Raw genomic sequence first — 106,880 nt, 5'->3', positions numbered from 1 at the left:
GGCCCCCCTCCCCCGCGCCCACTCCCACGCCCACACCGACCCCCACGCCCACTCCCACGCCCACACCGACTCCCACACCGACTCCCACGCCCACCCCGCCTCGCACCCCCACCCCCACTCCCACCCCGCCCGCGCCGGAGGTGCGGCGGGTGGAGATGCTGCGGGCCGGCGTCAACGCGCGCGGTGCGGCCGTGGCCTCGATCGCGGTGGACACCGGTGATCCCCGGCAGGTGCGCCTCCGTGTGGTCTTCCGGGTGGGCCAGGCGGCACAGCAGGTGACCGTGCCGCTGTCCGGAGAGACGAGCTACACGCGGACGGTCAGGTTCACCTTCCCCAGGGTGCCCTGCGGGTCGACCTGGAGCGTGACGGCGACGAGCGCCCCGCCGGGCGGCGCCGCCCGCGCGAGCGGCAGAACCGCCCCGTGCCCCGAGCCGACGCCCGGTCCGACACGGACCCCCATGCCGACGCAGACCCCCCGCCCGACGCAGACCCCCAGCCCGACGGCCACGGAGGAGGAGCCCGGACCGGGCCGGGAGCCGGAGGAGCCGTCGGAGACCGTCGAGCCGCCCCCCGGGACGCCCCGGACGGACCGGCCCGCCCCTCCTGCGGACTCCGCTCCGGGAGAGAACCCCGATCCGTCCACGGAGGACGCCGAGGGGCCGGCCTCATCGGACGATCACTGATCATTCCGACGGCATTAGACCGTTTAGCGATTGATGAGCAGAAATTGATGATCTATCGCTAAGCTACGGTCCGTCTGTTATGGGTGGGGGCCCAGACATCTGAGGAGACCGTTATGTACGGCATGCCATCAGCCTGGCGAGTCCCCGGTTATACCGAGATTCGCGAGTTGGGTGCGGGCGCCGCCGGGCGCGTGGTGATGGCACGGCATGACGCCGATGACATCCTGGTAGCGATCAAATACCTGTCCGACGAGCTCAGGAGCGACGTCGGGTTCGTGGCGCGGTTCCGGCACGAGGCACGGGTGCTCAACACCCTGGACAGCCCTCATGCCGTCCGGCTGTACGACTACGTCGAGACCGGCGAGGGCGCGGCCATCGTCATGGAGCTGGTGGACGGCGTCGCCCTGCGCGCGATCCTCCGCTCGGAGGGACCGACCGGCCCCGAGGCCGCGCTGCTCGTGCTCAAGGGCGCCCTGCTCGGGCTGGCGACCGCGCACACGGCGGGCATCGTGCACCGCGACTTCAAGCCAGAGAACGTGATGGTCGAGGCCGACGGCACGAGCAGGCTCGTCGACTTCGGCATCGCGGTCCGCTCCGGCGACGGGGACACCCCCGCGGGCACGCCGCCCTACATGGCCCCCGAGCAGTGGACCGGCTCCCCGGCGGGGCCGTCCACCGACGTCTACGCCGCCACCATCGTGTTCTTCGAGTGCCTGACGGGCACCCGGCCCTTCCGCGCGACGAACATCGCCGCGCTGGCCAGACAGCACCAGGCCATGCCCCCGCCCGTCGAGGAGGTGCCGGCGGCGCTGCAGGGGCTGGTCGAGCGGGGCATGGCCAAGCATCCGGCGGACCGGCCGCCGACCGCCACCGCCTTCCTCACCGAGCTGGAGGCGGTCGCCGCCGACGCCTACGGGCCCGACTGGCAGGAGCGCGGCCGCCGCCGCCTGGCCGGCCTCATCGGGATCATGGCCTCGCTGCTCCCCCTGGAGATGCAGAAGCCCGAGACCAGCACCTCCCTGGCCGAGACGGAGATCGGCGGGCGCGCCGCCAGGTCCACGATCAGCAAAACGTCCCTGCTGGGCAAGACGGGCGTCAAGGTCCTGATCGGCATCGGGTGCATCGCGGTGATCAGCGGCGTGAGCGCGGTGCTGGTCAACTCCGGCGACAGCACCCCGATCCGGGCGGGCTCGGTCACCACGCAGACCCCGACGGCCTCCTCGGAGCCGGTGGAGTCGGTCATCCCGGCCGAAGAGACCGACGAGCCCACCGGGGAACCGTCGCAGGAGCCGTCGGCGGAGCCCACCGCCACGCCGACGCAGACCACGAGCCCCAGCGCCGGGCCGCCGACGGCCGCGCCCACCCGGCAGCCGACCGCGACGCCCAAGCCGTCGCCGTCGCCGTCGCGGACCAGGAAGCCGACGAGGAAGCCGACCACGTCGTCCTCGCCGACTCCCTCGGCCGAGGAGAGCTCCACTCTCGACGGCGCGAACGATCCTCCGTCGAAGAGCCCGTCGCCGAAGCCGACCCCCACCCAGACGACCGCACCCACCCAGACGACGCGGCCCAGCCAGACGCCCAAGCCCAGCCAGACGACCACGGCCTCCCCCTCCGACACGCCGACCACCACCACCGAACCGACGCCGACGAGGAGCGGCGGCGAGCAGACCCCCACCGATGGGGGGTCGCCGAGCCTGACCTCCTCGCCCGCGCCGCCGATCGAGACGGTTCCCTCGGCGCTCCTCGCCTTCGGGCTGGTGACGAGTGGCGCGGTCCCGTTCACACTCGCGGTGAAGCGCGAAATGACAGGACGGCACCGGAGGCGGCGGTAGATGGCGACACGGGAACCATCGTGAACACCGACCGGGGAGGTCTGGCCGGATTCCGGCTGACCCACCGGACCTGGACCGACGAGCTGGGAACCTGGTCGTCGGCGGTCGCCGCCGACGGCCGGCCCGCGGGCGCGCTCAGCTTCGACCCACGGCTGATCGGCGATCCCGCGACACGTGAACGCCTGGTCGGGGCCGTGGTCGCCGACCGGAGGCTGACCCAGGCCGGTGTGACCGGGCTGGTCCCGATCGCCGACCTGATCGCGGCGCAGGGCGAGGTCTGGCTGCTCACCGCGGAGCCGGTCAACCCGACCGTGGCCGACCTGCTGTCCGAGACGCCCGGCGTTCCCCGGCCCGACGCGGGCAGCGCGGCCGGCGTCCTGGTGGAGATCGCGCAGACGCTGCTGGCGGTGCACGCCGCCGGGCTCGCCCACGGGGCCCTGCACCCCGGCACCGTGGTGATCGCCGCGGACGGTTCCGCGCGGCTCGCCGAGCGCGGGCTGGCCGACGCGATACACGGCCGTCCCCCCGCCCCGGAACGTGATGTCGCGGCCTGGTCCTCGCTCGCCAGAGGCCTGGCCGCGAGCTGGGCCGCGTCCTCGCCGGGGGCGGCCGGGCTGTTCGAACGGGCGGCGGCGACCGCCTCCACGCACGGACTCGCCCCGGCCCGCGACGCCCTGCTCGCCGGGCGCGACCTGCTGCCGCCGGGGTTCGACACCCGGGACAGGCTGCTGGAGACCCTGCACCTGTGGACGGCACACGACGCGCGGACCCGGGGCGGACGGCCGGCACCGGCACCGGCGTTGCCCGCTCCGGACGAGGGCGACATCGTCACGCTGCTGCACGTGCCGAGGAGCGGCGAGAGCCGTACCGAGGACGTGGTGATGCGGTTCGGTCCCGGCGTGCCCGTGGAGACCACCGCCGCCCAGCTCTGGCGGGCCGGCCGGGACCAGCAGCAGACCGAGCCCCCCTCCGACAGGCTCCGGGTGCTGGGCGCCCCGGCCAGGCGGCGCCGTCGCCGTACGGCCGTCTCCTCGGTGATCCTCGCGCTGATGGTCGTGGCCGCCCTGGTGGCCTGGCTGCTCCGCTCCTCGGCGGTCCCGCTGGCGGTGACGGAGCTGGACGTGGTCGCGCCGAAGAAGACACAGGGGTGCGGCGCGACCGTCAAGATCAAAGGTCTGCTCACCACCAACGGCTCGGCCGGAGAGATCCGCTACCAGTGGAAGCGGAGCGACCGGAAGGAGACGATCGAGCAGACCGACACCGTGGCGTCCGGGAAGACCTCGCACGAGGTGATCCTCCAGTGGTCGGTCAAGGGGGAGGGGAGCTTCAAGGGAACGGCGACTCTCCGGCTGCTCTCTCCCCTGCCTGAGGGCAGGAAGCTCCAGGACAAGGCGTCTTTTAACTTTAAATGTTGATAAGCGACCATCAAGGTCCACAATGCACGGCAAACCGGTTCTTACTACTCTGGCGGCCATGACCACGCAGACCCCCTCCGGCTGGTATCCCGATCCCTACGGTTCACCACAGTTGCGATGGTGGGACGGCAACCAGTGGACCGACGCCACCCATCCGGCGGACGCCCTCGCCGGACAGGCCACGCACCAGACGCCGCATACCGGGCCGTCACCCCAGCAGGCCGGGCCGCCGCCCGGGGGGACGGGCCCGTGGAACCAGCCGGCGGGGCCGCCGTCCGGGGCCACGGGGCCGTGGAACCAGCCCACCGCCCCGCCCCAGGGGCCGGGGACACCGCAGGGGGAGCAGCCGCAGTGGGGTTCCGCTCCCCCGCACGGGACCACGATGCAGCTGCCCGTGGGCGGGTACGGCCTCCCGGCCGGGGCGCCCCCGCGCCGGAGCAGCCCCTGGCCGTGGATCCTGGGCGGCGGCGGAGTGGTGATCGCGATCATCGGGATCGTGGTCGCCGCCATGTTCCTGTTCGATCCCAGGGGCCGGCTGGTCGCCGGCGACCCCACCCCCGCCCCGGAGGCGACCACGCAGGAACCGACCTTCCAGCCCACGCCCGATCCGTCGGCTTCGCCGTCCCCCGAGCGGTCGGACGGCGCCGCCCCGCTGCCGCAGCCGGAGGGCGGCCGTCTCAAGGACCCCGTGACCGGCCTGTCCTACGAGTTCCCGGGGGCCCCGTGGAGGGTGCCCGAGAGCATCGGCGGCGGCCCGCTCGAGTTCCTGTGGACCAGCGCGGCCCTGGCGGTCTCCCAGGAGAACTACGACGGTCAGGGCGGCAACTGGAGCGGCAACATCTTCGTCGGCGAGCTTCCCGACAAGTTCGGCTACGACGGGGTCCCGAGCATGCGGGCGACCGCCGCGACGCTGCTGCACGCGACCGAGCAGAACTTCTACAGCCCCACCCACGGGCGGAAGATCGTGCAGGACAAGGCCATCAAGGTGGACGGCAAGGACGCGTGGCTGCTCATGTTCGACCTGGACTTCACCAAGGAGTCCACGGCCAACGGCTGGAAATGGAAGAAGGAACGGGGCGCCTTCGTGATCGTGGACCGGGGAACGGGCGCGCGTCCGGGGCTGGTGTACGTGTCCGTGCCCGACAACTTGGACGTCTCGGTGGTCGGCCGGGTGCTCGACTCGCTCAAGCTCTCCTGAAGGGAGTACTACCCTGAAGGCTATGAGTGACCTGCTGGTCTGGATCGACTGTGAGATGACCGGGCTCGACCTCGGCCGGGACGCGCTTGTCGAGGTGGCCTGCGTGGTCACCGACGGTGAGCTGAACCAGCTTGACGAGGGTGTGGACGTGGTCATCAAGCCTCCGCCCGAGGCACTGGAGCAGATGTCGGAGGTGGTCCGGGAGATGCACACCGCCTCCGGCCTGCTGGAGGTGCTGGGCGGCGGTGTCACGCTGGCCGAGGCCGAGGCCCTGGTGCTCGAATACATCAAGAGCCACATCCCGGAGCCGAAGAAGGCTCCGCTGTGCGGCAACTCCATCTCCACCGACCGCTCGTTCATCGCGCGTGACATGCCGGCCGTGGACACGTTCCTGCACTACCGCATGATCGACGTGTCCTCGGTGAAGGAGCTCGCCCGCCGGTGGTACCCACGGGTCTACTTCGCCTCGCCCGAGAAACAGGGCGGTCATCGGGCTCTGGCCGACATCACCGAGAGCATCCGTGAGCTGCGTTACTACCGCGCGGCGGTCTTCGTGGCCCAGCCGGGCCCGGATTCCGCCACCGCCCGCAAGCTGGCCGAGGGCGTCTCCACCCGCGCCACCTGATCCGCCGGAAACCTGGTGCGAAACGACTCCCAGAAACCGCTACACTTTTCATGTGCTGCTGCGGCGGACATGGTGGGCGTAGCTCAGTTGGCAGAGCGCTAGGTTGTGGTCCTAGATGCCGGGGGTTCAAGTCCCCTCGCTCACCCCAGAAGAACGGCCGGTCCTACGGGACCGGCCGTTCTGTTTTTCCTCACTTTCGACTTACCCACCAAAAATGGATATTGCGGGTTATGCTCGCTGCTATCGCTACGCCGTAAGACCGGGGGTTTCGGCGACCTGACCGTGTTGCTGCCGCGGAGGCCGTATGAGAGTCGACGATGCCCCGTTCGACGCACAGCCCAGAGTCGAGACGGGCCTGAGCAGGCGCGAGACCGAGGTCATGGAGCTGATCGCCACGGGTCGCTCCAACGGGCAGATAGCCCAGCACCTTTTTCTCAGCGAGAAGACCGTGAAGAACCACGTGAACCGGATCTACGCCAAGCTCGGCGTGGACTCACGGGTGACCGCGATCGGACTCTGGCTGGAACGGGCCACCCGTGAGGATCCTCCGCGCCGGTGAGGCGGAGAAGACGCCTCTAGGCCGACAGCCGCAGGTCCCGGGAGACCGCCAGCGCCCGCCCTATGGCGGCCGCGCCCTCCTCCAGTTCCTCCGGGGTGACCGACAGGGCCGGGCGGAGCCGTACCGACCGCTCTCCGCAGGGCAGGACGAGCACGCCCTCGTCGCGCCTGAGCCGGGACACCACACCGTCGCGCTCGGCCGGATCCGGTAGGTCGAAGGCGCACATGAGGCCGCGGCCCCGGACGTTCTCCACCACTTCCGGGAACTGGGCCTGGATCTTCAGCAGCATGGTCAGGAGTCCGTGGCCGAGCTCCCCGGCGCGCGGGATCAGGCCGTCGCGTTCCACGATCTCCAGCATCCGGCGGGAGCGGACCATGTCGACCAGGCCGCCGCCCCAGGTGGAGTTGATCCGGCCGCTGACCTGGAAGACGTTGTCCGGCACCAGGTCGACCCTGCGGCCCGCCATGACCCCGCCGACCTGGACCTTCTTGGCGAAGGCCACCAGGTCGGGACGGAGGCCGAGCTGCTGGTGCGCCCAGGGGGTGCCCGTGATCCCGGCGCCGGTCTGCACTTCGTCCATGACGAGCAGCGCGTCGTGCTCGTGACAGAGCTCCTGCATGGCCCGCAGGAACTCGGCCCGCATGTGATTGTCGCCGCCCTCGCCCTGGATGGGCTCGGCGATGAAACAGGCGATGTCGTGCGGGTGGCGCTCGAAGGCCGCCCGCGCCTGGGCCAGTGCCCGTTCCTCGGCCGCCTCGACGTCGCCGAGATGGATGGCGGGCACCTCGATCCGGGGCCAGCCGAACGTCGGGAAGCGGTCGGTCTTGACCGGGTCGGTGTTGGTCAACGAGAGGGTGTAGCCGCTGCGGCCGTGGAAGGCGCGGGTGAGGTGGAGCACTTTGGTGCCGAGCTCCGGAGAACGGCCGTTGATCTCATTGTGTCGGCTCTTCCAGTCGAAGGCGCACTTCAGGGCGTTCTCGACGGCGAGCGCGCCGCCCTCCACGAAGAACAGGTGCGGCAGTTCGGGGTCGCCGAGGACCCGGTTGAACGTCTCGATGAAGTCGGCGAGGTGGCTGGTGTAGAGGTCGGAGTTGGCCGGCTTGTTCGCGGCGATCCGGCCGAGCAGGGCGAGGAACTCCGGGTCGTCGTCGAACGGGTTCACACCGAGTGGCGCCGAGGCGAAGAAGGTGTAGAAGTCCAGGTAGCTCCGGCCGGTGCGGGCGTCGACGAGCCGGGAGCCCCGGCTCCGTTCGAGGTCCAGCTCCAGCCGGTAGCCGTCGACGAGCAGATGACGAGCGAGACGGCCGTGCACGTCCATGTCCCCTCCACAGTGAGTCGGACAGATGATTCCCCGTCAACGAGGCATCCATATGGAGACATTACGTATGCAGACCGATTTTTGTGAAGATTCTCCGGTGATTATGTGATGCTTCCCAACGGTCGCGTGACGGGTCCGCGCCGGTCACGCGACGCGCGGACCGGTCTCCGGACCCGGCCGGTGGGCGCCGAGCGCCTTGACCTTGAAGGCCAGCCCTATCAGCGCGATGCCGTACACGATGGCCATGGTGCCGATGAGCCAGATGACGGCCAGCGCCCCCGAGCCGGGCCAGACGAACAGCAGGATGCCGAACAGCACCGACAGCGCCCCGCTGACGATGAACATCCACTCCCCCTCCATGGCCTTGCGCAGCCGGATCGCCGCCACGATCTCGACGATGCCGGTGACGACGGCCCAGCCCGCGATGAGGAACAGCAGGGCGAGCGCGGTTATGCTCGGCCAGACGAAGGCCACGATTCCGGCCAGGATGCTAAGAATGCCGTAGAGGATCATCCACAGCCGGGAGCCCCCGCGTCCCGAGCTGAACAGCGCGAACACCCCGTTGACGACGGCATAGGCGCCGAAGACGATGACCAGCGCGTAGATCGTTATCCCCGGCCAGACGATCGCCAGCAGGCCGAACAGGATCGCGCACAACCCACGGATCAGATACACCCACCAGGTCCGAGACAGCTCTTCCATGTGCCCTCCTCGTGTGATCGATTCCTTTCCAGAAGATCGCCAACACGAGACCACAAATCGGTCAAATCAGGGCTATCGTGCGTTCAGGCCACACAATCGCCAGGAGGAGTGCCCGTGTCCCTTCGCGAATCCGCCGCCGACATGCGGGACGAGCTGACCCGTCTCCGCCACGCCCTGCACCGGCAGCCCGAGCTCGGCCTCGACCTGCCACGGACCCAGGAGAAGGTGCTGGCGGCGCTGGCGGGCCTCCCCCTGGAGATACGGCTCGGCGAACGGCTGAGCTCGGTCACGGCCGTGCTGAGAGGCGCCCGGCCGGGCCCGACCGTACTGCTCCGCGGCGACATGGACGCCCTGCCGGTCTCCGAGCACAGCGGCGCGGAGGTCACCTCGCAGGTGGAGGGCCGGATGCACGCGTGCGGCCACGACCTGCACACCACCATGCTGACCGGGGCCGCGCACCTGCTGGCGGCCCGGCGGGACCAGCTCGCCGGGAACGTGATCTTCATGTTCCAGCCGGGCGAGGAGGGGCAGGGCGGCGCGAAGATCATGATCGACGAGGGGGTGCTGGACGCGGCGGGCGAGCGCCCGGTCGCGGCCTACGCCCTGCACGTGATCAGCGCGGTGCTCCCCCGGGGAGTGTTCATCACCAAGGGCGGCCCGATGATGGCCGCCGCCGACAAGCTCGTCGTGACCGTGCGGGGCGCCGGCGGCCACGGCTCGGCGCCGCACCGGGCCAAGGACCCGATCCCCGTCGCGTGCGAGATGGTCACCGCGCTGCAGACCATGGTGACGCGGGGGTTCGACGTGTTCGACCCGGTGGTCGTCACCGTCGGCAGCTTCCACGCCGGCACCGTCGACAACGTGATCCCGGAGGAGGCCCGGTTCGAGGCGACGATCCGGTCGTTCTCCAAGCCCTCCCACAGGCGGATCCAGGAGCGGGCGGTGACGCTGGTCAAGGGCATCGCGGCCGCCTACGGGCTGGACGTGCGGGCCGACTACCAGGTCAACTACCCGGTGACGGTCAACAACGGCGCCGAGGCCGAGTTCGTCGGCGCGACCGTCCGCGAGGTGTACGGCGAGCAGCGGTTCATCGAGGCCCCCCAGCCGTTCACCGGCTCGGAGGACTTCTCGTTCGTCGCCGACCAGGTGCCGTCGGCGTTCGTGGCGCTCGGCGCGTGCCCGCCGGACGCCGATCCGGGCAAGGCCGCCTACAACCACGCCCCCGGGGCCCGGTTCGACGACGCCGTGCTACCCGACGGCGCCGCGCTCTACGCGGAGCTGGCGGTGCGCCGTCTCGGCCTCACCCCCAGCCCCGCCCCGAACTGACCCGTCTCGGCCTCGCCCCGAGGCTCACCCCGAACCGACCCGGCTCGGCCCCGCCCGAGGCTCGCCCCGAACCGCCCCCGGCCCGGGGGCACTCAGCCCGCCGGGGCGATCCGGATGGCCACGGTGCCCTCCCTGCCCCGGCGGAGCCTGCTGCCGAGCATGAGTGCCCTGGCGGTCAGGCCGTACTTCTTCACGATCAGGCGGCGGACCCGCTCGGTCTCCCCGGCGGACAGCTCCCGCGCGCGGCCCTCGACCTGCTCGCCGCGCGTGTTCCCCCGCATGTCACAGGCCGCCACGACGACGCCGGGGTTGCCGCGGATCCGCTTCACCTTGCCCGAGGCCGCCTGGGTCCAGACCACCAGGGCGTCCCCGTCGGCCGCCGCCCACACCGGCGTCGGGACCGCCGTCCCGTTCTTCCTGAACGTCGTCAGGCAGACGTACTGCTCGGCGCTCAGATCCTCGATCGTCGTCATGCCCGGCACATTACGCCGCCGCGTAGACCACCAGCGACACCGCTACGTACTGGACCAGGTAGGCGGCGACGGTGAAGGCGTGGAAGACCTCGTGGAAGCCGAACCAGCGGGGCGAGGGGTCGGGGCGGCGCAGGCCGTAGACGACTCCGCCCGCCGTGTAGAGCAGCCCGCCCACGAAGACCAGGGCCACCGCGATCGCTCCCGCGCCCTCCAGCAACTGGGGCAGCACGAAGACGGCCGTCCAGCCGAGGGCGATGTAGAGAGCGGTGGACAGCCAGCGGGGGGCGCCGGTCCACAGCACCCGGAACAGCACCCCGGCGACCGCGCCGGCCCAGATCACGCCGAGCACCACCGCCCTGGCGGGCCCGTCCAGGGCGAGCATCGCGAACGGCGTGTAGGTCCCGGCGATGATCAGGTAGATGTTGGCGTGGTCGAGACGGCGCAGCACCTCCCCCAGGCGCGGCGAGAGCGTGCCCCGATGGTAGGTCGCCGAGATGCCGAAGAGGAGGCCGGAGGTGATCGCGTAGATCGCGGCGGCGAGCCGCGCCTGCAGCGTGGGCCCCAGGGCCACCAGGACGAATCCGGCGATGAGCGCGACGGGCAGGATGCCGGCGTGCAGCCATCCCCGGAGTCGGGGCTTGATCGACTCCGGAAGCGTGAACCTCTCGGCAGCGGACGTGGTCATGAACCTACGCTACCGTAACTTACGACAGCGTAGGTTGTGATCTGCCCTACAGACCCGGCCGGTCCACCTCGGCCGGGAGACGCCTTCGACAGGGCGGCGTGTCGCAGGCCCGGGGCCGCCTTCGACAGGGCCGGGTGTCCGCCGCAGGCCCGAGGACACCTTCAGACCGGGCGATCCGCCGCCGGCCGGGGAGGTCTTCAGAGCGCCCGCAGGAAGCGCGACGCGATGGGCACCGCCGCCTTGGCGCCGCTCCCGCCGTTCTTCACCAGGACGGCGAAGGCGACCTTGCCGTGATACCCGATGAACCACGCGTGCTCCCGCCCCCCGCCCGCTTCGGCGGTCCCCGTCTTGCCCGCCGTACCGGGGGGAAAGCCGGCGGACGAGGCGGTGCCGGTCGTCACGACCGCCCGCATCATCGCGCGCAGGCCCGTGACGACGTCCGGCGGCAGGGCGGTCCCCCGCCCGACCTTCCCCCGCCGTCCCGTCATGACCGGCTGGCGCCAGGAACCGTCCTGCACGGCGGCGGCGACCAGGGCCATGCAGAGCGGGCTGGCCACCACCGAGTTCTGGCCGATGGCGTCGGAGCCCAGCTCGTCGGCGCTCCCGTGGGGCTTCACCGTGCCGCAGACCCCCGGGCCCTCGATGTCCTTGTTGAACCCGAACAGTTCGGCGGCGTCCACCAGGCCGCCGGCCGACAGCAGCCGGACCGACTGCTCGGCGAAGGTCGTGTTGCAGGAGACCGCGAAGGCGCCGGTCAGCGTGGTGGTCCCGGGGGCGGCGTGTCCCCCGGCGTTGACGAACGGACGGCCGTTCGGAGGCGTGTAGGCCGCGGGGCAGGACACCCGCGAGTCCGGGGTCAGGCCCCGGGAGAGCAGGGCGGCGGCGGTGACCACCTTGAACGTCGAGCCCGGCGGGTAGAGGCCGCGGATGGCGCCCTGCCCGCCCAGCTCCCCGCCCAGCCGGTCGGCGAGCGCGAGCACCTCGCCGGTGTCGGCCTTGATCGCGACGATCGCCGCGGGGCTGTCCATACCGTCCAGCGCGCGGGCCGCCGCGGCCTGGACCGGCCGGGAGAAGGTGGTGCGGATCCTCCTGGCGGACGGCGGCGCGAACGCCACCAGCTCCCGGGCCGTCCCGTCCGTCCGGACCGCCTCCAGAGCGTAGCCGCTGCCGTCCCCCTCCAGATCGGCACCGAGCATGCCGAGGTAGCTCTCGGCCCCGCTGTCGCGCGGGAACCGCGTGCCGGAGCGGGTCACCAGCTCGACGGCGGGCCCCGGGACCTCCTTCAGCCGGATCCGCCCGCCGTCCTTCAGCGCCGGATGGAGCGTCTCCGGCGTCCAGAGCACCTTCCAGCGCCCGTCCCGCCGGACCAGCCGCAGCGTCGACGCGAACGGCCACGCCCCGAGGTCCCTGATCCCCCTGACCCCCTGGAACGGCAGCTCGGCCACCTGTCCCCCGTGCCGCCTCAGCGTGCCCGGGATGAGATCCAGCGACTCGATGTCCAGGTCGCGGGAGAAGGCGAGATGCCGCTCGGCGAAGTCGGCGGGCGTGTCGGCGACCAGGCGGCTCATCGCGCCGATGTCGCTGCCCTCCCAGGCCGCCAGGTAGGCCGTCGCCGTCTCCTCGGGGCCGGCCACCGGCCGGCTCTCCGCCCCCGTGGGACGCACCAGCACGTAGAGCCCGGCGCCGATGACGGCGAGAACGACGATGATGAGTGTGAGGACCGCTCGACTGCGCATACGGTTTCTCCCAAGGGTATTCCCCGGGTTGTATATCAGAGGAAAGAGGATCAAAGGTGATGGTCAGGCGGGAACCGAGGGGGCCGATGCCGGGCCGTTATCCGGTGACCTTCGGCGAGGTCGAGCTCCTCGGGGATCTGGACCGTCCCTCCGGCTGGGTGATCTCCAAGGACGGCGTGCCCCAGTCCTATGTGGACCTGGAGGATCCGACCTATCTCGACTTCGAATACGTCCGGCTGATGGCCGCTGTGATCGACCTGCTCGACGAGGGCCCCCTGGACACCGTGCACGTGGGGGGCTGCGCCTGCACCCTCCCCCGCTACGTGGCGGCGACCCGCCCGGGGTCGCGGCAGATCGTCGCCGAGCCGGACGGGGGCCTCGTCCAGCTCGTCAGGGACCAGCTCAACCTGAAGTCGGTGCCCCGCCTCAAGGTGAAGGTCCTCGACGGCCGTACGGCGACCGCCGGGCTCCAGGACGTCTCGGCCGACCTGATCGTGCTGGACGCCTTCAGCGGTGCCACGATGCCGCTCGACCTGGCCACCTCCGAGTACATGGGCGACGTCGCCCGCGTCCTGCGCCCGGCCGGGACCCTGTTGATCAACATCGCCGACGGCAAGGGCCTGGCCTTCGTCCGCCGGGTGCTCGCCACCGTCGGCGGCACCTTCCCCCACATGGCGCTGCTCGCCGACCCCGGCGTCATGCGGGGCCGCCGCTTCGGCAACCTCATCGTCGCCGCCTCCCGCGCCGGGCTGCCCCTCACCGGCCTGACCCGGCGGGCCGCCGGCGGCATCACTCAGGCCCGGTGCGTGTACGGCGAGGACCTGACCAAGTTCGTCGCCGGAGCTCCGCCGCTCAACGACGGCGACGCCGTCGTCGTCCCTGTCCCCCCGCCGGGGGTCTTCGGCTGAACGGAGGCCCACCGGGGGCTCCGGCCGAACGGAGGCCCACCGGAGGTTTTCGGCTGAGCGGAGGCGGGCGGCTCTTCCTGCCACCGGGCGGCCCCGTCGGTATATTCTTGGTATTTCCTACTTACAATAAATGATATTTCCGGCACGCCGGGTACCGCCGACGTGCCGTGTCCATGGTTCACAGCACGGGAGTGCACATGTCCGAGGCTCCGTCCTATGGTCCCCCAGACGCGTCCGGGGGAAGATCCGCCGCACGGCAGGGACCACCCACCGAACTGGCGATGTCCCCGGACGACCTGAAGTCGTCCATCGCGAAGGCGTTCCACATCGAGAGCGGCGACCTCACCGGCGCGCTCATCAAGGAGGTGAACGAACTGATCGCGGTGGGTGACTTCTGGGGCGGCGACGAGGCGGGCATGAAGTTCTACAGCGGCGACGCCGAAGTGCCCGGCTACGCGGCGACGGCCGAGGCGGTCATGACCGAGTCGAGCGCCATCTCGTTCTTCTACACCGGCGTCGCGACCCGCCTTCACGACATGGGGAGAAACGTGGAGGCTGCCGACTGGGCCAGTATCGCCGAGATGCCCAGGATCCTCCGATGAGGCTCAACCGCTCGGCGCTGTTCCCGCTGGGGGCGGCGGGCATGATGGGGATCGTCCTCAACGACATCTACCGGCGGTGGCCGGAGGGCGATCCGGACGGGGCACGCCGGGCCGCCGCCGTCTGGCGGTCGATCGGCGCGCTGGTGGCGACATCCCAGGGAGACATGGAACGGCAGGCCACACGCGTGTGGCGGAACAACCCCAGCGAGGGCAGCGACGCGTTCCGCGCCTTCTGGGCGGGCGGCCTGTTCAGTTCCCTGCCTTCCGGCACCCAGGGGCCGACGGCCCGTTTCTCCTTCCCCGACTACGCCGAGGCGGTCACCGCCCACTGCGAGCGCACCGCCGAGGCGTGCGAGGAGTACGCCGAGGCGGTGGAGGCCACCCAGCACGCGCTCAAAGTCCTCGCGGCGACCGAGGTCGCGCAGCTGTTGTTCGCCGGAGCCTGGCCGCTGGTGGGCGGCCCCGGCTCCGCCGCCATCAAATGGGCGGCGGACAAACTGCGCAGGCAATATCAGGTCGAGTACCTGATGATGCTCTTCCAGAGATACGTCGCGGAGATCGTGCGGAAGAAGATGGCGCAGTACGCCGCCGGAAGCGCCTTCTTCGCCCTCGGCGACACCACCCTGTCGATCGGCGCCAAGGCGGCGTTCGGCGACGGCCCCGGATCGTTCGAGGACAACGCCACGATGACCATGAAGGACTTCGCCGCCTGCCTGGTCTTCTTCGGCGTCTGGGACCTCACCAGGGTCGGCCCTCTGGGGAAGGTGCTCGACAACGACGCGGGCAACTTCGCCTCCTTCTACATCGGTTCCAACTCCTACACCGTGGCGTCCAACGCGATGAACGGAGAGAGCGGAAAGGACCTGCTGCCCACGTTGAAACAGGTTCTGGTCAAGGCCATGGTCGGCACGATGCAGGGAGCCAAGACCCCGGAGTGAGCCGCACCGGGCGGGGGAACGGGCGGCTCCGGGGCCGTGGCGCTCACCGTGTCACGGCCCCGACCCCTGCGGAATAGTTGAACAATCAACTGAGTTAGTACCAGCGAATCCCGCAGGAAGGAGTCCGAAATGCCCGCCGTGACCGTAGAGAACCCGTTGACCCTGCCCCGCCTGCCCCAGCCTCTCGGCGCGGTGCGCGAGCGCGAGGTGCTGGCCGTGACGACCGCGCCCAGCGGATTCGAGGGCGAGGGCTTCCCCGTGCGGAAGGCCCTGGCGACGATCAAGCCCCAGTATCTCGACCCGTTCATCATGATGGATCAGATGGGCGAGGTGGACTACGCTCCGGGCGAGCCGAAGGGGACCCCCTGGCACCCGCACCGGGGCTTCGAGACCGTCACCTACATGATCGACGGCGTGATGGACCACGCCGACTCCCACGGCGGCGGCGGCACGATCTCCGACGGCGACACGCAGTGGATGACCGCCGGCGGAGGAATCCTGCACAAGGAGGCTCCCCCGGAGTGGCTGGTCCAGAAGGGCGGCCTGTTCCACGGCATCCAGCTCTGGGTCAACCTGCCGGGCAGCCAGAAGATGGTCGCGCCCAACTACCAGGACATCGGCAGGTCCAACGTCGTCCTGCTCAGCAGCCACGACGGCGGAGCGCTGGTCCGCCTGATCGCGGGTGAGGTCGCCGGGTTCACCGGCCCCGGCAGCACGAGGACCCCGATCACCCTGCTGCACGCCTCCCTCAGCCCCGGCTCCCGCCTCACGCTGCCCTGGCGCAAGGACTTCAACGCGCTCGCCTACGTCCTCTCCGGGCGGGGCGGCGCCGGCGCCGACAGGCAGCCGATCGAGTCGGGCCAGCTCGCGGTCTTCGACGGCTTCGGCCCCCTCCCCGGCCTCGGCACCGAGGGGGAGGGCCTCACCCTCTGGGCGTCCGGGAGCCAGGAGAGCCGCAGCCCCAACCTGGAGGTCATCGTGCTGGGCGGCCGCCCGATCGGCGAGCCGGTCGCGCACTACGGCCCGTTCGTGATGAACACCCAGGAGGAGCTCGCCAAGGCGTTCGAGGACTACCAGGCCGGCCGCCTCGGCACCATCCCGGCCGAGCACGCCTGACCTGAGGCCGGATCGAGGAGGAGGCGCGAGCGCGGATCACAGGAGGCCGTGATACAGCCTCAGCGCGTCATCCAGTGCGTCCAGCTCGTCGTCCTCCAGGATTCCGACCCACTGCGTGAGCTTGGCGATGTCCACCGCCAGCATCTGCTCAAGCAGGATCCGGCATTTGCGGCCGTCGATCTCCACCTCGGGGCGGGTCAAGCTCGCCCGGGCGGAGGTCGACGTGGGCGCCACCGTCACAACCGATCCGATGAAGCTCGTGGCGGTCACCACGACGGCGTATCTCCGCCCCTGCTGCGTGTGGTCCGGGGAGCGGGCGGGGAGAGTCACGTGGAAGACGGACCCCTTACGAAGCAAGGTAGCGGGCCCACTCCCTGATCCGCTCGGCCTCTTCCCGCTCGGCCGGATCGCTGGCGATCTCGGCCGACTCCTTCCGCATCCGCTCCTGCATGGTGGTGAACCACGCGAGGTGGATGGCCTTGCGAACGACCTCCGAGATCGATTCGCCCATCTCCTCGGCGACCTGCTCAAGCTCTTTGCGCGTCTTCTCGTCGAGACGCACCGTCACCGTCGTCATGCCGTCAATGTAACACGAACTGTCTTACACAGCCGAGCACGCCTGACCTGCTGCCAGATCGAGGAAGAGCGCGGACGACCAGCCGAAGCCGCTGGTCGCGCGGGCCGCGCGGGCGCCGGTGAGCGGGTTCCAGTATTCGTACAGGCCGCCACCGGCGTTCACCATGTCCAGGGTCCGCCGGGTCAGCTCCTCGGCCACCTCGGCGTAGCCGGAACGGTGCAGGCCCTCGATCAGCAGGTAGTTGACGTTGAGCCAGACCGGGCCGCGCCACATGGCGTCGGGGTCGAAGTCCGGGTCGTCGAAGGCGACCGTGGGCACCGGCCGCTCGCCCCAGAAGGACGGGGAGAGCAGGTCGGCCACCAGGCGCCCGGCGATCTCCCGGGGGAGGCGTCCGGTGAGCAGCGGCAGCAGCTCCAGCGGGGTCCGGGTCGCCACCTCGGTCACGGCGCCGGCCGTACCCGCCGGGGCCGAGGGGCCGGGTGCGGACGTGGTCAGGGTGACGAACCGCCTGCCGTTCCAGCGCCTGGTCACCAGCAGATCGACGTGCTCGGCCGCCCGCTTCCGCCAGGCCGCCGCCTCCTCGGTACGGCCCAGCGCCTCGGCGATGTCGCCCAGCCGGTCGGCCTGCAGGGCCAGGTAGGAGTTGAGGTCCGGGGGCTCGGCGCGAGGGCCGTGGTCCCAGATCGGGCTGTCGTCCAGGCCGGACGAGTACGGGTGGAGATACTCGGCGAGCCCGTCCCCGTCCGGGTCGGAGACGGTCAGCCACCACTCGTGCGAGCGGGTGATCGGCCCGTAGACCTCCGCGAGGAACCCCAGGTCCGGGGCGACCTCATGGATCTTCCAGACGGCCCATGCGGTGAGCGGTGGCTTGGTCACCGGGACGACGCCGCCGATCGGCCCGTCCTCCGGGGAAGCGGCCCCCCGCTCCGTCCCGCCGGCCTGACCGACGTGCTGGGCCAGGCGGGCGTGGTCGGAGCGGGGCAGGTCGGTGGTCTCGGCGAGCACGCCCAGGTCGTGGACCACGTCGGGGATGAGGCCGTCGGGGCGCTGGTGGTCCAGGAGGATGCGGATCTGGTCGCGGGCGAGTTCGGGGTCGGCATGGCGCAGGCCGACGGCGTGGAAGTACGCGTCCCAGTTCCAGATGCCGACATATCCGAACTTGGAGGGGACGACGCCCTCCCGGCCGCCCGCGAACGCGATGGGCAGCAGGTTCACCCCCAGCGTCCACCATGCCTGCTCGGCCCGCTCCCGCAGCCCCTCCGGCACGGCCGGCATCCGCCCGGCCCACTCCTGACGGCGCCGCGCGGCCGCCTCCAGCAGCGCCGCGCCGTCGTACGGGCGCGCCTGCCCCACCAGCACGAGGGTCCCGTCGACGTCTCCGGCGCCGCCATCCCAGACCGCCCGCGCCGCCGAGCCGGTCAGCACCAGCGTCCCGGCGTCGGCGAAGACCAGGTCCACGCCCCCCTCGAAGGAGATCCGGTCGGGGCGCGCATGCCGTACGGGCAGCTCGGCGTCGCCGCGGAACAGCCGCAGGCCGGTCAGGACGGTCGTCTCCGACAGCCGGGTCTCGTACTCGGCGCGGGCGATCCAGAGCGAGCCGTCCTCGGCGGCCATCACCAGCAGCCGGGACCCCCGCTCGGTGAAGGGTCTCTCACGAAGGTCGAGCATCGTCAGCGTCCTCCCAGGCCGGACATGGCCATGCTGTTGAGAATGCGCCGCTGGCCGATCAGGAAAGCGATCATCATCGGGATGACCGAGATGGCCGAGGCGGCGAGGGTGAGGCCGTAGTCGGTGGCGCCGCGCTGATCGGCGAACTGGCTGACCAGCAGCGGCACGGTGGCCAGCTCCGGCGAGTTCAGGAAGATCAGCGGGAAGAAGAAGCTGTTCCAGCTCGCCAGGAAGACGATGATGCCCAGCGCGCCCAGGCCGGGCCTGACGTTGGGCAGCACGACCCGCCAGAAGATCGTCCAGCGGTTGGCGCCGTCGAGGCGGGCCGCCTCCTCCAGCTCGATCGGGACCGCCCGGATGAACTGGCGCAGCAGGAAGACCGCGAAGGGGTTGACGAACCCGGGCACGATCAGCGCCAGGTGGGAGTCGATCCACCCTAGCTCCGCCAGCATCAGGTAGAGCGGCACGACGGTCACCTGCTGCGGCACCATCTGGGTCGCCAGGAACAGGCCGAACAGCAGGCCCGAGCCGCGGAAGCGGATCCTGGCGAAGGCGTAGGCGGCCATGGCGGAGGTGCTCAGGGTGAGGAGCACGTTGAGCACCGCGATGTAGAAGCTGTTCCAGTAGGCCTGGGCGAAGGGCAGCGCGCCGAACGCGTCGGGGTAGTTCTGCGCCCGCCAGGGGTTGGGCAGCCAGTCCAGCGGCGCGTTGAGCATCTGGTGCGCGCCCTTGAACGACGTCAGCAGCATCCAGGCGAACGGGAACAGCATCGCCAGTCCGCCGGCGATGAGCGCGACGTGCAGGGCGATCTTGCCCAGCCGGCGGGAGACGGGGACGCCGGAAGGTCCGGGGATCACAGCCATCGACGCCTCCCCTTAGGAGTCGTAGTGGACGAAGCGCTTCTGCACTCCGAACTGGACGAGGGTGACGAGCAGGGTCAGCACGAGCAGGATCAGCGCGGCGGCGCTGCTCATGCCGAACTCGAAGTTCTGGAAGCCCAGGTCGTAGATCTGGTAGACGATCGTGCGGGCGCCGTCGTTGTGGTCGGGGTTGACCAGCACGTAGATCTGGTCGAACGCCTGGAAGGAGCTGATCACCGCGACCACGGTGGAGAAGAAGACCGTCGGGGAGATCATGGGCAGCGTCACCGAGCGGAAGACGCGGATCGGGCCCGCGCCGTCGATGCGGGCGGCCTCCATCAGCGCGGGTGGGATGGTCTGCAGCCCGGCCAGGAAGATCACGACGTTGAGGCCGAGCGAGGACCAGATGGTCACGACCGCGATGGACACGATGACCCAGCCCGGGTCCTCCAGCCAGTTGGGCAGCGCGATCCCGAACCAGTCGTAGACGGTCCTGTTGAGGACGCCGTAGTCGCCGCTGGCCAGGATGATCTGCCACATCACGGCCACCGCCACCGAACTGGTGACCACCGGCAGGAAGTAGACGACCCGGTAGAAGGTCTTGCCCTTGACCTGGTTCAGCGCGAGGGCGATGAGCAGTGCGAGCGCCAGGCCGACCGGGACCGTCAGGAACGCGAGCTTGACGGTGTTCCAGACGGCCGTGCCGAAGTCGGGGTCGGAGAGCTGGGCGGCGAAGTTGTCGAAGCCCGCCCAGGACTTCTCGCCGAGCCCGTCCCACTTCATGAACGCGAGCACGACCGCGAACCCGAGCGGGAAGACCAGGAACGCCAGCAGGCCGATGACCTGCGGAGCGAGGAACAGTGCGGCCCACCAGCCGTCCCGGTGCCGCACGCGCGTCGCCGCGCGTGCGGGCCGGGCCTTCGCGGCGGGGCGCGCCGGGGTGACGACGCCCACCGCCGCTATCCGATCTTGCCGTCGACGATGGCCTGGAGCTCGGTCATGCCCTGCTCGAAGGCGACCTTGCCGGTCCAGACCTTCAGCAGGTGGTCGTTGATCTCCTTGGTGAGACCGGGCACGGCCACCTCCTCCGGGTAGTTGGCGAAGCCGGTGTCACGGACGTCCAGGAGCGTCTGGGCGTGCGCCGGGTAGTTGCCCTCCAGCACGATCTGCTCGGCGCCCTTGACCGACGGGACCGCGCCGCCGCCCTTGAGGCGTAGGAGCTGGCCCTCCTTGCTGACGAACTCGGTCAGGAAGGTGAAGGCCTCCTTGGCGTTCTTGGAGTCCTTGTTCAGCGCCAGGTAGGAGGCCGCGACCGCGCCGGGAATCGGCTGGCCGGTCTCCGACGGGAACGGCACGATGTCGTAGTTGGGCAGGTCGCCGCCCTTCTTGACCACGTCGATCATCCACCGGCCGCCGGCGAAGAAGCCCGCGGTGCCCTTGAGGAACTGGGTGTTGGCGCCGTTGCTGGCGGGCAGCACGTCGGCCGACAGGAAGGTCTTGTCGGCGTAGCCCTTGGCCAGGGTCTCCAGGGCCTTGCGCGACTTGGGGTCGGTGGTGGCGACGAACCTGCCGCCGTCCCAGACCTTGCCGCCGAAGCCGCCGATGACGCTGTAGGTCGAGCCGTACCAGTTCCAGAAGAGGGAGCCGGCCTTGCCCGCCGCCTTGAGCTTGGCGTTCATCTCCAGGTATTTGGCCATGGTCCACTTGCCGGCCGCGTTCAGCTCGGCCGGGTCCTCGGTGATCCCGGCCTCCTTGAGCGCCTTCTTGCCGTACCAGAGGACCTCGGGGTTGGTGTCGTTCGGGACGCCGTAGATCTGGCCGTCCTTCTTGGCCCCGCCGTAGATGCCCTCGGAGAAGTCCTCGGGCTTGCTCTTGCTGTCCGGGCCGGCGAGCTTGTCGTTGAGCGGGGAGAGCACCCCGGCGGCGACGAACTTGCCGACGTTGTCGTCGCCGACGAAGAAGACGTCGGGCGCGGTCTTGGAGGTGAGCTGGGTGAGGAGCTTGGGGTGGTAGTCCTCGTACTTGGGGACCGTCTCCATCTTCAGCACGACGTTCGGGTGGCGCTTCATGAAGTCGTCGTTGAAGCCCTTGTAGAGCGCGACGTCCTCGGCCGAGCCCCAGGTCGACCACCGGATGGTGACCTTTCCGCCGGCGGACGCGCCGCCGCCGGTCGTGCCGCCGCCGCTCCCGCTGCACGCGGCGGTGACGGTGGCGGTCAGGGCCAGGGCCGCTGCGGCCAGGGCCTTCTTGGAAATGGGGAAAGACACGGTGTGCCTCCTGGGGGGGTGGGATTTTCAGGGGGGTGGGTCAGGCGAGTCCGCCACCGTCGACGACCAGGGCCGCGCCGGTGACGTAGCTGGCGGCGTCGCTCGCCAGGAAGAGGACGGCCTGGGCGATCTCGTCGGGACTGCCCGCGCGGCCCATCGGGCGGTCGGCGGCGTCGGCGGCGAAGGCGGCCCAGTCCTCGGAGAGCTGGCGGGCCTCCTCGCGGAGCATGGGGGTGTCGGTGTCGCCCGGGTTGACCGAGTTGACGCGGATCCCGGCCTTGGCGTGGTCGATGGCCAGGGCGCGGGTCATGTTGACCACGGCGGCCTTGGACGCGCAGTAGGAGATGGCGTTGCCGCCGCCCTTGAGGCCCCAGCCGGAGCCGGTGTTCACGATCGAGCCGCCGTCCTTCATGGCGGGGATCGCGTGCTTGCACATGAGGAAGACCGAGCGGACGTTGACCGCCATGACCCGGTCCCACTCGTCGGCCGCGATGTCCAGGACGGTGGTCCGCCGGATGATCCCCGCGTTGTTGAACAGCACGTGCAGGCCGCCGAAGGTCTCCACGGCGGTCCGTACGGCCCGCTCGCAGTCGGCCTCGGAGGCCACGTCCGTCCTGACCGCCACGGCCCTGCCGCCCTCGGCCTCGATCTCGCCGACCACCTTCGCGGCGCCGGGGGCGTCGAGGTCGGCGACCACGACGGCCGCGCCCTGGCGGGCGAAGAGCAGCGCGGTGGCCCGGCCGATGCCGGACGCGCCGCCGGTGACGATGGCGACCTTGTCAGTCAGGGTGGTCATGCGGAGAACTCCTCGATCGCGGAACGGATCCGGTACATCGCACTCTCGCGATATCCGGTGATGACGGAGACGTGACCGCCGACGAGGGCGTCCGCCTGCGGGTCTCCGGTGTCGGCCAGCAGCGGCCGCCCGCCGAGGCCGGCCAGCTTCTGCTGGGTGGCCAGGACGACCAGCCCTCCGGAGGCCATGATCTTTTTCAGTACGGCCGGGCTGATCTGCTGGTTGCCCCGGCCGAGCACGAACCCCTGCCCGCCGATCACCGAGACGACGGCGTGGCTCTCGCGCCCGTCGACGAGATCGGCGAGCTGCCGCTCGGTGACGTCCGCGGCGACCAGCTCACCGTCCTGGACCACGTCCACGCCGAGCAGCGTGGTGGCCAGGCCGAGCCGCCGGCCGACGGCCATGGTGGTGGCGCCGGGGCCGAGGACGTAGCGGGCGCCGGGCCGCATCCGGGCCACGACCTCCCGTGCGATGCCCTCGGCCGATCCGGGGGCGGCGGAGGACGAGCCGACCTTGCGGCCCGACAGGCGCGTCCGGGCGGCGGGCACGCGCAGGGTGCCGTAGAGCCGGGGACCGACCCGGCCCCGCCGGTAGGCCTCCTCGTCGAGGTCCACCACCTCGGCCTCGGCCGTCTCCCCGCCGAACTCCGCGGCCGCCGCCCCCGCCGTGGCGGGGCTGAGCGCGAAGCACCCGGAGTAGACCTTCACCCCCGCCGGGACGCCGAGCACCGGGCAGGACGGCGAGCCGTCGAGCACGTCCCTGGCGGTGCCGTCTCCCCCGGCGAACAGCAGCAGGTCGACGTCCTTCATGGCCGCGACGGCCGCCGTCGTGTCCCGCGGGGACGACGGGTCGCCGGGCAGGAGCCGCAGGAGCTCCGGGTCGGCCCCGGCCGCCCGCGCGCTGTGCTCGCCCATCGGGCCGGCGAGGGTGCGGATCCTCGTGCCGGGACGCCGGGCCAGCAGGGTCCGCACGGCCTGCGCCGCCCGGTCCCCGGCCCGGAGGGAGGCCCCCCTGGCCAGGGCCTCCCGCTGGACGTCGGGGCCGTCGCTGCCCTTGAGACCGGCCGGTCCGCCGATGCCCGCGACCGGGTTGACGATCAGCCCGACCACGAGGTCCCCGCCGCCCGGGGGCACGGACGCCGCCGGAGGCGCCGGGGACGTGGCGGAGGCCGCCGGCGCCGCGGGGGGTCGGGGCGTGGCGGGGCGGGCCGGCCGGTCGACGGTCATGCGAGGTGCTTGCGGGTGTAGGCGCGCCAGCTGGGCGACCACTGCTTGGGGTCGTCCAGCGACGTCTGATCGATCTTGTGGACCGTCTGGTTGTAGGGGGCGCCCCTGACGTGCTCGGGATCGCGGCGGGCCTCGTCGGCGACGTGGGCGAGGATCGCGGCGTACTCGTCGAGGTCCTCCTGGGAGTAGGACTCGGTCGGCTCCAGGGTGAAGGGCTCGGGGACCAGATAGGGGTGGTGGCTGGTCCAGTAGTGCACGCCGAAGTCGGCGGCGCGGACGCCGATCTCCTCCGAGTGCACGCCCGTCTCCTCGAACAGTCCCTGCCAGGAGTAGCGGACCTGCTCCACGCGACCGCCGTCCCAGTGGGCCGAGGCTCCGGGGATCCGCAGGATCTTGTGCATCAGGTAGTTGTTGTTGAGCACCGCGGTCTCGGCGACCTCGCGCAGCCCCTCGGCGCCCAGCGCCATGACCCAGGCGTAGGCGCGGACCACGTTCGGGGTGACGCCGAGGAAGGGGCGCATCTTGCCGACGGACTGCGGGCGGCCGTTGTCGAGGCGGTAACCCGACCCGTCGAACTCCACGGTCGGGCCGGGCAGGAACGGCGCGAGCGCCTCGGAGACGCCACACGCCCCGGCCGCCGGGCCGCCGCACGCGTGCGGGGTGGAGAAGGTCTTGTGCAGGTTGAAGTGGCACAGGTCGAACCCGGCGTCGGCGGCGCGGGTGATGCCCAGCAGGCCGTTGGCGTTGGCCTGGTCGTAGCAGGCCAGGCCGCCGGCCTCGTGCACCAGCGAGACGAACTCCTCGATGCGCGGGTTGAAGATGCCCGTGTCCTCGGGGTTGGTGATCATCAGGGCCGCGGTGCGGGGACCGACGGCGGCGCGCAGCGCCTCGATGTCGGGGTGGCCGTTCTCGTCCGGCATCAACGTGATGACCTCGTACCCGGCGGTCTTGGCGCAGGCCGCGTTGGACGGGTGGGAGAACATCGTGGTGATGACCTGGTCGCGCTGCCGTCCCTCGCCGCGCGAGGCGTGGTAGGCGCGGATCATCGCGATGTTGGCGTAGATCGCGGCCGACCCGGAGGCGGGCTGGAGCGAGACCCGGTTCATGCCGGAGATCTCGGCCAGCATCCGCTCCAGCCGCCAGTAGACCTCCAGGACGCCCTGCACGGTGTCGTCGGGCTGGAGCGGGTGGAGCTCGGCCACCTTGGGGTCGTTGACGAAGCGGTCGTTGACCTTGGGGCTGTACTTCATGGTGCAGGTGCCCTGGCCGACCGCGATGGCCTGGTCGACGCCCAGGTTCTCCTGCGACAGCCGGACGTAGTGCCGCAGCACGTGGAGCTGCGCCATCTCGGGCAGCTTGGGCGGCTCGGCCCGCCGTACCGACTCGGGCAGTTCCACCGCGGGCACCCCCGCGGCCGGTACGGCGATGCCCCGGCGGCCGGGACGCGACTGCTCGAAGATGATCGGCTCGTCCCAGCGGGCCTGGTGGAAGCGGCGCAGCGGCGGCTTGGGCGCGACCGGCAGCTCGGCGAACGACTCTCCTGAGTGCCCACTCACGACAGTTCCTCCTGTACGGCTGCCGCCAGCCGGTCGATGTCGTCCCTGGAGTGCCGCTCGGTCACGCAGACCAGCAGCGTGCGGTCGTCCAGCCGGACGCCGCCGAAGATGCCGTGCCCGCGCAGCGCGGCCAGGAGCTCGCCGGCCGAGGGCACCTCGATCGCGAACTCGCGGAAGTGGACGGCGTCCGGGTGCAGCACCCGGGCTCCGGCGGCGGCGAGCCGGTCCATCGCGTAGCGGGTGCGGGCCAGGACCGTCTCGCCGAGCTCGCGCATGCCCTCGGGGCCCATCAGCGCGAGGTAGACCCCGGCCGTGATGCCCCACAGGGCGGCGGCGGTGCCCACCCATTCCTTGCCCTCCTCGCGGTGGGCGAAGGAGGTCCGGTCGTAGAAGACGTCGCCGAAGCCGTACTCGCCGGGGACCGCGGTGGGCGCGATGCCGAACAGCCGCGAGGGGAACTCGGCGACCAGGCGCTCCTCGTCGCGGGTGGCGATGTATCCGGCGTGGCCGCCGCCGTAGCTCTGGTGCATGCCGAGCGACTGGATGTCGCCGCAGGCGATATCCGCGCCGTAGGCGGCGGGCGGGGCGAGCACGCCCAGCGAGATCGGGTCGGCCGAGACGACCAGGAGCGCGCCGGCGCCGTGCGCCAGGTCGGCGAGCTCGCGGCCCCGCGTCTCCACGACCCCGTAGACGTTCGGGGTCTCCAGGTAGATCGCGGCGAAGGTCTCGTCGATCTCCACCTCGCCGATCTCGCCGCCCGCCCCGACCGGGGCGACGACGATCTCGATGTCGTGGGCGAGGAAGTCGCGGAGCTTGCTCATCTTGTCCGCGCTGACGGCCCCGCTGACCAGCACCTTCGAGCGGCCGGTGTAGCGGGCCGCCATCCGGATCGCGGTCCCGGACGCCTGGTAGCCGTCGTAGGTCGGGACGTTGACGACGTCCATCTCCAGCAGTTCGGCCATCATGCTGACGTACTCGAACATGGCCTGGAAGCGGCCGTGGTCCTCGTACGGCTCGCCCGCGTAGGCGGTGAGGAACTCGCCGCGCCCGTTGACCTCGTCGCAGACGGCCGGGACGTGGTGCGGGTAGCAGCCGTGGCCCAGGAAGCTGAGCGCCTCGGTGGTGTCGGTGTTGCGTGCCAGCAGCCCGCGCATGTGGACGACCAGCTCATGCTCGGAGGCCATCGGCGCGGGCAGGTCCAGCGGCCGGTCCAGGCGGAGGCCCGCCGGGATGGCCGCGTAGAACTCCTCGACGCTCGCGGCGCCGATGGCGGCGAGCATCTCGGCCCGCACGCCCGGTTCGGCGTTCGGGATGTAGGGGTGTGTCACCGTTCTCCTTCGGTTGGCTCGGCTCCGGTGGGCCCGGCTACGCCCGGCTCGGCCTGGACCGGCTCGGCTCCGGTACGGAGCACCACAGCGTCGCGGGGCGGGATGTCGATCCGGCCGCGCAGGTCGCGGCCGGTGAGCAGGTCGGTCCCCGGCTCCCGCAGGTCCAGCCGGGCGGGGGTCGTCGCGTGGTTGAGCAGGAAGAGGTAGCGGCCCCGGCGGGTGGCCTCCACGCCCTCGGGGACGTCGGCCACCGGCTCGACGCCCGCGGCCGCCAGGACCTCGGTCAGGACGGGGGTGACGTCGTCGAGCAGGCAGCTCAGGTAGGTGGCGTTCCCGCGCCGGGTGATCGCCGCCTGACCGTCCAGGTCGCCGCCCTCGTAGCGGGCGAGCACCTCGGCGTCCTCGACGCGGAGCCATTCGGCCCAGGTCCGCGCCGGTACGGCCGGCGGCCCGTCCCCCCGCAGCTCCGGCGCGAGCCGTACCCGCTGGGTCAGGCCGTCGGGGAGCGGCCAGAACTCGTCCACCGTCAGGCCGAGCAGCTCGCGCAGCGGGCCGGGGGCGCCGCCGTCGTGGACCTGGTCGGCCGGGTCGACGACGCCGCTGAACGGGCCGACGATGAGGTGCCCGTCGAAGGCGGCCAGGTGCCCGGCCTGCTCCTCGGTGCACATGTAGAGGTTGGGGGCGATCACCACGCGGTAGCCGGACAGGTCGCGGCCCGCCGGGACGAGGTCCACCGCGATGCCGCGGGCGTGCATCGGCGCGTACCAGGACTGCAGGAGCTGCTTGAGCCTGAGCCGGTCGGACGGCATCGACTCGGGGGCCTCCAGGCCCCACCAGCTGTCCCAGTCGAGGACCAGCGCGACGTCGGCGTGCGTCCCGGAGCCGGCGATCTCGGCGAGACGCCTGAGGTCGGCGCCGAGCCGCAGCGTGTCCTGCCAGCCGCGCGAGGCGGTGCCGCCGTGCGGGAGCAGCGCGGAGTGGAACTTCTCCGGACCGTACCTGGCCTGCCGCCACTGGAAGAACATCGCGCCGTCCGCGCCGTGGGCCAGCGCCTGGAGGCTGTGCAGGCGCATCATCCCCGGCGGTTTGGGCGCGTTGACCTCGCGCCAGCTCACCGCGCTCGACGCCTGCTCCAGCAGGATCCACGGCCGCCGCTTCAGCGAGCGCATCAGGTCGTAGCTGAGCGCGACGGCCACGTGCGAGGCGGGGTCGGCGGGGTCGGGGTAGGCGTCGTCGCTGACGACGTCCTCGGCCGCGGCCCACTTCCAGTAGTCCAGGCCGTGCAGGATGCTCATGAAGTTGGTGGTCACCGGGACGTCCGGGGTGACCTCGCGCAGCACGGCCTTCTCCAGCTCGAAGCACTCCAGCAGCGCGTCGGAGCAGAAGCGGCGCCAGTCGAGGACTTGGGCCGGGTTCACCGGGCCCGGCGCCTTGCGCGGCGGGTTGACCTGGTCGAACGCGGTGTAGTGCTGGCCCCAGCAGGAGGTGCCCCAGGCGGCGTTCAGGCCGTCGACGAACCCGTGGCGGTCCCGCAGCCAGCGCCGGAAGTGGCGGGCGGACTCCTCGCAGAAGCATTCGAGGGTGTGGTCGGCGTACTCGTTGCCGATGTGCCACATGGCCAGCGCCGGGTGGTGCGCGTAGCGCTCGGCCATCCCCCGCGCCAGCCGTACGGTGGCCTCGCGGAAGACCGGTGAGCTGGGGCAGTAGCTCTGGCGGGAGCCGAAGTCGAGGCGGGTCCCCGCGGCGTCCACCGGGAGCACCTCGGGGTGCTCGCGCACCAGCCAGGGCGGCGGGGTGGCGGTGGCGGTGGCCAGGTCGGCGGCGACGCCGTGCTCGTGGAGGAGGTCCAGGACCCGGTCCAGCCAGCCGAAGTCGTACTCCCCCGGGCGCGGTTCGAGACGGGACCAGGAGAAGACCGCGACGGTCGCCATGGTGACCCCGGCTTCGGACATCAGCCTGACGTCCTCGTCCCAGACGTGCTCCGGCCACTGCTCGGGGTTGTAGTCACCACCGAACAGCAGACCGGAAACCCTGGTCAGACCCACCCGTAACTCCGATCTATGACATGTAATATTTTGTATGCAGAATTCATAGTGCAGTATTTTGCATCACGTCAAGTGGGTACGCTTGGCTCAAGATCAATCCAAGGAGTGCCATGCCGATCGAGCGGCGCCCCCTCCGCGACCAGATCCGCGAGGAGCTCATGCTCCGGCTCGACCGGGGAGACTTCGCGGCGGGGACCGACATCAACGAGGTCGCCCTCGCCGGAGAGCTCGGCGTCAGCCGCACCCCGCTACGTGAGGCACTGATCACGCTCGCGGGCGAGGGCGTGCTGGAGAGCAACCAGGGCAGGGGGTTCCGGTTCGCGCCGGTCAGCCGTAAGGAGTTTCGGGAGCTGTGCGCCATCGTGGCGGCACTGGAGGCGCTCGCACTGGAGAGCTCGGACCCGGCCTACCTGGAGAAGATCGCCCCGGAGCTGCTCGGGCTCGCCCAGGACTTCTCCGACAACATCGCCGAACGGCAGGACATCGAACGCCACGACGACGAGTGGCACGACCTGCTGCTCAGCGGGTGCGGCAACGAGCGGCTGCTCGATCTGATCACCAGCGTCAAGGCGGGCATGCGCCGCTACGCCCACCTGATGACCGGGGAGAGCACCCCACTGGAACGCGCCGCCGAGGAGCACTGCCGGGTGGCCGAGCGCCTGCTCGACGGCGATCTGGAGGGCGCGGCGGCAGCCCTCAGGGACAACTGGGTCAACGGCATGGAACGGATGATGTCCCGCATCCCCTGACCCGCACCCCCGAGGGCCGCAACGGCGATGGGGCGCGATGGCGGGCCCGACGTCCGTCCGCCGGTCGGCCGCCCGTCGTCACCGTGGCGGCCGGATACGGTTAACGCTCGGCGAGGGTGACGCAGGCGACGCGGGGACCGGCGGTGCCCGCCTCGGCCCCGGTCCTCGTGGTCGGCTTCGCGTGGATCACCAGGGAGCGGGGCAGCCGGCCGGGGATGAACGCCCAGTCCTGCTTGGCGGTGGCGGTGGCCGCCCCGTGGGCGTCGGTGGTGAAGTCCAGCCACACCTCGTTGTCGGCGCTCGCGTGGCTGTGGGCGTGCTGGTAGTGCGGGCCCGCGTCTTCGGGCTTGGCGCCGCACGGGTTGACGTGCAGGTGGGCGCCGTAGGTCCGGTCGGGCAGCAGGCCCCCGACCGTGAGCGTGGAGGTGGCCAGCACCGCCCCCGACTCGGCCGTGAGCGTGGCCGAGGCGCCGGGGGGCGCCAGCCTGACGTTGTAGGCGACGGCCGAGGCCTTCGGCGCCGGCGCGGCGAGCGTGCCGCCCCCGGAGAGCCGGACCCCGGTGGCGCCCGGGGCGCCCGGGACGGGCGCGGCCGGCTGGGGCGCGACCTCCGGCGCGCCACAGGCCACGCTCAGCAGACCGACGGCGACGAGAGCCACGAGGACGCGCATCCGACATCTCCTTGACGAGGAACGGCAGAACAGGCACCCACTCTAACGAGTAATCAACTGATCACATAGGGTATTTGCCGTTCCGGCCCCGCGTGTCCGCGCCCGCCTCAGGTGTGGGACGCGGCGATGGCGTCGATGCGGGCGGCGAGGGTGAAGTCCATCTCGGTCAGGCCGCCGGCGTCGTGGGTGGACAGGGTCAGGTGGAGGGTGCGCCAGCGGATGTCGATGTCGGGATGGTGGTTGAGCTTCTCGGCCTCGACGGCGATCTCGTCGACGATGCGGATCGCCGTCGGGAAGTCGGGGGCTTTGATCGTCCGGCGGATCTCGTCGCCCTCGCGCCGCCACTCGGGCACGCCGGTCAGCCTCTGGTCCACCGCGGAGTCGTCAAGCAGGTCCATCGGACCAGGACATCATGTCTGCGGCGAACACGCCAAGCCGGGGCAGCCTGCTCGCGCGCCGGGCCATGGCCATGATGCCCCGGGCCATGGACGTGGCGTTGCCGCTGTGGTCGAGGACCCGCTCCAGCTCCGGAAGGAGGCCGGGCAGCCGGGCGAGACTCCAGTCGTGCCACGGGGACAGGCGGGTGCCGCCGCTGTCGGGGTCCTCGGCACGGTAGGCGGCCAGCACCGGGCACTCGCCGTGGATGCGGCGCAGCCACGCCTCGATGTCGGCGTTGAGGGCCGCGATCCGGGAGGGGGCGGCGTAGAGCCAGCCGTCCTCGCCGATCCGGTCGGGCTCGCCCGGGGCGGCGGGATAGGCGCGGACCACCGCGCCGTGCAGGAACAGGCCGCTGGCCACCATGAGCTGGCGCCCCTCGCACCAGTCGACCGCTCCCCGCAGCGGGCCCGGCACGGCGTCGGCGATGGCCGCGCGCTGGGAGGTCGTGGGCTCGCGGGCGAAGCGCACGTGGACTTCGGCCCACATGTAGTAAGCGGCCTCCCCCGCCCCGAAGAACGGGAAGGGGAAGGCCTGTTCCGGGTCTGCCATAGAGGGGTCTCCGAGGGGTGCAGAGGGTCCGTTCCGACTATGGACGACTCCCGAGACCCTTCGGGGGATTACCTGGCGGGCGTCTTTATTTGACGGCGCCGGAGGTGAGACCCGACTGGATCTGACGCTGGAAGATGATGTAGATGATCATGACGGGGATGATGGTCATGCTCAGCGCGGCGAACATGCCCGGCCAGTCGGCCTCGTAGCCGGCGTTGGTGGAGATGTTCGCGACGCCCTGGGTGATCAGCCACTTGTCCTCGACGTTGCCGGACAGCAGCACGATCGGCAGGAGGTACTGGTTCCACTGACCCAGGATGTTGAAGATCGTGATGCTGACCAGGCCGGGCTTGGCCATCGGCACCATGATCTGGAAGAACGTCCTGGTATGGGAGCAGCCGTCCATCATCGCCGCCTCCGCCACCGAGGTCGGCAGCGTTTTGAAGAACGCCGACAGGAAGAAGACGGTGAAGGGGAGCGAGTAGGCGGTGTAGACCAGGATCACGCCGAGGTGGGTGTCGATCAGGCCGAGGTTCTTCACCACGAAGAACAGCGGGACCAGGGCCAGGAAGACCGGGAAGGTCATGCCCGAGACGAACAGGAAGTAGATCGCCCGGTTGCCGGGGAAGGCGTAGCGCGACAGCACGTAGGCGGCCATCGAGCCCAGCAGCATGGTCGCGGCCGTGCTGCACACCACCACGAAGACGGTGTTGATCATGTACTGGCCGATGTGGGCCTTCTCCCAGGCCCGGCCCCAGGCGTCCCATCCGAAGGAGGACGGGAGCGTGATGGGGTCGCCGAAGATCTCGGTGTTGTTCTTGAAGGAGGCCAGGAACGTCCACAGGATCGGGCCGATGATCAGGATCGCCCAGATCACCAGCGCGAGGTGGGACATCGCCCCGAAGACGCCCAGCGGGTTCTTCCGCTTCCTGGGCCTGCCGTGTGAGGCGCCCGACCGGGAGGACGGCTTGTAGCGCGTGTCCGTGGCCATCAGAACTCGATCCTCTCGCGCCGGGTCACGCGCAGGGTGAGTGCCGCGAACGTGATGGTCATGAAGAACAGCGCCACACCCATCGCCGACGCGTAGCCGAACTTGGAGAAGTTGAACGCCGTACGCCAGATCTCCAGCGGCAGCACCGTCGTGGAGTTGTCGGGCCCGCCCCGGTCGACCGAGAGCACCTGGACCAGGGCGAAGGCGTCGAAGGCGGCGATGCCCAGGTAGACCCAGGCGACCTGCATGGTGTCCCACAGCAGCGGGAGCGTGATCTTGAAGAAGAGGGTGTAGCGGCCGGCGCCGTCCAGGGCGGCGGCCTCGAACACGTCCTTCGGGATGGAGGACATGCCGGCCGAGAACAGGACCACGTAGAAGCCGACGGCCTGCCAGACCATCACACCGATGATCGCCAGCAGGGCGATGTCCGGATCGATGAGCCAGCCGACCGGGTCGATGCCGACCTTGCCGAGCAGGCCGTTGATGACGCCGGTCTCGTCCGGGCGGTAGATCGTCTGGAAGAGGACGCCGACGATGGCCACGGCCAGGACCTGGGGCAGGAAGAAGATCACCCGATAGACCTTCGAGCCCCAGATCCCGCTCATCCGACCGCCCTTCTGCCCGCCGCTCAGGTTGAGCAGGAAGGAGAAGAACAGGGCGATCACGATGGTGACCAGCGGCATGACAAGCAGCAGAACACCGTGGTGACGCACCGCGGCCCAGAAGACCTCGTCGTCCAGGAGCCGGGAGAAGTTCTCCAGGCCGATGAACTGAGGGTTTGCCGAGACGCCCTTCCAGTTGGTCAGCGCGATGTAGAAAGCCTGGACGTACGGGCTGATCACGAAGACCACGTAGAGGAGCACCGGCGCGGCGAGAAAGCCGACGATGAACCGATACCTGCCATGCTGCATCGGCGCCTACACCGTCCGGTTCTGCTTGGTGATGGACGAGTCGGCCTTGGTCTTGTCGGCGGCCTTCTGCATCTTCTCGCAGAACTCGTCGGCGGAGATGCGGCCGAACATCAGCGCGTTGGTGTGCTTGCGCAGGTCGGTCTCCAGCTCCTTGTACCAGTTCTCGAAGTCGCTGCGGGTGACGATGTTCGAGCCGGCCGCGGTCTGCGCGGCGCTGAGGCTCGCGTTGCCGGGCGACAGGTCCAGGCCGTCGGCGGCACCGGTGACGACGGTGATGTTGCCGGACTTCTCGGTGAAGCCGCGCGCGCCCTCCCTGGAGAGCATGATGCGCAGGTACTCCAGGCCGCCCTTGGGGTTCTTGGCCTTGGCGGGGACGATGTATGCCTCGCCGGCGGCGGCGCGGATGGCCTCGAACGGCAGCTTGTCGGCCGCGGTGACGCTCGGGGTGGGCGTCAGGGCGTACTTGAACTCCTTGGGCGTCTGGCTCTTCTGCTCGTTCTCCAGCCAGGAGCCGGACGGGTAGAGAGCGATCTTGCCTTGGTTCTGCCGGGTCTGCACGTCGGTGTGGATCAGGCCCTCGAAGGACTTGTCCATGTATTTGCCGATCTCGGCCCAGGCGGCGGCGGACTGCTTGACCGAGTCGCGCTTCCAGACGCCGTCGGCGAGGTTGTCGATGTCGACCAGGAGCTGGTTGCCCTCGATCTTCGCGGCGGAGATGAGGATCATCCAGTAGGCGTAGTAGGAGGCGTTCTTGCCCGCGTACGCGAAGGGGGTGATCCCGGCGGCCTTGGCCTTCTCGCAGAAGGCCTTGAACTCCTCGAAGGTCTTCGGCGGGGTCCAGCCGTTCTTCTCGAACAGGGCCGAGTCGTACCAGAGGCCGTAGGCCGAGAAGACGTAGTTCATCAGGTACGGCTTGCCGTCGATGAGACCCGACTCGACGGTGCCCGGCGCGACCGTGTCGCGCACCTTCTTGGCGGGGTCGTCGATGGAGGGGGCGTCCCACAGCTCGGTGAGCTCCAGCAGCTGGCCCTCCTGCTGCAGCGCGCCGTTGTCCATCAGGTCGGTGCCCGAGTTGGCGATCATGTCCGGGACGTCGCCGCCGGCGAAGCGGGGCTGCAGGGTCTGCGCGATCTGCTGCGTGGCGACGTGCTTGACCGTGGCCTTGGGGAAGGCCTTCTTGTACAGCGGCTCGTGGACCTCGGTCGCGTAGCTGTCGCCGAGACCGCCCTTGAAGATGACGACTTCGAGCGGAGCGTCGGCGGCGACGCCGAACGGGTTGGCCGCGGAGATCGCGCCACCCGCGGACGGGGCCGCGGAGGTGGTCGCCGCGGTGCCGGAGCCGCCACCGGTGGCACAGGCGCTGAGGAGCCCGGCGCCGGGACCGGCCACCAGAGCCGTCAGGCCGATCCGGCGGAGCATCTGTCGCCGGGTGATATCTCCGGGCATACCGACCGAATTGGACATGCAACCCTCCTGGGCGGGGGATCAATTAGGAAAGTTTCCTAAACGTTTGCCCGAAGGTACGTACCCCTGGAGCCCACCGTCAAGAGGTCGCAGCCGGTCTAGACCGAGCCGTAATGTCCTCGCGACATTTCCGGTAGAAAGCAACCACCAAAGGAGCACATTCCCCTGACAGATCGGCACACAGTACCCCATAAGCCCAGCAAGACCATTGACTTCGGGGCTTGCGGGAGAGTAAGTGCTGAGTGCCTTCCGGCGGCCGATGAGCGGCAACCGGTCTAGACCAGATAATGATGGTTTGCTGCCTACCACCGCAAGCCCCTACTTTTGCTGACATGTTGCTGGCGGAGCAGCGTCGTCTGCTGTGTGAATACGGCCGCAGGGCCGCCGAGACCGGACTGGTGGTCGGCACCGCCGGAAACCTGAGCGCGCGGGCCGGCGATCTGATCGCGGTGACCCCCAGCGGGGTCTCCCTGGACCGGCTGGAACCCGAGGCCTGCCCGGTGATCGACGTCGAGGGCCACCTGGTCGACGGAGAGCTGCAGCCGTCCTCCGAGACGCCCATGCACCTGGCGGTCTATACGACCACCGACGCGCGGGCCGTGGTGCACACCCACTCCACCTTCGGCACCGTGGTCGCCACGACCATGACCGAGCTGCCGCCGATCCACTACAACACGCTGCTGCTCGGCGGGACCGTCAGGGTCGCCGAGTACGCCACCTTCGGCACCCCCGAGCTGGCCGCCAACGTCAGGGCCGCCCTGACGGACAGGCGGGCCGCGCTGCTGGCCAACCACGGCGGGGTCACCGTCGGCGACGACCTGCACAAGGCCTTCGAGGCGACCCGGCTGCTGGAATGGCTCTGCGAGGTCTACGTGCGGGCCAAGTCCGTCGGAGAACCCCGGGTGCTCACCGAGGAACAGCTCTCCGCGGTGGTCCAGCGCGCCTTCGCCCCTCCCCGTTTCCCCCGTCGCGAGGACTGATCCCATGCCCCTCCAGCTCACCGGCGCCCCTGGCGACCCGGATCTGATCCGCCTCCCCTGGGACGTCCCGCTGGAGCAGTGGCCGGAGCACCACCTCGTCTCGCTGCCACGCGGCATCTCCCGGCACGTGGTGCGCTTCGCCCGGCTCTCCGGCAAGGTCTACGCGATCAAGGAGATCAGCGAGTACTACGCCAAGCGGGAGTACCGCCTGCTGTGGGACCTGAAGCGGCTGGACACCCCCTCGGTGGAGCCGGTGGCCGTGGTCACCGGGCGGACCGGCGCGGACGGGGAGCCGCTCGACTCCGCGCTGATCACCCAGCACCTGCAGTTCTCCCTGCCCTACCGGGCGGTCATGTCGGGCACCATCCGGCCCGAGACGCTCAACCGGCTGCTCGACGCGCTGGCCGTACTGCTGGTCCGGCTGCACCTGACCGGTTTCTACTGGGGGGACTGCTCGCTGTCGAACGTGCTGTTCCGCCGGGACGCGGGCTCCTTCGCCGCCTACCTGGTCGACGCCGAGACCGGCGAGCTCCACCCCATGATCAGCGAGGGCCAGCGGCTGTACGACATCGACGTCGCGCACACCAACATCTTCGGCGAGATGCTCGACCTGGAGGCGGGCGGTCTGCTCCACTCCTCCATCGACCCCGAGCAGGTCGCCGACTCGGTCTGCGCGCGCTATCGCGGGCTCTGGAGCGAGCTCACCTCCGACGAGATCATCGAGGAGGTGGACTGGCACATGATCGACCAGCGGATCCGCCGGCTGAACACCCTCGGCTTCGACGTCGCCGAGATGATGGTCCGCCGCAAGGTCGGCACCGGGCGGCTGATCGTCCGCCCCAAGGTCGTGGACGCCGGTCACCACCAGCGCAGGCTGCTCAGGCTCACCGGTCTGGACGTGGAGGAGAACCAGGCCAGGCGGCTGCTGAACGACCTCGACTCGTTCCGGGTGTCGTACGGCCTGCGCCATGAGGACGAGGCGATCGTGGCCCACCGGTGGCTGGCGGAGGTTTTCCACCCCGCGGTGGAGAGCGTCCCGCAGGAACTGCGGCACAAGCTGGAACCGGCCCAGCTCTTCCACGAGGTGCTCGACCACCGCTGGTTCATGTCCGAGGCGGCCGGCAACGACGTCGGCCTCGCCGCCGCCGTGGATTCCTATGTGAAGACCGTTCTTGTCTTCAAACCGGACGAGCAGGCGCTCATTACCGAGGACTGACGGACGATTTACCCCTCGGGTTATAGATCCTTATACCTGGTTATCTAATTCTCTATCTCCTCACCTATCCCATGCAATCAGGACAGTTTGGGTTCCAGGTGATATCCCTACGCTGACCGGGCGACGTCTCGAAGTCGTTGGCGAGGGAGAGCCCGTGCTCGGAATCGAAGACTGCCTGACTGAGGTCATGGCCATCCCCGGCGCCCTGGACGCGATTCTGATCGATCAGACCAGCGGGATGGCCGTGGCCGTGGGCGGCGGGAGCCGCCACGTCGACACGGAGAAGTCGGCCGCGGGGTTGAGCGAGACCCTGCGGGCGACGCTGGACGGACTCGCCACGACCTCTCCCGGCGGAACGATCCGGATCAGCGACATGATCATAACCACGGATAACGGACATCATTTATTAAGGCCGCTGGAAACGGTTTTCGACGGCCCTCTGGTCATTTATGTCCGGCTCGATCTGGAGCGCTCGAATCTGGCTCTGGCCCGCCATCGCCTTCAGGCCCTTTCCGGCCGTCTTATCACGACGTGACGCCATGGCGACCGTGGAGAGCGTACTCAGCGGGCTGGCGGACGATCACGCCACAGGCACGCTGCGGCTGGGCAAGGCCGGGATGTTCTACCTCACCGGCGGCCGGGTCACCTACGCCGAGAGCGCGGCCGCCCCTCGGCTGGAGGACCTGCTGACCGCCGGCCGGAGGGTCTCCGCCCACGCCGTACGGCAGGCCAGGCAGTCCGCCGGCGAGGACCGGCGGGGCGGCGAGCTGCTGGTCGCCCAGGGCGTGCTCACCCGGGGCGAGCTGGAGTTCTGCGTGCTGAACGCGGTGCTCGACGCCGTCTACTTCCTGTTCGACGCCACCGGGCACCGGCCGAGGTTCCGGCCGGGAGACCAGCACTGGCTCGGCCCCCAGTGGTACTTCGACGTGACCGGACTGCTCCGGGAGTGCAGGCGAAGGAGGACACAGTTGGACCAGGCCTGGCCGTCCGCCGAACTGGACACGCTCCCGGTCGTCCCGGTGGGACGCGTCCCCTGCCAGCGGGTGGTGCTGACCTCGCTCCAGTGGGAGGTGCTGGTCGGCGCCGACTCGGCGGCGACCCCCGGCGACCTGGCGCGCAAGCTCGGCCGCCCGGCCTACTCGGTGCTGCTCGCTGTACGGCAGCTCGCCGCGGCCGGGCTGATCCACACCGCCGCGGCCGGGCCCGGCGGGCCCGAGGCGCTGCCCCGGCGGACGAAGGGCGGCACCGACGACGTCAGGAGCCTCGCGGCCGTCGCGACGGAGCCCCCCGGGCTGTCCGCTCCGCTCCTCCCGACGACGGGCGACCCCACCGACGTGAACCTGCTCATCCGGCTCAGAAACGCATTGGAGGCACTCTCGTGAGCTTGGTCCGGCGCCGATGAGGCTGCGGACGCTGAAGCTGATCGGAAGGAGGATGCCAGTGGAACTACGCGACGAGGTGCGCCGGGAGATGGCGCTGCTGCGGGAACGCATCCCGGACGTGGACGGATGCGTCGCGTGCAGTGTCGACGGCCTGACGATAGCCAGCGATCTCACCGACGGCGCCGAGCAGACCGGCGCGCTGTCGTCCGCGCTGCTGGCCCTCAGCCGCCGGATGACGGGCATGGCGGGCAAAGGCGTCTTCGAGGAGACGCTGATCTCCGGCACCAACGGCTACGCGGCCTGCTACGCCGCCGGCCCAAAGATCGTCCTCACAGTTCTCGCCCGCCCGGGGACCAACCTCGGGCTGCTGCGGCTGGAGGGCCGCAAGACGGCGGCGAACGTCGCCGCCATCACATCCCGCATATCGATACCTCAGTGATCGGAGACAACATGGGCAACATGGACATCTCTCTCAAAGAGATGATGACGATCGACGGCGCCATCGGCGCGGTGGTCGTGGACTACAACAGCGGCATGGCGCTGGGGGCCCTCGGCGGCTCCAAGGACCTCGATCTCCAGGTCGCGGCGGCGGGCAACACCGAGGTCGTCAAGGCCAAGATGCGGACCATGGAATCGCTGGGGCTCAAGGACGGCATCGAGGACATCCTCATCACGCTCAGCGGTCAGTACCACGTGATCCGCCCGGTCAGCGGCCGGGGCGGCAAGGGGCTCTTCCTCTACCTGGCGCTGGACCGCAGCCGGGCCAACCTGGCGCTCGCGCGGCATCACATGCGCGGCATCGAGGAGAAGCTCGAAGTCTGATCCTCCGGTACGGCTCGCGCCCCGGGAGGCGCGAGCCGTACCGGAGCTCAATCGTCGGCCATGGCGGTGAGCTCGTCGATCGCGGCGACGAACTCGGGCCAGAGCGGGCGCGGCAGGTCGTGGCCCATCCCGGGGAAGGTGATCAGCCTGGCCCCGGGGATCGCCCCGGCCGTGGCGACGCCCCCGGCGAGCGGCACGAGCTGGTCGGCCTCGCCGTGCAGCACGAGGGCGGGCACCTCGATGTCCTTGAGCAGCGGCGTGCGGTCGCCGGAGGCGATGATCCCGGCGAGCTGCCTGGCCGTCCCGGCCGGGTCGTAGGACCGGTCGTAGCTCAGCCCGGCCACCTGGGCGATCCGCTCGCGGTCGAGCGGGTATCCCGGCGAGCCGATGACCTCCCAGGTCACCAGCGCCTGCCGGATCGCCGTCTCGCGATCGGTCGAGACCGGCCCCATGAGCGCCGCCATCGCGGCCTCGCTGGGCGGGGCGGCGTGCGGGCTGGGAGTGGACATGATGGAGGTGAGGCTGCGCACCCGGCGCGGGTGGCGGATCGCCAGCGACTGGGCGATCATGCCTCCCATCGAGGCGCCGACCACGTGCGCGGACTCCCAGCCGAGCGCGTCGAGCAGCCCGGCGGCGTCGTCGGCCATGTCGTCCATCAGGTAGGGGGCCCGCCCGTCGCCGCCGGAGGCGGGCACCGCGGCGTCGCGGAGATGGGTGGACTCGCCGGCGTCGCGGTTGTCGAACCTGACCACGTGGTGCCCGCGGCCGGCGAGCAGTTCGCAGAACTCCTCGTCCCAGTGGATGAGCTGGGCGCCGAGTCCCATGATCAGGAGAAGCGGGCGGCCTCCGGGCGAGCCGAAGGTCTCGTAGGCGAGCTCTATGCCGTTCGCCGGAGCGCGCAGGATCATGGCGCTCCCGCCGCGCCGGTCATGCCGGATGCCGTGCTGGTCACAGAGAACAGAATGTCATTCGGTAGAAATGAGAGCAAGAGCGGACACGCCGTACGGGCGTCCGCTCTTGCTTCTCGGCGGGGGTGCGAGCCGGGGGAGGCGGAGGAGGCTCGCGGGGGACGCGAGGGCGGGCTTCCGCCCTCCCCGCGGTCCTGCGTTACTTGTTGACCACCTGCGGCGGGGTCGCCGGGTTGTTGTCCATGCGGCCCCACGCGCCGGCGGAGAACGGCACGGGGTGGTTCTTCTTGCCCACGCCGTCGCCCCACTTGGTGATGACGTAGTCGACCTTGATGTGGCCCATGCCGCCGTTGCCGTCCACGCCGAGCGTGTCCGAGTTGAACGTGCCGCCGGTCAGGTCGGCGAAGGTCTTGGCGTCGAGGTCGATCATGACGCCGCTGCTGGAGGGCACGCCGGGGCCGCGGTCGCCGACGAAGAACTTGGCCTTCTTGCCCTTGTAGACGACATAGCCCTCGGTCAGGAGGGGCCAGCTCGGGCTGGCGATCATGCCCTTCTGCATGGGCTTGCCGCTCGCGGGCAGGCCGGTGTCGCCGGCGCGGCCGGAGGAGTCGTCCCAGAAGTACGAGGCCTTGGTCGAGCCCTTCAGCAGGACGCTCTCGGAACCGGACTCGGAGCCGGGGGTGGAGGCGCCGGCCGCGGCGGGGAGCGCCGAGACGACGCCCGCGGAGGTCAGGACGCTCGCACCCAGGAGGGTGGCGGCCAGGAAACGGTTCTTACGTATGCCAAAGGAGAGACGCATGGGGAAAAAGACTCTTTCGCGAGGGAACGGGGAGGACGCGTGCGCCGTGAAGAGGGCGCAGACGAATACGCGCTCACCGACAGAAGAGGCGTAGCCGGGCAGACCAGGCGCTACGCGGAGCGCGGTGGGGGGCGCCGCGTTCGAACGCGGCGAGGAAGTCTCAGAGGGTCGGCGCCAACGAGGCCGGTACCGACAGGAAGTGGGTGCTGTGCCCCATTGGTGATCTCCTCTCCATCTCGTCTACCGGGTTAGCTGACGGATTCGGGCGGTGGAGTTGCCCTACCGCCGCAGGTTCGCGGCGGATTCACCCCAAGAAGTGGGTCCCCGGTTCCCGTGACCCTGACGGCCTCCGGGATTCGACGTCGGCCGGCCGCTCCTTCCGCTGAAGGGCAGGTCACCAACCGATCACGAATAGGACACTACAGCCCATTCAGGTACAAAGCAAAACAAAGCCCATGGAAAACCCAGAAGATCTACCTTCATCGGCCAAGAAAGGGCCATTAGCCAAGTCTTGACCATCCTTGCCCGGGATTGACTTCGCCGGAACCGTTAGGGAAGTTACCTGACAATTTATCGATGATCATGCCTTTGACCTGCTTGTTCTTGCTTCATATCCGCCACGGAGGACCGTTTGGCGGGCAATCGCAAGGTCGCCACAGCCGTCGCGACGGCCGGCGTCCCCGGCCCTTCTCCTGACGATGCCGCCCGTCTCCACATACGCCCATGGGGCGGCGGAAACCGCCTGCCGGCCGGGCTTACGCGTGCTTTCCGGAAGATCCCGGGACACCGGAGACCGCCGCGTGCAAAGCCACGGTCACGACCGGCGATACCCGGGTTGTCAGCGCCTCGGCCGCGGCGTACGGTGTGACTAATTGACCACATTTCAAACTCAGTCAATAAGTCAGCGGGAGTGGACGGTGCCAGGACGACCACGGCAGGACCTCAATCGCGCGGACCGGATTCTCGACGCGGCGGCCGACCTGCTCATCCGCCTCGGCTACCGCAAAATCACGATCGAGGACATCGCTCAGCAGGCCGGGATCGGCAAGGGCACCGTCTACCTGCACTGGCGCACCAAGCAGCAGCTCTTCGAAGCCTTGATCCTGCGTGAGGCCATCACCTACGTCGGCGAACTCATGGACGGGCTGCGCGCGGACCCGTCCATGGTGCTGCCGCACCGCCTGATGGCCGCGTCGTTCCTGATCGTTCACGACCGGCCTGTGCTGCGGAGCATGTTCAGCGGTGACGCGAAACAACTGCAGGCCCGCATGGCCGACAGCGCCATGCGCGGTCACGACCTGTTCGCCACGGCCAGGTTCTTCGACCTGCTGACCCGCCACGGGCTGGTCCGCGACGACGTACCGAACCAGGCGTACGCGTGGAGCGCGGTACACAGCGGCTTCCACCTCCTCGGCAACCTGGATCCGACGACCGCCGAGCCGGACGTGCGGGCGCGGGCCGACTCTCTCGCCCACGTCGTCCGGGCCGCCTTCGAACCGGCCGGCCCGCCGGATCCGCAGGTTCTGGCGGTGGCCGCCGCGGAAATCATCGGCGTCTTCGAAGACGTGATCCCTCCCTACCGCGAACGGATCTACGGCTACCAGCGCACGTCAGAGCCGACCTGATCCGCCGGTGTACGGCCCGCCGCGAACGACACCGAGCTCCGGCGGCCGCCGGGCGTTTCCTCCGTACGGACCCGCCTGGCCACCCGCCGCCGACATCTGATTCCGCGCTGTCCAGCCGCTTGCCCGCCGTCCGCCCCGGCATCGCCGCCAAGGAGATGCCGGGGCGCACCGGCCCGCCGTCACCCGGGACGCGTGACCAGGAAACCTCGCATCCACTTCAGAAAGGATCGGACCCATGGCAATCACCCTCCCGGAGTTCACCCCGATGGAGGACAGCCTGTGGCTGACGCTGTGCGGCAAGGCACTCGACTACCGCAGGTCGGACCCCATCCTCGGCGACCGGATGGCCGACGAGATCGTCCGGAGACTCGGCTACGACTGCGGCAGGTTCAAGCTCAGCGAGAGCCCCATCATCAACATCGCGCATCGGACCAAGAAGATGGACGAGGTGGCGGCGGATTTCATCGCCCGTCATCCGAACGCGGTCGGGATCGACCTGGGAGCCGGGCTTGACAGCCGGCTGTTACGCCTCAACCCGCCGTCCACCGTCGACTGGTACGACGTCGACTTCCCCAATGTCATCACCGCCCGGCGGAAAGTGATGCCGGAGCGCGCGAACGGCCACGGCATAGGCACCGACCTGGTCGACCTGAACTGGCTGGAGGCGGTCCCCTCCGGCCGGCCAGCCGTGATCATCGCCGACGGACTGCTGGCGTTCCTCACTCAGGAGGACATGATCGCTCTGTTGCAGCGTCTCACCGACCGCTTCCCCAGCGGGGAGATCGCCTTCAACGGCTACTCCAGGTTCGCCATCTGGGCCGCGAGAAAATACCGGGGCACCCAGTCCGTCGCGGACCTGCTCAAGTCTCCCGGCTTCGACGATCCCCGCGAACCCGAACGCTGGAACCCCCGGCTGAAGCTGGTCAGGGAGATCCTGCTCACGCGAGAGCCCGAAGTCGCCCGGTTCCCGACAGCCCTGCGCCTGTTCACCAGGCTGTCGGCACGCAGCGCGGCCTGGTCCCGCAAGGGGACCACCGTCCTGCACTACCGCTTCTAGCAGCACTTCGTCAGGTTCATTTGATCTTGGATGTCGGGCTCGGCACGCTGTGCGCGTGGACTTGGAGGAGCTCGAGCGGCTGCCGGACGGTGACATGCATGCCTTGCGGCAGTTCGTGAACCAGTCGCCGTGGGAGCACGCCGCGGTGTCGCGCGGTGACTCCCACGGATATCTCAGGCGTCGCTCGGTTCCCGGCGCGAACGGCGTTTCCGCTGGGTCAGCAGGAACGCGATCGCCGCGAGTGCGGCGAGGGCGCCGCCGCCGGCCAGCGCCATCATAGGGTAGCCGGGTGGTCGCCAGGGGTGACGCGCTGCTGCTCCGGGACTTCCTGCTCAGGTGATCAGTCCCACCAGAACGACCAGGCGTTCCTGCCCCTGATCTCCTCGGCGTAGTCGACCAGCGTCCCGGCGCTGTAGACGACGCTGTCGGGGCAGAACGTCCAGTGCTCGGCGGCGACGTGCAGGGCGTGTTCGGGGGTGACCGGGGGCGCGGCGACGCTCAGGTCCAGGGTGTTGAAGCCGATGCCGACCACCCGCGCCCCGAACCTGTCCTCCCAGCTCCGCACCACGGCCGCGAGCGGGATCATCCACTCGTTGTGGTTCAGCGCGCCCTGCCACCCCATGACGGCCAGCGCGTCGGCCCCCCGCTCCGCCGCGACCAGGCCGAGCGGGGTCCTGCGCTCGGCCACCAGCCCGGCGTACCAGTCGGCGACCACGCCGGGATCGGCGGCGAGCTGCCCCGACGCGGCCGGTCCCGGGCACTGCGGGCCGAAGGGGGCCAGCAGTTCGAGCTGGTCGGTGTTGGCTCTCTCGATCCAGTCCGACCACACCTCGGCCATGAACGCGGCGGCGTGGTAGTTGTCGATCTCGGCCACCGCGTCCGGAGCGATCTGCCCGGCCGACCACGGCTGGACGGAGTCCTCAAGCAGCACCGGCCACAGCCCCGAACGCCCGTGCTCGGCCCGCAGCCCGGCCCAGAACTCGCCGGAGACCGGCAGGTCACTCAGCCAGAACGCCGGACGGTGATCGACAGTGAACTTCGCGTAACCGGGGTCGGGCCAGACGACGTCCCCGGCCGGCAGCACGCTGGAGAGCGTGCGCCCGTCACCGCCGTCGGCGAACAGCTGACCCAGCACTGGCGGAAGTTGCCCACGCTCGCAATCGCTCATCCCTACCGATCCGATCCTGCCCACGGATCAATTTTGGCCTGTCAGTCCCCCCGAGCGACAGTTAGCCCCGGGACCGGGCGAAAATCCTCGGTATACCGCCGAGCGGAAGCCGGCGGCGGGTATCGCGGCGCATGCCGTGACCGCCGCCGCCCGAGGACGGGGGCGGCACGGGCGGCGCCGCGGTGACCGCTTCACCCCTGACACTCGCCGACCTCCACTCCTGACGCCTGCCCACCTCCACTCCGATGCTGGCCGGCCTTCACCCCCGGCGCTTGCCGACGCCAAACTCGGCCACCATGGCCTCGCGCCGGGCCTTGCTGATCGGCCAGCCCGGCGCGTCGGGACGGCTCTGCCAGGGGTGCGGTCCCGCCGCGGGCCGATACTCCACCCCCAGCGCGTCGAGCCGGGCCGTGTGCGCCTCCAGCCGCCGGGCGAAGTCCGGGTACGGCGTGCGGTCCGCGGACCACACGACCTCGGCGAACGCGCACAGCCGGGGGAAGACCATGTAGTCGACGGCCCGCGGGCTGTCCATGTGCTCGGTCCAGACGTTGCACTGGGCTCCGATCACGCGGGAGCGCTCGTCGGCGGTCAGCCCCGCCGGTTCGGGTTCGAAGGCGTGGACGTCCTGGAGGGAGAGCGGCGGGCCGACGGGGATGGGCTCGTCCGGCAGCTCCGACTGGCGATAGTCGAAGTAGACGGACATGTCCGGGCAGGAGACCACCCGGTGACCGGCCCGCGCCGCCACGACCGCCGCGTCCGGCCCACGCCAGGCCGCCACCGTCACACCGGGCACCGCCCCGCACTCCAGGATCTCGTCCCAGGCGTACGGCACGCGCCCGCGTCCGGTGACGTGTTCGGCGAGGGCGGTGACGAAGGCGGCCCGCGAGCGGGCGTCACCCGGGCACTCGTCACCGCCGATGCCCACGTGTGAGCCGGGGAACAGCTCCATGACCTCGTCCAGGACGTCACGGCAGAAGTCCAGCGCCGCGGCGGAGGTGACGTCGAGACCGTGCGGGGAGAGCCCCCACGCGGCGCGGACCCCGACCTGCCCCACACCGCCTTCCGGCCCCACCCCGTCGACCGCCCCCGCGCCCCCGGCTTCTTCCGGGGCATCGGCTACTTCCGGGACGGCGGCCGCCTCCAAGCCGTCGGCCGTCTCCGGGGCATCGGCTACTTCCGGGACATCGGCCGCCTCCAAGCCGTCTGCCGCCTCCGGGGCGAGCCAGGGGTAGGCGGCGACCGCGGCCTGGGTGTGACCGGGCAGGTCGATCTCGGGCACCACGGTGACGTACCGCTCGGCCGCGTAGGCGACGATCTCCCGCAGGTCGTCGGCGGTGTAGAAGCCGCCGTGCGGACGTGGCAGGAAGGTCTCGTGCTGGCGGGAGCCGAGCATGCTCGACGACCGCCAGCCCCCCACCGAGGTCAGCCGGGGATACTTCGCGATCTCCACCCGCCAGCCCTGATCGTCGGTGAGGTGGAGGTGGAGCACGTTCAGCCTGTGCAGGGCGAGCAGGTCGATGAAGCGCAGCAGGTCCGCCTTGGGCATGAAGTGCCGGGCGACGTCCAGCATGCATCCGCGCCAGCCGTACCGGGGCCGGTCCTCGATCTCGGTGGCGGGCACGGTCAGCGGGCCGCCCGCGACGGGCGCACGGCGCAGCGCGGCGGGCGGGAGCAGCAGGCGGAAGGTCTGCGCCCCGTAGAACACTCCCGCGGCGTCACCGCCGGTGATCCGCACGCCGGCGGGGGTGATCCGGAGCCGGAACTCCTCGGCCGCCAGACCGGGACCGAGCGCCAGCACGATGCGCCCCTCTCCACCGGCCGCATGCTCCGCGTCCGCGCCGGCACCGTTCCCGCCGCCGATACCGGCCGCGCCCGGGGCCCCGGCCCCCGACGGCAGGAGGGCGCAGCCGGTGGCCGGGCCGAGCGCGGAGCGGAGCCAGGCGGCGACGCCGTACAGCTCGGGCGGGGCGTCGAGGGCTGTCCCGGCGGTCAGCGTGAACTCACCGGCGCCCGGCCGGACCGAGGAGGGCAGCGGGATCAGGCCGTACGAGATCTGGCCCTGGGTGGTATGGCCGTGCGAGGTCTGGCCCACAGGGAGCCGGCCGTGCGAGGTCTGGCCGTCCAGGGGCCGGCCGGCGGGGGTCTGGCCCTGGGGGGTCAATCCTTCACCGCCCCGCCGAGTCCTGCCACCAGCCTGCGCTGGACGGCCACGAAGAAGATCAGTACAGGAATGGTCATCAGCGTCGAGGCCGCCATGATTCCTCCCCAGTCGTTCTCGTCGGGTTTGAAGAAGACCAGCAGGGCCGCGGGCAGGGTCTGGTTGTCCTTGGCCGAGATGATGAAGGTCCTGGCGAAGATGAAGTCGTTCCAGGCGGTGATGAAGGAGAACACGCTGGTCGCGATCAGACCCGGTGCGACGAGGGGGAACAGGATCCGCCACAGGATGACGGAACGGCTCGCGCCGTCGATCATGGCGGCCTCCTCCAGCGCCTCGGGCACCGCGGCCACGAATCCCCGCATCATCCAGACCGCGAACGGCAGCGAGAAGGCCAGGTGGACCAGGACGAGCGAGCCCAGCGTGTTGAGCCCCACCCCCGGCACCGCCGTACCGATGTCGCGGATCAGGAAGAACAGCGGGATGGTGAGCGCCTCCACGGGCACCATCTGCGCCACCAGGAACATGATCAGCACGGTCGTGCGGAACCGGAAGTGGAACCGGGTGACCGCCACGGCGGCGAGGAAGGCCACCACCGCGGACAGGACGACGACCGTCAGGGCGACGCCGAGACTGTTGAGGAGGTATCTGCTGAAGTTCTCGCCGCCGAGCACGCGCTGGAAGTGCTCGAAGGTGGGGGCCAGGGTCCAGGGGCGGACCTCCAGCGACTGGATCTCGCCCGCGGGCTTGAGCGCCGACAGGACCATCCAGTAGATCGGGAAGAACGTGACGACCGCGGCGACCACCGCGACGGTGTTGGCGGCCAGGCGGGATCTGCTCACAGCTTCTCCCCGCTGCGGTAGAGGGCGCGGATGTAGAGCAGGGTGACCACGAGCAGGATCAGCGTCATGATCACACCGATCGCCGAGCCGAGCCCGTACTCCGAGGAGCCGAAGGCGGTCTGGTAGGCGTAGACGTTCAGCACGGAGTTCTGTCCCGCGATGCCGCCGCCGTTGGTCATCACGTAGATCTGCGTGAAGATCTTGAAGTCCCAGATGATCGACTGGATGACCACGATCGTGACCAGAGGCCGCAGCATCGGCACGATGACCCGCCAGAAGCTGTGCCAGGCCGAGGCCCCGTCGAGCGCGGCCGCCTCCAGCACCGAGCTCGGGACGGCCTGGATCCCGGCGTAGAGCGTGACCATGACGAAGGGGAAGGAGTGCCAGACCACGGTCGCGCCGACGATGCCGAACGTGACCCACTTGTCGTAGAACCAGTTGTAGCCCTCGATGCCCAGGAGCTGGTTGACCAGGCCCAGGTCGGCGTCGAAGAGGAACATCCAGACCGTCGAGCCGGTCATCGCGGGCGCGGCCCAGGCGGCCATGGCCGCCAGCGACAGCAGCAGGCGCGGCACCCGGCCGGCCTTGGTCAGCACGACGGCGAGCGCCGCGCCGACCGCCAGCGTCGCGATCACCAGGGCGGCGGCGAACACCACGGTCTGCGCCAGCACCGACCAGAAGCGCTGGTCGCCCAGGAGCGTCGCGTAGTTGTCGAACCCGATGAAACGCGTCGGCTCGCCCCCGCTGACCTGCGCCTGCCGGTAGTCGAACACCGACAGCAGGCCGAGCATGTAGATCGGGTAGCCGAAGAGCGGCAGCAGCACCGCCGCGGACGGCAGCAGGTAGAGCCAGGGCCGGAGCCTGCCCCTGGGACGTGGCGGTGACCGGCGGACCCGGGTCTCCGGGTCCGCCGGCGCCGTGGTGACCGCCGTCATGACCGGCCGAACGCGGCCTTCACCGCCGCTGCGGCCTCGGCGGTGGCCTGCTCGACGGTGGCCTGCTTGGTCGCGATCTTCTGGAGCATGGTCGGGATGACCTTCTGGTTGTCGATCTTCACCCAGGCCGGGTCGATCGGCACGAAACGGGTACCGGCCGCGACGGTGTCGAGGAACGGCTTGAGGAAGGAGTCCTTGGCCGCGAGCTCGTCACGGGCCGAGGTCAGCGTGGGCAGGTTGCCCATGGCCTCGTACATCTTGGTCTGGTACGCCTTGCCGCCCAGCAGCTGCAGGAACTTGACGGCCAGCGAGCGGTGCTTGCTGCTCTTCATGACGCCGAGGTTGTTGCCGCCGGAGAAGGCCGGGGCGATCGCCCCCTCCTTGGCGCCGGGCAGCGGCACCACGGCGTACTTGCCCGCCGCCGCGCCCGCGTCGACCGCGGAGCGGCTGAAGTTGCCGAGGATGCCCATGGCCGCCTTGCCGCTGGCGAACAGCTCGACGGTCTTGCCGCCGGTGAGGCTCGCGCAGGTCTGCGGCGGGCAGTTGTCGTCGCTGAGCAGGTCGGTGTACGCCTGCACGCCCTTGCGGGCCTCGGGGCTGTCGAGGCTCTCGATGTCGCCGCCGGCGTCCCAGACGAACGGGAGCGCGCCGAAGGTGTACTCGCCGCCGACGGCGACGCCGTACAGCTCGGGCTTCTTCTTGCGGATCTCACGGGCGGCCGAGGTGAGGTTCTCGATCGTCGTGGGCGGCTTGAGGCCGAGCTCCTCGAAGACGTCGGTGCGGTAGTAGAGCGCGCGGATGCCGATGAACCAGGGCAGGCCGTAGACCTTGCCGTCGACGGTCGCGGACTTGAGCAGGTCGGCGCCGACGTCCTTGCCCTCCGGCCAGCTCCGCAGGTCGGCGCTCAGGTCGGCGAAGCCTCCCGCGGCGGCGTACTCGGCGAGGTCGGTGTTGCCGTACTCGGCGACGTCGGGGGCGCTCGCCGGGTCGTTGAACGCGCCCTTGAACTTCTCGTGCCGGGCGGGCGTCGTCGGGATGTAGGTCACCTCGACCTTCACGTCCGCGTTGGCGGCGCCGAACTCCTTGATCGCCTCTGCGACGACCTTCTCCTTGGGGGCGCGGTTGGGCTCGTCGAAGAGCCACACCCGCAGGGTCCCGGACTTGTCGTCACCGCCGCTCGCGGACGGGGCGGTGGAAGGGGCGCACGCGGCGAGGGCCAGCAGGGCCACACCCGCCGCCGCCCAGTTCAGGATCTTCACAGCTCTCTCCTCCTGTTGGCGGCAGACCCTAGAAAGGGCTTACCGGTCGCGGGAAGAGGCGGCGAGTTTTGTTGTGCAGTGCAGAACCTTGTGCTGCAAAGTGGCGTTGGAGACCTCGGCTCCCCTAACTTGACCTGCGTGTTCGACCCGCCGAATCCTCGCTGAGGCTGTGATGAACGAAGCTGCCCCGGAACGCAACCAGTCGGCCTCGCTCCGGCGCGCCCTCGCCGTGCTGGAACACGTGCGCGACCACGCGGGCGCCGGCCAGGGCCTGTCGCTCACCAGGCTCGCCGAGGCGGTCGGCCTGTCCAAGAGCACGGTGCTCCGGCTGACCGCCCCGCTCATCGACGCCAGGCTGCTGGAGCGTGACCGCAGGACCGGCGCCTACCGGCTGGGGCACGGCGCGCTCCGCCTCGGCCAGGCCTACCTGGCCACGCTCGACCTGCGTACGGTCGCCGCCGAGGAGTCCCACCGGCTGATGACCGAGGTCCGGGAGACCGTCCACCTCGTGGTCTACGACGCGCCGGACGTGGTCTACATCGACAAGGTCGAGAACGAGACCAACGTGCGCATGGCCTCGCGCATCGGCAGCCGGGCCCCCGTCTACTGCACCGCCGTCGGCAAGGCGATCCTCGCCTGGCAGCCGGAGGAGGACGTCGAGAGGGTCGTGGCCGCCGGGATGCCGCACATCACCCGGTACACCATCACCGAGGCCGACCGGCTCCGCGCCGAGCTGAGCCGGATCCGGCAGCGGGGCTACTCGGTCGACGACCGCGAGAACGAACCCGAGGTGCGCTGCGTCGCCGCACCGATCTTCAACCACACCGACACCGCGACCTCGGCCATCTCCGTCTCGGGCCTCACCTCGCGGATCACCGCCGCCCGGGTCCGCGACCTGGGGCCGCTGGTGGCGGAGACGGCACTGCGCATCTCCAGGAAGCTGGGATCGACTCGATGACCGGCACGGACGACGAGCACCTAAGGACCAATTTCTGATGATCGATCTGGTAACGCTCGGTGAGAGCATGGCGCTGTTCACCGCGCGGCGTACCGGCCTGCTCCGGCATGCCCGTGACTTCGGTCTCAGCGTGGGCGGCGCGGAGTCGAACCTGGCGATCGGCGTCACCCGTCTCGGCCGGCGCGCGGCGTGGATCGGCAGGGTCGGCGCCGACGAGTTCGGGGAGCTGCTCCGCTCGACGCTGGCGGGTGAGGGCGTCGACGTCCAGGGGATGATCGTCGATCCGGACGCCCCCACGGGCTTGATGATCAAGAATCGGCGCACGAGCGAGATGGTCGACGTGCGGTACTACCGTTCCGGCAGCGCCGGGTCCCGGCTCCGGCCCGAGGACCTCGACGTCTCACTGATCCGGTCGGCACGCGTGCTGCACGTCACGGGGATCACGCTCGCGCTGTCCGCCTCCGCCCGGGAGGCGGTGCGCGCCGCGGTCGCCGAGGCCCGCGACGCGGGCGTGACCGTGTCGGCGGACGTCAACTACCGCCGCGCCCTGTGGAGCCCCGAGGAGGCGTCCGCCGTGCTGCGGGAGACCGTCGCGACGACGGACGTGCTGTTCGCGACCGAGGCGGAGGCCCGGCTGATCGTCGAAGGCGCGGACCCGGCCGCCCTGGCCGGGGCCCTGTCGGACCTCGGCCCGCGCCACGTGCTCGTCAAACGCGGCCCGCTCGGCGCGGTCGAGCTCTCCGACGGCGTCGTACGGCACGCGGAGCCGTACCACGTCACCGAACTCGACCCCGTGGGGGCCGGAGACGCCTTCGCCGCGGGCTGGCTCGCCGAGACGCTGGAGGGCGCCGGCCCCGAACGCCGCCTCGCGACCGCGTGCGCGGCCGGCGCCTTCGCGGTCGCCGCGGACGGCGACTGGGAGAGCCTCCCCCGCCGCTCCGACCTGGACCGCCTGCGCCCGGCGGACGCGGTCAGCCGATGAAGCGGGCCTCGGAGAGGTTCTCCGAACCGTCGCATCCGGCGGAGACCCGCCGTCGGCGCAGGCAGACCGCCCGACGCGGTACGGCATCCGCCGCCGGCCACCGGGGGTGACGTCACCAGAGCTTGTCGATCTCGCCCGGGTACAGCTCGATCCGGGAGTGCTGGAACGACGATCGGTGGCGACGGGCCTCGACCGAGAAGAAGCCGGCCATGGTGACCTTGCCGAAGCCGGGCTGGTCGCTGGGGAACGGGGCCTGAGGGGTCCCCCCGACGAGGACCGCACCGGGCAGCGGCCGCCAGCCGGCGCTCTCGTAGAACCCCTGCAGGGGACGGTCGCAGGTGAACAGCAGGTGCGTTCCCGGCCGGGCCTCCCGGCTGTCCGGGCCCGGTCCGGGCGTACCAGGCGTCCGGGCGTGCCGGTCCGGGCGTGCCGGTCGTCCGGGCCCCCGGTCCGGGCGTGCCGGTCGTCAGCGGTGGTGACCGGCGGGGTCCCCGGCTTGGACGATCACCTGGCGGCCATCCGCGACAGGGACACCGTCAGGATCGCCGGCGGCCGGGCCGGCCCCAGGGCGCCGAGTGCCTTCTCCGCGGCGAGCAGCCGGTCCAGGTGCTCCTGGATGACCGGCTGGCTGGCTCTGGCGAGTGCCTTGACCTGGGGCGCCGATCCGTCGGCGATCTCCTTCTTGATCGCGGCCAGGGCCGCGCGGTGACCGTAGATCATCGTTTTGGTCCAGGCCTTGTCGAACTCCGTGCCGGACAGGGCAGCCAGTTCCTTGGCCTTGGTCTGCTGACGCGCCGTGGGCTGCGTGGGCAGCGTCACCTGCAGCCGCTGCGCGACCTGCTGGAGCTTCTTGTCGAGCTTGGTGTGGTCGGCGACGAGCATGGCCCCGATCGAGCGGACGGAGCCGGCCTTCCCCTTGCTCTGGGCGGCCTTGCCGGCGGCGATCTCGGCGAGGTTGCCCTGATGCGCCTGGACCAGGAACTGCCGGTCCTGCGCGGACACCCGGCTCTCACCTGGGGACGTCGACGTCGATGTCGGCCTCGGTGCCGGCGTGGGCGTCAGGGCCGAGGCCGCCGAGCCGACCGTCAGTGCCAGCACGGCAGCGGAGGTCGCCGCGATCGCCACGAGTGGGGTATGGAGCGCCATCACTACCTCCGGGAATGAGTCCTGGCGGATTTTCCACCACTCCAGAGGCCTTTCCCGGCACAGAACTTTCCATGTGGACAAAACGCCACATTAGTACCAAATACCCCTATTCAATTACATTACATGACAGGCCACTCCTCCCCCCCGAGCCAGGCGGGGCGGACAGGGCGGACGGACCGGCGTCCGGCGTCCGGCGTCCCCGGCAAGGCGCCGTCGGCCAGGAGCCTGCCGGAAACGCCTCCCCCAAGGAGCGTAACTCACCGCTGTCGATCAGAACCGGAGCGTCGACAACCCGCGCGACATGCCGACCGGCCACATCGCCCGGGTCCTCATCGGCCTCGTGCACGGTTTCATGGTCCAGCGGACCCTGCTCCAAGCCGACACCGCCCGGTTCCGCGACGGCCTGCGCGCCCTGGTCGCGGGCCCCGGCCGCGCCCCCGCCCCGCCGTCAGGGTGATCCCTGGACGCCGGCGTCCTCGCGGTAGCCGCGGGCCTGCATCTCGAACAGCCGGGCGTACCCCCCGCCCGTGGCCGTGAGCTCGTCGTGCGTCCCCCGCTCCGCGATCCGGCCGTCGTCGAGCACGACGATCAGGTCCGCGTCGCGGACCGCGCCGAGCCGGTGGGACACGAGCAGGCTGGTACGGCCGGCGCGATGCTCGCGGAGCCGCCGGTGCACCTCGTACTCGGCCCGCGCGTCCAGGCCCGAGCTGGGCTCGTCGAGGATGAGCAGGTCGCGCCCCTCGCGCAGCATCGCGCGGGCCAGGGCCAGACGCTGCCACTGCCCCCCGGAGAGCACCACTCCGGCCTGCGGGTCGTCCTCGTCCTCCGGCCCGAAGAAGATCCGGCTCAACAGCGTGTCATAGCCCCGGGGCAGCGCCTGGACGGTCTCGTGGACGTCCGCCATCCCGGCTGCGGCCTGGATGCGGGCGCGGTCGGACAACGCCTCGATCTCCCCCACCCCGATGTTCTCCGCCGCCGTCAGGTCGTAGCTCATGTAGTCCTGGAAGAGCACGCCCATCCTGGCGCGCAGCTCGGCCGGCGGCACCTCGCGGAGGTCCACGCCGTCCCAGAGGATGCTCCCCCGGGACGGGTCGTAGAACCGGCACAGCAGCTTGATCAGGGTGCTCTTGCCCGCCCCGTTGAGCCCCACCAGCGCGACCGACGCGCCGTGCGGGATCGTCAGGTCGACCCCCCGCAGCACCCACGGGTGGCTGTCGTCGTAGCGGAACCACACGTCGCGCAGTTCGATGCCGCGCCGCAGCGCGGGCAGCGCGGCGGCCGACCGCGGGGACGGCAGGTCGTCGGGGAGCGACGTCACCTGCTCGTGGTAGCCGAACAGGGACAGCGCCTGGCGGGCATGGGCCGCGTTCTCCACCGTCGCGATCAGCGCGGCCTGCGTTCCGGCCACGGCGGCGGCGAACGCGGTCACGTCACCGAGGGTCAGCCGGCCGTCCACGGCGGCGTACACCGCCCACATCAGCCCCACACCGCTGACCGCGGCCGACAGCACCGCCAGCACCGACTGGGTGAGCGCCTCCCGCCGGTCCAGCCGCCGGTCTCCGGCCTGGATGACGGCCAGCTCCCCGAACATCCGGCCCTTGAGGAAGTCGCCCAGCCCGAAGAGCCGGACCTCCTTGGCGGCCTGCACGTCGGTGATGAGGGAGGAGTAGAGGACCTGCCGCCGGATTCCCGTGGACTGCCCGGCGATCATCCTCGTCCGCCGCTTCTCCAGCGACATCAGGGCGACCAGGGCGGGAACCGCCGCCAGCGCCACCAGCCCCGCCATCAGCGGGCTCAGCACGGCCAGGGCGGCGAGCAGGCCGACCAGAGTGATGACGTTGCGCCCGACGTCGAACAGGCCCGAGGTGATGGGTCTCAGCGCGCCGCCCGTCGCCTGCGCGGCCATCCGCAACCTGTCCAGGAAATCGGGGTTCTCGAACCGCGACAGGCCCTGGAACCCGTTCACCGCGGTGTACAGGCGGTCCTGCATCAGACGGTCCAGCCTGCGCTCCGTCTCGGCCTGCAGATAGGCGATGAGATGCGGCAGCACCCCGGCGGCCAGCCCCAGGACGATGAGACCGCAGGCGGGCAGCAGCACCTGGTCGGTACGGCCGGCCGCCAGCTCGTCGACGAGAAGCTTCGTCGCCCACACCGTCCCCATGGGCAGCAGACCGCCGATGACGGTCACCGCCAGCTGGGACAGGGCCAGGCCGGGGCCGATCCGCCAGCACAGCGACGCCACCGTCCCGGCGTATCGCGACAGACGGCGGAGCCGGCCCCCGTCCGGCTCCGCTTCCGAGACCGGAGACGTCGTCACCTCGCGCGGGCCGTTCCGGCGAGGGCGTCCAGCTCCGTGTCCGCCCCCACGATCGTGCCGTCCGGGTCGACCCGGAGGAACGTCGGGAAGGCCTCGACGCCGACCGCCTTCACCAGGCGGTCGGCCTGTTCCGCCGTGGCGACGCGCGCCGTACCGCCGATCATCCCGATGAGGTCGCCTGCCTTCTCACCGGGCCCTGAGATGACCGCCATGGCGGTGCCGGTCCGGGCCGCGTCGGCGAAACGCGGCGCGTGCTCGTGGCACGCGTCGCAGCTGACGTCGAAGAACGCCACGAGCCGAGGCCACTCGCCGCCGTCCGCTCCGACGGGGGGCAGCGTGCGGCCGACCAGGGCTCCCGGGTCGTAGGGACCGAACCGCGCCGGGCCGGCGAGACGTTCCAGCTCGGCGGTGTGCTCGCGCAGGCGGCGCAGTACCGCGAAGGTGAGCACCAGATCGAAGAGGCAGAGTATGCCGACCAGCACGACGGCGGCGATCAGGAAAACCATCGGACAACCTCACTTAAGGACTTCGAGTCGTCACACCCGCGCGTCATCGCGGCGGGGCGGAGGTGGTGAACAGGCCCAGCAGGTCGTCGAGGCGTACGACGAGCAGGACGCCCACGGCGGCGGTGACCAGTGCGAGGACGATCCCCGCCGGGTGTGCCCCGGCGTCACCGGCGACGGCCCCTGCCGTGAGCCCGGTACCGCCGGCCAGCAGCAGGAGGAGATTGCGCACCACGTGCGCCTTGCCGAGCGGCGCGGCGGAGGCTCCGAAACAGCGGCACGGCGCGCGCCGCCCCCGGCGCATGGCTGCCAGGATGCCTGCGGTCAGCGCGGTGAGCAGCGCCGTCGCCACCGCGAATCCCAGGAGCACGGTGGACGGCAGCGCGAGCGACAGGATCACCACGGCCTCCGCCCCCAGCACGGCGTACGCCGCCATCACGGATCCGGCGCGCGGGAACATCCCCAGGGCCACGATCGAGGCCACGAACTCGTCGAACGCCGCTCGCCCGCGGACCTTGCCCGCCAGCGCGATCACGAAGACACCGGCCAGCAACGCCCGGCACCCGATCGTCAGATAGAGCATCTTCACCGTCTCACCGCTCGTTCCACCCCGCGACGGACGGGTTCCGCGGATCCCCGCCACGGTGAGGACCCGCGAAACCCGCCCGGAGTCCGGCGGCGACTTCAGCCCCCGGACCTACGGGTTCTGCTCGGTCAGCAGCTTCCGCGCTTCTCACAGCCCGACACGCAGCCGGTCGTACCGCCGACGATGTGGCAGAGCTTCTGGTACCTGGTCTTGCCGTAGCAGTAGCAGGTCATGTAGTAGGAGGTGTCAGCCTTGGCGGTCGCCTTCGGCGCCAGCTTCTCGAGCACCCGGTCGCCGAGCTTTCCCAGAAGAGCGTTCATCTGGACTCACTCCTTCATAGAGCGATATGGACAGCCGAAACGCTATTTTGGGGAAATACAGCCGCTGATACAGCGGAGCTACAGCGGGGCGGTGAGCAGCCTCTCCAGCACCGGATCAGGCCGCATGGCGGGTGACGCGAAGAGCTCCGCGGCCCGGCGCGCGTCCTGCGCCGCGGCGGGGTCGCCCAGCGCGGCGCGCGCCCTGGCGAGCTGGCGGGCGGCGGCGGCCTGGCCGTAGAGCTCCCCGGTCTGCGCGGTCAGCTCCAGCACCCGGGCGAGGTCGGCGGCGGCCGAGGCCGGATCCCCGCGGCGCAGCCATATCTCCGACCTGCTGAGCAGCACCTCCCACTCGTCCTCCCGGTTGCCGGTCTCGCGGCAGTGGCGCAGCGCCTCCCCGAGTGTGGCCAGAGCCTCGTCCCCGCGGTCGAGCAGGCAGTAGGCGCGGCCGAGCGCGGCCAGGGTGATGCCCTCCCCGAAGGGGTCGCCGCTCGACCTGCGGAGGGCCAGGCACCGCTGGAGGCAGTCCGCCGCCTCGGTGAACCGGCCGAGCCGCAGCAGGACCTCCCCCAGGTTGTGCCTGACCATCCCGACCCGGCTGGACCCGTGCGCCTCAAGCAGCCGCAGGCCCGCGATGATGTGGCCGAGGGCGTCGTCGAGGTCGCCGCTGCGCGTGCTCAGCCAGCCGAGGTTGTGCAGCGCCATCCCCTCGGCCTCCCGGTCGCCCAGGTCGCGCCGGAGTTCGAGGGCGCGCTGCAGGCAGTCGCGGGCCACGTCGGACCGGCCGGTCCTCCACTCCACCAGTCCCAGCATCGTGAGCGCGGCCGCCTCCCCGGGACGGTCGCCGTGCCGCCGGGCCACCTCGATGGCGAGCCGTGCGACGGTCTCGAACTCCCGCCAGTGCCCGCACTTGGTCGCCAGCGCCCTGACCAGCGGCATCAGGTCGGTGACGAAGCACGCGACCGCCGGCTCCCCCGTCGCCGCCTGGGCGGCGGCCGCGATCAGGCACGGCATCTCGGTCTCGAACCGCCGCACCGCCTCGGCGGGGTCACGGAGGGCCACCCCGGTGTCCCGCCGGCTCGGCCGGCGCCCGTCGCCGGATCGCAGATGCGGCTGGAGCAGGTCGTTCACCTGATGGCAGAGGTCGAGGTACCAGTCCAGCGCCCGCCGTACGGCCCGCAGGCGCTCGTCCGGCGGGTCGTGGACGACGGCCAGCTCCGCGGCGAACAGCCTCAGCAGGTCGTGCATGCGGAAGCGCCCGTCGCCGGCCGGTTCGACCAGGCGGACCTCCGCCAGCTCGTCGAGCGCGTCCTCCGCCGTCTTCAGGTCGGCGTCGAGGAGCGCGGCGGCGAGCCCGACGCTGATCTCGGGCACGTCGAGCACGCCGAACAGCCGGAAGGCGTGCGCCGCGGCGGCCGTGGCCCGGCCCGCGCCGCCCGTCAGCGCCGCGTAGCTGACCTCGAAACAGGATCGGATGCCCAGGTCGGCCGCCCGCAGCTCGTCCAGCCGCCGCCGCTGGTCGCGCAGCCGCTCGGCGAACCGCACGAGCGGCCAGTCGGGGCGGCCGGCGAGACGGGCGCCGGCGATGCGCAGCGCCAGCGGGTGGTAGCCGCACCAGCGCGCGACGTCGGCCGCCGCCCCGGCCTCGGCGGCCACCCGGTCGTGTCCGGCCAGCAGCGTGAGCATCCGCACCGAGTCCGCCTCGTCGAACACGTCGAGGGCGATCGGCACGGCGTCCATGGTGGTCAGCGCCGTCCGGCTGGTGACCAGTGCCGCGCAGCCGCCGCCGGCCGGCAGCAGCGGCGCCACCTGGGCCGCGTCGACGGCGTTGTCGAGGACGACCAGGACCCGCCGGCCGGCCAGCAGGGACTGGTAGTGGGCGGCCGCTTCCCCGGGTGTGGCGGGGACCTCGCCGTGGGGCACTCCCAGGGCCCGCAGGAAACGGCCGAGCACCTCGGCGGGCCGTAGCGGCGGCAGTCCCGGGCTCGCCCCCTGCAGATCGGCGTAGAGCTGGCCGTCGGCGTAGCGGTCGGCCACGGCGTACGCCGCCCGCAGCGCCAGCGTCGACTTGCCGACGCCGCCGGGGCCGTGCAGCGCCAGCACCGGCGGTCCCGCGCCCGGCGCCGGCTCGCCGTACAGGGCGGCGAGCATCCCGGCCAGCTCGGCCGGCCGGCCCACGAACAGCGCCGGCTCCCGCGGAAGCTGTCGCGGGCGCGGCGGCCCGTCCCCGGCGGGCGCGGCCACGGCGTCTTCCACCAGCCCGGCCGCTCCCCCGATCACGGCATCCCCCACCGGCACAGCGACTCCCCCGGCCACGGCGTCTCCCACCGGCACGACCGCTCCCCCGGCCACGGCGGCCCCCACCGTCACAGCCGCTCCCCCGATCACGGCGTCCCTCACCGTCACGGCGTTCCCGCCGGCCGGCGGCCCGCCCAGCACCATCAGATCCGCGTCCCGGCGCAGCACCGCCTGGTGCAGGAGGCGCAGCTCGGGGCCGGGGTCGAGCCCGAGCTCCTCGGCCAGGATCCGGCGGGCCGCCCCGAAGACGTCCAGCGCGCCGGCGACGTCACCGCACCGGTACAGGGCGACCATGAGCCGGCCGTACAGCCGTTCCCGCAGGGGATAGCGGCCGATCAGCTCGCGCAGGCGCCTGACCGCCGTCGTGGGGCTGCCGAGGGCGAGCTGGATCTCGGTGTACTCCTCCACCGCGCTCAGATACTGGTCGGTGAGGCGGGCGACCACCTCGCGCAGGGTCGGCCCCAGCGGCGCGTCCTCGGCCGCTCCCCCTCGCCACAGCGCGAGTGCCCGGGTGTAGGCGTCCTGCGCCGTCACGAGATCCCGCCGGGCCAGCGCCTGGCGGCCGAGCGCGGAGAGCGCCTCGAACTGGAAGAGGTCGAACTCGGCCGGCTCGACCCGCAGCAGGTAGCCGGCGTCCGAGGTGACCAGCGGCTCGACGGCCGGATTCTCGGAGGGGGGCAGCATCCTGCGGAGCTGCATGAGATAGGTGCGCAGGTTGGCCACCGCGGAGCGGGGCGGATGCTCGTCCCACACCTCTGTCACCAATGACCGGATCGGCACGACGTAGCCGGCGCGCGCGAGCAGCATGGCGAGAACCGTGCGCTGTTTGGGCGCCGTGATCCGTAGGGGTGAGTCACCGGCCTGGATCAGCACCGGGCCAAGGAGTCCAAACCTCAAGGTCCCGCCTTCCTCGCCAGCCCTGCCCCGCCGGCTAGAGGGCCGGCCCGCCCAACCGGCGTAACGCGACGCCGAGCAGCCGCTCGGCGGGGAAGAACCCCCGCTGCCGGGAGTCGACGCTGTCCGGGTTGTCCCCGAGGACCACCACCGTCCCGGCGGGAACGCGGGCCACGCCGTCGCCGGCCGCGATCCCCGGCGGCACCGGGTCACCGGGGAGCGCGGCGACCCGTTTGATGTTCCAGAGCCGGCCGTCGGCCCCGGGCGAGCCGGGCGTGTATCGGCCGGCGGGATCGGACGGAGGCTCCAGCACGACGACGTCGCCCTGGCCCACCTGGTCGATCCGCCGCCGCCGTACCAGGACGCGGTCGCCGTCGGTCAGCGTCGGCGCCATGCTCATCCCGTCGACGGTGACCACCACGTAACGCCGGCGGGCCCAGAAGGCGCCCGCCACGAGCACGAGCACACCGGCAAGCAGCCCACGGATGATCAACTTCGCCTCGCCCTCTCTCCGCCGGCCTTGATCCACTCACCGCAAACGATCTCCATTGGCGCCGGGGTCTGTCAACAGGTCCCGGCGGGCATCCGCCGTTCCCGTGGCCGGCGGGAGACACGGGCGACTGTGTCCGCGTGACCACCTGGCGGGTCTCCCGGCCTCGACGCCGCCGGCGGACTCCCGCCCCTGACGCGCGCCGCCGTCAGGCGGTCAGCGCGAGGCCGGAGCTCTCCGCCCGCGTCTCGGCAAGCGCGGTACGGCGGGCGATGGCAGGACCCATCGCCATGATCACGAGCGCGGCCGAGATCCCGGCCAGCAGAGCGGTCCACCACAGCACGGCCGGGCTGAAGTGGGTGTAGACGGTGGCGCCCGCGGTCAGCGCGGTGAACCGGGCCAGGCCCCATGCCCACTGGAAGGCCCCCTGGTAGCGGCCGCGAGCGTGGGCGGGCGCCAGGTTGGCGACGATCGAGGCCGCGATCCCGGCGGCGCAGGCCTCGCCCACCGACCACAGCAGCACGGTCAGGGCGTACTCGACCGGCTGGTCGGCCGCTCCCGTCAGGGCGACGCCGAGCGCGATCAGCACGCCGGCCACGCCGAGCACCGGCAGCTGCGGCAGCCGGGAGAGCAGCCCCGTGGCGACCGGCTGCAGCACCACGACCACCACCGCGTTGATCATCGCCATGTAGCCGTAGACGGCGGGAGAGAGCCCGTCGTCGCGGACGGCGAGGGGCAGCGCGACCTCGGTCAGCGAGTAGACCGCCAGCTGGACGCCGAACAGCGGCAGCAGCGCGAGCATCAGCCGGTCGCGCAGCACCACCCCGTAGCCGGCGCCGCCGTTCTCCCTCGCCGCGCGCCGGGCGGAGCGGTCGGCCGGCAGGAAGACCACGACGATCAGCGCGTACCCGAGCGCGCAGACGACGTCGACCGCGAACAGCAGCCAGTAGCCGTGCTCGGCCAGGAACCCGCCGAGCACGCCGGCGACCGCGGTGCCGACGTTGACTCCCCAGCCGAACAGCGAGTACGCCGCCCGGCGGCGCTCGGGGGCCACCGTGTCGGCCAGCACCGCGTACGCCGCCGGGCCGACCATCGCGCCGGCCATGGTGAGCGCCAGCGCGGCCAGCGCCAGCGTGACCACCCCCGGCGCCACGAACAGCGCTCCGTTGGCGGTCGCGTTCCCGACCAGCCCGATCAGCATCGTGGGCCGCCGGCCCAGACGGTCGGCGAGCAGGCCGCCCAGCATGGGGCCGATCAGGTGCCCCGCGCCCAGCGCGCCCAGGATGTACGGGGTCTGCTCGGCCGAGATGCCGCGCGAGGCCAGGTAGAACACCAGGAACGGGGTGACCAGGTAGCCGAGCCGGCTGACGACGGTCCCGGCGAACAGGATCCAGACCTGCCGGGAGAGGCCGCCGAACTGGTCGGCCACGGAGGAGCGCAGAGAGGGCATGCGGAGATCCTGCGGTGCTCCGCGCGATGCGGCCATTGATTAAGCTCAGACCGAATACTCGACCATCCGGGAGAGCACATGCAGTCCGAGCTGGCCTTCTCGACGGGCGACCTGGCGCACACCCGCTTCGCCGTCTCCCCCATGTGGGAGGTCGTGACCAGCTTCCGCCTGCTGGTCAGCTCCCCCGTACCGGCGCCACACCGGTCATGGGCCGAGCAGGTGCTGCCCCGGCTGAGGGCGGCGGGACTGGACCGCGGCCGGCTGGCCCGCCTGATCCCCGCCGGAGGTTATCTCGCCGACTTCCTCACCCCGACCCCGGCCACGCCGTTCCCCACCCTGCAGTCCGAGCTCGCCGCGATCCGGGAGACCCCGGCCGAGCAGGTGCGGGAGGACCTCCGCCACCTGGCGGCGGACTCCCCGGAGCCGTGGGAGCTGCCGCGGGATGATCTCTCCCGCGTGACGGCCGAGATCGAGACCTACTGGGAGCTGGCCCTGGGCCCCTACTGGGCCCGTGTCCGCGCGGTGCTGGAGGCGGACGTCTTCCACCGGGCCAGACAGGTCGCCGAGTACGGCGCCGCCCACCTGCTCAACGACCTGCACACCTCGGTGAGCTGGGACGACGACACTCTGCGGCTCGTCAGACGGCAGTGCACGATCACCCGGGAGGGCGCCGGTGCCGGCCTGATCCTGGTGCCCTCGGTGTTCGCCTGGCCGAGTGTCCTGACCAGGATCGTCGTACCGGACACGCCACAGCTCGCCTATCCGGCCAGAGGCTTCGGGACCGTATGGGAACGGCGCGCGAGCGCGGACAACGACGCCATCGCCGCCGTGATCGGCCGGTCACGCGCGCTGCTCCTGGCCGAGCTGGAGACGCCGGCCTCCACCACCCAGCTCGCACGCCGGGCCGGTCTGTCGGCGGCGGGGGTCTCCCAGCACCTGACCGCGCTACGTGACGCCGGTCTGGTCACCGCCCACCGGGCCGGCCGTTCGGTCCTCTACGCCCGCACCACGGTGGCCGACTCCCTGCTCGCCGCCGCACCCGCGTGAGGCCGGGTGTTCGGTGACCGCGGTCCGCGGGGGCACGTCGCGATCGGCGGAGTCCGGGATCACGCGCCCGGTGTCCCCGGCGTCGCCGGCGGGCCGGTCCGCCGCCCGGGAGGTCCGGGGGCGGTGAGGGCCGCCCTCCGGGAGGTCCGGGGCGGCGAAGACCGCCCGCCCGGCGGTCATGCCGCGGAGAGGGCGTCGATCGGCCGGGTGCGCAGGGCGCCCATGGTCGTCGGGAGGGTGGCCAGCATCACGAGCAGGAAGGCGCCGCCGACGATGGCGAGATACATCCACACCGGGCCGGACGCGATCGGCGAGCCGGTCTTGACCAGGCTGTAGGGCACCGTCGTGGCCGCGGCGGCGACGGTGCCCAGCACGACGGCGATGCCCGCGGTCACGACGGCCTCGACGGTGACCATTCCCAGCACCTGGCCGCGGGTGGCGGCCGACAGCCGCAGCAGGCCGAACTCGCGGCGTCGCCGGCGGGTGGCCGCGACAAGGGTGTTGATCACGACGATCGCCGAGAAGCCGATGATCATGGTGACGATCAGGTAGTTCACGGGGGCGAGCTGCGCGCTGACATCGCCCGCGACGGCGGGTCCCCGATGGATGCTGTCCTCCGTGCTCTGCATGTAAAGGGTGCCGGCCGCGATGCCGACCAGGAGGATCAGCGGAGATGCCACGCCGGCGCTGTGCCTGGCCCGCACGCGGGTGTTGCGGGCGGCCAGCCGCGTGGTGGCGCCGATCCGGGCGTGGGCGAACCATCCGACGGGCGTCACGGCCAGCGGGCTGAGCAGGGCGAGCCCGACGGCGACGGCGACGCCCGCCGGGCCCGCGGTGCTGGAGAGCAGCGGGCCGTTCTCCATGAAGAGAGTCCCCGTCGCCAGGCTCAGACCGACGACCAGCAACCCCAGGCCGCCGGCCGCCCGAGCGCGGCCGAGCAGCCGGGTCGCCGACGGCGACGCCTCGCCCAGTGCGCGCACGGGCGGGATGGAGGCGGCTCGCCTGCTGGAGATCAGGGCGGCGGCGACCGCCGCGGCCAGGGACGTGCCCGCGCCGACCGCGACGCAGAGCCAGCCCGCGCTCAACTCGGTGGAAGCGGCGACCAGGCCGCCGTCCACCAGCCGGCCGAGGACGACCGCGCCGAGCGCGACACCGGGCAGCAGACCCACGGCGACCGCCGGCAGCGCCACGATCACCGTCTCCAGCACGACGTTCTGCCGGATCTGCCGCGGGGTGGCGGCGATCGACCGCAGCAGCGCGAGCTCCTGCTCCCGATGCTGGATCGTCAGGGAGACGGTGGAGACCACGCCGAAGGCCACGATCGCCACCGTCCACCCGCCCAGGATGGCGGGCAGCATGATCAGGAACCCGGAGCTGTGGCCGGTCTCCAGACCGGTCTCCAGCAGGCTCGCGAACGCGGTGAGCAGGGCGGTTCCGGTCGCCATCACGGCGGCCGAGGCGAGGTAGGACCCGATGTGGGCGCGGACGGTGAGAAAGGCCAGCCTCCACATCATCGGAGACCACCGTCCCGGCGGCCCGGCGCCGCGTCCGCCGGCCCGGCGGACCGGTCCGGCACGGACAGCCGGGCCATCCGCGCGGCCACCGCCTCGGGGTTCGGCCGCGACATGGTGTCCACGATCCGCCCGTCGGCGAAGAACACCACCGTGTCGGAGTAGGAGGCGGCGACCGGGTCGTGGGTCACCATGACGATCGTCTGCTGGGTCAGGGTCACCGCTTCGCGCAGGATGCCGAGCACGTCGCGTGCGGCCTGGGTGTCCAGCGCGCCGGTGGGTTCGTCCGCGAAGACGACGGCGGGCCGGGAGAGCACGGCGCGGGCGATGGCCACGCGCTGCTGCTGGCCGCCGGACAGCTCCGCCGGCCGATGATCGGCCCGCTCGGCGAGCCCCAGCCGCGCGAGCAGCGCCCGTATGGCCCGCTCGTCGGGCTGACGGCCGGCGAACTCAAGGGGAAGTGCCACGTTCTGCGCCACCGTCAGCGTCGGCACGAGGTTGAACGACTGGAAGATGAATCCCATGCGGTCGCGCCGCAGCCGGGTCAGAGCCGTTTCGTCCAGGTCGCTCAGCTCGTGGCCGTCCAGAACCACGGAACCGGAGGTCGGCCGGTCAAGCCCGGCGGCGCAGTGCAGCAGGGTGCTCTTCCCCGACCCCGACGGCCCCATCACCGCGGTGAAGGTGCCACGCGGGATGGACATCGTCACCCTGTCCAGCGCGGTCACGACGGCATCGCCGTGTCCGTGGCGCTTGACCACCTCACGGAGTTCCAGGGCGTGCCGCGAAGTCGTATGCGGCATTGGTGAGTACGCTGTACGAGTCATAAATACACCGTACCGCACTTATCGACAAAATGCTGGATCCGCATTAAACACGCAGGTCAGAGCGGTAAATATACACGCACACGTTCACCGCCTATAATTTCGTCACGACACGGGCTTCGTGACGAAATTCGATGGAGGTCATCAAGCGTGCCGACGTGTGAGATGTGCGGACGGACATTGCGCCTCGCCGTGCGGGGGCGGCCGCCGCGGTACTGCTCGCGCGCCTGCCGGGCGCGGGCCTACCGGATGCGGGTCGCGGACCGTTCCGCGACCGACACCCGCGCCGGCGTCCGGGCCGAGGGCCAGAGCGACATCCAAGCCGAGGGCCGGGGCGACGTCCAAGCCGAGGACCGGGCCGAGGGCCAAAACGACGTCCGAGTCGAGGGCCAGGGCGAGGTCCAGGCCGTTCCCGGAGCCGACGCCCGGCGGACGCCCGAGAGCACCGAGACCGGCCTTTCGGAAGGGCCCCTGGATCAGCCGCTCATCGTGCGCACCGCGATCGAGCTCGCCGACCGCGACGGCGTCGCCGCGGTGTCCATGCGGCGCGTCGCCACCGAGCTGGGGGTGGGCGTGATGTCGCTGTACCGGTATGTCGCGAGCCGTGAGGAGCTCAACGACCTCATGGTGGACACCGTCTTCGCGGAACGGCCGCTGCCCGAACCGGGCCCGGACGGCTGGCGGGCCAAGCTGGAGCTCTCCGCGCGCGAGGAATGGGCGCTCTACCGAGATCATCCCTGGGTGTCGCACCTCGTCGCGGTCACCACCCGGCCGCCGATCGCCCCGAGCCTCATGGCGTACACGGACTGGCGCATGCGGGCCCTGGACGGCCATCGGCTGGACTTCGCCACCATGGTCCAGATCGCCATCATGATCGGCACATACCTGCAGAGCGCGGCCATGCCCCTCGCCCACGAGGCGCAGGCGGCGCGGGCGACCCGACACACCCGGCAACAGTGGGCGGACGCCCGGCAGGACGCGCTGCACCGCACCCTGCGCACCGCGCATCTTCCGATGGTGTCGGAGTTCGGCACCGAGGCGTTCCAGGCGTCCGAGCCGGAGAACATCTTCGAGTTCGGCCTCCAGCGCATGCTCGACGGCGTCGCCACCCTGCTCGACGCGGCCAGAGCGGCAGGTGACGCACCGGCGGAGTCTCCGGCAGGCCCGCGCGACGGCGGATCAGGCATTGACGAAATTTAATTACATGTTATTCATGTGAAATGTCAGGAAATTTCGCATAGCTGCACCAGCTGATCGGGGACCGTCGGAGCCCACCCCCCCAAGGAGGATGCGCATGGCGCGCAGCCAGCCCACCGACCCGCCCATCGACCTACAGGCAGCCGTCCGAGGAGAGGTCTCCTGGTTCTGCTGCGGCACGGCCTGGGGGCCGTGCAGCAGTACAGGCAAGGGAGCCTGCGGCACCTGCAACTCCGGGAACCTGCAACACGCCTGGCCCAACACCTCAGACGCCTGCTGGGCGATCACCCGGCCGGACAGCTGCGGTTTCGCGCTGAGCCGCAGGACCTGCGGCTTCCAGCACCGGATCACGGCGCTGTGCAGCGGCACCAGCGTCGTCACCTCCATCGCCGACTGCGGCCCGCAGACGGACCTGTTCTGCGGCGAGCGCAGCTGCTGCGGCGCGACCTGCGCCACCGACCGCATCATCGACCTGACCCCGGCCGCCTACAGCCGGATCGCCAGCCTGTCGACCGGCCTCCGGCCATGCGAGATCTCGACCCCCTAGGAGGCCGTCGATGACCAGCAGAAGGCAACTGCTCAAGTCCGCCGTCCTCGGCGGCGGGGCCGGCGTCGTCGCCGCGACCGCGCTGGGATCACTCGGCCCGGAGGCCGCCTTCGGCGCCGCCGCGCCCGACGTCGAGCCCGGCGCGCCCGACCCCGACTTCGCCGAGGGCCGGATCCGTTCCATCAAGGACAACACGCTCCTCGTCCTGGGGTCGAACATGGTGTTCCACAACATCAGGGTCGTCGACGGAACGAGCCTGTGGAAGCTGGGCCCCACCACCTTCGACCAGGCCAAGCCCGGTGACGGCCTCTACGCCCGGGGTGTCCGCATGCCGGACGGGGTGCTGGCCGCCGAGTCGGTCTGGCTCAACATCGTCAACATCAAGGGGCATGTCAGCAACATCACCAGCGAGAAGATCCATCTCGACCACAAGGGGCAGGAGGTCCTCTGCCACCGCGTGGCGGGCAAGTCGATCGCCGTCTACTCCGACGCGCCGCCCTCGGCCGACCTGTCGCTGCTGCGCGTGGGCCAGCACGTGCAGATCCTGGGCGCCTGGCGGCCGGACACCAACGAAGTCGACATCGCCACCGTCTTCTCCCCTCACTAGGAGCGACAGATGTATGGGATCGCCGCGCTGCAGCCGTACGTGATCGGCCTCTTCCTGCTCTGGGCCGCCCTGATGAAACTGCTCGACCGGCGGATGCGGGCGCAGGCCGGGCAGACCGCCCTGGGCCGGCTGGTCGGCTCGGCGCGCGCGGTCCTCGCGCTCCGGCTCGTCGGAGTGCTGGAGCTCGCGGTGGCGATCACCCTGCTGCTGCCGCCCGCCCTCCCCGTGGAGGGCGCGGCCGCGGCCGTGCTCTCCACGGGATTCCTCGTCTATCTCACCTATGCGCACCTGGCCGCGCCCACCTCGTCGTGCGGCTGTCTGGGCGCGCACTCGCGGCCGGTGAACTGGCGCGGTTTCGCCCGGGCGGGACTTCTGCTCGCCATGAGCCTCGTGGCGGTCCGGGCGCGGCTGTATCCGGTGGACCCGTGGCTCGTGGTGCTGGGCCTGGCGGAGGCCGTCGCCCTGCTGGGGCTCTCGGCGGAGCTGGACCGCCACTGGCTGATGCCCCTGCGCCGGCTTCTCGTACGGCTGCGCAAGCCGCTCGCCGCACCCTCACCGCAGGAGATCCCGCTGGAGGTCACGATGCGCCTCCTCTATCGCAGCCCCGCCTACTGCTCGGCGTCCGCGCAGCTCACCTCGGACGTCCAGGACGTGTGGGACGAGGACGGCCTGCGGTTCGTGGTCTACGCGGCCGGGGGGCGTACGGCGGTGTTCGCCGTTCCGCTCCCCGGCGGCGACCCGTCGGCCGTCCGCGTCGCCCTCACCGACGAGCCCGCGCTCATCTGAGTTTCCCGGCGTCAGCTCGCGCTCGTCCCCGGCCCGGACGGGCACGAGCGGTCACCCGGGTCCCCCGGCCCGGACGGGCGCGAGTGGTCGCCCCGCGCGGCGGCGGGGGAAGACCGGCGTCAGCTCGCCGAGCCGACCGTGCCCGCGTCGCTCCGCGCCTCGCGGGCGCGCCACTCGTCGGCGAGCACCGACCAGACCTCGATGTCGATGCGCCGGCCCTCGCGCGGGTAGGCCTGCCGCAGGGTGCCGTCACGGGTCATGCCCAGCCGCTTGGCGACGTTGATGCTGCGCGCGTTGTCGGCGTTGGTGCGCCACTCGACGCGCTGGATGCCGCGCTCGCTCACCGCCCAGCCGACGATCCGCTCGGCGGCGCGGGTGATCAGCCCGTTCCCCTCCGCGCCGGGTTCGAGCCAGCAGCCCGCCTCGCAGACGCCCAGCGCGGCGTCGAACGACACGAACAGCACGCCGCCGACGAGCGTGCCCTCCAGCCAGATCCCCCAGATGCCGCCCGCGTCCTGTGCCCGCCTGTCGGCGTAGCGCCGCAGCACCGCACGCGCCTCGGCGAGGTCGGTGGCGACGAACGACGGCGACACCCACGGCGAGATGTGCTCGCGCGCCCGGTCGAGGTTGGCGAGGAACTCCTCGGCCAGCCACGGCTCAAGCGGCCGCAGTTCCGCGCGGTCGGTGAGGGGAAGGGCGAACATCGGACCTCCGGCCACATTCATAACAAACGTTCGGTATGTGGGCTAGTAGACCATGAGCCCCGCCCGCACCGGCCACGACGCCCGGCGCCGTCACGCTCCGCCGGCCAGGCGGGCGATCTCGTCGCGTACGACGCGGCTGAGCCCGTCGAGAAGCCGATCGGCACGGCCGTCCGAGGTCGCGGACAGCAGTTCCGCGACGACGGCGGGCGGCACGTATCCGAGCACCCGGCAGGCGCGCCGCACCGTCATCGCCTCCACCAGGCGGACCGCGGCGGGGACGACGCCGAGCGCGCCGAGGACGGCGGCCGTGACACGGTCGTCCGTGTACGCCAGGATGCCCGCGCTCCGGCTGGGAGGCATCGCGCCCACCAGCCTGGCCGCCCGATGCGGGGCCATGTGGTCGATCACCCGCGCGGCCCGTGGCGGCGGCAGCAACGCCAGCACCTCGGCTGCCGCGCCCGACGCCTCCGCCGCGCCGTTCAGGAGCCGCCCGGCGGCCTTCGGCTCCATCGAGCCGAGCAGGGCGGCGGCCTCCTGACGGGGCCGACCGAGCAGCGGGTTTCCACCGTCGCGGCCTTCCCCTGCCCGATCCCGACCCCGGCCCGGCCCCGAGCCGTGCGCACCGTTTCCGCCCCGCGCCTCCCGGCCCGGCCCCAAGTCGTGCGCACCGTTTCCACGCCGCGCCTCCCGGCCCGGCCCCAAGTCGTGCGCACCGTTTCCACGCCGCGCCTCCCGGCCCGGCCCCAAGTCGTGCGCATCGTTTCCACGCCGCGCCTCCCTGCCCGGCCCCGAGCTCGACTTCTCCCGCCCACGGGACCGCGGATCCCGTTCTTTGGGCCACGACGCCGGGCCCGCGAGGATCGTGTCCAGCCGCCGCCCCAGCTCGGCCGCCCCCGTCCGCCGGGCGGGGGCGGTGACGAGCAGCCCGGCGATCGCGTCGGCGAGCGGACCCGGTCGCCGGAAGCGCGGAGGACGCCCGGCGGCGACCGCCCGCGCCGTTTCGAGCGGGCCGTCACGGAGGAACGGCGAGTAGCCCTCCAGTGCGCAGAACAACGTCACTCCCAGCGACCACAGGTCCGACGCCGGCCCCACCGCGTGCCCGTCGATCCGTTCCGGCGCCATGAACTCGACGGTTCCCAGCAGCATGTTGGTCGCAGTGAGGCCGCTCTCCCCGGAGATCCGCGCGATACCGAAATCGACCAGGAAGACCCGGTCGTCGGGATCGATGATGATGTTGGCCGGTTTGACGTCCCGGTGCAGCACCTGTGCGCCGTGCACGGCGACCAGCCCGGCCAGCACCTCGCGTCCCATCCGGGCGATCTCCCGCTCGGAGAGGATCTCCCGCCGGGAGAGGGCCTGCCGCTCGATCCGGTGGTCCAGCGACGTGCCCTCGATGTAGGCCATGACGATCCACGGCGATCCGTCGTCCATGAAGGCGTCGTAGATGTCGACGACCGCCGGATGACGGATCCGCGCGGCGGCACGCGCTTCGCGCAGCGCCCTCTCCCGCCGTACGGCCATGTCCTCGCCGTACGGCGCCAGCACGACCTCTTTGAGCGCGACGGACCGCCGCAGCGTCCGGTCCCAGGCGAGCCACACCGTGCCCATGCCGCCTCTGCCGAGCCGGGACCTCAGCTCGTACCGGCCCTGGACGAGTCGTGCCGTCATCCGGTGGCCTCAGTCCTCGTCGGGGAGCAGCTCGATCCCACCCGAGCGCTCCGCTCCCGGCCCCGGCCTCCGCAGGACACGGGTGTCCGTCATGCCGCGCAGAGCCTCATCCTCCAGGGGCCCGTACTCGTAGCCGGGTTCGGTCGGCTCGGGCTGGGTGCCGTTCGGTCCCCGGGGTGGCCGCGCCTCCTCCCCGAAGGCGGCGCCGGGCCGTCGCGAGGGGTCCTCCCGGGGCGACCAGATGCGCCAGACGCTGTCCGACCCGCCGGGCTCCGCCGGCCGGGACCGGGGCCCGGCGCGGACGCCGAACTCCTCGCGCATGCCGTCCAGATCCCGGCGCTCGGCGAGCGCGAGCGCCTTCTCATAGAGGCCGGGCCGCTGCATGAGCTTCACCGCGACCGGCAGGCATTCGATGAGCAGGAACAGTGCGAACAGCAGCAGCCGGGCCATGCTGAGGGTGAGGTCCTTGCCGGTCAGCTCGTTGAGCGCCCGGAGGCGGATGAGCAGCCCGTCGGTGGCCAGGTTGTCCTCGTCGAAGGACCGCTGGATCCGGGCCTGCTGCTCGACCGTGGCGTCGAGCTGGCGCTGGACCTTGGGCAGGGCCTCCTCCGCGGCGGCGAGCCGTGTCCCCTTGGCCTGTTCCCCGGTCGCGTTCAGCTCCCGCTTTCGGCTCTCTATCTGCCGGGTGAGCAGCTCAATGCGTCCCTTGTCCTTTTCGTACGCACGCTGGCTCTCCTGAGCGAGTGGACCATTGCCCTTTTTGACACAGTTTGGACCACCATAGAGCTGACACTGCCACTCTTTGTAGTGTTTGTCCGCCTGCTTCTGCTCATCGGCGCGCTGGACGGACAGCGCCTTTATCTTCGAGTCCTGTTCTATGTCAAGGGGAACCTCGCCGCCGGAGGAAATCACCTGCCGCAGATCGGCCACCTCCTTGCGGAGCTGACCGACGCTCTTGCCCACCGCGCCCTGCTCCTGCTGTACGGCGAAGGCGTCGCCGCGCCGCTGTTTCATCTCGGAGATCTGGGTGTCGATCTCAGCCTTGAAAACCTGCAGCACCAGCGGAGTGGAGATCACCAGGCCGAGCACGACGGCGACGAAGAGGCGCGGCACGGCCAGCGCCCAGCGGTTCGGCGCGTCGGCCCTGATGGTGGAGACGAGCCACCGGTCAAGGCTGAGGATCGCCAGGCCCCACAGCAGGGCGGCGGCGACGGCGACGACGACGTTGACGCCGAGCGTGCTGTTGAGGGCGAACGTCATGGAGACGAAGGCGAGCACGCTCGTGGTGAGGACGGCGCCCCCGATGCCCTCGAACTTGCCGCGTTCGGTCGGGCACGTCCGGAGAACCTCGGGTCGCGCCCCTGACAGCGCGACCAAACCCGCGGACAGCGCGCTCAGGAAACGTCTCATGCTCCTCCTCGGAAAGGGAGTCTCACCGCGTCGGCGCCGACTGGAACGGCGCCGGGCTCCGAAGGGGATATCGGCACCGGCCCTCCGGAGGGGATATCATAGGCGCCCAATATCGCATTTACAGATGCCCAATAGAATTTCATTGAGGATGCCCGACACGACACCTCGCCCCAGCAACACTCCCCAAGGTTATATACGCCGACTAATCGGGACGCCAGGGACGCAGCACAGCTAATACGACATACCTATGGAGAACTCCTCGTGCCGGAGCCCGACAGGGATCTGAACAGGAAAGCGATCGCCCAGGCCCTGGCCGACCTCGCCGACACCGATCGCCTCACCCTGGTGGAGGTCGCCGCCGACGGCGTCGTCACGTTCCTGCTCCATCGGGACGACAACGGTCGCCCCCACGGCCGGAGCTGGTCGGCGACCTGGCCGGACCTCGCGGGCGAACGCGGCTGGGACGCCAGGACCCGGGAGGCCGTGCTCCGTACGGCCCGCGCCTCCTCGTCCTCCGCCGACGTGATCCTCGTAGCCGCGTCCTCCGCCGATCCGAGGGCCGAGCAGGCCCTCGCCTGGCTGCGCGCGGCGCATCCCGCCGCGCAGGTGCTGCGGACCGAAGCCCCGATCGCCGCACTGATCCGGGAGGTCATCGCGGACGACCCGCTGACCAGGTCGTACGAGCTGGTCGTCGTCCTCGCCGACTCGGCTGCCGGCCGGCCCCGGCTGACCAGCAGGCAGCTCTTCCCCCTCGGCTCCCGCCCGGGGGCCCGGACCCGGGTCGCCCTGCGCTGCGAAGCCGCGGGCGCGCACGGCACCGCGTTCGCCGTGGTCACCTGGCAGGGTCCGAAGCCGCGGCTGCTGTCCGTCCAGTCCGCCCCGGTCGCGCCCGGCCGGTATGAGGTGACCGCCGAGCTGGTACGGCCCGGCCGGGTACGGTTCACCGGCCTGCCCGCGCTCTCGCCCGACCCCCGGGACTGGGACCAGCTCGTCGCCGCGCTCCCGGATCGGCCGGCGGGGGGCGCCGGCCCGACGCATCTCGTCTGCGCGGTGGAGGTCTGCGGAGCGGACGACCAGGTCGCGGAACGGCTGAGCCGGGCCCGCCAGATGATCAGCTCTGCCTCCGGCGGGCTCGGCGACCTGCTCCGGGTCTCCCTTCTCGCCTACGCGGCGCACTCCTACGACCTGTCGGCGCCGGAGTTCCCGGTGCGGGTCGCGGCCTGGGAGACCGGCGCGGGAGAGGCCCTGAACGCGCTCGGCGCGCTGGAGGAGCAGGGAGCGGTGGCCAGGGGATATCCGTACCACCCCCACGCGGCGCAGCTCGAGGACATGCTCGCCGTGGTGGTCGAACGGCTCGGCCGGGCGGATCCGACGCCCGCCGTCATCCTCACGGTCGGAGGCCGCCCGCCGCACCCGGCCCGCACCGACCAGTCCAGGATCCTGCCCTGCCCCCACCGGCACGACTGGCGGAAGCTGATCACCGCCCTGGGGCAGCGGCAGAGCACGGTGCTGGGCGCGATCTGCGACCAGCCCGCCGACCAGGCGCACCAGGCGTGGCACCGGATCGGTGCGGCGGCTCTGGCCCACCTGGAGGCGGTGGACGTGCGCGGCCTGGCCGCCGATCTCGGCCTGGTCGCCCCCTCCCCCGTGCATTTCCCGTTCCCCCTGCTCGACGAAACGGAGTGACGACGCGCATGCAGCCCGATCCGAGCCGGGAACGTCCCGATCACAACATCGCCATGTGGGGCGCTCCCGGCAGCGGCAAAACCACTCTGCTGGCGGCGTTGTTCATCGCCCTGACCAAGCGCGACGACGACTGGAAGATCATCGGATCCGATCCCGCGTCGTCGGACTACCTGATCGAGAAGACCAACGCCCTGTTGCGGGGCAAGCTGTTCCCCGAAGCGAGCATGGCCCTGGAGCGCTATCACTGGACGCTGATCGGCCCCGCTGTCCGCAAGCCCGGTTTCTGGGGCAGGAAGGCCAAGCCGGGGCCACCGGCCCGGATAGGCATCGGCATGATCGACGCTCCCGGAGGGTTGTTCGGCACGGGACGGCGCCCGGCGGGCGGCCCGAGCGCTCCGGACGGCTCGGGAGACCCACGCCGGCAGGAGCTGCTGGACAACCTTGAGCAGAGCCGAGGCATCGTCTTCCTCTACGACCCGATCAGGGAGTTCACCTTCGGGGACGCCTTCGACCACATGCACGCCCCGCTCACCCGGCTCGCCGAGCGGATGCTCGCCGCCGGCGAGTTCGCCGACGGGAAGCTGCCGCACCACATCGCCGTGTGCGTCACCAAGTTCGACGATCCCCGGGTGCTGGAGACGGCGGAGAGGCGACGGCTGCTCAGCGTGGACATCGACGATCCGTACCGGCTGCCCCGGGTGACCAGTGAGGACGCACGGGAGCTGTTCCACGAGCTGTGCCAGGTGTCGGCCAGCGGCAACGCCGACATGGTGCTCAAGTCGCTCGACCAGTTCTTCCACCCGGATCGGATCCGCTTCTTCGCCACGTCCTCGATCGGCTTCTACGTGGACCGGCGCACGAAGCGTTTCGACTGGGACGACTTCCAGAACATGGTCCCCGGAGAGGCGGACGAGGACTCACGCATCCGGGGGCGGTTGCATCCGATCAACGTGGTGGAGCCCATGCTCTGGCTGGGGCAGCGGCTCGCCGCGATCCGGCCGGCGACGGGGGTCTCGTGACCGACCGCGAGATCGAATTCGAGTGGGCGCTGGAGGGGAAGCGGCCCGGCGCCCACGACGACTACGAGCTGCTCGACTGGAGCGACGACCGCCTCGGGCCCGAGGTCTTCGAGGAGATCAGGAGCAGGCACGCCACGGGCCTCTCGGCGGATCTGCCCCAGGTGACGATCGCGGTCGCGGCGACCAGGGAGCGCGAGCAGGTGTCGCGCCACATCGTGCTCGCGGTCCAGGAGTGGTCCGGGCACCGGGACGCCACCAATCGCAAGATCGTCTACACCCGCTGGTTCTACGTCCCGTACCAGAAGCTGGCCGCCCACCGGGTGTCCTACGAGGCGCTCTACCGCGCCCTCGCGGCCCTGCCGGTGACCCCGTCCCGTCCCCTGGCCGTATCCGTGCCGGAGTTCGACCCCACGCCCCTCGTCCCCGGGCCGGACGCGCGGTGCGCCGCCGCGCTGCTGCTGACCGGGCGCCCCGTCTGCGTGGTGGGCGCGGACAGAGTTCCCATGATCGAACGGTTGCGCTTTCTGGACACCGTCGCCGCGCTCCTGCCGTACGGCATGCGGACGAGGCTGACCGCGGCGACCTGGACCAGCAGCACGGCCCGGCACAAGATCAGGCTGTCCTTCGCGCGGCACGCGCCGGAGAACGCCTACGAGGTGCGGTGGGGCCACGGAACGGAGATCACCTGGCGGGACGGCCGGGCGAACGTGTGCCTGGGCCTGCTGGCCCGGCCCGAGGTCCGGCTCGCGGACATGCTGCGGGGGCTCGCCGGGCTGACCGATCCGCTGTCGTTCGGCCCCGAGGACCTACCGGACGCCGCACGGATGCTCGAGAACGCCGGCTCCGGACTGCTGCCCCCAGGCGCCACCGGCGTGTGGTGGAAGCCGGAGCACCCGGTCTTGGAGGACCCTCGGACAGGGGGCCCCGGTGCGGACACGGGCGTCGCGGCGGGGCGGCGAAAGGCCTTGCCCGGCCCCAGCGTGCCCGGTTCCGGGGATGGTGAGCCGGTTCCGGGAGGAGGCGGCAGCGTCCCGGGAGCCGGGGCGGTCCCAAGGGCCGGGGCGGTCCCGGGAGCCGGGGCGGTCCCGAGGGCCGGGGCGACCGTGCCCTACCGGCCGAAGGTCGCCGTGGGCCAGACCCCGGGCACCACGGGCCAGACCCCGGGCACCACGGGCCAGATCCGGGCCGCCAAGGGCCAGGCGACGGCCGCCACGGGCCAGGTCCCGGCCGCCGCACCGCCCTTGATGCGGGCCGCGCTCGGCGGGCTGGAACAGGCCGACCGCGAAAGACGGCTCCTGTCCGGCTGGGGCCTGAACGGCAAGGTCTCCGTGGTCGTGGCTTTCGCGACACTGGCCATCACCTTGATCGGCACCGGTGCCGTCGCGATGTTGCGCGCTCCCGGGGGTGATCCCCCCGCCATGGGGGACGCGGCCGGGCCGGAATCGGGCACGGTCGTCGTCCAGGCCCCGTCCGGACGGGAGGACGCGTTCGCCAGGGACCTCGTGGCCGAGGTCATCCGGCGGACGGGCTACCGGTCCGAGATCCGGCTGAGCGACACCCCCGCCGAGACCGCACCCGTCGCGGAGCCGGCCGTGGTCCTCGTGAAGATCCCTCCCGCGGATCCCGCCCTCCTGGGCGCCCTGCCGACGTGGCCGGCGAATCCGCTGGCGGCGCAGGGGTTCTCCGCGGTCGCCGCCATCCCGGTCCCGAACCAGGACGTCCTGGTCTACGACGCCGGTCTGATCAAGCCGGAGAAGTTAACGGCGGCCTTCGCACATCCCGACGAGGAGGTCCGGATCTCGGTGCCGGACACCTCTCAGGAAGGGTCCTCTCGGGAGCGGCCCTCTCGGGAGGGGCCTGAGCAGATCCTGCGTCAGCGCCATCCCGGGCTGCGTCTGGAGACCGTCCCGGCGCTCGACCCACTGCGCGCTCTCCGGGACAAGGCGGTGCAGGCCGCCATCGTGCCCCGCGAGGTCGCCCGCGACAGCGGTTATCCCCGAGCGGAAGCGCCCGCCGTGCTGCCGAGCCGCTCGCTGCTCGTTCTGTGCAACCAGGCCGGTGACCGCGCGCTGTGCGACGCACTGGACACGGTCGGCCGATCCATCGACCCCGGCAGGCTGGCATCGGAGGACTTCGACTCCCCGGCGCCGGCGGCCGCCCGGCTGGCCGAGTCGGTCCTGCCACCACCATCCGGCGCCGTGCCCTATGCCGGGGACACGGAGAGCGACCGGGGGCAGGACCCCCTCTGGCCCGCCCTCTCCCTGGTCGCCGCCGGGGGCGCCGCCGGGCTCCTGTCCCTCCTGCTGGCGATACGGCTGCCGGCCAGGATCGAGCCGCGCCGGCACCCGCCGTCCGCGCCGGCCTCGCCCGGCTCCGGGCCACACGGCTCCTGACCACACGACCACACGGCTCCGGACCGACACGGCTCCTGACCGCGCGCCGCGCCGCCCTGCCGCCCGTAAGGCCGCACGACCTCCGCCACGGAGCGGCGGCCCTCATCCTCGACGCCGGGCACCACCTCAAGGTCGCCCAATGGAAAAAGCCCGGGTCGGCTATGCCGACCCGGGCTCTCTCGCTGTGCGCCGCCAGGGACTCGAACCCCGGACCCGCTGATTAAGAGTCAGCTGCTCTAACCAACTGAGCTAGCGGCGCGTGAAGCTCTTGAAGGATAGCGCATTTCACCGGGCGCCTCGAAATCAGCGGAGATCGGCGACTAAGAGGGGCCGGCGGCAGGCGACTGCCGGACGTCACGCGGCGGGAACCGCCTGCGGTTAGAGCATGCTCGAGTCGGCGGACAGGGCAGACATGAGCGTCCGGGCACTGCGGTACTACGAAGAGCAGAACCTGCTGGCCTCGGTACGCAGCCCCAGCGGGCAGCGGCAATACCCGGACAGCGCGGTCGACCGCGTCCAGCTGCTTCAGCGTCGTCCGCCCGACGCCGACGGCCCATCACCATTCAAGAGCACCCAACAGAATGATCCTCCTTGTGCTTTGACCTATTGCTGCAGTCACGGCGAAAGGCACAGCAGGTGGCGCGGCTGAAGCCCTGGGTCATGACATGACGCGGGGCGGTCGCACCGCCCCGCGTTTGCCCCTCAACGACAATGGAAAGATCATGAGTGAGGTCTTCAGCGCGTACGTGAACATACGCGACACCTTTCCCGAGCAGGTCTGCATCACCTGGATCAGAGGCGCCGCGACCCGCGACGTCGTCCGTGGGTTCGGCTGCGACTACAGCCGGCTCACGGAACTGACCTGGAACGAGGTGTGCGAGGAGGCCTACGGTCTTGATGAGCACGCCGGACCGGTCATCCTTCTCGCATCGCACGGTGACTCCACGGTGGTCGTCGAACCTGTCGGATTCAGAGGAAACGGCTCCACCCTGCTGCGGGAGCTGTCCGCCGCCGGCGAGGCGCTCAGCATCCACTGGACCGTCAACCATGACGCGGGCATCTCCTACGCCGCGCACGGGAAGCTCGTGACGGCCTTCGACCCTCTGGATGTGGAGGGGCTTGACTCCTCGACCGCATCCCTGAACCTCACCCTGGCTTCGGAGCAGTGGCGGGAGGATTGGATGGCCGCCGCGCTGACGGCCGGCGAGGAGCTTTCAGGCATCCGCCTTGACCGGGCCTGGTTCGACGAGCCGCATCTCGGCCTCGTCGCAACGACAGGCTCCACCGCCCCGAGCCGTCCTGCGCTGTTTCTCGACGACGACGCGCGAGGCCTGATCGCGCGTGACCCGCGCATCGCGGCGGTCGCCTCGGCCCCTACCCGGGACAGGTTGCCGGAGATCGCCCTGATCGCGGCCGAGATGGCCGTACGCACCACAGGTCTACGCGGTGAATTGATCGACGAAGCACTGGAACTGATCGCCGAAGAAGAACGCGGGGGCCGTGCCGGGCGGGTCCGCGGCAAGGTGGGGAGTCTGGCCAACCGACTTCTGGTTCAGGCGAGAGAGGCTCTGGAAGAGGAGGGCGCCACGTCTCTCGTCCCCGGTCATGACACGGAATCCGGGCGGCTGCTGCTGCAGCACAACGCGGCCCGGACGCTGGTGTCGGCGCTCAACTCCAATCCGGAGGACGCTGCCTACCACGCCTTGAACTGGGCGGGTAAGACGCATCTCAGCCACGAAAACGACGACTTCGAGCGCGCCCATGCTCTCAGCCTGATCAATTACTACATTCAGCACGGCGAGAACGCTCTGTAGGACCAAGAACGCGATGGATGGTCCGCCGCGGCCCAGAACCGGCCGTTCCCTCTGCCGGCGGCGGACCTCCCACGCAGGGTGATGTGGATCCGCTCAGCGCCCCCGTCGGCCTCTCCCCGCAGCGAAGTGATATGCGAGAAAGGAACTGATCCCGCGAGGTTCCAGCAGGCGTGACGGCAGGACGGGCACGAGCCCCTGGTAGTCACCTGAGCGTCAGCACCCCATGATCATCACGGGCTGGTGGCCGTCTCACTTCCGGACCTCTAGGGTAGAACAACATTCGGTCCTGTACTGGGAGTGCACATGTGGTTCGCCTCGCCCGCCGACGTCCGGGAGCGGCTCAGCGCCGTGGACTACCTCGCCGACGACTCCATCGCGACCTCGGTCTTCCTGGCCGGCGCGCTGGGCAAGCCGCTGCTCGCCGAGGGCCCGGCGGGGGTGGGCAAGACCCAGCTCGCCAAGGCCGTGGCCGCCGCGACCGGGGCCTCGCTCATCCGGCTGCAGTGCTACGAGGGGCTCGACGAGGCCAGGGCGCTGTACGAGTGGAACTACAAGAAGCAGCTCCTGCGGATCCAGGCCGGGACGGGCCAGGACTGGGACGCCACCCACGACGACATCTTCACCGAGGAGTTCCTGCTCGAAAGGCCCCTGCTGCGGGCGATCAGGTCCGAGACCCCGGCGGTGCTGCTGATCGACGAGACCGACAAGGCCGACGTCGAGGTGGAGGGGCTGCTGCTGGAGATCCTCTCCGACTACCAGGTCACGATCCCCGAGCTCGGCACGATCGCGGCCGTGCGCAGGCCGTACGTGGTGCTGACCTCCAACGCGACCCGTGAGCTGTCCGAGGCGCTCAAGCGGCGCTGCCTCTACCTGCACCTGGAGTATCCGACGCCGGAGCGCGAGCGCGACATCGTGCTGGCGCAGGTGCCCGCGATCGAGGCGGGCCTGGCCGAGCAGCTCGCCCGTACGGTCGCCACGATGCGCACCCTGGAGCTGAAGAAGGCGCCCTCGATCGCCGAGACCGTCGACTGGGCCAACACGCTGCTCGCGCTGGGCCGTACCGAGCTGGACGGGGCGACGGTCGGCGCCACCCTCGGCGTCGTGCTCAAGCACGCCTCCGACCAGACCCGGGCACGCAAGGAACTCGCCCTGTGAGCGGCCGGACCGAGAGGCCCGGAGTCCCTGTGAGCGGACAGACCGGGAAGTCGGGGGGCCAGAGGTGAGCCTGCTCGACCGGCATGTCGGCTTTGTGCACGCGCTGCGTACGGCCGGGCTGCCGGTCTCGCCGGCCGAGGGGCTGGACGCGGCGCGGGCGCTACAGGTGATCGACCTGGCCGAGCGGGAGTCGCTGCGCGCCGCCTACGCCGCGACCCTGGTCAAGCGGCCCTCGCACCGGCCAAGTTTCGACACGCTCTTCGACCTGTGGTTCCCCGCGTCGACCACCGGCCTGTACGGCCCGCGCCCCGAGGACGGTCCGGACGCCGACGGGCCGGACCTGGAGACCGCGGCGGTCCCCGAGCTGCGGGACCGGCTGGCCGAGCTGCTGCTGGGCGCCGACGGGATGAACGCGTTCGCCCGAGCCATGGTGGAGCGCTTCGGCCGCCAGCCCGCCGGGCCGGGGCGGCAGAACTGGTTCTCCTACTCGGTGCTGCGGGCGCTGTCCCCCGAGACGCTCATGGCCCGGCTGCTCGCCGAGGTGCTGGCCGGCCAGGAGCGCGGCGGCCTGGCGGAGAAGGTGGCCCGGCAGCGGATCGGCGAAAACACCAGGCGCTTCGAGGACGCCGTCTCCACCGACGTGCGCCGCCGGATCGCCGAGGACTCCGGGATCGAGCGGATCGCGCGCTCCGCCGTACGGCCGCCGCTGGAGCAGCTCGACTTCCTCAGGGTGACGAAGGCCGACCTGTCCAGGCTGCGCCGCGAGGTCCAGCCCCTCGCCCGCCGCCTGGCCGCCCGGCTGACCGTCAAGCACCGGCTCGGCCGGCGGGGCCGCCTGGACTTCCGCCGGACCGTGCGGGCCTCGCTGTCCAGCGGCGGGGTGCCGCTGACCACCTTCAACAAGCCGCGCCGCCCGCACAAGCCCGAGCTGGTCATCCTCTGCGACACCAGCGACTCGGTCGCCTCCTTCGCCCACTTCACGCTGCTGCTGACCTACGCGCTGCGCGAGCAGTTCACCAAGGTCCGCGCGTTCGGCTTCGTGGACACCGTGGACGAGATCACCCGGTTCTTCGTCCCCGGCGCCGACGTGGCGGAGGCGATGACCCGGCTGGCCAAGGAGGCCGACATGGTGCGCTTCGGCCGGACCAACTACGGCAACGCGTTCGAGAGGTTCGCCGAGCGGTACGGCGACGCCGTCGGGCCGAAGACGTCCCTGCTGATCCTGGGCGACGCGCGCTCCAACTACCAGCCGCCCGCGCTGGAGACGCTGAAGCGGCTGAGCAAGGAGGCCCGGCACGCCTACTGGCTCAATCCCGAACCGGTGAGCCAGTGGGACACCGGCGACTCACTGGCCACCTCCTACGGCGGCGTCGTCCCGATGCACGAGTGCCGCAACGTCGTCCAGCTCGCGGCCTTCATCGAGGAGCTGGCCTGACGCCGGAGAACGAGGTGTCCTCCGCCGCCCGACCCGGCGCGATGACTTTCGGACAAGTCCCACTGCCGTCAGAAGGCAGCCGCCTACACTGAAGCCATGAAGTTCGACGACGACGCCCTGGACGGCGCCTCCGAGGAGCACCTCGACGAGCCCCGGCTCCCCAGGCACCTCGCGGCGCTCGTAGGCGCGCTTCACGGACCATCAGATCTCGGCGTTCACCATGACAAATACCTGACCTATCCCCATCGTGAAGAGTCCGGCGGAGTGGCCACGGCGTGATCCTCTGCGACACCGGACCTCTGGTCGCCGCCTTCAACAGAACCGACAAGGATCACGTTCGCTGCGTGCGATTCCTCACACAGCACTGGACCAGACTGGTCGTGCCCTCGCTCGCGGTCACCGAGATCTGCCACCTGCTGGCAGACCCGGTGCGTCGTGGCGGCCCGGCTCTCGCGGCGAAGTTCTGCGCCGCGATCGCCGATGACGAACTCCGTGTCATCGAAGCGACCCCACATGATTACCGCCGCATGTCCGAGTTGCTCACCGCTTACGCGTCTTTACGGCTCCAGGCGGTCGACGCCTGTGTGATCGCGCTTGCCGAGCGTTTCGATCTGCGGGAGGTCGCGACCCTTGACCAGCGCGACTACCTGGTCGTCGCCCCTCGCCACCTACGCAAAGGCCAGCGCCTCACCGTTCTTCCGGAAAACTGATCTTCAGCGCTGTCCGGCAAGGCTCCGGCGAGCGCTTACGGCGGGATCGCGACGGTGCACGAATGGCGGAACGTCGTCCAGCTCACGGCCTTCATCGAGGAACTCGCCTGACGCCGGAGAACGAGCTGTCCTCCGGCCCCCGTCCCGGCGCGAGGGACCTCTCAGAGGAGGTCACGCTGCGTATCCGGGGGCGGCGAAGCTTCGCACTTTGCATTTGGGAGATCATCCTGGATGATTTCCGGACATCACATCGCGTTCGAAGGAAACACACATGCGCCTACGTGCAGCACTCCTGACCGCTGGAATAGCAGCCATGACAGTCAGCGCACTCAGCGCTCCGGCCCAGGCTGCGGCCAGCCCCATATTCATTGGCGTATACCCCACCAAGTCCAAGTGTGTCGATGTCGGCCAGCAGTACGTGCGCGAGGGCTTCAGCTCGTACGGGTGCCTGCCCGTCTATATCGGGGCCACCCGGCATGAGCTCTGGATCCGCTAGTTTCTGACACGGAACGGTGTCTCCCGCCTGGGAGGCTCCGTTCCATGCTCGCGGCCTTCGTCGAGGAGCTCGCTTGGGGGGACCCCGCCCGCCACGGCCGTCGCGGGCGGGGTCCGTCCGGCTCAGAGGTCTTCGGCCGGCGTGCTTCCGGAGTCCTGAGTGACGGCGCGGTTCTGTAGGAGTCGACGAAGTCCTGCAGGTGCTCGCGACGGATCCCCTCCCCCGCGCCGCCAGAACGTGACGACTTCCGCCAAACGACGGTGCTCAGGTCCATTCCCGCCTCACTTCCTCAACCGTGGAGGGATCAGGCCAGCCGGTCGAACGCACCCGACTTGACGCCGCCGACGAAGGAGCGCCACTCGGCGGGGGTGAAGAGCAGCGCGGGACCGTCAGGATCCTTGCTGTCACGGACCGCGACCGTACCCGGCAGGTTGTCGGCGACCTCGACGCACTGACCTCCATTGTCTGAAGACCGCGATGACTTCCGCCACACGGCGGCGCTCAAATCCATTCCCGTCTCACTTCCTCGATCATTTTGAGGGACATGTGATCAGGGTAAGCCCATCGACGTATCGCTTCATAGCGGTTCCATATCGAGGTCACGTAGATGGGGTCGGTCGTAACCTGCCCCTGTACCGGGGAATCCGCGTGGATGATGTCTGGCTGCCCGTTCGGAAGCTCCGCGATCATAAAAGGGCCAGCAAGCCCAGACATGCACTCCGAATCGACGACCTGAATGGAGATGGCGGGCCGTCGAGCAACCTCCAGTAAGTAGCCGAGCTGTTCACGCATCACCTCCGAACCATTGACCCGGCGGCGCAGGACGCCTTCATCGATGAGGACCAGGAGCAGAGGAGGATCGTCCTTTTCGAGGATCTGGCCACGCCGCATACGGGCCTGAACACGCTCTTCAACCTCATCAGGAGTAGCCCGGGGGCCATGGGTGAAAAGGTGGCGGGCGTAGGACTCGGTCTGGAGGAGGCCGGGGACCAGTAGCGGGTCCCACGACCGCAGGACCAGGGCGGCGGGTTCGATCTCCTCGGCCCAGCTCGTGAACCAGTCCGGACTGCCCGGCCGGGCGAGGATGCGCCGGTGCAGCCCGGTGAAGAGCGTGCCGCCGCCCGCGCCGAAGAGCCGGTCCAGCCGCTCGGCGTCGGACTTCGACGGGGTCCGGGTGGCGGCCTCCAGGCGGCTCACCTGGGTCTGCGTGCACCCCAGCCGCGAGGCCACGGCCCCCTGGGAGAGCTGGGCCTCCTCCCGCAGGCGGCGCATCTCGGCGCCGAACCGCACCCGAGGGGAATCGGGACCGGAAAAAGGATCGACGCTCATCGCATTCCCCCTAAAAAGAGAAAAACGGACTTTCTGCTCCGACGGGAATACCGAAGGCCGGTTTCGGCAAACCGGTACCTGACATTGGCTGCCATCTCCCAGCCCGCCGGACCGGCCATTGCCCCACCTGCCACAAGGGCAATCTAAGCACACGCCTTCCTTTTCGCCAGAAGGGGAAAGAAAGCGGTCCAAGAATTCACCGGAACAGGAAAGATGCGCGCGATGCGAGATCAGGAAAACAGTCTTTCCGGTTGGTGCCGTTCCACCCGCGCCGTGTCCAGCCGGCGGCTCCCTCAGCACCGCCTCACCACACCGCCGTGACATGGGACCCCGTCCTCGCCACCCCGGTATCACGACCCGCCTTCACCGATGAGAGAGAACAGTCATGGAAGCCTTCGAACGCGCCCGGCTGGACGCTTACTTCGCCAAGATCACCGCCCGATTCGCTCCCGACGAGCAGATCACCTCCTTCTTGGTCACGCACCTGCTATCCGAGCGGCCCAGCTTCGTCCGTGCGGTCGCTGCGATGAGTCGCCTGCGGGCGGTGTTGCCCAAGCCCAAGTCGATCACCCCCGCCGCCCAGCGTGAGGTTGAGCAGGCCGTCCCGGTCGACGTGCTCTCCCGCGAGCTGTTCGCCGACTCGGACACAGCCCTGGACTACTTCGAATCCCGGGCCGCCACCGAGGAGATCGCGCTGCTGGACGTCGGCGGCTACTTCGCCCCGTCCCTGGCCGACGTGCACGGACGCTTCTCCGGCCGACTGATCGGCGTGATCGAGGACACCGAGAACGGCCACCGCCGCTACCAAGACCTCGACAAGCTGCCCTGCCCGGTGATCTCGGTCGCCCGCTCACCGCTGAAGGACCCCGAAGACTTCCTCGTCGGCCAATCCGTGGTCTTCTCCGCCGAGGCCGTCATGCGCAGCCGCGGCGACATCCTGCACGGCCGCCCGGCCCTGGTGATCGGGTTCGGCAAGCTCGGCAGCTCGATCGCCCGCCTGCTGCACGCCAAGGGCGTCCAGGTCACCGTCTTCGACATCGACCCCGTCCGCCGCACCCAAGCCTTGTCCCAGGGTTTCACCGTCGCCCGCGACCGCCATGGCGCGCTGGCCGGAGCCGGACTCGTGCTCTGCGCCACCGGCTCCGTCTCCCTGAGGGGCGAGGACTTCGCCCATCTGCGCAACGGCGCCTACATCGCCACCGTCACCAGCAGCGAGGACGAACTGGAACTCAGCGGACTGCCAGACGTGTACACCCGTACGATGGTCGGCGACCACGTCACCCGTTACCAGACGACTGGTCATTATTTCTACCTGGCGAACGGCGGAAACGCCGTCAACTTTCTGCATGGCGCCGGCGTCGGGCCGTTCATCTTCCTGGTTCAAGCCGAGATACTCGCCGGGATCAGGATGTTCGTCCGTGAAGACCTCGGTCCCGGTATGCACGAGGTCTCCGCGGCCGACCGTGCCGCCATCGCGGCGGCTTGGCTCTCCTACTTCAACAGGTGATCGATTTGGCCATCACGGCAGACCACATCCGCTCCGTCATCGACGACTACCTCGACACGTACCCCGAGGAAAAACACGGCCTCGGTCCCGTCCTCGAACTGCTGGACGACGGGGCCGACCTCACGCCCCGTAAGGAGTTCCGCGGACACGTGACCGCCGGCGCGATCCTCGCCGGTCCCGATGGACGCATTCTGCACATCAACCACCTTGCTCTGGGCAAGTGGCTTCTACCCGGCGGTCACCTGGAGGCGTCTGACGTCACTCTCCTGGACGCGGCCCTGCGCGAACTCGTCGAGGAGACCGGAATCCCCGCCCGCACTGTCATCCCAGTCGACGACCGCCCCGTCCAAATCGACATTCACCGCATTCCCGCCAACGACGCCAAGGGCGAACCGGCTCATCAGCACTTCGACTTCCGGTTTCTCTTCCGTAGCGCCGCCGATGTCGGCCGGCTCCAGACCGAAGAGGTCACCGACTCCGCCTGGCGAGACGCCGGCGACATCAGCGACCGCACCTTGCGGCAGCGTGTCGCCCAAGCGCTTCGCTGACATCGGTGGCCAGGCCGCCCCCGCGCTCGCGATCTCAAATCGCGCAAGGGCGGCCGCCTGTCACCGATCTCTCACGGAGAAACCTCCCCGACACTCCTCGTTACCGCGCATCTTCATACGACGGACTGCCGGGGTCCTGAGGAGTAGCACGGTTCTGGAGGGCTTCGGCGATGGCGGCGAACTCGCTCAGCGCGGCCTCCAGGTCGTCGATGATCTCCTGCGCGATGACCTCGGGCGGCTGGAGCGCGTCGGCGTCCTCCAGGCTCGGGTCCTTGAGCCAGAAGATGTCCAGATTGCACTTATCGCGGGTGACCAGCTCGTCATAGGTGAACTTCCGGAACCGTTCGGTCTCCACCCGCTCGTCGGGCGACCTGCCCGGCAGGTAGGAGTCGACGAAGTCCTGCAGATGCTCGCGGCGGAGCGGGTTCTGCTTGAGCGTGAAGTGCTGTCCGGTACGGAAGTCGTACACCCAGAGGTTCCTGGTCCAGGGCTCCTCGCTGGCCGGTTTCCGGTCGAAGAAGAGCACGTTCGCCTTGACCCCGCCCGCGTAGAAGATCCCGGTGGGGAGCCGGAGCAGGGTGTGGACGTCGTACTCCTTGAGGAGCGCCCGGCGGATCCCCTCCCCCGCGCCGCCCTCGAAGAGCACGTTGTCGGGCAGGACCACCGCCGCCCGGCCGGGGATCGCCATCAGCCGGGCGATGTGCTGGACGAAGTTGAGCTGCTTGTTGGTGGTGGTCTGCCAGAAGTCCTGCCGGTCATAGGCGACGTCGTCGCGGGTCGCCTTGCCGTCGAGGCCGATCACCGTGATCGCGGACTTCTTGCCGAACGGCGGGTTGGCCAGCACCAGGGAGGCGCGGACGGTGGGAGAGGTGGCGAGCGCGTCCTCGGCCTGGATGGGCGACTCGCCGTCCGCCTGGCACATGCCGTGCAGCAGCATGTTCATCGCGGCGAGCCGGGCGGTGCCGTCCACCAGCTCGGTCCCCAGGAACGCCTCCCCATGCGCCAAGCGGTGCCGCTGGCCGGGGGTCAGGTCGGTGTGGTGCCTGCGGATGTAGTCGTTGGCGGCCAGCAGGAAGCCGCCGGTGCCGCAGGCCGGGTCGATGATCGTGTCCCCGGGGGCGGGTCGCGCGCAGTCGACGATCGCGTTGATGAGCGGACGCGGGGTGAAGTACTGCCCGGCACCGGACTTGACGTCGGTGGCGCTGCGGGCGAGGAGCTGCTCGTAGGCATCGCCCTTGACGTCGGTGCCCTGACGCCCCCAGGTCTCGTTGTCCATGAGGTCAACGATTAGCTTCCTGAGCAGCGCGGGCTCCTGCACCCTGTTCTGCGCCTTGCGGAAGACCGTCCCAAGGATGCCCTTCTCCTTGCCCAGCTCGGCCAGCGCCTCCCGGTACGCCTCCTCCAGCGCCGCGCCGGTCAGCTTCTTCAGCGTCTCCCAGTTGATCCCCTCGGGCAGGATCCGCCCGCCGCCAAGGCTCTCCGGGAGCTTGGCCCGCTCGTCGGCCATCTTGAGGAAGAGCAGGTAGGTCAACTGCTCGACGTAGTCGATCGCCGACACCCCCGCGTCGCGGAGCACGTCGCAGTAGCTCCACATCTTGTCCGCGAGCCGCCGCGCCTCCGCATGCCGCGCCGCCTCGGCCGACCGCTCGGCCTGCTCGCTGTCGGACACGGTCGTCGTCACAGCAGTTCTCCCTGCTCGTAGGTGGTGGGGGTACGGCTCGCGTCGGGCCATTCGGTACGGCTCGCGGCTGGTGATTCGGCGGGGCTCGCGCCGGGGGATTCCTTGGGTTTGGTACGGCGTGCACGCTGGGGCTTGGGCTGCGCGGCTCGTTCTGCTTTGATACGCGCATGCAGCTCGGAAGCGGGCTCATCGGTCGGATCTTGTGGGACCAGCCGTCCCGCGAAAGCTTCCTTTAAAAGCGACCTCTGCAACGCGTCGCTCCGCTGCTTCGCCCCGTCCATCATACGTTGCGCAGCCTCCAAATATGAGCGCCAACGCTGCGCCTCAGCGACAATTTCGTGCTGCACTTCTAAGGGCGGCACCGGTATTTGTATCGCCTTCACCTTTGCAGTGCTCAGCGTATGGAGTCCAGTTGTCGAGCTGGCAACTTTACGAAGCTGACTTGCTGTTGCGGGAGCATTCCATACGAGCTCCAAATAGTGCGGGTCAACCTCAGGATTTGGCCGAACTCTGATCAAGTGATTCTGGTGAACGCTGTTTGGAATCTCGTCATGCCACATTGCTGCACGACCAATCTGGCCAGGACTTCCATTTCCCTCAACAACCAAGAGATCACCAAAAGCGAGTCTGAAGCGGTGAAGCTCGCCGTCAAAAAGCTCCACCTCATGCACGTCCGCCAGATCCAAACTACCTCTCGGAACGTTCGCTACGCGCAGGAAAGGAAATTTATTCTCCACAGGGCGACGCTTCTTCTGTTTTTGTATACCGCCTTGGACACAGGAAACATCACCCAGCACCCTGACATCTAAAGTGATATCACGGCCCACAAGACGCCCACTTACGGCGTCATTCAAAACCGAGCGCCACAAAGCTTTGGATCGCATCACCGATTTAGCTATGCCTTCACCTCCGACCTTTAGGCGCAAGAGATGACTTTCGAGAGCGGCGACGATCATCCGCTGCTCTCCTACCGGAGGAATGGGGACAGGAAGGCTCTTAATCTTAGAGAGACTAATCGAAGCTAGATTGACACTCTGGGCCGCATTTCGGTCGAACCACTCACGAGCGCATTCGTTAGCAAACCAGGCCAGCAGTTTCGGAATCATCACGCCTGCATGCAGGCGTGCACGGAAGACATGGTTCTGATGGATACAGTCTTTGATTTGACCGTTCCACACCCATCCCCTGCCAATCTTATCTCTATCCCCACCTTCATTGAGAAGCACATCCCCTGGCTGTAGACGCAGCTTTTCGACAGTGGCTTCCGGCACCCTGATCTCAGTAATCTTTTTAAGATCAAGATAGCCCCGCTGAACGTTGGCAACGCGTAGATAGGGGACGAGTGGAAGATCAGGATCGCTCTGCTTCTTGCTGTCTTTGGTTACTCCGCCGACGACCTCTGCGATGTCTCCCAAAGTTGTCCAAACCCAAGAGTCAGGGATCGGGAACAACGTCACGCGGTTAGCTCCTTGTTGAGTTCTTCGAGAATGGATGCGGCGCGGTCGCCGAAGGCGTCGGCGAAGCCGTACGCGCCGCCGCGCTGGTCGAACGGCATGCCGTGCAGGTCTTCGACGGTGATCTCGACGCTCGTGGCGATCACGCCCACGATGCGGTCGAGATACCAGCGCTGCTCGGGGGTGAAGGTCACCCCGGCGCGTTCCTGGCTCGCGCGCCAGGCGGCGTAGCGCTCCTCGATGATCGACCGGAAGGGCCGGACCTCCCGGTCCACGCCGAGCTCGCGGCGGAGCAGGGAGACCAGGTCCGTGACGGCGGCCTCCCCCTCCCCCAGCGACGGAGCCTCGCCCAGCTCCTCGTACGACCTCCAGAGGAAGTCGACGTTGTAGACGTTCGGCAGCCGCTTCACCCGGTCGGCGAGATCCTGGAGCTGCGCGTACGTCAGCCGCGGCCCGCTGCCGTGGCGGAGCTGCTGGACGATCACCTCGTCCTGGTGCTCCTTCACGAACTGGCGGAACGACTGGACCGCCTCCTTTGCGACGTCCACGCCCTCGGCCGAGATCAGCTCGTCGGCCGAATGCACGTCGATGACCGTGTCGCGGTCGCGACGGATATCGAGGATGCGCCGGCGCAGGTCGGGATTCGCGGTGAGGGGGGCGACGGCCTCGCGCAGCCGTCGCTGGACCGCCCTGTCCCCGCCCGCGTCCTGGACCGCGATCAGCTCGTCGGTGTCGACGGCGTCGACGAGCCGCCGGACGATGTCGCGCAGCGTGGCGCCCTCGGCGACCCGCGCGATCTCGTCGCGGTCGGCGTCGGTCATGTCGAGGTCGAGGCGGGCGAGCCGGGACGCGAGAGAGGCGATCTCATGCTCGTCGATCGAGAGATTGGCGGCCTTCGCCAGCAGCTGCTTCAGGCTGAGCGACGGCGTCCGTTCGAGCGGGCGCGCGTCGCACAGCGGGCTGTCGGTGACGCCGACCGCGTCGACCAGCAGGAAGCGGTCCTTGCGGCGGGCCGTCCGGTCGGGGTTGACCTGCCGGAACTCGGTCTCGTCGACGGTACGGGCACCACGGCCCTTCATCTGCTCGAAGTAGACCGCGCTCTGCACACCACGCATGAAGAACACGATTTCGAGCGGACGCACGTCCGTCCCGGTCGCGATCATGTCGACGGTGACGGCGATCCGCAGGGCCGCGCTGGTGCGGAAGAGCTGCAGCAGCTTCTTCGGGTCGTCCCCCACGTCCTTCGACTTGTAGGTGATCTTCGCGGCGAAGTCGTTGCCCTTGCCGAAGACCTCCCGGACGATCTGCACGATGTCGTCGGCGTGCTCGTCGCTCTTGGCGAAGATGAGCGTCTTGGGGACGACGGTCCGCTTGCCGTACTGCTCGGGGAGGACCTTGTCGCGGAAGGTCTTGAGGACCAGCCGGATCTGGTCCTTGGCCAGCACCGAGCGACCGATCTGCTCGCCGGAGTAGGTGAAGTCCTCCTGCAGCTCCTCATAGCGCTGCATCCGCGTACGGCGGTCCCGGAACGGGACGACCGTGCGGGTGCCCTCCTCGTCGAGGGCCGGGATGCGGCTGCCGCTCTCGCTGATCTTCGTGCGGATCCGGTAGACGTCGTAGTCGACGTTGACCCCGTCGGCCACGGCCTGCTCATAGGTGTACTCCGAGGCGAGGTTCTGGTCGAAGAAGCCGAGCGTCTGGGCGGTCGGCGTCGCGGTGAGGCCGAGGATGGGCGCGTCGAAATAGTCGAGCACCGCCCGCCACTTGCCGTAGATCGACCGGTGGCACTCGTCCACGACGATCAGGTCGAAGGTCTCGGGCGGGAGCTGCCGGTTGTACTGCGCGTCCACCGGCCGGTCGGGCACGTAGTCGTCGACTCCCTGGTCGTCGTCGTCCGCCGGGAGCTGCTCGCCGCGTAGGGCGAGGCTGAGCCGCTGGATCGTGGTGATCACGACGTTCGTCGACTCCAGGACGGTCCCGCCGGCCAGCCGCTGGATGTTGTACAGCTCCGAGAGCTTCCGGCCGTCGTCGGGCGTGATGTAGTTGCGGAACTCCGCCGCCGCCTGGTCGCCGAGGTTGTTCCGGTCGACCAGGAACAGCACCCGCTTCGCGCCCGCGTGCTTGATCAGCCGGTAGGTCTGGGTGACGGCGGCGAACGTCTTCCCGGCACCGGTGGCCATCTGGACGAGAGCGCGGGGAAGGTCCCGGCAGAGGGAGCTCTCCACACCCTTGACCGCGTCGATCTGGGCGGGACGCAACCCCGTCTCGACGAGGGCGGGCATCTGCCGTACCCGCGCGCGGAGGGTCGGCGCGTCCGGCCGCTCGTCGGCCTCGGCCATCCAGGCGGCTACGGTCTCGGGCCGGTGGAAGGAGAAGACGCCACGGGAGCGCGGATCGGGGTCGAGCCCGTTGGTGAAGCGGGTCTCCACCCCCGTGCTCTCGTAGCGGAACGGCAGCGGGATGTCCCTGCGCCAGGTGGCCATGGCGTACGCCTTGGGGAGCGCGGCGGCGTATCCGGCGCTCTGCCACTCCACCCCGGTCAGCGAGGTGCCCTCCCGCTTGGCCTCGATGACGCCGACGAGCATGCCGTCGACGTAGAGGGCGTAGTCCGACCTGCCGTGGGCGAAGGCGAACTCCCGTACGGCCACGCCCGTGCCGGCCAGCGGGTTGAGCTGGGCCGAGTCCTGCACGACCCAGCCGGCCTCGCGGAGCATCCGGTCGATCTCGCGGCGTGCCTGCGCCTCGGTCAGCGGTTCCGGCGCCCGCGCCTGCTCGATGAAGAGCCTGCGCCTGGAGATCGAGACCTTGTCCGGCGTCCGCTCGTCGAACTCCGACCTGAGCTGCTGCGCGGCGCCCTGCAACGCCTCCAGCTGCGCCGTCAACCGGTCGCGTTCGTGCAGCACACGGCTGAGCTCGGCCTCGGCCTCCGCCCTGGCCTCGGAGACCGCCTCCGCGCGCGATCGCTTGCCGTCCAGGATGAGCCGGGCCTCGGTGAGCTCGCGCTTGTAGCGTTCGAGGTCCTCACGGAGTCGACCGGTCACGTCGACGGGCGGCTGGGGCGGGACGAAGGTGATGACCTGGCGGTCGCCCGTGATGGCGCGGTGCAGGAGCAGGCCGAGCTGGAAGCACTTGTTCACCGAGTCGAGAGCCGCCCTGGTGTCGGCGTAGTGCTCGTGAACGGCCCTGTTCCCGATCCTGCGGATCTCGTGGAAGGCGTCCGCACCGTTCTTGAGGATGACGCCGTTGTCGGAAAGGGCGTGGATCCGGGTCCCCAACCGGTTGTCACCGGCCACCGCTATGCCCGTCCGGCGCACCATGACGGTCGTCAGGACCTCGATGAACTGACGGCATTTGACCAGGGCGCCGTTGGGATCGGTGAAGACGGACGTCTCGGCGCCCGCTCCGTACACCACGAGCAACGGCTCATGGGCGAGCAGGAATCCGAAGTTGGGAGACCCGCCTGCCAGCCCACCGACTCCATTGACCATTCATCCTCACAGACATCACGCCGGATTCAGCAAAGCCTTGCAGAATACCTCAAATCGCACAGCGCGAACCAGGAATTCTCAGACCTCTATCCCAGACCCGCTCAGCATCGTTACGGAGACGCAGAAAACCCCCGATCGGTTGCCCGATCGGGGGTTGGCGACGAAAAGGATTGAACGGTGCCCCAATTAAGGGCGGCCCGAAACCAGTTTAATTCCGGCAATCAGGACGAAGAGGTGAAATCCCCAGTCTTGATGCCACCGATGAAGGATCTCCACTCAGCAGGGGTGAAGAACAGCGCGGGACCGTCAGGATCCTTGCTGTCACGGACCGCGACCACGCCGGGCAGGTTGTCGGCGACCTCAACGCACTGACCACCGTTCGGGCCAGAGTGCGACGACTTCCGCCATACGGCAGCGCTCAGATCCATTCCTGTCTCACTTCCTCGACTGTGGAGGGATCAGGCCAGCCGGTCGAACGCACCCGACTTGACGCCGCCGACGAAGGTCCGCCACTCGGCGGGGGTGAAGAGCAGCGCGGGGCCGTCAGGGTCCTTGCTGTCACGGACTGCGACCGCACCCGGCAGATTGGAAGCGACCTCGACACACTGGCCGCCGTTGTCACCAGAAAACGACGACTTCCGCCATACAGCGGCACTCAGATCCATTCCCGCCTCACTTCCTCGATCATTTTGAGGGACATATGTTCAGGGTAAGCCCATCGACGTATCGCTTCATAGCGGTTCCATATTGAGGTCACCTGGATAGGGTCGACCGAAACCTGTCCATCTGTTGAAGAGTCCACATGAATGGCGTCCGGCTGCCCGTTCGGAAGCTCAGCGATCATAAAAGCGCCCAACACGCCTGACAGACACTGCTGATCGACGAGTTGGATGGAGACGGTAGGCCGCTGGGCGACCTCCAGCAGGTAGCCGAGTTGCTCCCGCATCACCTCCGGACCACCGACCCTACGGCGCAGCACGCCCTCGTCCGCGAGGACCAAGAGCAGGGGAGGAACACTCCTGTCGAGGATCTCCCCTCGTCGCATACGCGTTTCAACGCGCCCCTCCACCTCTTCGGGAGTGATCAGAGGCGCATGGTTGAAGACATGGCGGGCGTAGGACTCCGTCTGTAAGAGACCGGGGACCAGCAGTGGGTCCCACGACCGCAGAACGAGGGCAATGGGTTCGATCTCCTCGGCCCAGCTCGTGAACCAGTCCGGGCTGCCCGGCCGGGCGAGGATGCGTCGGTGCAGCCCGGTGAAGAGCGTGCCGCCGCCCGCGCCGAAGAGCCGGTCCAGCCGCTCGGCGTCGGACTTCGATGGGGTCCGGGTGGCGGCCTCCAGGCGGCTCACCTGGGTCTGCGTGCACCCCAGTCGCGAGGCCACGGCCCCCTGGGAGAGCTGGGCCTCCTCCCGCAGGCGGCGCATCTCGGCGCCGAACCGCACCCGAGGGGAATCGGGACCGGAAAAAGGATCGACGCTCATCGCATTCCCCCTAAAAAGAGAAAAACGGACTTTCCGCTCGCCGGGAATACCAGAGGCCGGTTTCGGCAACCCGGTACCTGACATTGGCTGCCATCTCCCAGCCCGCCGGACCGGCCATTACCCCACCTGCCGCAAGGGCAATCTAAGCACACGCTTTCCCTTTCCGACAGGAAGGAAAAGAAAGCGCGAAGAGCCCCCTTCAAACAGGAGACAAACGAGCGATGCGCGATCAGGAAAACAGCCTTTCCCGTTCCGCCCGCGGCCATCGGAAATCACCGGATGCCACGACCGCGGAGCAGCAGGAGCGGTTCGTCCACCTGGTACGGCTCGGCTGGGACCTGCGCACTCTCGGAGTCCGCACCTCGCTGGTCCTGCCGGTGACCCGGCAGCCGATCCTGGAGGTCCACTCGGCGGCCGGGACCCTGGCCCGGATCACGGTGATCCGGCGTTACTGCGGCTGGGTGTTCACCTGGCGGCCGTGGTGGGCGCGCCTGTGGCGGCGGAGCGAATGGGTGCTGGTGGAGGCCGACAACGCGGCGGACATCGTGATGGCCGAGGTGAACGGATGAGATCGCAGGAGCAGACCAGCCCCCAGGACGACGCACCCTCGGGGTTGTCCGACTCGTGCGCGTGGCGCAGGGAGTTCCCCGGTGAGGTGTCCTCCGTACCGGCGGCCCGCGCCTGGGTGCACGGGCTGCTGGCCGTACGGCTCGCACCCCCGATGCTCGACGACGTCCTGCTGCTGCTCAGCGAGGTGATCACCAACGCGGTCACCCACTCCGACTCCGGCCGTACGGCGGGCGGCCGGGTGACGGTCCACCTGACCCACGACCCCGGAGCTGTTCACGTGGAGGTCGCCGACGACGGATCGACCACCAGCACCCCGGCCGTGTACGTCCCGGACGCCGACAGCGACGGCGGGCGGGGCCTGTGGCTGGTCGACCTGCTCGCCACCGCTTGGGGATCGTCCCGCCACGACGACGAGGCGGGACGATCCGTCTGGTTCCAGGTGTCAGGGTGACCCGGCGTACTCCGTGCGGCCACGCTCCACGCCGACTGGAGCGGCGGCCCCCGCCCGCCCGCACGGGCCAGGACCGCCGAGGAGATCCTCGAACCCCTTGCCTCCGAAGTCTCCTGGCGTCCGCTCTTCTCGCATGTATTTGAACGATAGTCCTAGTTGTACTACCGTTCAAATACTTACATCGAGGGAGGACGCCATGCCAGAAGTCACGACCCGGCGTGCCGGAACGCGTGAGTGGGCGGGCCTGGGATTGCTGGCGCTGCCGACGGTGCTGCTCGGCCTGGATGTCACCGTGCTGTATCTGGTCTTTCCGAGCATGGCCGAGGCGCTGGACCCGTCGGCGACGCAGACGCTGTGGATCATGGACGCCTACGGGTTCTTCGTCGCCGGGTTCCTCATGACCATGGGGACCCTGGGTGACCGGATCGGACGGCGTCGCCTGCTGGTGATGGGAATGGCCGCGTTCGCCGCGGTCTCTGTGTTCGCAGCCTTCGCCCCGAACGCCGAGCTGCTGATTCTCGCCCGAGCGCTGCTGGGGATCGCCGGGGCCACGCTGATGCCCTCGACGCTGTCGCTGATCTCGAACATGTTCGCCGATGTGCGTCAGCGCGCGGTCGCGATCGGGATCTGGGCGACGATGTTCGCCCTGGGCATGGCCGCCGGCCCCGTGGTCGGCGGCGCTCTGGTCGACACGTTCTGGTGGGGAGCGGCGTTCCTGCTCGCCGTCCCCATCGCGGTCGTCGTGCTGGCCGGGGCACGGGCGCTGCTGCCCGAGTATGCCGACCCGCAGGCAGGCCGCCTCGACCTGGCCAGTGTCGCCCTGTCGCTGGCCGCGATCCTGCCGGTGATCTATGCGATCAAGCACGCCGCAGCGCACGGCCTCGACCTCAGCACTGTGATCCTCGCGGTGATCGGCACCGTGGCCGGGGTGGTCTTCGTGCGTCGCCAGCGCGGCCTGGCCTCGCCGCTCCTGGATGTCACGCTGTTCACGAGCCGGACGTTCTCCGTGGCGCTGGCCGTGCTGCTGATCGGACTGGTCGGGGTGGGCGGAACCATGTACCTGGTCACCCAGTACCTCCAGCTCGTCGAAGGCCTGACGCCGTTCGCGGCGGGCCTGTGGATGGGGCCGCCCGCTCTGGCGATGTTCGCCGCGGCGATCGGCGCACCGCTCATCGCCAGGCGGGTGCGTCCCGGCCTGGTCATGGCGATCACGCTCGGCCTCTCGGTGATCGGCTACGCGCTGCTGGCCACCGCGGGCACCGGGGACGCGGTGACGGTGGTGACCGGGTTCGCGTGCGTCTACCTCGGCCTCGGCGCGATCGCCGCCCTCGGCACCGATATGGTCGTCGGCGCCGCACCCGCCTCGAAGTCCGGATCGGCCGCCGCGATGTCCGAGACCGTCCAGGAACTCGGCATCGCCGTCGGCGTGGCCGTCTTCGGCAGCCTCACCACCGCCCTCTACACCGCCCGCATGACCACTCCTGCGGACGTCTCACCCGAGGTCGGGGGGCGTCTCACCGACAGCCTCTCCGGGGCGCTGTCGGTGGCCGACCACGTGCCCGCCCAGGTGGTGCGGGAAGCGCAGCGGATGTTCACCAGCGGGGTGAACATCGCCTCCGCCGTGGCCGGTGTCGCGATCGTCGCAGCGGCAGTGCTCTGCCTGACGGCATTGCGGCACGTGCGTCCGCTCGGGGAGAACCAGCACGACGGAACGGAGCAGCGGTGATGTGCTTGACTACCCTGGAACACGCAGGAGGGGAGCATGGACGGCGAGAGCGAGCACATCGATGGGCGCAAGGCCCGGGGCAACAAGCGCCGCGCCGAGATCATCGACGCCACCCTCGCCATCGTCACGCGGGACGGTGCCGCGGGCGTCACCCACCGCACCGTCGCCAAACAGGCCGGCATCACCACCAGCCTGAGCACCTACTACTTCGCCACCCTCGACGACCTGCTCGTCGCGGCCCTGTCCAGCGTCGCCGACACCTACACCACGCGCATCCGCCAGATCATCGACGGCCCCGGGGACAAGCTCCGTGGCCTGGCCGAGCTGATCGCCGAATCCGCCGGTCCCGGCCGTGAACGCGCCCTGGCCGAGCGCGAGCTGTCCACCCTGGCAGCTCGCCGCCCGGCACTGGCGCCCGTGGCCCGTCGTTGGCGGGAGAACGTCGCCGAGCTCGCGGCCACCCTCACCGACGACCCCGAGGCCATCGCCGCACTCGTCGCCGCCTCCGATGGTCTGTGCACCGCCATCCTCATCGACAACGCCCCCGCCGACACCGACTATGTCCGCCGGATCCTGACCCGCGCCATCCACGCGCACCGCGACGCGGTCGTCTCGTGAACGAACTGTCCGCCGATACACCCGCATAGCCGAGGACGTCAGCGACGGAAGGGCCGGACCCCACGGAGACCGGCACACTCCGCAACCCGGTGCGTCAGGCGGCAGACATTCAGCCTCCGTTGAACAGGTCTTCCAGCATGAGACGGGCCCGATCGGGGACAGGTTCGTCGGGGAAGATCTCTGCGCACAGAGCAAGGACCGCAGCAGCCGAGTCAAGGGTGAGGCGTTCGACAAGAGCGCGAATATCACCGGTGTCCCGTCGGCGAGCGGCCAGAACTTTCATCGCGAGTAGATGTTCTGGCGATGCTGCAGATACTCGTAGGCCCGGATGGTCGAAGACTCGCCGGGCCGAACTGTCTCCGCCCGGAGCAACGTAGGCGCTGGCCTGCTCATTGAGCCACCATGATGGCAGGCCAAGCTCGGATGCGACCGCGCGTGCCTCATCAAGGACGATCCCGTGCGGTTCGAAAACGGCATCGATGTCACGAGTGGACCGGCGGGCATCGTATGCCAATGCTATGGCTGCTCCACCGAAGATATACAGGTCGGCGATGACTCCCCGGCGGGCAAGGCGGTCGCCGAGACGCTGGAATGCATCCTCGATCGCAGCCCAGGGCCCCGGCGTTCTGGAGATTTGCCCGTTTCCCCTGCATGCCTGCGTCTGCGCTCGCAAACGAAAGTCGCAGCTTGGGAGGGCTTTCAGCCACCAGAGCAGGATCCCCTGCGTAGGGGCAAACTGGTAGAAATCTCCAGAATGCCAGGGCCCTGCACTACCCCGGGCCAGTAACCAACTGGTCAAAGGCGGGAGTCTCGATCTTGATCGCTTGGCTCAGCTTGACGTCAGCTGGAACCCCGCCCAGCGGGCAGTGATTTGCTCAGACGAGTCCTGAGCGGCATGATCATTGACTGCCGACCTTCACCTACGGCAAAGTTGTTCAGCTCGGCCTCGGCTGCTGTTGCCTTTGAATAGCCCGCTCCAAGTGCCCTCGACGACAGCGCCGTCCGCAGGCAAGATCGCCCAGTCCTACTGAACGGAGATTTTGTCCGTGACCCCTGATGAGCTGGAACAGCAGCTCCGCACGCTCCTGGTGGAGGAAGGCTTCGCCTGGATACTTCAACAGGTAGACGAGACCATTGCGGCGGGCAAGCCAGAAGACGTGAGCGTTACGAAGCGTAGGCGATCTCCGCGCGATCAGCGTTCCTGGGAGCCTCGATACCCGACTGACGAGCTCTCCTTCGAAGTTCGTATAACCGAGACCGTGACCACACCTGTCGCCGCCGAGAGCCCCCGGAATTTCGTCCAAACCAACACCTATACTGCTGCAGAGCGCGCGAGCCTGATTCTTCAGGCCATTCGGAGTGTTTTGGTCGACATGCCGAAGGCGCATAAGGAGCAGGTTGCTCTTCTCACTCAAGGATCCGCCCCCCTAGTTACAAGCGTGGAGTTCCTACAGGACGAGAATGCACGCGGTGAGTCAGCTACCGTGATTCGAGAGGGTCAACCGGCCCCGCTCCTCCTGGACAGCGAAAAAGTCGATCAGCTTGTACGGGCCCTGGATGAGGGACTGAGACAATGACCTCCGAGAAGGATCTCCTCCGTGAACTACGCGCTCATCTCCGAGGTGCCGGGAGAATCTCATACAAATCCGCCTCGGCAGTCGGCGATTTGTATGAGGGCTACGTCTTCGCGCTCGTCGTGGACGAAGCACTTCAGAGAGGAGCTTCACTACACTATGAAGACGTGGACGGGAATAAGACGTCTAATCTGATCTTTAGGACCAGTCCGGGACAACTGTATTCAAGAGCCCACGCCTATACGCACGCAGTAGTCGAGTTCGGGTCCATCGCTCCCCCGCTTGAGGTCCATGTAGGCGTACAAGTTCAGGGAAGCTCGGGAGTGCTTCACGAATGCGACGTACTTGTTCTCACGCAAGATGAGGCAAACCAGAGTAGGTCCGCGCGTGTCGCGCCCAAAGCCCGTAACTGCATTCTCGCCATCGAATGTAAGTTTTACTCTAGCAATCTTCCGCTTGATCTAGCGCGAAGCTTTCAAGGGCTGGGCACGGATTTGGGCGAAAAGGCAAGACCGACCTTTGTATCGAACTCCACCTCGGGAACTGTCAAGAGGTACCTCAGCCATAAGGGGCGCCTTTGGGAACACAGTGTGATCCCCGGCAACCCTCAGGTTAGAGGCTTGAGAGAGAAGATACGTGAGGCTTTCAAGATCTACATGAGCAGCAAAGATCCCCGTTATTCCATGTAGCCGTAAATTGCAACAGGGATATGTGGCGACGTAGCCGCGTCGCCACACAAGCATCGCAACAGCAAGAGGTGCTTCGCACACCTCACGCGCCTGCCCCGATCAGGGCCCCGGCGTTCTTGAGTTCTGATGCGGTATGGCGCGGTTGAGGGTTTCGGCAGGTGGAATGCAAAAGAGCGCGACTTCTGGTGATCTTTCAGGTCTCTCATCCGAAGATCGTCACAGGAGTCGCGCTCGTGTCCCCATCTTCCCCGACCGGCTCCTGCTTGGTCCCCCTTCTTGACCAGCTCACCGACCTGGCGTTGTGGGAAGCGGAGCTGACAGCCGACCCGGTCGTGGTGGAATCGGCGCTGATACGCCGGTTGGCGGCGGTGCCAGACCAGCGCTCGGCGTGCGGGCTACGGCATCCGCTGGTGGTCATCTTGACGTTGACCGCGTGCGCGACGCTCGCGGTCGGCGGCGACAGCGTCGCGGCGATCCGGCAGTGGGCCGCCCGGACCTCCCAGCAGGTGCTTCAGCGGTTGGGCGCCTACCGTGATCCGTTCACCGGCTGCTTCACCGTCCCCAGCGAACGGACCTTCCGCCGGGTCCTGGCCGAGTTGGACGCCGACATGCTGGATGCGGCGATCAGCGGATATGTGACCGATGTCGTCCGCCGAGAGGCACCCGTGCCGCAGATCCCCGACACACCCGGGCCCGCCGAGCGGGAGCAGCGCCGCACGGCCCGGCGGCGGCTCACTGATCCCGCCCCTGCCAGACTCCTGCCCGGCGTCGCCCTCGACGGCAAGGCCTGCCGGGGCGCCAGAACCGGCGACGGCGGGCGCGTCTTCCTGGTCGGGGCGATCAGCCACGGGCAAGGGGTGATCCTGGGCCAGTGCCAGGTCGCCGGCAAACGAGGCGAGGGACCGGCCGCCCGCACGCTGCTGGAGCGCCTTGACGTGGCCGGGATGGTGCTGACCCTGGACGCGCTGCACACCACCAAGACCACCGCCCACCTGATCACCGAGCAGCCGAACGCCCACTACGTCCTCATGGTGAAGCGCAATCAGCCGCTGGCCCGTGCCGCCGCCCAGATCCTGCTGTCGGGTCCGGACGCCGACTGGACCCAGAGCACCGCCATCGACGACGATCACGGGCACGGCCGTACCGAACGCCGGACCATCCGCACCGCCCAAGCCGGCGACACGCTGTTCCCCGGTGCCCGCCAAGCCTTCCGGCTCCGCCGCGACGTCGGCGACCTGGACGGCATCTGGACCGGCAAAGAGATCGTGTACGGCATCACCGGCCTGGCCGGGCCCGCTCACCTCAACCATTACGAGCAGGCGCGCTGGGGAGTGGAAAATCGTCTCCACTGGGTCCGCGACGTAACTTTCCGGGAGGATCACTCCCAGGTCAGGACCGGGACCGCGCCCAGAGCGCTGGCCGGCTTCCGGAATCTGGCGATCAGCACCATGCGTCTGGCCGATCGAGCCAACATCGCCCACGCCCGCCGCGACCTCCTCGACCGCGATGCCGCATTCGCCGTCTACAACATCTGATCAACATGCCGGAACTGGACATAGCGAATCAACGCCGGGGCCCTGGATCGCAGCCCGATCAAGCAGAGGCGCATCGTTCATGCGACCTCCAGCTCTTGGGGGTGGATGAAGACTCCACGGCGACGGAATGAGGCCGGTGCGTGAACGAACGCGTCGACGCGGGCTGCGGGGGTGTTGAACGGGAACCAGAACTGGCGGAGTCGCCGTGATTCAGTCCAGGGGGGGCCGGCATGACCGTCCTTCGCGGCGAGATGCTCGGCGAGCGCGGCAAGAAAGACGTCCCAGTGCGGGTCTCCCACGCTGGAGGGCTCTGGAGACAACAGAGCAAGTCGGACCACAGGCGGCTCGTGCCGGTACTCCTCCAGGAACTCGGCGACCAGGCGCCAGCGTGTCTCCTCGTCAGGATGATCGGTCAGCCAGCCCGCAAGCACTGCGACAGAGGCCGCTTGGTACTGCTGGACGCGCTTCATGAGTATCACGTTAGTGGCTCTTCGATTTTGAGGGTTGAACATCCCTCTCAAAACCGAAGAGCCCTTAAGCCAGGGATAGGGCAGCCGTGAACCAAGCCAGAGACAGGGCGGCCGTGAACCGACACCCTCACGCCGCGGCCTTGGCAGGCACCGTCCCCCAGGCCGACTCGCGCCGGCGTGCTGCCGCCCGGCCCGCTCCCGGTGGATCGGTCCGGTCCGGATGAAGGCCCCTGGCATGCCCCGGCCGCCGTACGGCACGGCGGATCGGGCCGGTCAGCTCATCCGGCGCAGCACCCGGGCGGCGGTGCGGGCGAGCAGCTCCACCTGGTCCCCGTCGAACTCCGCGCGCGGCCCGCGTATGATCCAGCGCGCCACCAGGCGCGGCTTGAGCAGGGTGAGCCCCTCGGCGGTGACCGTCCGCCGCAGCTCCCCGCCGTGTACGGCGAGCAGCGGTTCGATCGTGACGGGGATGCCGGACTCCTTGGAGAGCACGGCGGCCAGCGACTCGGAGGCGTCGACGAGCGCCTTGGCCACCTTCGAGCCGTACTTCTCACCGAGGAACAGCCGCTCGCCGTACCGGGCGATCTCGGTGTCGGGGTCCCATGCCTCGTTGTCGACCACCCAGATGCCGCCGGGGCCGATGACGAGGTGGTCGATCGACGCCTGTCCGGGCACGGCGCGGCCGTCGAGGATGTGGTAGCCGTGCTTGCGGAGCTTGCGGCGGAGCAGCTTGCCGGTGATGGTCTCGCCCCGACGCCTGCCTCGCCAGACGGCGGTGGCCTCGTAGGAGTGCCAGGCCCAGAACATGTCGGCGGCGCCGACCAGCAGGCCGGCCGCGATCCCGATCACCGGAGGGCTGGGCAGGTCGAAGCGGTAGGCGAGCAGGATGCCCACGACCAGGCCGACCGCGGCCTTGACCGCGCGCGCCTTGCGGCGCTGATCGGCTTCCTTGATCCAGAACTGCTCGTACATGACCTGGGGTGACAGGCCGTGCACCTGGTCGTCGGGCGTCACGTAGATTGATCCGCCGGACACAGCGAACCCCCCAGAGTCGATTGGTGGCAGTGAGGCGGATCTGCGACGCTGAAGATCCCTCAATCATGAAATACCCAAGCAGGGGCTCCAGGCATCCAAAGGTGATGGAAATAACACAACCCAGATACCTGCCATCGATTTGACCGACCAGTCGGTATGCTTGCCGCACCACACCATGGGGGACAGATGACGCACGACAAGGAGCCGGTACGGCAGCGCCTGATCGGCGAGGCCACCCGCCTGTTCGCCGACCGGGGCTTCGAGAGCACCTCGGTGCAGGAGATCGTAGCGGCGGCCGGCGTCACCAAGGGCGCCATGTACCACTACTTCGACTCCAAGGACGACCTGCTCCACGAGATCTACGGCCGCGTGCTGCGCATGCAGATGGAGCGGCTCACCCTGCTCGCCGACGGACCGGGTCCGGTGGCCGAACGCCTCCACGCCGCCGCCGCCGACGTCGTGCTGACCACGGTGGAGAACCTGGACGACTCCAAGATCTTCTTCCGCTCCATGCACCTGCTCGCCCCCGACACCCGCAAGAGCGTCCGCGCCGAACGCCGCCGCTATCACGAGCGCTTCCGCGACCTCGTCACCGAGGGCCAGCGCGAGGGCGTCTTCAGGGCCGACACCCCCGCCGAGATGGTCGTCGACTTCTTCTTCGGCTCGGTCCACCACCTGGGCACCTGGTACAGCGCGGAGGGCGCGCTCTCCGGCGCCGAGGTCGGAGAGCACTTCGCCGACCTGCTGCTCACCTCGCTGCGCCCGAAGTAACCTGACCCCGTCAGGACAGGCCGTACCTGCTTCTGATCATCCTGGCCTCCTGCTCACTCACCTGGCGCGGCGTGCGGGCCAGCGTCTGGCGCAGGTCGGACAGGATCTTCTCCCCCGAGCCGCGGGCACGCGTGCGATAGTTGGCGAGCTGTTCGTCGAACCGCTTGGCGGCCGGCCCCGTCCACACCTTGCCCGAGTGAAACTGCCGGTACGGCGCTTCGACGTCCTTCTCGATCTCCTGGACCAACGGCTCGACCCTCCGCAGGGCATCCCCCAACGCCTCATAGAGCGGGTTGGGCACCATCTCGGCCACGGCCTGATCACCCCTTCGTCGGGGACGGGGAGGGAGACGGGGTCGTCGCGGACGGAGCGCTGGCATCGGTGAGCAGCTTCGGCGCGATCAGTTTCATCAACGCCAGCACATCGGCGGCGTTGTCGCGCCCCGCGACGCCTATCTCCAGTTGGATGTTGATCTCCGCTTTGCCGCGTACGAGCATCGCGTATGCGGCGTTGTTCTTGCTGTTCTTGTCCTTGAAATAGAAGCCGATGGCACCGGGGACGACTTCTGGCAGCGATGAGGCGCCGTCTTCGAGCTGCTCTTTGATCTCTCCCGGATATCCCCCGGGAGTAAGACCGACGTGCAACACCTTCCACTGGTCACCATCTCGCTGATATACGTTGCAACTTCCATCGCCGAGACCTCCTGCAAGCGTGAGGTCAAAAGAGCCGCGGACCAGCGGGTTGCGCACCCCGGTCATCAGCTCCACCGCCTTCAACGGGATGTGGTCGCAGAGGTACGGAGGGGCGGCCACCGTCGGCAGCGGACTGCGGTCGACCTTCACCTCCTCGCTCCGGCAGGCCGTCGACACGGCCAGGGCGCAGGCCAGCGCCGTCATCACGGCGAACGGTCTTCTCATCATGATCCGTACTGGGCGAAGCCATCGGAGAAGCCCCGATCCAGGGGGCTCTCAACGTCCCGCCAGGGTTTTCCCGACGGCCCTTGGTAGAGCCACCGTTCGTAGGCCTCGACGCGCCGGTACTTGTCGGTGCTGTTAGCGGCCGTTTTGTCGATCATCTCGTCCATGGTCATAAGCATCCGGCCGTCGTCCTTGAGGAAGTTGTTGGGGTTGTCACGGGGATCGTCTCCCTTTTTCAGGTCTTCCAGCGAGGCCCAGGGGTGGGTCACGGCAGCGGGCTCGGCTGAGCCGAACACTCCGTGCTTGAGCATGGCCCGAGCGGTGAGGTCGTGCACAAGGGCACGGGTCTGGTCGACGGCGGCGTTGGCTTCACTACGGGCTTTGGTCTCCGCGTCTCCCTTAGCCATGTCCTCGACCTGGCCGGTCCACGCCCCTGTGACACCGGCCACAATCGGCCAGGCCCCCGTCTGTGGGATGGCGAGTCCGGTGTTGACCACCGCCATAAGCACCTTCATGTTCCGCGCCTGCGCCTCGTCCAGTTCCTTGCCCTCCTCGATCTTGGCAAGACCGGCTGCATCAGTGATCATGCCGAAGCCCGCCCCCACCTGCTTCCCATTGGTCAGGAGTGTGCCATCGCCTCGCCCAGCAGCCATCTCTGCAGCACCATGGTCGAGAAGCCAGCTGGTGAACGCCGTCTGGGCGACCAGAACGGGGGCGAACGCTTTGGAGTCTGCGAACGCCTTCTTCATCACCCCGCGCAGTTCCTCCCTGCTGAACTGCGCTCCCCAGGGGTCCCGTCCCGGCACGCTGGGGCTATCGGCACCCCGAACTCCAGGTGCAGTGATGTCAGTAACTTTCTGAGCGGCGTAGTTAATGTCACTGATGTAACCGGCGAGGATACGGCCGACGGTGACGGGCTTCAGGAACGGTTCGATGGAATCGCCCGCCTCGATCCGCTTGGCCTCCAGATGCACGAGCTCCGAGGCCAGCTTGGCCGACAGGTAACCGCGCGAAGGCTTCTCCGGTGAGCCGTCGTGATCGCGGAAGGTGAGCATCGCGGCCTCCAGCGCCTTGCCCAAGGCCTCACCTCCGTCGCTCATGCTCCACTCGGTCAGGAAGTGCTTCAGTGCGGTTGGGTCACCCGCGAAGAAGTCCTGAGCAGCCGCAGGATCCCGGGCGAGCGCCTCCATGAGAGGCACCATGACGAGCGAGTTCGTACCGGGGGGATACGGCGTGCGATCCCAGGCGTCGATCTTTTTGGCGACCGCCAGCAGAAAGGCGGTGTTGAAAGTGCCGTTTTTCAGTGCCACCGCGATCGCGCGGTACTCCCGCTCCTGCCATCCGGGGGTGAGGCCGGAAGTGAGCTCGTCGCGCCAGGCGGCGCTCAGCCGTGAACTCGCCGTGCCCAGCGTCTTGCCGAGGGCGGCCTGCAGCCGCTCCGCCTTCTTGTCGCCCTTGCGCCCCACGGTCGACGTCATCAGCGCGCGGAACGCCGCCGCGCCCATCGCGTTCATCAGCGCGGTGGCGAACGTCGCGTTCCCCGTCCGCTTCTCCAACTCCGCCAGGGTCTTCCCGTCGACCTTGCCGCTCTCGGCGGTCTCGGCCAGCCTGGCGACCGCGGCGTAGACGTCGGGGTCGTGGGCGGCCTTGCCGTACAGGGCCTCGTCGAAGGCGGCCAGCCCGCCGGGAACGGTGGAGGTGGCTCCCCACTCCGTGCGCTCGGCGCGGATCGTGTCGCTACGGCGCCGCAGGTCGGGGCGGCTGGTCCCGATCCAGCTCTGCATCTCGCGCAGGACGCTCAGCCCCGAGGTGTCCAGGTCGAGCTGCTGCAGGGCCCGGCGGATCTGCGGCTCGTTCCGGCCGAGTGCGTCCTGTGCCCGGCCGAGTCCCCGCTCGAAGTCGTCCATCAGAGCGGGGTCGATCCCCGAATACTCGCCGTCCACTCCCTGGGCCGGGGTGGAGGAGGTCGGGGTGGGCAGGGAGCTGGGGGAAGGTTCGGCGGGGGGTGGCGCCTGGGGGTCACCGGGGCGCTGAGCGGCCGGTCGGACGGCGGGGGGCGGCTGGGAGGTGGGCGAGGGCGTGGGTAACGGATGGGTCATGAGGGCGCTGGACTCCAGCTCGGTCCGTGGAAGGTGACGGCTCCAGCGGCAAGGCTAATTTAAACTCGCCCTATTCGTAAAGATCTCCACTAAATTCGATATATAAGCTAATTGTGCCGCTATTACCACATCAATCCGCAAATAACTTCGCGTACGCGGACAGAGCGGGCAATCCCTATATCTCCGCGATACACGAACACCGGAAGACCTCCCATCCAGGCGCGTGGACGGCCACCAGGAACTCTGACCGCCCACCGTGCGAGTCCGGACACACGGCCACGGAACCTCCTGGTGGGCGGGCAGCCCCTCCCCTGCCCCGTGGCCACGGGACTCGGGCGAAACCGCCCGAAGGAGGAGCCTGGTCAAGGCCCATCGGGAACAACCGGACACTCGTTGGCGACAGCCGGCCGTCGGGCAGGGAGATGACGCCGACCACCGTTCCGCCGCATCATGGGCCGGTTCGGCGGCGCTGGTAGGAAAGCGTGACGGCGGCGAGGAGCGGGGCCCACGCCACCAGCGGCAGGTAGATGAACCCGACGAGCAGACGTCCGGTCACGGTCATGCCGGGGTGCGGCAGCGTCCACCAGAACAGGAACGGGGTCCACAGCAGGGCGAGAACCCCGACGCCG

103 protein-coding genes, 2 tRNA genes, 1 pseudogene and 1 riboswitch are annotated in these 106,880 nt (G+C 69.8%); of the genes and pseudogenes, 46 read left to right on the top strand and 60 right to left on the bottom strand.

Annotated elements, in window-relative coordinates:
• Both BM085_RS43680 and BM085_RS43675 read right to left on the bottom strand, forming a co-directional pair.
• On the bottom strand, positions 1 to 214 hold a 214-nt coding region (locus tag BM085_RS43680), incomplete at its 3' end, for a hypothetical protein (RefSeq protein ID WP_177245404.1).
• 90 nt (positions 215 to 304) lie between these two features.
• Positions 305 to 643, bottom strand: a complete 339-nt coding sequence (locus tag BM085_RS43675) for a hypothetical protein (protein ID WP_143121174.1) — start codon at positions 641 to 643, stop codon at positions 305 to 307.
• Between the two features lie 153 nt (positions 644 to 796).
• Between BM085_RS43675 and BM085_RS33695 the strand changes: the two genes are divergently transcribed.
• From BM085_RS33695 to BM085_RS33670, 6 genes are all read left to right on the top strand, one after another.
• Positions 797 to 2,515 (top strand): serine/threonine-protein kinase, encoded by a 1,719-nt coding sequence (locus BM085_RS33695; protein WP_093890858.1) that lies wholly within the window; start codon positions 797 to 799, stop codon positions 2,513 to 2,515.
• A 20-nt stretch (positions 2,516 to 2,535) separates the two neighbouring features.
• Entirely contained in the window at positions 2,536 to 3,930 is a 1,395-nt protein-coding gene (locus tag BM085_RS33690; protein WP_093890857.1) for a protein kinase family protein, read from the top strand.
• A gap of 58 nt (positions 3,931 to 3,988) precedes the next feature.
• Positions 3,989 to 5,128, top strand: coding sequence for a DUF2510 domain-containing protein (locus tag BM085_RS33685; protein WP_093890856.1), 1,140 nt, complete (start codon positions 3,989 to 3,991; stop codon positions 5,126 to 5,128).
• A gap of 22 nt (positions 5,129 to 5,150) precedes the next feature.
• Entirely contained in the window at positions 5,151 to 5,753 is a 603-nt protein-coding gene (orn, locus tag BM085_RS33680) for an oligoribonuclease (RefSeq protein ID WP_093890855.1), read from the top strand.
• 72 nt (positions 5,754 to 5,825) lie between these two features.
• A tRNA-His gene (locus tag BM085_RS33675) sits at positions 5,826 to 5,901 on the top strand.
• A gap of 156 nt (positions 5,902 to 6,057) precedes the next feature.
• Positions 6,058 to 6,312, top strand: coding sequence for a helix-turn-helix domain-containing protein (locus tag BM085_RS33670; RefSeq protein ID WP_093890854.1), 255 nt, complete (start codon positions 6,058 to 6,060; stop codon positions 6,310 to 6,312).
• 16 nt (positions 6,313 to 6,328) lie between these two features.
• Here BM085_RS33670 and lat read toward each other — a convergent pair whose 3' ends face one another.
• Together lat and BM085_RS33660 are read right to left on the bottom strand one after the other, a co-directional pair.
• The gene (gene lat, locus BM085_RS33665; protein ID WP_093890853.1) at positions 6,329 to 7,630 is read right to left on the bottom strand and encodes an L-lysine 6-transaminase; all 1,302 of its coding nucleotides are present in this window, start codon (positions 7,628 to 7,630) and stop codon (positions 6,329 to 6,331) included.
• A 144-nt stretch (positions 7,631 to 7,774) separates the two neighbouring features.
• Positions 7,775 to 8,332 carry an HdeD family acid-resistance protein gene (locus tag BM085_RS33660; RefSeq protein WP_093890852.1) on the bottom strand — a complete coding sequence of 186 codons (558 nt, stop codon included), beginning with the start codon at positions 8,330 to 8,332 and terminating at the stop codon, positions 7,775 to 7,777.
• Between the two features lie 114 nt (positions 8,333 to 8,446).
• Here BM085_RS33660 and BM085_RS33655 point away from each other — a divergent pair, with 114 nt between their 5' ends.
• Positions 8,447 to 9,658, top strand: coding sequence for a M20 metallopeptidase family protein (locus BM085_RS33655; protein WP_093890851.1), 1,212 nt, complete (start codon positions 8,447 to 8,449; stop codon positions 9,656 to 9,658).
• Positions 9,659 to 9,750: 92 nt separating this feature from the next.
• Here the strand turns inward: BM085_RS33655 and BM085_RS33650 are convergent, their stop codons facing one another.
• From BM085_RS33650 to BM085_RS33640, 3 genes are all read right to left on the bottom strand, one after another.
• Positions 9,751 to 10,131, bottom strand: coding sequence for a PPOX class F420-dependent oxidoreductase (locus BM085_RS33650; protein ID WP_031167079.1), 381 nt, complete (start codon positions 10,129 to 10,131; stop codon positions 9,751 to 9,753).
• A gap of 10 nt (positions 10,132 to 10,141) precedes the next feature.
• Complete coding sequence (gene trhA, locus BM085_RS33645) at positions 10,142 to 10,816, bottom strand: PAQR family membrane homeostasis protein TrhA (RefSeq protein WP_093890850.1); 675 nt, start codon at positions 10,814 to 10,816, stop codon at positions 10,142 to 10,144.
• Between the two features lie 197 nt (positions 10,817 to 11,013).
• Positions 11,014 to 12,552 carry a penicillin-binding transpeptidase domain-containing protein gene (locus BM085_RS33640; RefSeq protein ID WP_093890849.1) on the bottom strand — a complete coding sequence of 513 codons (1,539 nt, stop codon included), beginning with the start codon at positions 12,550 to 12,552 and terminating at the stop codon, positions 11,014 to 11,016.
• A 59-nt stretch (positions 12,553 to 12,611) separates the two neighbouring features.
• Here BM085_RS33640 and BM085_RS33635 point away from each other — a divergent pair, with 59 nt between their 5' ends.
• The 4 genes from BM085_RS33635 to BM085_RS33620 all read left to right on the top strand — a co-directional run bounded on the left by BM085_RS33635 (position 12,612) and on the right by BM085_RS33620 (position 16,116).
• Positions 12,612 to 13,460: a spermidine synthase gene (locus BM085_RS33635; protein WP_245789849.1), complete on the top strand. Its 849-nt coding sequence runs from the start codon at positions 12,612 to 12,614 to the stop codon at positions 13,458 to 13,460.
• Positions 13,461 to 13,741: 281 nt separating this feature from the next.
• Positions 13,742 to 14,062: a hypothetical protein gene (locus BM085_RS33630; RefSeq protein WP_093890848.1), complete on the top strand. Its 321-nt coding sequence runs from the start codon at positions 13,742 to 13,744 to the stop codon at positions 14,060 to 14,062.
• Positions 14,059 to 15,000: a WXG100-like domain-containing protein gene (locus BM085_RS33625; protein ID WP_093890847.1), complete on the top strand. Its 942-nt coding sequence runs from the start codon at positions 14,059 to 14,061 to the stop codon at positions 14,998 to 15,000. The genes BM085_RS33630 and BM085_RS33625 overlap by 4 nt, the downstream gene beginning before the upstream one ends.
• A gap of 129 nt (positions 15,001 to 15,129) precedes the next feature.
• On the top strand, positions 15,130 to 16,116 hold the full coding sequence (locus tag BM085_RS33620) for a pirin family protein (protein WP_093890846.1): 987 nt from the start codon (positions 15,130 to 15,132) through the stop codon (positions 16,114 to 16,116).
• A 36-nt stretch (positions 16,117 to 16,152) separates the two neighbouring features.
• On the opposite strand, the gene BM085_RS33615 is transcribed toward BM085_RS33620, so the two are convergent.
• Genes BM085_RS33615 through BM085_RS33565 form a run of 11 tightly spaced genes read right to left on the bottom strand, consistent with a single transcriptional unit; the run spans position 16,153 to position 28,439 of the window.
• The gene (locus BM085_RS33615; protein WP_093890845.1) at positions 16,153 to 16,473 is read right to left on the bottom strand and encodes a type II toxin-antitoxin system PemK/MazF family toxin; all 321 of its coding nucleotides are present in this window, start codon (positions 16,471 to 16,473) and stop codon (positions 16,153 to 16,155) included.
• Positions 16,463 to 16,693, bottom strand: coding sequence for a DUF6290 family protein (locus tag BM085_RS33610; protein WP_012894092.1), 231 nt, complete (start codon positions 16,691 to 16,693; stop codon positions 16,463 to 16,465). The genes BM085_RS33615 and BM085_RS33610 overlap by 11 nt, the downstream gene beginning before the upstream one ends.
• A gap of 24 nt (positions 16,694 to 16,717) precedes the next feature.
• On the bottom strand, positions 16,718 to 18,361 hold the full coding sequence (locus BM085_RS33605; protein ID WP_093890844.1) for an amylo-alpha-1,6-glucosidase: 1,644 nt from the start codon (positions 18,359 to 18,361) through the stop codon (positions 16,718 to 16,720).
• Positions 18,362 to 18,363: 2 nt separating this feature from the next.
• Positions 18,364 to 19,224, bottom strand: a complete 861-nt coding sequence (locus BM085_RS33600; protein ID WP_093890843.1) for a carbohydrate ABC transporter permease — start codon at positions 19,222 to 19,224, stop codon at positions 18,364 to 18,366.
• A 12-nt stretch (positions 19,225 to 19,236) separates the two neighbouring features.
• A complete protein-coding gene (locus tag BM085_RS33595; protein WP_093890842.1) occupies positions 19,237 to 20,175 on the bottom strand; it encodes a carbohydrate ABC transporter permease in 939 nt (312 codons plus the stop codon).
• 5 nt (positions 20,176 to 20,180) lie between these two features.
• Positions 20,181 to 21,488, bottom strand: coding sequence for an ABC transporter substrate-binding protein (locus tag BM085_RS33590; protein ID WP_093890841.1), 1,308 nt, complete (start codon positions 21,486 to 21,488; stop codon positions 20,181 to 20,183).
• Positions 21,489 to 21,528: 40 nt separating this feature from the next.
• Positions 21,529 to 22,284, bottom strand: coding sequence for an SDR family NAD(P)-dependent oxidoreductase (locus tag BM085_RS33585; RefSeq protein WP_093890840.1), 756 nt, complete (start codon positions 22,282 to 22,284; stop codon positions 21,529 to 21,531).
• Entirely contained in the window at positions 22,281 to 23,510 is a 1,230-nt protein-coding gene (locus BM085_RS33580; RefSeq protein ID WP_093890839.1) for an ATP-NAD kinase family protein, read from the bottom strand. The genes BM085_RS33585 and BM085_RS33580 overlap by 4 nt, the downstream gene beginning before the upstream one ends.
• A complete protein-coding gene (gene gcvPB, locus BM085_RS33575; RefSeq protein WP_093890838.1) occupies positions 23,507 to 25,066 on the bottom strand; it encodes an aminomethyl-transferring glycine dehydrogenase subunit GcvPB in 1,560 nt (519 codons plus the stop codon). Before gcvPB ends, BM085_RS33580 begins: the two co-directional genes overlap by 4 nt.
• Entirely contained in the window at positions 25,063 to 26,394 is a 1,332-nt protein-coding gene (gene gcvPA, locus BM085_RS33570) for an aminomethyl-transferring glycine dehydrogenase subunit GcvPA (protein ID WP_093890837.1), read from the bottom strand. Before gcvPA ends, gcvPB begins: the two co-directional genes overlap by 4 nt.
• A complete protein-coding gene (locus BM085_RS33565; protein ID WP_245789848.1) occupies positions 26,391 to 28,439 on the bottom strand; it encodes a beta-galactosidase in 2,049 nt (682 codons plus the stop codon). The genes gcvPA and BM085_RS33565 overlap by 4 nt, the downstream gene beginning before the upstream one ends.
• 110 nt (positions 28,440 to 28,549) lie before the next feature.
• Between BM085_RS33565 and BM085_RS33560 the strand changes: the two genes are divergently transcribed.
• Positions 28,550 to 29,188 (top strand): GntR family transcriptional regulator, encoded by a 639-nt coding sequence (locus tag BM085_RS33560; RefSeq protein WP_093890836.1) that lies wholly within the window; start codon positions 28,550 to 28,552, stop codon positions 29,186 to 29,188.
• A 100-nt stretch (positions 29,189 to 29,288) separates the two neighbouring features.
• Here BM085_RS33560 and BM085_RS33555 read toward each other — a convergent pair whose 3' ends face one another.
• The 6 genes from BM085_RS33555 to ngcE form a co-directional block, all read right to left on the bottom strand.
• Positions 29,289 to 29,858, bottom strand: a complete 570-nt coding sequence (locus BM085_RS33555) for a superoxide dismutase family protein (RefSeq protein ID WP_093890835.1) — start codon at positions 29,856 to 29,858, stop codon at positions 29,289 to 29,291.
• A gap of 107 nt (positions 29,859 to 29,965) precedes the next feature.
• Complete coding sequence (locus BM085_RS33550) at positions 29,966 to 30,256, bottom strand: 4a-hydroxytetrahydrobiopterin dehydratase (RefSeq protein ID WP_093890834.1); 291 nt, start codon at positions 30,254 to 30,256, stop codon at positions 29,966 to 29,968.
• Positions 30,243 to 30,845 carry a hypothetical protein gene (locus tag BM085_RS33545; RefSeq protein ID WP_093890833.1) on the bottom strand — a complete coding sequence of 201 codons (603 nt, stop codon included), beginning with the start codon at positions 30,843 to 30,845 and terminating at the stop codon, positions 30,243 to 30,245. Before BM085_RS33545 ends, BM085_RS33550 begins: the two co-directional genes overlap by 14 nt.
• Positions 30,846 to 30,930: 85 nt before the next feature.
• A complete protein-coding gene (locus BM085_RS33540) occupies positions 30,931 to 31,836 on the bottom strand; it encodes a carbohydrate ABC transporter permease (protein WP_093890832.1) in 906 nt (301 codons plus the stop codon).
• Positions 31,836 to 32,747, bottom strand: a complete 912-nt coding sequence (locus tag BM085_RS33535; protein WP_093890831.1) for a carbohydrate ABC transporter permease — start codon at positions 32,745 to 32,747, stop codon at positions 31,836 to 31,838. The genes BM085_RS33540 and BM085_RS33535 overlap by 1 nt, the downstream gene beginning before the upstream one ends.
• A gap of 6 nt (positions 32,748 to 32,753) precedes the next feature.
• Entirely contained in the window at positions 32,754 to 34,211 is a 1,458-nt protein-coding gene (gene ngcE, locus BM085_RS33530) for an N-acetylglucosamine/diacetylchitobiose ABC transporter substrate-binding protein (protein ID WP_093890830.1), read from the bottom strand.
• 332 nt (positions 34,212 to 34,543) lie between these two features.
• Between ngcE and BM085_RS33525 the strand changes: the two genes are divergently transcribed.
• The 6 genes from BM085_RS33525 (at position 34,544) to BM085_RS33500 (ending at position 38,611) form a co-directional block, all read left to right on the top strand.
• A complete protein-coding gene (locus tag BM085_RS33525) occupies positions 34,544 to 35,191 on the top strand; it encodes a class II aldolase/adducin family protein (RefSeq protein WP_093890829.1) in 648 nt (215 codons plus the stop codon).
• 4 nt (positions 35,192 to 35,195) lie between these two features.
• Complete coding sequence (locus tag BM085_RS33520; RefSeq protein WP_093890828.1) at positions 35,196 to 36,407, top strand: DUF4032 domain-containing protein; 1,212 nt, start codon at positions 35,196 to 35,198, stop codon at positions 36,405 to 36,407.
• A gap of 154 nt (positions 36,408 to 36,561) precedes the next feature.
• Positions 36,562 to 36,942, top strand: a complete 381-nt coding sequence (locus tag BM085_RS33515; RefSeq protein WP_086575614.1) for a hypothetical protein — start codon at positions 36,562 to 36,564, stop codon at positions 36,940 to 36,942.
• Positions 36,943 to 36,946: 4 nt separating this feature from the next.
• A complete protein-coding gene (locus BM085_RS33510) occupies positions 36,947 to 37,789 on the top strand; it encodes a DUF4388 domain-containing protein (protein ID WP_093890827.1) in 843 nt (280 codons plus the stop codon).
• 58 nt (positions 37,790 to 37,847) lie between these two features.
• The gene (locus BM085_RS33505; RefSeq protein ID WP_093890826.1) at positions 37,848 to 38,228 is read left to right on the top strand and encodes a roadblock/LC7 domain-containing protein; all 381 of its coding nucleotides are present in this window, start codon (positions 37,848 to 37,850) and stop codon (positions 38,226 to 38,228) included.
• An 11-nt stretch (positions 38,229 to 38,239) separates the two neighbouring features.
• Positions 38,240 to 38,611 (top strand): hypothetical protein, encoded by a 372-nt coding sequence (locus BM085_RS33500; RefSeq protein ID WP_031167026.1) that lies wholly within the window; start codon positions 38,240 to 38,242, stop codon positions 38,609 to 38,611.
• A gap of 47 nt (positions 38,612 to 38,658) precedes the next feature.
• Here the strand turns inward: BM085_RS33500 and BM085_RS33495 are convergent, their stop codons facing one another.
• Both BM085_RS33495 and BM085_RS47235 read right to left on the bottom strand, forming a co-directional pair.
• A complete protein-coding gene (locus tag BM085_RS33495; protein ID WP_093890825.1) occupies positions 38,659 to 39,519 on the bottom strand; it encodes an alpha/beta fold hydrolase in 861 nt (286 codons plus the stop codon).
• A 199-nt stretch (positions 39,520 to 39,718) separates the two neighbouring features.
• Positions 39,719 to 40,318 (bottom strand): hypothetical protein, encoded by a 600-nt coding sequence (locus BM085_RS47235; protein ID WP_093890824.1) that lies wholly within the window; start codon positions 40,316 to 40,318, stop codon positions 39,719 to 39,721.
• A 222-nt stretch (positions 40,319 to 40,540) separates the two neighbouring features.
• A riboswitch (cyclic di-AMP (ydaO/yuaA leader) is annotated at positions 40,541 to 40,690 on the bottom strand.
• A 545-nt stretch (positions 40,691 to 41,235) separates the two neighbouring features.
• Here BM085_RS47235 and BM085_RS33485 point away from each other — a divergent pair.
• The gene (locus tag BM085_RS33485) at positions 41,236 to 41,943 is read left to right on the top strand and encodes a TetR/AcrR family transcriptional regulator (protein WP_093890823.1); all 708 of its coding nucleotides are present in this window, start codon (positions 41,236 to 41,238) and stop codon (positions 41,941 to 41,943) included.
• Positions 41,944 to 42,178: 235 nt separating this feature from the next.
• The gene (locus tag BM085_RS33480; protein WP_093890822.1) at positions 42,179 to 43,000 is read left to right on the top strand and encodes a class I SAM-dependent methyltransferase; all 822 of its coding nucleotides are present in this window, start codon (positions 42,179 to 42,181) and stop codon (positions 42,998 to 43,000) included.
• A 340-nt stretch (positions 43,001 to 43,340) separates the two neighbouring features.
• Here the strand turns inward: BM085_RS33480 and BM085_RS33475 are convergent, their stop codons facing one another.
• The 5 genes from BM085_RS33475 to BM085_RS33455 all read right to left on the bottom strand — a co-directional run bounded on the left by BM085_RS33475 (position 43,341) and on the right by BM085_RS33455 (position 49,359).
• Positions 43,341 to 44,135: a DUF4253 domain-containing protein gene (locus BM085_RS33475; protein WP_245789847.1), complete on the bottom strand. Its 795-nt coding sequence runs from the start codon at positions 44,133 to 44,135 to the stop codon at positions 43,341 to 43,343.
• 292 nt (positions 44,136 to 44,427) lie between these two features.
• Positions 44,428 to 46,329 (bottom strand): beta-N-acetylhexosaminidase, encoded by a 1,902-nt coding sequence (locus tag BM085_RS33470; protein ID WP_093890820.1) that lies wholly within the window; start codon positions 46,327 to 46,329, stop codon positions 44,428 to 44,430.
• On the bottom strand, positions 46,326 to 47,165 hold the full coding sequence (locus tag BM085_RS33465; RefSeq protein WP_093890819.1) for a carbohydrate ABC transporter permease: 840 nt from the start codon (positions 47,163 to 47,165) through the stop codon (positions 46,326 to 46,328). The genes BM085_RS33470 and BM085_RS33465 overlap by 4 nt, the downstream gene beginning before the upstream one ends.
• On the bottom strand, positions 47,162 to 48,100 hold the full coding sequence (locus BM085_RS33460) for a carbohydrate ABC transporter permease (protein ID WP_093890818.1): 939 nt from the start codon (positions 48,098 to 48,100) through the stop codon (positions 47,162 to 47,164). Before BM085_RS33460 ends, BM085_RS33465 begins: the two co-directional genes overlap by 4 nt.
• On the bottom strand, positions 48,097 to 49,359 hold the full coding sequence (locus BM085_RS33455) for an extracellular solute-binding protein (protein ID WP_093890817.1): 1,263 nt from the start codon (positions 49,357 to 49,359) through the stop codon (positions 48,097 to 48,099). The genes BM085_RS33460 and BM085_RS33455 overlap by 4 nt, the downstream gene beginning before the upstream one ends.
• Positions 49,360 to 49,531: 172 nt before the next feature.
• Here BM085_RS33455 and BM085_RS33450 point away from each other — a divergent pair, with 172 nt between their 5' ends.
• Positions 49,532 to 50,317, top strand: a complete 786-nt coding sequence (locus BM085_RS33450; RefSeq protein WP_093890816.1) for an IclR family transcriptional regulator — start codon at positions 49,532 to 49,534, stop codon at positions 50,315 to 50,317.
• 37 nt (positions 50,318 to 50,354) lie between these two features.
• The gene (locus BM085_RS33445) at positions 50,355 to 51,299 is read left to right on the top strand and encodes a sugar kinase (RefSeq protein ID WP_093890815.1); all 945 of its coding nucleotides are present in this window, start codon (positions 50,355 to 50,357) and stop codon (positions 51,297 to 51,299) included.
• A gap of 504 nt (positions 51,300 to 51,803) precedes the next feature.
• Here the strand turns inward: BM085_RS33445 and BM085_RS33435 are convergent.
• Entirely contained in the window at positions 51,804 to 52,445 is a 642-nt protein-coding gene (locus tag BM085_RS33435; protein ID WP_093890814.1) for a DUF4142 domain-containing protein, read from the bottom strand.
• Positions 52,446 to 52,746: 301 nt separating this feature from the next.
• Here BM085_RS33435 and BM085_RS44825 point away from each other — a divergent pair, with 301 nt between their 5' ends.
• Complete coding sequence (locus BM085_RS44825; protein WP_177245402.1) at positions 52,747 to 52,902, top strand: hypothetical protein; 156 nt, start codon at positions 52,747 to 52,749, stop codon at positions 52,900 to 52,902.
• Here BM085_RS44825 and BM085_RS33430 read toward each other — a convergent pair.
• From BM085_RS33430 to BM085_RS33400, 7 genes are all read right to left on the bottom strand, one after another.
• A complete protein-coding gene (locus BM085_RS33430) occupies positions 52,894 to 54,687 on the bottom strand; it encodes an ABC transporter ATP-binding protein (protein ID WP_245789846.1) in 1,794 nt (597 codons plus the stop codon). The genes BM085_RS44825 and BM085_RS33430 overlap by 9 nt on opposite strands.
• A gap of 71 nt (positions 54,688 to 54,758) precedes the next feature.
• Positions 54,759 to 55,268: a hypothetical protein gene (locus BM085_RS33425; RefSeq protein WP_093890812.1), complete on the bottom strand. Its 510-nt coding sequence runs from the start codon at positions 55,266 to 55,268 to the stop codon at positions 54,759 to 54,761.
• A gap of 43 nt (positions 55,269 to 55,311) precedes the next feature.
• Entirely contained in the window at positions 55,312 to 55,848 is a 537-nt protein-coding gene (locus BM085_RS33420) for a MauE/DoxX family redox-associated membrane protein (protein WP_342742916.1), read from the bottom strand.
• Between the two features lie 131 nt (positions 55,849 to 55,979).
• On the bottom strand, positions 55,980 to 56,171 hold the full coding sequence (locus tag BM085_RS33415) for a hypothetical protein (RefSeq protein ID WP_093890810.1): 192 nt from the start codon (positions 56,169 to 56,171) through the stop codon (positions 55,980 to 55,982).
• Between the two features lie 78 nt (positions 56,172 to 56,249).
• Entirely contained in the window at positions 56,250 to 59,273 is a 3,024-nt protein-coding gene (locus BM085_RS33410) for an AfsR/SARP family transcriptional regulator (RefSeq protein ID WP_143121173.1), read from the bottom strand.
• Between the two features lie 124 nt (positions 59,274 to 59,397).
• Positions 59,398 to 59,853 carry a signal peptidase I gene (gene lepB, locus BM085_RS33405; protein ID WP_218158900.1) on the bottom strand — a complete coding sequence of 152 codons (456 nt, stop codon included), beginning with the start codon at positions 59,851 to 59,853 and terminating at the stop codon, positions 59,398 to 59,400.
• Between the two features lie 205 nt (positions 59,854 to 60,058).
• Positions 60,059 to 61,300: an MFS transporter gene (locus BM085_RS33400; protein WP_093890808.1), complete on the bottom strand. Its 1,242-nt coding sequence runs from the start codon at positions 61,298 to 61,300 to the stop codon at positions 60,059 to 60,061.
• Between the two features lie 78 nt (positions 61,301 to 61,378).
• Between BM085_RS33400 and BM085_RS33395 the strand changes: the two genes are divergently transcribed.
• Entirely contained in the window at positions 61,379 to 62,347 is a 969-nt protein-coding gene (locus BM085_RS33395) for an ArsR/SmtB family transcription factor (protein WP_093890807.1), read from the top strand.
• Between the two features lie 176 nt (positions 62,348 to 62,523).
• Here the strand turns inward: BM085_RS33395 and BM085_RS33390 are convergent, their stop codons facing one another.
• Together BM085_RS33390 and BM085_RS33385 are read right to left on the bottom strand one after the other, a co-directional pair.
• Entirely contained in the window at positions 62,524 to 63,861 is a 1,338-nt protein-coding gene (locus BM085_RS33390; RefSeq protein WP_093890806.1) for an FtsX-like permease family protein, read from the bottom strand.
• Positions 63,858 to 64,658 (bottom strand): ABC transporter ATP-binding protein, encoded by an 801-nt coding sequence (locus BM085_RS33385; protein ID WP_093890805.1) that lies wholly within the window; start codon positions 64,656 to 64,658, stop codon positions 63,858 to 63,860. The genes BM085_RS33390 and BM085_RS33385 overlap by 4 nt, the downstream gene beginning before the upstream one ends.
• 171 nt (positions 64,659 to 64,829) lie before the next feature.
• Here BM085_RS33385 and BM085_RS33380 point away from each other — a divergent pair, with 171 nt between their 5' ends.
• From BM085_RS33380 to BM085_RS33365, 4 genes are all read left to right on the top strand, one after another.
• The gene (locus tag BM085_RS33380; RefSeq protein ID WP_143121172.1) at positions 64,830 to 65,879 is read left to right on the top strand and encodes a TetR/AcrR family transcriptional regulator; all 1,050 of its coding nucleotides are present in this window, start codon (positions 64,830 to 64,832) and stop codon (positions 65,877 to 65,879) included.
• A 94-nt stretch (positions 65,880 to 65,973) separates the two neighbouring features.
• Entirely contained in the window at positions 65,974 to 66,423 is a 450-nt protein-coding gene (locus BM085_RS33375; protein WP_051865070.1) for an RlpA-like double-psi beta-barrel domain-containing protein, read from the top strand.
• Between the two features lie 10 nt (positions 66,424 to 66,433).
• On the top strand, positions 66,434 to 67,030 hold the full coding sequence (locus BM085_RS33370; RefSeq protein WP_093890803.1) for a cell wall protein: 597 nt from the start codon (positions 66,434 to 66,436) through the stop codon (positions 67,028 to 67,030).
• Between the two features lie 9 nt (positions 67,031 to 67,039).
• Positions 67,040 to 67,816 (top strand): MauE/DoxX family redox-associated membrane protein, encoded by a 777-nt coding sequence (locus BM085_RS33365; RefSeq protein ID WP_093890802.1) that lies wholly within the window; start codon positions 67,040 to 67,042, stop codon positions 67,814 to 67,816.
• 119 nt (positions 67,817 to 67,935) lie between these two features.
• Here the strand turns inward: BM085_RS33365 and BM085_RS33360 are convergent, their stop codons facing one another.
• The 3 genes from BM085_RS33360 to BM085_RS33350 all read right to left on the bottom strand — a co-directional run bounded on the left by BM085_RS33360 (position 67,936) and on the right by BM085_RS33350 (position 71,598).
• Positions 67,936 to 68,520: a GNAT family N-acetyltransferase gene (locus BM085_RS33360; protein WP_093890801.1), complete on the bottom strand. Its 585-nt coding sequence runs from the start codon at positions 68,518 to 68,520 to the stop codon at positions 67,936 to 67,938.
• A gap of 90 nt (positions 68,521 to 68,610) precedes the next feature.
• The gene (locus BM085_RS33355; RefSeq protein ID WP_093890800.1) at positions 68,611 to 70,188 is read right to left on the bottom strand and encodes a protein kinase domain-containing protein; all 1,578 of its coding nucleotides are present in this window, start codon (positions 70,186 to 70,188) and stop codon (positions 68,611 to 68,613) included.
• A gap of 9 nt (positions 70,189 to 70,197) precedes the next feature.
• Positions 70,198 to 71,598, bottom strand: coding sequence for a DUF4407 domain-containing protein (locus BM085_RS33350; RefSeq protein ID WP_093890799.1), 1,401 nt, complete (start codon positions 71,596 to 71,598; stop codon positions 70,198 to 70,200).
• A gap of 261 nt (positions 71,599 to 71,859) precedes the next feature.
• Here BM085_RS33350 and BM085_RS33345 point away from each other — a divergent pair, with 261 nt between their 5' ends.
• Genes BM085_RS33345 through BM085_RS33335 form a run of 3 tightly spaced genes read left to right on the top strand, consistent with a single transcriptional unit; the run spans position 71,860 to position 76,696 of the window.
• Positions 71,860 to 73,284 (top strand): hypothetical protein, encoded by a 1,425-nt coding sequence (locus BM085_RS33345; protein ID WP_093890798.1) that lies wholly within the window; start codon positions 71,860 to 71,862, stop codon positions 73,282 to 73,284.
• 8 nt (positions 73,285 to 73,292) lie between these two features.
• Entirely contained in the window at positions 73,293 to 74,303 is a 1,011-nt protein-coding gene (locus BM085_RS33340; protein ID WP_093890860.1) for a hypothetical protein, read from the top strand.
• Positions 74,300 to 76,696: a hypothetical protein gene (locus BM085_RS33335; protein ID WP_093890797.1), complete on the top strand. Its 2,397-nt coding sequence runs from the start codon at positions 74,300 to 74,302 to the stop codon at positions 76,694 to 76,696. Before BM085_RS33340 ends, BM085_RS33335 begins: the two co-directional genes overlap by 4 nt.
• Before the next feature lie 185 nt (positions 76,697 to 76,881).
• Here BM085_RS33335 and BM085_RS33330 read toward each other — a convergent pair.
• Positions 76,882 to 76,955 (bottom strand) — tRNA-Lys (locus tag BM085_RS33330).
• A 126-nt stretch (positions 76,956 to 77,081) separates the two neighbouring features.
• On the opposite strand from BM085_RS33330, the gene BM085_RS47565 reads away from it, so the two are divergent.
• The 6 genes from BM085_RS47565 to BM085_RS33300 all read left to right on the top strand — a co-directional run bounded on the left by BM085_RS47565 (position 77,082) and on the right by BM085_RS33300 (position 81,810).
• A complete protein-coding gene (locus BM085_RS47565; protein WP_093890796.1) occupies positions 77,082 to 77,345 on the top strand; it encodes a MerR family DNA-binding transcriptional regulator in 264 nt (87 codons plus the stop codon).
• 73 nt (positions 77,346 to 77,418) lie between these two features.
• Positions 77,419 to 78,510: a DUF6461 domain-containing protein gene (locus tag BM085_RS33320; RefSeq protein WP_093890795.1), complete on the top strand. Its 1,092-nt coding sequence runs from the start codon at positions 77,419 to 77,421 to the stop codon at positions 78,508 to 78,510.
• Between the two features lie 303 nt (positions 78,511 to 78,813).
• Positions 78,814 to 79,665, top strand: coding sequence for an AAA family ATPase (locus BM085_RS33315; RefSeq protein ID WP_012894157.1), 852 nt, complete (start codon positions 78,814 to 78,816; stop codon positions 79,663 to 79,665).
• Positions 79,666 to 79,729: 64 nt separating this feature from the next.
• On the top strand, positions 79,730 to 81,100 hold the full coding sequence (locus BM085_RS33310; RefSeq protein ID WP_093890794.1) for a vWA domain-containing protein: 1,371 nt from the start codon (positions 79,730 to 79,732) through the stop codon (positions 81,098 to 81,100).
• 96 nt (positions 81,101 to 81,196) lie between these two features.
• On the top strand, positions 81,197 to 81,379 hold the full coding sequence (locus BM085_RS33305) for a hypothetical protein (protein ID WP_093890793.1): 183 nt from the start codon (positions 81,197 to 81,199) through the stop codon (positions 81,377 to 81,379).
• The gene (locus BM085_RS33300) at positions 81,376 to 81,810 is read left to right on the top strand and encodes a type II toxin-antitoxin system VapC family toxin (RefSeq protein ID WP_093890792.1); all 435 of its coding nucleotides are present in this window, start codon (positions 81,376 to 81,378) and stop codon (positions 81,808 to 81,810) included. Before BM085_RS33305 ends, BM085_RS33300 begins: the two co-directional genes overlap by 4 nt.
• Before the next feature lie 800 nt (positions 81,811 to 82,610).
• Here BM085_RS33300 and BM085_RS33290 read toward each other — a convergent pair.
• On the bottom strand, positions 82,611 to 82,817 hold the full coding sequence (locus BM085_RS33290; protein ID WP_093890790.1) for a DUF397 domain-containing protein: 207 nt from the start codon (positions 82,815 to 82,817) through the stop codon (positions 82,611 to 82,613).
• Complete coding sequence (locus tag BM085_RS33285) at positions 82,808 to 83,635, bottom strand: helix-turn-helix domain-containing protein (RefSeq protein ID WP_177245401.1); 828 nt, start codon at positions 83,633 to 83,635, stop codon at positions 82,808 to 82,810. Before BM085_RS33285 ends, BM085_RS33290 begins: the two co-directional genes overlap by 10 nt.
• Before the next feature lie 385 nt (positions 83,636 to 84,020).
• Here BM085_RS33285 and BM085_RS33280 point away from each other — a divergent pair, with 385 nt between their 5' ends.
• Both BM085_RS33280 and BM085_RS33275 read left to right on the top strand, forming a co-directional pair.
• The gene (locus BM085_RS33280; protein ID WP_093890788.1) at positions 84,021 to 85,142 is read left to right on the top strand and encodes an adenosylhomocysteinase; all 1,122 of its coding nucleotides are present in this window, start codon (positions 84,021 to 84,023) and stop codon (positions 85,140 to 85,142) included.
• Complete coding sequence (locus BM085_RS33275) at positions 85,139 to 85,690, top strand: NUDIX hydrolase (RefSeq protein WP_218158899.1); 552 nt, start codon at positions 85,139 to 85,141, stop codon at positions 85,688 to 85,690. The genes BM085_RS33280 and BM085_RS33275 overlap by 4 nt, the downstream gene beginning before the upstream one ends.
• Positions 85,691 to 85,790: 100 nt before the next feature.
• On the opposite strand, the gene BM085_RS33270 is transcribed toward BM085_RS33275, so the two are convergent.
• The 6 genes from BM085_RS33270 to BM085_RS33245 all read right to left on the bottom strand — a co-directional run bounded on the left by BM085_RS33270 (position 85,791) and on the right by BM085_RS33245 (position 93,796).
• The gene (locus BM085_RS33270) at positions 85,791 to 87,371 is read right to left on the bottom strand and encodes a type I restriction-modification system subunit M (protein WP_218158898.1); all 1,581 of its coding nucleotides are present in this window, start codon (positions 87,369 to 87,371) and stop codon (positions 85,791 to 85,793) included.
• Positions 87,368 to 88,828, bottom strand: a complete 1,461-nt coding sequence (locus tag BM085_RS33265) for a restriction endonuclease subunit S (protein ID WP_093890785.1) — start codon at positions 88,826 to 88,828, stop codon at positions 87,368 to 87,370. Before BM085_RS33265 ends, BM085_RS33270 begins: the two co-directional genes overlap by 4 nt.
• The gene (locus BM085_RS33260; RefSeq protein ID WP_093890784.1) at positions 88,825 to 92,313 is read right to left on the bottom strand and encodes a DEAD/DEAH box helicase family protein; all 3,489 of its coding nucleotides are present in this window, start codon (positions 92,311 to 92,313) and stop codon (positions 88,825 to 88,827) included. The genes BM085_RS33265 and BM085_RS33260 overlap by 4 nt, the downstream gene beginning before the upstream one ends.
• Positions 92,314 to 92,534: 221 nt before the next feature.
• On the bottom strand, positions 92,535 to 92,741 hold the full coding sequence (locus BM085_RS33255) for a DUF397 domain-containing protein (RefSeq protein ID WP_093890783.1): 207 nt from the start codon (positions 92,739 to 92,741) through the stop codon (positions 92,535 to 92,537).
• 30 nt (positions 92,742 to 92,771) lie between these two features.
• Entirely contained in the window at positions 92,772 to 92,978 is a 207-nt protein-coding gene (locus BM085_RS33250) for a DUF397 domain-containing protein (protein WP_093890782.1), read from the bottom strand.
• Positions 92,969 to 93,796 (bottom strand): helix-turn-helix domain-containing protein, encoded by an 828-nt coding sequence (locus BM085_RS33245; RefSeq protein ID WP_177245400.1) that lies wholly within the window; start codon positions 93,794 to 93,796, stop codon positions 92,969 to 92,971. Before BM085_RS33245 ends, BM085_RS33250 begins: the two co-directional genes overlap by 10 nt.
• 221 nt (positions 93,797 to 94,017) lie before the next feature.
• On the opposite strand from BM085_RS33245, the gene BM085_RS33240 reads away from it, so the two are divergent.
• The 4 genes from BM085_RS33240 (at position 94,018) to BM085_RS33225 (ending at position 97,161) form a co-directional block, all read left to right on the top strand.
• Positions 94,018 to 94,365, top strand: coding sequence for a hypothetical protein (locus BM085_RS33240; protein WP_093890780.1), 348 nt, complete (start codon positions 94,018 to 94,020; stop codon positions 94,363 to 94,365).
• A complete protein-coding gene (locus tag BM085_RS33235; protein ID WP_177245399.1) occupies positions 94,362 to 94,817 on the top strand; it encodes an ATP-binding protein in 456 nt (151 codons plus the stop codon). Before BM085_RS33240 ends, BM085_RS33235 begins: the two co-directional genes overlap by 4 nt.
• A 196-nt stretch (positions 94,818 to 95,013) precedes the next feature.
• On the top strand, positions 95,014 to 96,543 hold the full coding sequence (locus BM085_RS33230; protein WP_093890778.1) for an MFS transporter: 1,530 nt from the start codon (positions 95,014 to 95,016) through the stop codon (positions 96,541 to 96,543).
• A 36-nt stretch (positions 96,544 to 96,579) separates the two neighbouring features.
• On the top strand, positions 96,580 to 97,161 hold the full coding sequence (locus BM085_RS33225; RefSeq protein ID WP_093890777.1) for a TetR/AcrR family transcriptional regulator: 582 nt from the start codon (positions 96,580 to 96,582) through the stop codon (positions 97,159 to 97,161).
• Between the two features lie 109 nt (positions 97,162 to 97,270).
• Here BM085_RS33225 and BM085_RS43665 read toward each other — a convergent pair whose 3' ends face one another.
• Positions 97,271 to 97,960: a DUF6036 family nucleotidyltransferase gene (locus BM085_RS43665; RefSeq protein WP_143121171.1), complete on the bottom strand. Its 690-nt coding sequence runs from the start codon at positions 97,958 to 97,960 to the stop codon at positions 97,271 to 97,273.
• A gap of 247 nt (positions 97,961 to 98,207) precedes the next feature.
• On the opposite strand from BM085_RS43665, the gene BM085_RS43660 reads away from it, so the two are divergent.
• Together BM085_RS43660 and BM085_RS33220 are read left to right on the top strand one after the other, a co-directional pair.
• Positions 98,208 to 98,738 (top strand): hypothetical protein, encoded by a 531-nt coding sequence (locus BM085_RS43660; protein ID WP_143121170.1) that lies wholly within the window; start codon positions 98,208 to 98,210, stop codon positions 98,736 to 98,738.
• Between the two features lie 949 nt (positions 98,739 to 99,687).
• Entirely contained in the window at positions 99,688 to 100,959 is a 1,272-nt protein-coding gene (locus BM085_RS33220) for an ISAs1 family transposase (RefSeq protein WP_177245398.1), read from the top strand.
• Between the two features lie 77 nt (positions 100,960 to 101,036).
• Here the strand turns inward: BM085_RS33220 and BM085_RS33215 are convergent, their stop codons facing one another.
• Positions 101,037 to 101,429, bottom strand: a complete 393-nt coding sequence (locus BM085_RS33215) for a hypothetical protein (RefSeq protein ID WP_133061542.1) — start codon at positions 101,427 to 101,429, stop codon at positions 101,037 to 101,039.
• Positions 101,430 to 101,702: 273 nt separating this feature from the next.
• A complete protein-coding gene (locus BM085_RS33210) occupies positions 101,703 to 102,464 on the bottom strand; it encodes a nuclease-related domain-containing protein (protein ID WP_093890775.1) in 762 nt (253 codons plus the stop codon).
• Positions 102,465 to 102,650: 186 nt separating this feature from the next.
• On the opposite strand from BM085_RS33210, the gene BM085_RS33205 reads away from it, so the two are divergent.
• Complete coding sequence (locus BM085_RS33205; RefSeq protein WP_093890774.1) at positions 102,651 to 103,235, top strand: TetR/AcrR family transcriptional regulator; 585 nt, start codon at positions 102,651 to 102,653, stop codon at positions 103,233 to 103,235.
• 10 nt (positions 103,236 to 103,245) lie between these two features.
• Here the strand turns inward: BM085_RS33205 and BM085_RS33200 are convergent, their stop codons facing one another.
• The 4 genes and pseudogenes from BM085_RS33200 to BM085_RS33185 form a co-directional block, all read right to left on the bottom strand.
• Positions 103,246 to 103,548, bottom strand: a complete 303-nt coding sequence (locus tag BM085_RS33200; RefSeq protein ID WP_093890773.1) for a hypothetical protein — start codon at positions 103,546 to 103,548, stop codon at positions 103,246 to 103,248.
• Between the two features lie 7 nt (positions 103,549 to 103,555).
• A complete protein-coding gene (locus BM085_RS33195) occupies positions 103,556 to 104,131 on the bottom strand; it encodes a hypothetical protein (RefSeq protein WP_093890772.1) in 576 nt (191 codons plus the stop codon).
• Between the two features lie 20 nt (positions 104,132 to 104,151).
• Positions 104,152 to 106,059: a hypothetical protein gene (locus BM085_RS33190; RefSeq protein ID WP_093890771.1), complete on the bottom strand. Its 1,908-nt coding sequence runs from the start codon at positions 106,057 to 106,059 to the stop codon at positions 104,152 to 104,154.
• A gap of 640 nt (positions 106,060 to 106,699) precedes the next feature.
• Positions 106,700 to 106,880: pseudogene (locus BM085_RS33185) on the bottom strand (hypothetical protein); the annotation flags it as partial.

Source organism: Streptosporangium canum, assembly GCF_900113865.1.
In the GTDB taxonomy this organism is placed as follows: Bacteria; Actinomycetota; Actinomycetes; order Streptosporangiales; family Streptosporangiaceae; genus Streptosporangium; species Streptosporangium canum.
This window is presented reverse-complemented; position numbering and strand designations above follow the sequence as displayed.

Excerpts from the sequence above, each read along its gene's own strand:
- BM085_RS33695 (WP_093890858.1), top strand. The coding sequence starts at position 797 with ATGTACGGCATGCCATCAGCCTGGCGAGTCCCCGGTTATACCGAGATT.
- BM085_RS33685 (WP_093890856.1), top strand. The coding sequence starts at position 3,989 with ATGACCACGCAGACCCCCTCCGGCTGGTATCCCGATCCCTACGGTTCA.
- orn (WP_093890855.1), top strand. The coding sequence starts at position 5,151 with ATGAGTGACCTGCTGGTCTGGATCGACTGTGAGATGACCGGGCTCGAC.
- BM085_RS33670 (WP_093890854.1), top strand. The coding sequence starts at position 6,058 with ATGAGAGTCGACGATGCCCCGTTCGACGCACAGCCCAGAGTCGAGACG.
- lat (WP_093890853.1), bottom strand. The coding sequence starts at position 7,630 with ATGGACGTGCACGGCCGTCTCGCTCGTCATCTGCTCGTCGACGGCTAC.
- BM085_RS33660 (WP_093890852.1), bottom strand. The coding sequence starts at position 8,332 with ATGGAAGAGCTGTCTCGGACCTGGTGGGTGTATCTGATCCGTGGGTTG.
- BM085_RS33650 (WP_031167079.1), bottom strand. The coding sequence starts at position 10,131 with ATGACGACGATCGAGGATCTGAGCGCCGAGCAGTACGTCTGCCTGACG.
- trhA (WP_093890850.1), bottom strand. The coding sequence starts at position 10,816 with ATGACCACGTCCGCTGCCGAGAGGTTCACGCTTCCGGAGTCGATCAAG.
- BM085_RS33640 (WP_093890849.1), bottom strand. The coding sequence starts at position 12,552 with ATGCGCAGTCGAGCGGTCCTCACACTCATCATCGTCGTTCTCGCCGTC.
- BM085_RS33635 (WP_245789849.1), top strand. The coding sequence starts at position 12,612 with ATGGTCAGGCGGGAACCGAGGGGGCCGATGCCGGGCCGTTATCCGGTG.
- BM085_RS33630 (WP_093890848.1), top strand. The coding sequence starts at position 13,742 with ATGTCCCCGGACGACCTGAAGTCGTCCATCGCGAAGGCGTTCCACATC.
- BM085_RS33625 (WP_093890847.1), top strand. The coding sequence starts at position 14,059 with ATGAGGCTCAACCGCTCGGCGCTGTTCCCGCTGGGGGCGGCGGGCATG.
- BM085_RS33620 (WP_093890846.1), top strand. The coding sequence starts at position 15,130 with ATGCCCGCCGTGACCGTAGAGAACCCGTTGACCCTGCCCCGCCTGCCC.
- BM085_RS33610 (WP_012894092.1), bottom strand. The coding sequence starts at position 16,693 with ATGACGACGGTGACGGTGCGTCTCGACGAGAAGACGCGCAAAGAGCTT.
- BM085_RS33605 (WP_093890844.1), bottom strand. The coding sequence starts at position 18,361 with ATGCTCGACCTTCGTGAGAGACCCTTCACCGAGCGGGGGTCCCGGCTG.
- BM085_RS33600 (WP_093890843.1), bottom strand. The coding sequence starts at position 19,224 with ATGGCTGTGATCCCCGGACCTTCCGGCGTCCCCGTCTCCCGCCGGCTG.
- BM085_RS33585 (WP_093890840.1), bottom strand. The coding sequence starts at position 22,284 with ATGACCACCCTGACTGACAAGGTCGCCATCGTCACCGGCGGCGCGTCC.
- BM085_RS33580 (WP_093890839.1), bottom strand. The coding sequence starts at position 23,510 with ATGACCGTCGACCGGCCGGCCCGCCCCGCCACGCCCCGACCCCCCGCG.
- BM085_RS33560 (WP_093890836.1), top strand. The coding sequence starts at position 28,550 with ATGCCGATCGAGCGGCGCCCCCTCCGCGACCAGATCCGCGAGGAGCTC.
- BM085_RS33555 (WP_093890835.1), bottom strand. The coding sequence starts at position 29,858 with ATGCGCGTCCTCGTGGCTCTCGTCGCCGTCGGTCTGCTGAGCGTGGCC.
- BM085_RS33550 (WP_093890834.1), bottom strand. The coding sequence starts at position 30,256 with ATGGACCTGCTTGACGACTCCGCGGTGGACCAGAGGCTGACCGGCGTG.
- BM085_RS33545 (WP_093890833.1), bottom strand. The coding sequence starts at position 30,845 with ATGGCAGACCCGGAACAGGCCTTCCCCTTCCCGTTCTTCGGGGCGGGG.
- BM085_RS33540 (WP_093890832.1), bottom strand. The coding sequence starts at position 31,836 with ATGGCCACGGACACGCGCTACAAGCCGTCCTCCCGGTCGGGCGCCTCA.
- BM085_RS33535 (WP_093890831.1), bottom strand. The coding sequence starts at position 32,747 with ATGCAGCATGGCAGGTATCGGTTCATCGTCGGCTTTCTCGCCGCGCCG.
- ngcE (WP_093890830.1), bottom strand. The coding sequence starts at position 34,211 with ATGTCCAATTCGGTCGGTATGCCCGGAGATATCACCCGGCGACAGATG.
- BM085_RS33525 (WP_093890829.1), top strand. The coding sequence starts at position 34,544 with ATGTTGCTGGCGGAGCAGCGTCGTCTGCTGTGTGAATACGGCCGCAGG.
- BM085_RS33520 (WP_093890828.1), top strand. The coding sequence starts at position 35,196 with ATGCCCCTCCAGCTCACCGGCGCCCCTGGCGACCCGGATCTGATCCGC.
- BM085_RS33510 (WP_093890827.1), top strand. The coding sequence starts at position 36,947 with ATGGCGACCGTGGAGAGCGTACTCAGCGGGCTGGCGGACGATCACGCC.
- BM085_RS33500 (WP_031167026.1), top strand. The coding sequence starts at position 38,240 with ATGGGCAACATGGACATCTCTCTCAAAGAGATGATGACGATCGACGGC.
- BM085_RS33495 (WP_093890825.1), bottom strand. The coding sequence starts at position 39,519 with ATGATCCTGCGCGCTCCGGCGAACGGCATAGAGCTCGCCTACGAGACC.
- BM085_RS47235 (WP_093890824.1), bottom strand. The coding sequence starts at position 40,318 with ATGCGTCTCTCCTTTGGCATACGTAAGAACCGTTTCCTGGCCGCCACC.
- BM085_RS33480 (WP_093890822.1), top strand. The coding sequence starts at position 42,179 with ATGGCAATCACCCTCCCGGAGTTCACCCCGATGGAGGACAGCCTGTGG.
- BM085_RS33460 (WP_093890818.1), bottom strand. The coding sequence starts at position 48,100 with ATGACGGCGGTCACCACGGCGCCGGCGGACCCGGAGACCCGGGTCCGC.
- BM085_RS33450 (WP_093890816.1), top strand. The coding sequence starts at position 49,532 with ATGAACGAAGCTGCCCCGGAACGCAACCAGTCGGCCTCGCTCCGGCGC.
- BM085_RS33445 (WP_093890815.1), top strand. The coding sequence starts at position 50,355 with ATGATCGATCTGGTAACGCTCGGTGAGAGCATGGCGCTGTTCACCGCG.
- BM085_RS33435 (WP_093890814.1), bottom strand. The coding sequence starts at position 52,445 with ATGGCGCTCCATACCCCACTCGTGGCGATCGCGGCGACCTCCGCTGCC.
- BM085_RS44825 (WP_177245402.1), top strand. The coding sequence starts at position 52,747 with ATGCCGACCGGCCACATCGCCCGGGTCCTCATCGGCCTCGTGCACGGT.
- BM085_RS33425 (WP_093890812.1), bottom strand. The coding sequence starts at position 55,268 with ATGGTTTTCCTGATCGCCGCCGTCGTGCTGGTCGGCATACTCTGCCTC.
- BM085_RS33420 (WP_342742916.1), bottom strand. The coding sequence starts at position 55,848 with ATGCTCTATCTGACGATCGGGTGCCGGGCGTTGCTGGCCGGTGTCTTC.
- BM085_RS33415 (WP_093890810.1), bottom strand. The coding sequence starts at position 56,171 with ATGAACGCTCTTCTGGGAAAGCTCGGCGACCGGGTGCTCGAGAAGCTG.
- BM085_RS33410 (WP_143121173.1), bottom strand. The coding sequence starts at position 59,273 with ATGCTGCTCGCGCGCGCCGGCTACGTCGTGCCGATCCGGTCATTGGTG.
- BM085_RS33400 (WP_093890808.1), bottom strand. The coding sequence starts at position 61,300 with ATGCCCTCTCTGCGCTCCTCCGTGGCCGACCAGTTCGGCGGCCTCTCC.
- BM085_RS33395 (WP_093890807.1), top strand. The coding sequence starts at position 61,379 with ATGCAGTCCGAGCTGGCCTTCTCGACGGGCGACCTGGCGCACACCCGC.
- BM085_RS33390 (WP_093890806.1), bottom strand. The coding sequence starts at position 63,861 with ATGATGTGGAGGCTGGCCTTTCTCACCGTCCGCGCCCACATCGGGTCC.
- BM085_RS33385 (WP_093890805.1), bottom strand. The coding sequence starts at position 64,658 with ATGCCGCATACGACTTCGCGGCACGCCCTGGAACTCCGTGAGGTGGTC.
- BM085_RS33375 (WP_051865070.1), top strand. The coding sequence starts at position 65,974 with ATGGCGCGCAGCCAGCCCACCGACCCGCCCATCGACCTACAGGCAGCC.
- BM085_RS33370 (WP_093890803.1), top strand. The coding sequence starts at position 66,434 with ATGACCAGCAGAAGGCAACTGCTCAAGTCCGCCGTCCTCGGCGGCGGG.
- BM085_RS33365 (WP_093890802.1), top strand. The coding sequence starts at position 67,040 with ATGTATGGGATCGCCGCGCTGCAGCCGTACGTGATCGGCCTCTTCCTG.
- BM085_RS33360 (WP_093890801.1), bottom strand. The coding sequence starts at position 68,520 with ATGTTCGCCCTTCCCCTCACCGACCGCGCGGAACTGCGGCCGCTTGAG.
- BM085_RS33355 (WP_093890800.1), bottom strand. The coding sequence starts at position 70,188 with ATGACGGCACGACTCGTCCAGGGCCGGTACGAGCTGAGGTCCCGGCTC.
- BM085_RS33350 (WP_093890799.1), bottom strand. The coding sequence starts at position 71,598 with ATGAGACGTTTCCTGAGCGCGCTGTCCGCGGGTTTGGTCGCGCTGTCA.
- BM085_RS33340 (WP_093890860.1), top strand. The coding sequence starts at position 73,293 with ATGCAGCCCGATCCGAGCCGGGAACGTCCCGATCACAACATCGCCATG.
- BM085_RS47565 (WP_093890796.1), top strand. The coding sequence starts at position 77,082 with ATGCTCGAGTCGGCGGACAGGGCAGACATGAGCGTCCGGGCACTGCGG.
- BM085_RS33320 (WP_093890795.1), top strand. The coding sequence starts at position 77,419 with ATGAGTGAGGTCTTCAGCGCGTACGTGAACATACGCGACACCTTTCCC.
- BM085_RS33315 (WP_012894157.1), top strand. The coding sequence starts at position 78,814 with ATGTGGTTCGCCTCGCCCGCCGACGTCCGGGAGCGGCTCAGCGCCGTG.
- BM085_RS33305 (WP_093890793.1), top strand. The coding sequence starts at position 81,197 with ATGAAGTTCGACGACGACGCCCTGGACGGCGCCTCCGAGGAGCACCTC.
- BM085_RS33290 (WP_093890790.1), bottom strand. The coding sequence starts at position 82,817 with ATGGATTTGAGCGCCGCCGTGTGGCGGAAGTCATCGCGGTCTTCAGAC.
- BM085_RS33285 (WP_177245401.1), bottom strand. The coding sequence starts at position 83,635 with ATGAGCGTCGATCCTTTTTCCGGTCCCGATTCCCCTCGGGTGCGGTTC.
- BM085_RS33280 (WP_093890788.1), top strand. The coding sequence starts at position 84,021 with ATGGAAGCCTTCGAACGCGCCCGGCTGGACGCTTACTTCGCCAAGATC.
- BM085_RS33260 (WP_093890784.1), bottom strand. The coding sequence starts at position 92,313 with ATGGTCAATGGAGTCGGTGGGCTGGCAGGCGGGTCTCCCAACTTCGGA.
- BM085_RS33255 (WP_093890783.1), bottom strand. The coding sequence starts at position 92,741 with ATGGATCTGAGCGCTGCCGTATGGCGGAAGTCGTCGCACTCTGGCCCG.
- BM085_RS33250 (WP_093890782.1), bottom strand. The coding sequence starts at position 92,978 with ATGGATCTGAGTGCCGCTGTATGGCGGAAGTCGTCGTTTTCTGGTGAC.
- BM085_RS33245 (WP_177245400.1), bottom strand. The coding sequence starts at position 93,796 with ATGAGCGTCGATCCTTTTTCCGGTCCCGATTCCCCTCGGGTGCGGTTC.
- BM085_RS33240 (WP_093890780.1), top strand. The coding sequence starts at position 94,018 with ATGCGCGATCAGGAAAACAGCCTTTCCCGTTCCGCCCGCGGCCATCGG.
- BM085_RS33235 (WP_177245399.1), top strand. The coding sequence starts at position 94,362 with ATGAGATCGCAGGAGCAGACCAGCCCCCAGGACGACGCACCCTCGGGG.
- BM085_RS33230 (WP_093890778.1), top strand. The coding sequence starts at position 95,014 with ATGCCAGAAGTCACGACCCGGCGTGCCGGAACGCGTGAGTGGGCGGGC.
- BM085_RS33225 (WP_093890777.1), top strand. The coding sequence starts at position 96,580 with ATGGACGGCGAGAGCGAGCACATCGATGGGCGCAAGGCCCGGGGCAAC.
- BM085_RS33215 (WP_133061542.1), bottom strand. The coding sequence starts at position 101,429 with ATGAAGCGCGTCCAGCAGTACCAAGCGGCCTCTGTCGCAGTGCTTGCG.
- BM085_RS33205 (WP_093890774.1), top strand. The coding sequence starts at position 102,651 with ATGACGCACGACAAGGAGCCGGTACGGCAGCGCCTGATCGGCGAGGCC.
- BM085_RS33195 (WP_093890772.1), bottom strand. The coding sequence starts at position 104,131 with ATGACGGCGCTGGCCTGCGCCCTGGCCGTGTCGACGGCCTGCCGGAGC.
- BM085_RS33190 (WP_093890771.1), bottom strand. The coding sequence starts at position 106,059 with ATGGACGACTTCGAGCGGGGACTCGGCCGGGCACAGGACGCACTCGGC.